Annotated in this window: 84 protein-coding genes, 1 tRNA gene and 2 pseudogenes (1 of these 87 only partly in view); 34 read left to right on the forward strand and 53 right to left on the reverse strand. The window is 41.2% G+C overall.

Annotated elements, in window-relative coordinates; translation table 11 throughout:
* From C7B70_RS05800 to pyk, 4 genes are all read right to left on the reverse strand, one after another.
* On the reverse strand, nucleotides 1-903 hold the 5' portion of the coding sequence (locus C7B70_RS05800) for a hypothetical protein (RefSeq protein ID WP_106368116.1). 579 nt of this gene lie to the left of the window's left edge; only the first 903 of its 1482 coding nucleotides appear in the window; the start codon lies at nucleotides 901-903; its stop codon lies off the left edge, out of view.
* Nucleotides 904-2388: 1485 nt separating this feature from the next.
* A tRNA-Pro gene (locus C7B70_RS05815) sits at nucleotides 2389-2462 on the reverse strand.
* Nucleotides 2463-2615: 153 nt separating this feature from the next.
* The gene (locus C7B70_RS05820; protein ID WP_106368117.1) at nucleotides 2616-2978 is read right to left on the reverse strand and encodes a DUF1818 family protein; all 363 of its coding nucleotides are present in this window, start codon (nucleotides 2976-2978) and stop codon (nucleotides 2616-2618) included.
* A complete protein-coding gene (gene pyk / locus C7B70_RS05825) occupies nucleotides 2978-4747 on the reverse strand; it encodes a pyruvate kinase (protein ID WP_106368118.1) in 1770 nt (589 codons plus the stop codon). The genes C7B70_RS05820 and pyk overlap by 1 nt, the downstream gene beginning before the upstream one ends.
* A 261-nt stretch (nucleotides 4748-5008) precedes the next feature.
* Here pyk and crtR point away from each other — a divergent pair, with 261 nt between their 5' ends.
* A complete protein-coding gene (crtR, locus tag C7B70_RS05830; protein WP_106368119.1) occupies nucleotides 5009-5929 on the forward strand; it encodes a beta-carotene hydroxylase in 921 nt (306 codons plus the stop codon).
* Between the two features lie 4 nt (nucleotides 5930-5933).
* Here crtR and aroH read toward each other — a convergent pair whose 3' ends face one another.
* The 3 genes from aroH to C7B70_RS05845 form a co-directional block, all read right to left on the reverse strand.
* Nucleotides 5934-6332, reverse strand: a complete 399-nt coding sequence (gene aroH, locus C7B70_RS05835) for a chorismate mutase (RefSeq protein ID WP_106368120.1) — start codon at nucleotides 6330-6332, stop codon at nucleotides 5934-5936.
* A 91-nt stretch (nucleotides 6333-6423) separates the two neighbouring features.
* Nucleotides 6424-7269 carry a signal peptide peptidase SppA gene (gene sppA / locus C7B70_RS05840; protein WP_106368121.1) on the reverse strand — a complete coding sequence of 282 codons (846 nt, stop codon included), beginning with the start codon at nucleotides 7267-7269 and terminating at the stop codon, nucleotides 6424-6426.
* A 123-nt stretch (nucleotides 7270-7392) separates the two neighbouring features.
* Entirely contained in the window at nucleotides 7393-9306 is a 1914-nt protein-coding gene (locus C7B70_RS05845) for a serine/threonine-protein kinase (protein ID WP_106368122.1), read from the reverse strand.
* 119 nt (nucleotides 9307-9425) lie between these two features.
* On the opposite strand from C7B70_RS05845, the gene C7B70_RS05850 reads away from it, so the two are divergent.
* Complete coding sequence (locus C7B70_RS05850; RefSeq protein WP_106368123.1) at nucleotides 9426-10472, forward strand: zinc-dependent dehydrogenase; 1047 nt, start codon at nucleotides 9426-9428, stop codon at nucleotides 10470-10472.
* Nucleotides 10473-10599: 127 nt separating this feature from the next.
* On the forward strand, nucleotides 10600-10971 hold the full coding sequence (locus C7B70_RS05855) for a DUF2294 domain-containing protein (protein ID WP_106368124.1): 372 nt from the start codon (nucleotides 10600-10602) through the stop codon (nucleotides 10969-10971).
* A gap of 112 nt (nucleotides 10972-11083) precedes the next feature.
* Here the strand turns inward: C7B70_RS05855 and C7B70_RS05860 are convergent, their stop codons facing one another.
* Nucleotides 11084-11488 (reverse strand): response regulator, encoded by a 405-nt coding sequence (locus tag C7B70_RS05860; protein WP_106368125.1) that lies wholly within the window; start codon nucleotides 11486-11488, stop codon nucleotides 11084-11086.
* A 507-nt stretch (nucleotides 11489-11995) separates the two neighbouring features.
* The gene (locus C7B70_RS05865) at nucleotides 11996-12556 is read right to left on the reverse strand and encodes a hypothetical protein (protein WP_106368126.1); all 561 of its coding nucleotides are present in this window, start codon (nucleotides 12554-12556) and stop codon (nucleotides 11996-11998) included.
* A gap of 41 nt (nucleotides 12557-12597) precedes the next feature.
* Here C7B70_RS05865 and C7B70_RS05870 point away from each other — a divergent pair, with 41 nt between their 5' ends.
* From C7B70_RS05870 to C7B70_RS28690, 4 genes are all read left to right on the forward strand, one after another.
* The gene (locus C7B70_RS05870; protein WP_106368127.1) at nucleotides 12598-12858 is read left to right on the forward strand and encodes a hypothetical protein; all 261 of its coding nucleotides are present in this window, start codon (nucleotides 12598-12600) and stop codon (nucleotides 12856-12858) included.
* Nucleotides 12859-12899: 41 nt separating this feature from the next.
* Nucleotides 12900-13217, forward strand: coding sequence for an FAD-dependent oxidoreductase (locus C7B70_RS05875; protein ID WP_146134011.1), 318 nt, complete (start codon nucleotides 12900-12902; stop codon nucleotides 13215-13217).
* 54 nt (nucleotides 13218-13271) lie between these two features.
* Nucleotides 13272-13955 carry an FAD-dependent oxidoreductase gene (locus C7B70_RS27565; protein WP_106368129.1) on the forward strand — a complete coding sequence of 228 codons (684 nt, stop codon included), beginning with the start codon at nucleotides 13272-13274 and terminating at the stop codon, nucleotides 13953-13955.
* Nucleotides 13956-14016: 61 nt separating this feature from the next.
* Nucleotides 14017-14184, forward strand: a complete 168-nt coding sequence (locus tag C7B70_RS28690; protein WP_369831823.1) for an FAD-dependent oxidoreductase — start codon at nucleotides 14017-14019, stop codon at nucleotides 14182-14184.
* Nucleotides 14185-14218: 34 nt separating this feature from the next.
* Here C7B70_RS28690 and ilvD read toward each other — a convergent pair whose 3' ends face one another.
* The 3 genes from ilvD to C7B70_RS05895 all read right to left on the reverse strand — a co-directional run bounded on the left by ilvD (nucleotide 14219) and on the right by C7B70_RS05895 (nucleotide 18585).
* Nucleotides 14219-15904, reverse strand: a complete 1686-nt coding sequence (gene ilvD / locus C7B70_RS05885) for a dihydroxy-acid dehydratase (protein ID WP_106368130.1) — start codon at nucleotides 15902-15904, stop codon at nucleotides 14219-14221.
* 143 nt (nucleotides 15905-16047) lie between these two features.
* Nucleotides 16048-17226: a PEP-CTERM sorting domain-containing protein gene (locus C7B70_RS05890; protein WP_106368131.1), complete on the reverse strand. Its 1179-nt coding sequence runs from the start codon at nucleotides 17224-17226 to the stop codon at nucleotides 16048-16050.
* Between the two features lie 183 nt (nucleotides 17227-17409).
* Nucleotides 17410-18585 (reverse strand): PEP-CTERM sorting domain-containing protein, encoded by a 1176-nt coding sequence (locus C7B70_RS05895; protein WP_106368132.1) that lies wholly within the window; start codon nucleotides 18583-18585, stop codon nucleotides 17410-17412.
* A 244-nt stretch (nucleotides 18586-18829) separates the two neighbouring features.
* Between C7B70_RS05895 and C7B70_RS05900 the strand changes: the two genes are divergently transcribed.
* From C7B70_RS05900 to rimM, 3 genes are all read left to right on the forward strand, one after another.
* Nucleotides 18830-19453 (forward strand): hypothetical protein, encoded by a 624-nt coding sequence (locus C7B70_RS05900; protein ID WP_106368133.1) that lies wholly within the window; start codon nucleotides 18830-18832, stop codon nucleotides 19451-19453.
* Nucleotides 19454-19574: 121 nt separating this feature from the next.
* On the forward strand, nucleotides 19575-20870 hold the full coding sequence (locus C7B70_RS05905) for a valine--pyruvate transaminase (RefSeq protein ID WP_106368134.1): 1296 nt from the start codon (nucleotides 19575-19577) through the stop codon (nucleotides 20868-20870).
* The gene (rimM, locus tag C7B70_RS05910) at nucleotides 20867-21493 is read left to right on the forward strand and encodes a ribosome maturation factor RimM (RefSeq protein ID WP_106368135.1); all 627 of its coding nucleotides are present in this window, start codon (nucleotides 20867-20869) and stop codon (nucleotides 21491-21493) included. Before C7B70_RS05905 ends, rimM begins: the two co-directional genes overlap by 4 nt.
* An 80-nt stretch (nucleotides 21494-21573) precedes the next feature.
* Here rimM and C7B70_RS05915 read toward each other — a convergent pair whose 3' ends face one another.
* Nucleotides 21574-22218: a hypothetical protein gene (locus tag C7B70_RS05915; RefSeq protein ID WP_146134012.1), complete on the reverse strand. Its 645-nt coding sequence runs from the start codon at nucleotides 22216-22218 to the stop codon at nucleotides 21574-21576.
* A 299-nt stretch (nucleotides 22219-22517) separates the two neighbouring features.
* Between C7B70_RS05915 and C7B70_RS05920 the strand changes: the two genes are divergently transcribed.
* The 3 genes from C7B70_RS05920 to C7B70_RS05930 all read left to right on the forward strand — a co-directional run bounded on the left by C7B70_RS05920 (nucleotide 22518) and on the right by C7B70_RS05930 (nucleotide 24960).
* Nucleotides 22518-23060 carry a L,D-transpeptidase gene (locus C7B70_RS05920; RefSeq protein WP_369831820.1) on the forward strand — a complete coding sequence of 181 codons (543 nt, stop codon included), beginning with the start codon at nucleotides 22518-22520 and terminating at the stop codon, nucleotides 23058-23060.
* A gap of 112 nt (nucleotides 23061-23172) precedes the next feature.
* Entirely contained in the window at nucleotides 23173-24189 is a 1017-nt protein-coding gene (locus tag C7B70_RS05925; protein ID WP_106368137.1) for a permease, read from the forward strand.
* Nucleotides 24190-24204: 15 nt separating this feature from the next.
* Nucleotides 24205-24960, forward strand: a complete 756-nt coding sequence (locus tag C7B70_RS05930) for a TIGR03943 family protein (protein ID WP_106368138.1) — start codon at nucleotides 24205-24207, stop codon at nucleotides 24958-24960.
* Nucleotide 24961: 1 nt separating this feature from the next.
* Here the strand turns inward: C7B70_RS05930 and C7B70_RS05935 are convergent, their stop codons facing one another.
* The gene (locus tag C7B70_RS05935; protein WP_106368139.1) at nucleotides 24962-25558 is read right to left on the reverse strand and encodes a 2OG-Fe(II) oxygenase; all 597 of its coding nucleotides are present in this window, start codon (nucleotides 25556-25558) and stop codon (nucleotides 24962-24964) included.
* A gap of 135 nt (nucleotides 25559-25693) precedes the next feature.
* Nucleotides 25694-26404, reverse strand: a complete 711-nt coding sequence (locus C7B70_RS05940) for a DUF4142 domain-containing protein (RefSeq protein WP_233220830.1) — start codon at nucleotides 26402-26404, stop codon at nucleotides 25694-25696.
* Nucleotides 26405-26684: 280 nt separating this feature from the next.
* Between C7B70_RS05940 and C7B70_RS05945 the strand changes: the two genes are divergently transcribed.
* On the forward strand, nucleotides 26685-28184 hold the full coding sequence (locus tag C7B70_RS05945; protein ID WP_106368140.1) for an Ig-like domain-containing protein: 1500 nt from the start codon (nucleotides 26685-26687) through the stop codon (nucleotides 28182-28184).
* A gap of 3 nt (nucleotides 28185-28187) precedes the next feature.
* Here C7B70_RS05945 and C7B70_RS05950 read toward each other — a convergent pair whose 3' ends face one another.
* On the reverse strand, nucleotides 28188-28577 hold the full coding sequence (locus C7B70_RS05950; protein ID WP_106368141.1) for a hypothetical protein: 390 nt from the start codon (nucleotides 28575-28577) through the stop codon (nucleotides 28188-28190).
* A 335-nt stretch (nucleotides 28578-28912) separates the two neighbouring features.
* Between C7B70_RS05950 and C7B70_RS05955 the strand changes: the two genes are divergently transcribed.
* The gene (locus tag C7B70_RS05955) at nucleotides 28913-30052 is read left to right on the forward strand and encodes a hypothetical protein (RefSeq protein ID WP_106368142.1); all 1140 of its coding nucleotides are present in this window, start codon (nucleotides 28913-28915) and stop codon (nucleotides 30050-30052) included.
* A gap of 6 nt (nucleotides 30053-30058) precedes the next feature.
* On the opposite strand, the gene C7B70_RS05960 is transcribed toward C7B70_RS05955, so the two are convergent.
* The 9 genes from C7B70_RS05960 to C7B70_RS06005 all read right to left on the reverse strand — a co-directional run bounded on the left by C7B70_RS05960 (nucleotide 30059) and on the right by C7B70_RS06005 (nucleotide 42549).
* Nucleotides 30059-31198 carry a glycosyltransferase family 4 protein gene (locus C7B70_RS05960; protein WP_106368143.1) on the reverse strand — a complete coding sequence of 380 codons (1140 nt, stop codon included), beginning with the start codon at nucleotides 31196-31198 and terminating at the stop codon, nucleotides 30059-30061.
* Nucleotides 31195-32181: a glycosyltransferase family 2 protein gene (locus C7B70_RS05965; protein ID WP_106368144.1), complete on the reverse strand. Its 987-nt coding sequence runs from the start codon at nucleotides 32179-32181 to the stop codon at nucleotides 31195-31197. Before C7B70_RS05965 ends, C7B70_RS05960 begins: the two co-directional genes overlap by 4 nt.
* Before the next feature lie 190 nt (nucleotides 32182-32371).
* Nucleotides 32372-33322, reverse strand: coding sequence for a glycosyltransferase family A protein (locus C7B70_RS05970; protein WP_106368145.1), 951 nt, complete (start codon nucleotides 33320-33322; stop codon nucleotides 32372-32374).
* A 299-nt stretch (nucleotides 33323-33621) separates the two neighbouring features.
* Nucleotides 33622-34560: a glycosyltransferase gene (locus C7B70_RS05975; protein ID WP_106368146.1), complete on the reverse strand. Its 939-nt coding sequence runs from the start codon at nucleotides 34558-34560 to the stop codon at nucleotides 33622-33624.
* Nucleotides 34557-35726 (reverse strand): glycosyltransferase family 4 protein, encoded by a 1170-nt coding sequence (locus C7B70_RS05980; RefSeq protein WP_106368147.1) that lies wholly within the window; start codon nucleotides 35724-35726, stop codon nucleotides 34557-34559. The genes C7B70_RS05975 and C7B70_RS05980 overlap by 4 nt, the downstream gene beginning before the upstream one ends.
* A 307-nt stretch (nucleotides 35727-36033) precedes the next feature.
* Nucleotides 36034-37884, reverse strand: a complete 1851-nt coding sequence (gene hepA, locus C7B70_RS05985; RefSeq protein ID WP_106368148.1) for a heterocyst formation ABC transporter subunit HepA — start codon at nucleotides 37882-37884, stop codon at nucleotides 36034-36036.
* 24 nt (nucleotides 37885-37908) lie between these two features.
* Nucleotides 37909-38721, reverse strand: a complete 813-nt coding sequence (gene hepC / locus C7B70_RS05990; protein ID WP_106368149.1) for a heterocyst development glycosyltransferase HepC — start codon at nucleotides 38719-38721, stop codon at nucleotides 37909-37911.
* A 476-nt stretch (nucleotides 38722-39197) separates the two neighbouring features.
* Nucleotides 39198-41420, reverse strand: a complete 2223-nt coding sequence (locus C7B70_RS06000; protein ID WP_106368151.1) for a GumC family protein — start codon at nucleotides 41418-41420, stop codon at nucleotides 39198-39200.
* A gap of 40 nt (nucleotides 41421-41460) precedes the next feature.
* Nucleotides 41461-42549 carry a glycosyltransferase gene (locus tag C7B70_RS06005; RefSeq protein WP_106368152.1) on the reverse strand — a complete coding sequence of 363 codons (1089 nt, stop codon included), beginning with the start codon at nucleotides 42547-42549 and terminating at the stop codon, nucleotides 41461-41463.
* A 472-nt stretch (nucleotides 42550-43021) separates the two neighbouring features.
* Between C7B70_RS06005 and rnhA the strand changes: the two are divergent.
* Together rnhA and C7B70_RS27575 are read left to right on the forward strand one after the other, a co-directional pair.
* Nucleotides 43022-43414, forward strand: a pseudogene (gene rnhA / locus C7B70_RS27570) (ribonuclease HI); the annotation flags it as partial.
* A gap of 210 nt (nucleotides 43415-43624) precedes the next feature.
* Nucleotides 43625-43942 (forward strand): hypothetical protein, encoded by a 318-nt coding sequence (locus C7B70_RS27575; RefSeq protein ID WP_233220835.1) that lies wholly within the window; start codon nucleotides 43625-43627, stop codon nucleotides 43940-43942.
* Here C7B70_RS27575 and cruG read toward each other — a convergent pair.
* Nucleotides 43902-45089, reverse strand: a complete 1188-nt coding sequence (gene cruG, locus C7B70_RS06015) for a 2'-O-glycosyltransferase CruG (RefSeq protein WP_106368154.1) — start codon at nucleotides 45087-45089, stop codon at nucleotides 43902-43904. The two genes, C7B70_RS27575 and cruG, sit on opposite strands and share 41 nt — an antisense overlap.
* A 20-nt stretch (nucleotides 45090-45109) precedes the next feature.
* Entirely contained in the window at nucleotides 45110-46015 is a 906-nt protein-coding gene (gene cruF / locus C7B70_RS06020) for a gamma-carotene 1'-hydroxylase CruF (RefSeq protein WP_106368155.1), read from the reverse strand.
* A 190-nt stretch (nucleotides 46016-46205) separates the two neighbouring features.
* Between cruF and C7B70_RS06025 the strand changes: the two genes are divergently transcribed.
* Nucleotides 46206-46637 (forward strand): hypothetical protein, encoded by a 432-nt coding sequence (locus tag C7B70_RS06025; RefSeq protein ID WP_106368156.1) that lies wholly within the window; start codon nucleotides 46206-46208, stop codon nucleotides 46635-46637.
* Between the two features lie 55 nt (nucleotides 46638-46692).
* Here the strand turns inward: C7B70_RS06025 and rpmA are convergent, their stop codons facing one another.
* The gene (gene rpmA / locus C7B70_RS06030) at nucleotides 46693-46962 is read right to left on the reverse strand and encodes a 50S ribosomal protein L27 (RefSeq protein ID WP_106368157.1); all 270 of its coding nucleotides are present in this window, start codon (nucleotides 46960-46962) and stop codon (nucleotides 46693-46695) included.
* A 98-nt stretch (nucleotides 46963-47060) separates the two neighbouring features.
* Complete coding sequence (gene rplU / locus C7B70_RS06035) at nucleotides 47061-47447, reverse strand: 50S ribosomal protein L21 (RefSeq protein ID WP_106368158.1); 387 nt, start codon at nucleotides 47445-47447, stop codon at nucleotides 47061-47063.
* A 150-nt stretch (nucleotides 47448-47597) separates the two neighbouring features.
* Here rplU and polA point away from each other — a divergent pair, with 150 nt between their 5' ends.
* The 3 genes from polA to C7B70_RS06050 all read left to right on the forward strand — a co-directional run bounded on the left by polA (nucleotide 47598) and on the right by C7B70_RS06050 (nucleotide 51723).
* The gene (gene polA / locus C7B70_RS06040; RefSeq protein WP_106368159.1) at nucleotides 47598-50501 is read left to right on the forward strand and encodes a DNA polymerase I; all 2904 of its coding nucleotides are present in this window, start codon (nucleotides 47598-47600) and stop codon (nucleotides 50499-50501) included.
* Entirely contained in the window at nucleotides 50498-51427 is a 930-nt protein-coding gene (locus C7B70_RS06045) for a DUF4351 domain-containing protein (RefSeq protein ID WP_106368160.1), read from the forward strand. Before polA ends, C7B70_RS06045 begins: the two co-directional genes overlap by 4 nt.
* Nucleotides 51428-51489: 62 nt before the next feature.
* Entirely contained in the window at nucleotides 51490-51723 is a 234-nt protein-coding gene (locus tag C7B70_RS06050) for a DUF4351 domain-containing protein (protein WP_106368161.1), read from the forward strand.
* 10 nt (nucleotides 51724-51733) lie between these two features.
* Here the strand turns inward: C7B70_RS06050 and C7B70_RS06055 are convergent, their stop codons facing one another.
* Nucleotides 51734-52012: a lipopolysaccharide assembly protein LapA domain-containing protein gene (locus tag C7B70_RS06055; protein ID WP_106368162.1), complete on the reverse strand. Its 279-nt coding sequence runs from the start codon at nucleotides 52010-52012 to the stop codon at nucleotides 51734-51736.
* A 51-nt stretch (nucleotides 52013-52063) separates the two neighbouring features.
* A complete protein-coding gene (locus C7B70_RS06060; RefSeq protein WP_106368163.1) occupies nucleotides 52064-53503 on the reverse strand; it encodes a phosphoglucomutase/phosphomannomutase family protein in 1440 nt (479 codons plus the stop codon).
* A gap of 157 nt (nucleotides 53504-53660) precedes the next feature.
* Between C7B70_RS06060 and C7B70_RS06065 the strand changes: the two genes are divergently transcribed.
* Nucleotides 53661-54485: a PD-(D/E)XK nuclease family protein gene (locus C7B70_RS06065; RefSeq protein ID WP_106368164.1), complete on the forward strand. Its 825-nt coding sequence runs from the start codon at nucleotides 53661-53663 to the stop codon at nucleotides 54483-54485.
* A gap of 15 nt (nucleotides 54486-54500) precedes the next feature.
* Here the strand turns inward: C7B70_RS06065 and rsmI are convergent, their stop codons facing one another.
* Entirely contained in the window at nucleotides 54501-55358 is an 858-nt protein-coding gene (rsmI, locus tag C7B70_RS06070; protein WP_106368165.1) for a 16S rRNA (cytidine(1402)-2'-O)-methyltransferase, read from the reverse strand.
* A 9-nt stretch (nucleotides 55359-55367) separates the two neighbouring features.
* Here rsmI and C7B70_RS06075 point away from each other — a divergent pair, with 9 nt between their 5' ends.
* Both C7B70_RS06075 and C7B70_RS06080 read left to right on the forward strand, forming a co-directional pair.
* Nucleotides 55368-56240: a sugar kinase gene (locus C7B70_RS06075; protein ID WP_106368166.1), complete on the forward strand. Its 873-nt coding sequence runs from the start codon at nucleotides 55368-55370 to the stop codon at nucleotides 56238-56240.
* A 3-nt stretch (nucleotides 56241-56243) separates the two neighbouring features.
* Entirely contained in the window at nucleotides 56244-57107 is an 864-nt protein-coding gene (locus C7B70_RS06080; protein WP_106368167.1) for a 3'(2'),5'-bisphosphate nucleotidase CysQ, read from the forward strand.
* A 304-nt stretch (nucleotides 57108-57411) separates the two neighbouring features.
* Here C7B70_RS06080 and C7B70_RS06085 read toward each other — a convergent pair whose 3' ends face one another.
* The 3 genes from C7B70_RS06085 to C7B70_RS06095 form a co-directional block, all read right to left on the reverse strand.
* Entirely contained in the window at nucleotides 57412-58299 is an 888-nt protein-coding gene (locus C7B70_RS06085; RefSeq protein WP_106368168.1) for a hypothetical protein, read from the reverse strand.
* Between the two features lie 61 nt (nucleotides 58300-58360).
* A complete protein-coding gene (locus C7B70_RS06090; protein WP_106368169.1) occupies nucleotides 58361-58879 on the reverse strand; it encodes a hypothetical protein in 519 nt (172 codons plus the stop codon).
* A 63-nt stretch (nucleotides 58880-58942) separates the two neighbouring features.
* Nucleotides 58943-59587 (reverse strand): class I SAM-dependent methyltransferase, encoded by a 645-nt coding sequence (locus C7B70_RS06095; RefSeq protein WP_106368170.1) that lies wholly within the window; start codon nucleotides 59585-59587, stop codon nucleotides 58943-58945.
* Between the two features lie 133 nt (nucleotides 59588-59720).
* Between C7B70_RS06095 and C7B70_RS06100 the strand changes: the two genes are divergently transcribed.
* From C7B70_RS06100 to C7B70_RS06115, 4 genes are all read left to right on the forward strand, one after another.
* Nucleotides 59721-60185 carry a MarR family winged helix-turn-helix transcriptional regulator gene (locus tag C7B70_RS06100; RefSeq protein WP_106368171.1) on the forward strand — a complete coding sequence of 155 codons (465 nt, stop codon included), beginning with the start codon at nucleotides 59721-59723 and terminating at the stop codon, nucleotides 60183-60185.
* Between the two features lie 177 nt (nucleotides 60186-60362).
* Nucleotides 60363-61742 carry an HlyD family secretion protein gene (locus tag C7B70_RS06105; protein WP_106368172.1) on the forward strand — a complete coding sequence of 460 codons (1380 nt, stop codon included), beginning with the start codon at nucleotides 60363-60365 and terminating at the stop codon, nucleotides 61740-61742.
* Nucleotides 61743-61840: 98 nt separating this feature from the next.
* Nucleotides 61841-63118, forward strand: a complete 1278-nt coding sequence (locus C7B70_RS06110) for an MFS transporter (protein WP_106368173.1) — start codon at nucleotides 61841-61843, stop codon at nucleotides 63116-63118.
* 101 nt (nucleotides 63119-63219) lie between these two features.
* Nucleotides 63220-64809: a DHA2 family efflux MFS transporter permease subunit gene (locus tag C7B70_RS06115; protein ID WP_233220831.1), complete on the forward strand. Its 1590-nt coding sequence runs from the start codon at nucleotides 63220-63222 to the stop codon at nucleotides 64807-64809.
* Here the strand turns inward: C7B70_RS06115 and C7B70_RS06120 are convergent.
* The 4 genes from C7B70_RS06120 to C7B70_RS06135 form a co-directional block, all read right to left on the reverse strand.
* The gene (locus tag C7B70_RS06120) at nucleotides 64806-65147 is read right to left on the reverse strand and encodes a 4a-hydroxytetrahydrobiopterin dehydratase (RefSeq protein ID WP_106368201.1); all 342 of its coding nucleotides are present in this window, start codon (nucleotides 65145-65147) and stop codon (nucleotides 64806-64808) included. The genes C7B70_RS06115 and C7B70_RS06120 overlap by 4 nt on opposite strands.
* A gap of 32 nt (nucleotides 65148-65179) precedes the next feature.
* Nucleotides 65180-65566, reverse strand: a complete 387-nt coding sequence (locus C7B70_RS06125) for a type II toxin-antitoxin system VapC family toxin (protein WP_233220832.1) — start codon at nucleotides 65564-65566, stop codon at nucleotides 65180-65182.
* Nucleotides 65567-65594: 28 nt separating this feature from the next.
* A complete protein-coding gene (locus tag C7B70_RS06130) occupies nucleotides 65595-66500 on the reverse strand; it encodes a hypothetical protein (RefSeq protein WP_106368174.1) in 906 nt (301 codons plus the stop codon).
* Nucleotides 66501-66636: 136 nt separating this feature from the next.
* On the reverse strand, nucleotides 66637-67503 hold the full coding sequence (locus tag C7B70_RS06135; RefSeq protein WP_233220833.1) for a DUF72 domain-containing protein: 867 nt from the start codon (nucleotides 67501-67503) through the stop codon (nucleotides 66637-66639).
* Nucleotides 67504-67538: 35 nt separating this feature from the next.
* On the opposite strand from C7B70_RS06135, the gene C7B70_RS06140 reads away from it, so the two are divergent.
* Both C7B70_RS06140 and C7B70_RS06145 read left to right on the forward strand, forming a co-directional pair.
* A complete protein-coding gene (locus tag C7B70_RS06140; RefSeq protein ID WP_106368176.1) occupies nucleotides 67539-68033 on the forward strand; it encodes a thioesterase family protein in 495 nt (164 codons plus the stop codon).
* Between the two features lie 4 nt (nucleotides 68034-68037).
* Nucleotides 68038-68250 (forward strand): hypothetical protein, encoded by a 213-nt coding sequence (locus C7B70_RS06145; protein ID WP_106368177.1) that lies wholly within the window; start codon nucleotides 68038-68040, stop codon nucleotides 68248-68250.
* Here C7B70_RS06145 and C7B70_RS06150 read toward each other — a convergent pair.
* The 7 genes from C7B70_RS06150 to C7B70_RS06180 all read right to left on the reverse strand — a co-directional run bounded on the left by C7B70_RS06150 (nucleotide 68247) and on the right by C7B70_RS06180 (nucleotide 73812).
* Nucleotides 68247-69332: a spore photoproduct lyase family protein gene (locus C7B70_RS06150; RefSeq protein ID WP_106368178.1), complete on the reverse strand. Its 1086-nt coding sequence runs from the start codon at nucleotides 69330-69332 to the stop codon at nucleotides 68247-68249. The genes C7B70_RS06145 and C7B70_RS06150 overlap by 4 nt on opposite strands.
* 80 nt (nucleotides 69333-69412) lie before the next feature.
* Entirely contained in the window at nucleotides 69413-69769 is a 357-nt protein-coding gene (locus C7B70_RS06155; protein ID WP_106368179.1) for a hypothetical protein, read from the reverse strand.
* A 132-nt stretch (nucleotides 69770-69901) separates the two neighbouring features.
* Nucleotides 69902-70477 (reverse strand): DUF924 family protein, encoded by a 576-nt coding sequence (locus C7B70_RS06160; RefSeq protein WP_106368180.1) that lies wholly within the window; start codon nucleotides 70475-70477, stop codon nucleotides 69902-69904.
* A gap of 2 nt (nucleotides 70478-70479) precedes the next feature.
* On the reverse strand, nucleotides 70480-71136 hold the full coding sequence (locus C7B70_RS06165) for a hypothetical protein (protein ID WP_106368181.1): 657 nt from the start codon (nucleotides 71134-71136) through the stop codon (nucleotides 70480-70482).
* A 117-nt stretch (nucleotides 71137-71253) separates the two neighbouring features.
* Nucleotides 71254-71637: a hypothetical protein gene (locus C7B70_RS06170; RefSeq protein ID WP_106368182.1), complete on the reverse strand. Its 384-nt coding sequence runs from the start codon at nucleotides 71635-71637 to the stop codon at nucleotides 71254-71256.
* On the reverse strand, nucleotides 71634-72491 hold the full coding sequence (locus C7B70_RS06175) for a TIGR02587 family membrane protein (protein WP_106368183.1): 858 nt from the start codon (nucleotides 72489-72491) through the stop codon (nucleotides 71634-71636). Before C7B70_RS06175 ends, C7B70_RS06170 begins: the two co-directional genes overlap by 4 nt.
* 187 nt (nucleotides 72492-72678) lie before the next feature.
* Complete coding sequence (locus C7B70_RS06180) at nucleotides 72679-73812, reverse strand: cob(I)yrinic acid a,c-diamide adenosyltransferase (protein ID WP_106368184.1); 1134 nt, start codon at nucleotides 73810-73812, stop codon at nucleotides 72679-72681.
* 165 nt (nucleotides 73813-73977) lie between these two features.
* Between C7B70_RS06180 and C7B70_RS06185 the strand changes: the two genes are divergently transcribed.
* Entirely contained in the window at nucleotides 73978-75351 is a 1374-nt protein-coding gene (locus C7B70_RS06185; protein ID WP_106368185.1) for a hemolysin family protein, read from the forward strand.
* Nucleotides 75352-75361: 10 nt separating this feature from the next.
* On the opposite strand, the gene queC is transcribed toward C7B70_RS06185, so the two are convergent.
* The 6 genes and pseudogenes from queC to C7B70_RS06210 form a co-directional block, all read right to left on the reverse strand.
* Nucleotides 75362-76033, reverse strand: a complete 672-nt coding sequence (gene queC / locus C7B70_RS06190; RefSeq protein ID WP_106368186.1) for a 7-cyano-7-deazaguanine synthase QueC — start codon at nucleotides 76031-76033, stop codon at nucleotides 75362-75364.
* A gap of 73 nt (nucleotides 76034-76106) precedes the next feature.
* The gene (locus C7B70_RS25865; protein ID WP_146134013.1) at nucleotides 76107-76298 is read right to left on the reverse strand and encodes a hypothetical protein; all 192 of its coding nucleotides are present in this window, start codon (nucleotides 76296-76298) and stop codon (nucleotides 76107-76109) included.
* Complete coding sequence (locus C7B70_RS06195) at nucleotides 76274-76489, reverse strand: hypothetical protein (protein WP_106368187.1); 216 nt, start codon at nucleotides 76487-76489, stop codon at nucleotides 76274-76276. Before C7B70_RS06195 ends, C7B70_RS25865 begins: the two co-directional genes overlap by 25 nt.
* 4 nt (nucleotides 76490-76493) lie before the next feature.
* A complete protein-coding gene (locus C7B70_RS06200; protein ID WP_106368188.1) occupies nucleotides 76494-77111 on the reverse strand; it encodes a Uma2 family endonuclease in 618 nt (205 codons plus the stop codon).
* A 302-nt stretch (nucleotides 77112-77413) separates the two neighbouring features.
* Nucleotides 77414-77497: pseudogene (locus C7B70_RS28695) on the reverse strand (hypothetical protein); the annotation flags it as partial.
* A gap of 121 nt (nucleotides 77498-77618) precedes the next feature.
* A complete protein-coding gene (locus C7B70_RS06210; protein ID WP_106368189.1) occupies nucleotides 77619-78446 on the reverse strand; it encodes an MBL fold metallo-hydrolase in 828 nt (275 codons plus the stop codon).
* Nucleotides 78447-78878: 432 nt separating this feature from the next.
* On the opposite strand from C7B70_RS06210, the gene C7B70_RS06215 reads away from it, so the two are divergent.
* Entirely contained in the window at nucleotides 78879-79976 is a 1098-nt protein-coding gene (locus C7B70_RS06215; RefSeq protein WP_106368190.1) for a Gfo/Idh/MocA family protein, read from the forward strand.
* A gap of 54 nt (nucleotides 79977-80030) precedes the next feature.
* Nucleotides 80031-80171, forward strand: a complete 141-nt coding sequence (locus tag C7B70_RS26885) for a hypothetical protein (RefSeq protein ID WP_199192091.1) — start codon at nucleotides 80031-80033, stop codon at nucleotides 80169-80171.
* Between the two features lie 161 nt (nucleotides 80172-80332).
* Here C7B70_RS26885 and ribBA read toward each other — a convergent pair whose 3' ends face one another.
* Nucleotides 80333-82012, reverse strand: coding sequence for a bifunctional 3,4-dihydroxy-2-butanone-4-phosphate synthase/GTP cyclohydrolase II (ribBA, locus tag C7B70_RS06220; RefSeq protein WP_106368191.1), 1680 nt, complete (start codon nucleotides 82010-82012; stop codon nucleotides 80333-80335).
* Between the two features lie 227 nt (nucleotides 82013-82239).
* Between ribBA and argC the strand changes: the two genes are divergently transcribed.
* Nucleotides 82240-83298: an N-acetyl-gamma-glutamyl-phosphate reductase gene (gene argC, locus C7B70_RS06225; protein WP_106368192.1), complete on the forward strand. Its 1059-nt coding sequence runs from the start codon at nucleotides 82240-82242 to the stop codon at nucleotides 83296-83298.
* The last annotated feature ends 134 nt before the right edge of the window (nucleotides 83299-83432 follow it).

An 83432-nucleotide genomic window follows, 5' to 3' on the forward strand; every position in this document is an offset into this window, starting at 1 on the left:
AGTGCTAGTCGTGTAGTAGCCTGTTTCTGTAGCTGCTATTGGTTTAGAACCAAAGGGCCCACCATATACATCGAAAATATAAGGGTTTTCGTCGATATTGACGGATGGAAAGTTGCCATCATAATAATATTTGGCAAGAGTATTGTAGGCAAAAGGATTATTAAAAGGGTTGCCACCAAAAGGATAAGAGTGGACATTGCCCCAATCGACAACGCTACTCAAGTCTCCTAAAGGTGATTTGTTGCCATAATTATAAGTGCGCCCCAAGGAAGGAGCAATCACTGTAATACCTGCGGTGGCTGGATCGCTTTTTAGAGCATTCCATGTATCTTTTGTAAGGCTACGAATGTAGGAAACCCAGTATAGAGGAGATGCGGAGTTATTGTTTAATTTGGCAGTATCGCCTTTATGCCAGTAATACTGGCCGTAATTAAAATCGATTTCGTTTGCTATTTCTACGGCATCAACTACATTTGTCCCAATTTTATTTTTGATTAGGTCATTAATTTGGTAGTACGTTCCATTAACCCAGTAAGAAGAATCTGGTGCGACTCCTGCCGTAGGACTCATAATATAAGTAGTTTTAATTCCTGCGGCGGCTAAATCTTTGAACCTGTCAATCACATAGCTTTGTGTCCCACCATCACGAATATGACCGACCCCTAGCTCTACTAATTTTTGTTTGACAGTATTATATTGGCTGCCATAAGGAGTATCACCATAACCAAAATGTGTATTAACACAGACGCTATCGGTAAAAGAGTCAGCACGTTTTGCTGTTACTGAAACAGCTTGAGCGGAGGGTATTGCTCCGGCAATAATTGGTAGTATATTAGAAGCAGTTAGCGTAGTTGCGACTAAGGCTAATTTGATTAATTTGTTGAGTTTATTCTGGGATTGCATTTGCTTGTACCTGTATGTATGAAATAAATGTATTGGTCTAAATAAAAACAGCAGACTGTACGCTACGGTTGCAGATGTATTGCATCCAGTAGGAAAATTAAATTCTTGAGTTTAAGCCTCTTAACCGATTAAGTAAACAGCTTTGTTAGTATTGCGGACTAAGTAAAAGTTGCTGAAAAAGTTTAAGAGGTTTTTTATTGATTTAACTTAGTGTTAGTAAAATTAAACTAATAATGTGTAACGGCATAAAGGCATTAATAATTCCTGTGAGGGGAACGATTAAATACTATTAAAATGTAAGTAGCTGACCAGATATTAGCTGCATGAAAGCTTTACAAAACCGACCTACTTCATAAAGATAATGCAATTATTGATACTAACAAAGCGAGATTTTACTGATTTATTTCAGATTAAAAATTGAGTTTTAGCTAGATAGCCGCATATATACTAGAAGTGAAATTACGGTGTTTATAAAAAAGTTGCTAGGCAATCAAGGTTAAAAGCTTAAATAATACGTTTCTAGCCAAGTTTGAGTGCCAGATTACCTAATATAAATCCCTAGTTTGATTTTCGAGTCTACAACGCTAAGTTGGTTGCCTTATCTAAATAAATTAGGATCTAATGCAAAAAATAAGACCAAGTTTAGAGAATAAGTCAGTACATATACTGGCGTTGAGGTTCTCAACTAATGGTTGTGAAAAAATCCTTTAAATAACCGATCGCGCGTTTGAGCCGCTAAAATTATCGCAATCGTCTCTATATACACTATTTTTCAAGTATTGAGAAGATAATTCTCTAGTCTCATTTCTACAGGTTTTTCAATTGTCACTACTTTAAGTCGGACGCGAATTATTGCCCAACACTTAGTAAAAAACTATGGCATGACTAGATTTTGTCGCAATATCCGTACTACGGATATTACAGTTTTAGAGCTAGAAATATTGTACTGTTTCTTAAACTTTGCTCTCCACACCCGTTGCTTGCTTAGAAGCAACCCAACCACCGTAATCGGAAATATCCAACCTAGTTCAAGTTAGTATTGTTCGACTAATTTTCGTGGGTAGAGCAGTGATGAACACTTATTTTTATTTCTGTATCTATTGTAACAAAAGACTTGCAACATTATCAGTCATCAGGAAATTTAATAAAGCTAAAAGTTGCTCTACTCGACAATTTTCCTTATCGATACTTATACCGGAAAAATAGCAGGTGTGGGGGCGTTAGCAACGGGATCTCACATTGATACTGTTCCTGTTACTGGTCATTATGACGGGGTGCTAAGAGTCCTTGCAGGGATTGAAATGGTACGCATGATAAGATCCCATTAGAGCATCCCATTGAAGAATATTTAGCAAAAGTTGGCGGCGATTGGTCGAAGATAGCGACGGCTAAACGTAATCCGGGAGAGCATCGAATTTATCCAACTAATCAGATTTATTAATTTTGTTTTTGTAGAGACGCTGCAATGCAACGTCTTACTTAAAATCGGAACGTTGGGATTTGAACCCAAGACCTCCACTACCCCAAAGTGGCGCGCTACCAAGCTGCGCTACGCCCCGTCTCAGAAAAATAATACTAACACAAATAGAGATTAAAAACAAATCTACTAAAAAAATTGCCCAGTGATGTTGACCAATTTGGGATAAACATGATCAAGGCGCGATCTACAAACCAATGCTAGAGACGTTGCATTGCATCGTCTCTACTAAAATCTATACTTGCATTTGCGCCGCTTGCAATAAGCCCATAACTGCGCCTTCGTGCCAGCAACCTTCGGCGCAACGTCCAGTTAAAAGAATAAAGCGCAAACTGTAGCTATGAGCATAACCAGAGACTTCTAGCCAAATTAAATTACTCTCAGCTTCACAAGTAATTTTTTCTTCATCCATGAGTTCGCTACTTAGCTGGCTCATAGTTTCGGCTAATTGCACTGACAAGCGGCAAAAATCGTGCAACTCTGATTCTGTAAGTTCAATTGCCCAATCATCTGTACCTACTAACCCTTTAAACTCGACAGCTTCTTGAGGATCCCAACCAATCCGCCAACCATTTCCAGTTTTAATTACGCGCTCCATTAACTATTTTTTACTGTGCCAGAGTAAATTAAACCTCTCTGCATATCTAAAGTTAAAATTGTGCCATCTCGAATTACTTGAGTTGCTTGTTTTACGCCCACAATTACCGGAACACCAAGACGCAAACCAATAATTGCCGCATGACTTGTCATACTCTCATCTTCAGTGACGATCGCCGCCGCTTTGCGAATCGCCTCAATAAAATCTGCACTGGTGCGCGGTACTACTAATATTTCGCCATGATTGAAGTTACCTACATCCATAGCAGTATGAGCTACTCTAGCGCGACCGTTTACCAAACCTAAACCAAGTCCAACACCTTGACCAAGTACAGAGGTTACTATTTCTACCTTAATTAAATCTGTTGAGCCTGCTACTCCTTGCAGCGCCCCCGCACTCATAACGACCAAATCGCCCTCAAATAGCAATTGTTTTTCTTGAGCTACATTAATCGCCGCTTGAAAAGTTTGCCCCGCCGAAGGTAAATCTAATACTAATAAAGGTTTTACTCCCCAAACTAGCTGTAGTTGTCTGGCTACATCTACGTGAGGCGTTACAGCCAAAATTGGGTTGCGGGGACGAAATTTAGAAACATTACGAGCCGTAGAACCCGTTTTAGTTAAAGTCATGATTGCCGCAGCGTCTAGTTGTTCGGCAATTTGCCCTACCGCTTGACTAATAGCATTGGGAATCGATTGGCGAGTGTCTTTAAGGTTGGCATTAATAGCAGCTAAGGCGGGTTCTTGCTCAATTCTCACGGCAATCCGTGCCATTGTGGCTACAGCTTCTACAGGGTGTTTGCCTACTGCCGTCTCGTTTGAGAGCATGACGGCATCTGTTCCATCTAAAATCGCATTGGCTACATCAGACACTTCGGCGCGAGTTGGACGGGGGCTACTAACCATGCTATCGAGCATCTGAGTTGCAGTGATAATCGGAATACCTAGCCGATTTGCCGTAGCAATCAGCCGCTTTTGCAAGATGGGTACATCTTCAGCAGGTAATTCTACTCCTAAGTCACCTCTTGCCACCATTACCCCATCACTGAGGGCTAAAATTGCCTCCATTTGCTCAATTGCTTCATGCTTTTCAATTTTGACAATTACGGGGACTTGCTTCCCGGCGTTAGAAATTAGTTCTTTGATTTCTAGTACGTCTTGGGGATTGCGAACAAAAGATAAAGCGATCCAATCTACACCTTGATCTAAACCAAAAATCAAATCTTCTCGGTCTTTGTCAGTTAGCGCCTTAATTGATAAATAAACTCCTGGAAAGTTGACCCCTTTGTTGTTCGATAAGGTTCCACCAACGACAACCCGACAGTGCAAGTTTTTGTTCGGGCGATCTATTTCTTCGACCCGCATCTCTACGCGCCCATCGTCAAGCAAAATTGCCGCGCCACAAGGTACTTCATCGGCTAAAAGATTATAAGTTACACAACTAATACTTTGAGTGCCAAGTATATAATTGCTAGTTAAGGTGAATAGGTCGCCTTTATTTAGTTCTATAGAACCCTTTTCAAACTTACCTAAACGAATTTTTGGCCCTTGCAAGTCTTGCAGAATGCCTACAGGCTGATTTAATTCAAAGGCAATTTGCCGAATTAAACGCACACTCCGTTGATGATCGGCATGAGTACCGTGAGAAAAGTTAAGCCTAAGAGTAGTTGCACCTGCCTCTATGATTGCTTTTAGCACTTCTGGGCTACTGGTGGCAGGCCCGATTGTAGCGACAATTTTTGTCCGACGTTGAGAATCTCTTGGTTGCATGGAGCCTAATTTTGTAAAAAGGGACAAGGGCAGATAAAAGGGCTAAGGCAAATTTTATTTAACTTTGGTTTTTCTTTACTGCCGTCAAAGCTTGCTTGCAGCCTTACTGTAATGTGTTTTGTGCCATTTTGCTCCGCAATTATATCGTCATTAGGCTACGTCTATAGAGATAACAAGGGTGACTTGTACGAAACAAAACTTTATCATCTTAATTAGGTCTACTATTTAGTAGGTGAAAATTAATTATTCAAGGAGTCAACGATGCTAATGTCGGAGGCAAAGAAGCCACTGACAACTGTTCCTAGGGAGTTTCTCAGCCCTCCAGGCGATCGCAACCCTACTTTAGCAATGTTTGTAGCGGCAATTAGCGCGATCGCACTATCCAATTTTGGTTACTGGCTTTGGGAATGGCCTCACTGGTGTTGTTTTATAACTAATACGATTTCTCTACATATTTGCGGCACGGTAATTCATGATGCGTGTCATAAATCTGCCCACCGTAACCCGTTGGTTAATTCTATTTTGGGTCATGGTAGCGCCTTGCTACTCGCTTTTGCTTTCCCGGTATTTACGCGGGTACATTTGCAGCATCACGCCAATGTCAACGATCCAGAAAACGATCCCGATCATTTTGTCTCTACCGCCGGGCCTTTATGGCTAATTCCCGTGCGGTTTTTGTACCATGAAATATTTTTCTTTAAACGTCAACTTTGGCAAAAACAAGAATTATGGGAATGGTTTTTTAGTCGCGCCCTAGTGGCATTTATTTTCTACATCTCGATTCAATACCACTTTTTGGGCTATATTCTCAATTTTTGGTTTATTCCTACGGCTATAGTAGGTTTGGCTTTGGGGTTCTTTTTTGATTATTTGCCTCATCGTCCCCATCAAGAACGCGATCGCTGGAAAAATGCCAGAGTTTACCCCGGTAAAGTTCTCAATATTTTAATCATGGGGCAGAACTACCACTTAATTCATCATTTATGGCCCTCTATTCCTTGGTACAACTATCAAAATGCTTATTATGCCACTAAGCCGCTTTTAGATGCTAAAGGTTGCTACCAAACTTCTGGGTTGCTGCAACAAAGAGACTTTTGGAGCTTTATTTACGATATTTTTATTGGTATTCACCCCCACAAAAAAGCCGTAACCCTAGAGCAAAAAGAGGTTGCACCACAATAAGGGATTACCCGATTGGAGAGAATAGTTGAGGAGGAGACATCCAATCAGGACGTAAGTTTTGCGCCTCACGCAGGTAAGTATGGCAAACTTTATTGTGATTAGCGGAAATATTGACCAGAATCAGAAAGCGGATGCAGCGCTGCAAACTACCTTCAACGTGCATCTGCTGAACATCTAACATGGGTACATTGTCCCAGTAGGGACGGTGACGGGCGATCGCGGCGGGAAAAATTGCATCCAAATCGCGGGTAACAGAGAAAGTTACACTCACAATTTCTGTGGGATCTAGTTGATTTCTTGCTTCTGTCTCATCCAATAGTTCTGCTACCGCCTCTGTAATTGCCTCAACGGTGTTTTCTGTAGCCGTTGTTGCTCCACGAATCGCCCGAAGTCGCCACTCCACAAACAAATCCTCCTGTATAGCCTTTAGGGTTTTTGTTGTAATATTAGCTGTTTTTTGGGTAGATGAAGGATTAATATTTTTCTACTTCAATTTAAGGTCGGTACATCCATAGTGGTAAACCACTGGTCGCTAGTTCAAACTCTAGCCAATCATTGCCCAGCGATAAACCAGATATTCCTAAGTTACCGATTAAGGTTGCGTTACCCGCTTGATTATTTAGCAAACGACTTAAAAATGGCTTGCGCTCTTCCAAGGTGTAGCACTTTGTTTTCTCAGGGTCAAGTCCTACTAATTCGGCCGCCCAACGTCTAGCGTCTTCCTCTGTACCTAATCTATCGACAACACCTAACTCTACAGCTTGTTGTCCGGTAAAAATTCGCCCGTCGGCAAAAGTTTTGACTTTTTCAACGCTTAAATTGCGTCCTTCGGCTACAGTTTCCACAAATTGTAGGTAACTTGTGTCAATTAATTCTTGTAATATCTGCTGTTCTGGCTCGGTTAATTGGCGGTCAAAGGCTAAAATATCTTTATAAGGGCCAGACTTAATTACCTTAAACGATACGCCAATTTTTTCTAGCAATCTTTCTATATTATTGCCGCGCAGAATTACGCCGATGCTTCCGGTAATTGTGCCGGGGTTTGCCATAATATAGTCTGCGCCCACGCCGATATAAACGCCACCAGAAGCGGAAATATTGCCGAAACTAGCAACAATTTTGACCTTTTCTCGGAGTTTTTTCAAGGCGCTATAAATTTCTTGGGAATCTCCCACCGTCCCGCCAGGGCTATCAATGCGGAGTAACAAAGCTGGAAAGCGCCTTTCTTCAACAGTTTTGAGGGCTTTTAATACTTGAACGCGGGTGTTAGATGCGATCGCCCCTGTAATTTCAATCCGGGCAATTTGTTTTTGAAAACGAGGCTTAAAGGGCCAAATCATGAGCAGTCAAACCAGAAATTAAAAGGGATTATGGTATCAAGCGTTGTTATTGCTGTCAATTAGTAAACGCTGTCCTTATCTAGTTTGCCTTATTTAGGGCGGCTATTGCTTGGCAAGGGGGTTTTATCGCTGCCAAATTTTAATTGTGTGATCTTTGCTACTGCTAATTAAATTATTGCTACTGGAATCTGTCGTTAAGGCTAAAACCCAGTCTGAATGTCCAGATAATTTGTGCTGCAATTTACCGCTTTTTATATCCCATAATTTAATAGTAGGTTCAATACCAGAACTTGCTAACTGCTGTCCGTCGTTGCTAAAAACTACAGTAACAATGCGATCGCTATGTCCTGGCAACGTCTGCAATAGTTTTCCGGTGTTGGGATTCCAAATATAAATAGTTTTATCCCAACTACCACTAGCAAGTTGCGTACCATCAGGGCTATAAGCAACTGTTCTCACAGCATCAGTATGTTTGTTAATAGTCCGAATTAGTTTACCCGTTGACAAATTCCACAGCTTGATAGTTTTATCTCTGCTACCAGTGGCAAAAGTTTGTTTGTCAGGACTAAGCGCAATAGAGAAAATTCTACTACTATGCGCCGACTCAATGGTCTTAGCTGCACCCGTGCGTAAATTCCAAATATTGATACTACCGTCTTCACTGGCGCTAATTAAGGTTTTGCCATCAGGATCGATCGCCACCGACCAAACAGGGCTAGAATGACCGGAAAATGTGCTAATTAGCTTTCCTTCAGGTAAGTTCCATAGCTTGATTTTTGTGTCTCCACTACCACTAGCTAAAATCCGTCCATCCGCACTCATTGCCAAAGATCGAATAGTGTCTTTGTGTCCTGTTAGAGTACGCTGCAACTGACCTGTAGCAACATTCCACACCTTGATAGTGCGGTCTTGACTACCACTTGCCAAAACCTGCCCATTGGCACTAATCGCCGTCGCCCAAACAGGTTGAGAATGACTTAGTATTTTGGCTAAGGTAAGATTTTTGACTTTGCTAGTGGTTTTAAATAAGTTGTATTGTTTGCTTGGTGCTGGTGCTGGTGCTGGGGGGGATTTGAATAAATAATAGCCACCGATAGTTAAACTCATCGCCAAACCAACGGCTAAAACTGTCAAGAGTTGGAGATTTTTGGGTTTTGTTTTAACTGGTGGTAGGACTTGTATAAGTGAAGGAGGCGCTTTGACTTGTAAAGCTTGAATTACCTCCGTTGCAGACTGGTAACGCTCTTTGAAGTGGTAGCGTACCATGTTGTTGATAATAGTTGCTAGGCGATCGCTAACTTTAGCGTGGTGCTGCCACAACATCTCTCCAGTGTCATGATCTTCTAGTATTTGGGTAGGATCTAATCCCGTTAGGGCTTGAATTGCGATCGCACCTAACGCATAGATATCACTATTAGGGCGCGGTGAACCTCTTTCCTGTTCTGGGGGAGTATAACCTACTGTCCCGATGGCAATTGTAGCAGCGATCCCGAAAGCATAATTGGTAGAGGTTTTGCCTCCAGTCGTAATTACTTGCGTCCAAGCCTGCTTAACGGCTCCGAAGTCGATTAAAATTAACTTATTGTCTTGCTCTCTTCTGATTAAATTGCTAGGTTTGATGTCTCGATGAATTAATCCTTGGCGGTGGATATATTCTAAAATTTCTAATACTTCTTGTAGTAGTTCGGTAACTTGGCTTTCACTCCAACGCACACCCGGATGTAATTCCTCAGTGAGGGGATGTCCGACAATTAATTCTTGAACTAAGTAAAACTCCTTATCTTCTTCAAAATGAGCTAGAAGTTGAGGAACTCTGTCATAACTGCCTAATTTTTTTAAAGCTTCAGCTTCTCGTTCTAGCAACCTGTCAAGGGTTGGGAGATAGTTTGTAAAACTCGGTACAAGTTTAAGTTGTTTGATAACGCAAGCTGGATTATCAGCAACAGAGATATCTTTTGCTAGATAAGTTTGACAAAACCCTCCAGAACTAAGGGTATCGATAATTTGATAGCGTCCTCTGAGTACTTTGCCTAGCATCGCCCTTATTACTAATCTATTTGATTTTACTTGCTAAGTGTTGGTTACGTATCTTTCTTGCGGTGCAACAGTTGCCCTAACTTTTGCTAAAGTCTAAAGTTGCTGGGTAAGAGGAAATTATGAAAGCACAGGTATTTAGAGGCGTTAATCAACTGAGTTATGAAGAATTGCCTGTACCAACTCTCGCCGATGATGAGGTTTTGGTTCAAGTTCACGTGGTGGGATTATGTCAGTCAGATATCAAAAAGATTCTTTATCCCCTGTTTGAACCACCGCGTATTTTTGGGCATGAAATGGCGGGAGTTATTGCTAAAGTAGGTAATAATGTTACAGATTGGCAGGTAGGCGCGCGTGTAGTTGTCATGCACCATATTCCGTGTATGCGTTGTCAATACTGCCTTCATGACAATTTTTCGATGTGCGATGTTTACAAAAATATCTCCACTACGGCGGGTTTTAATGCTAGTGGCGGCGGTTTTGCTGAATATGTCAAAGTTCCCGGTCATATTGTCCGTAATGGTGGTTTAATACCGATACCCGATCGCGTTACCTTTGAACAAGCAAGTTTTGTAGAACCGACTAATTGCTGTCTCAAGGCAGTAAAAAAAGCCCAAATTTCTCCCGGCGATACGGTGCTTGTGACTGGTGCGGGCCCTATTGGCTTGATGTTTATCATGTTAATTAAGTATTTTGGTGGGAGAGCAATTTCTACAGATTTAATTCCTTCTCGCTTAGAAAAAGCCTTAAGTGTAGGCGCTGAAGCTGCTTTTGATGCCCTTGATCCTAATTTAACTGCTAATATATTAGCCTTAACTGATGGTATGGGCGTTGATACTACTTTGCTTGCTGTACCTAGCGACAAAGCTTTTTTTCAAGCTCTTGATTGTACTCGTCGTGGCGGCAAAATTCTGTTTTTTGCGGAGTTTCCTGATCAATTAGAGATTCCGATTAATCCCAATGTTCTCTACCGCCGAGAAATTGATTTAATGGGTAGTTATAGTTCTTCTTATCGCTTGCAAAGTCTGGCTGTGGATATTGTTTTTAATCAACGAATTGATGTTAATGCACTCATAAGCGATCGCTTTTCTTTGCAAGAACTTCCGGCGGCGGTTACTAGAGCAACTTCTCCACAAAGCGATACTTTGAAGATTTTGATCTATCCTTAACTACCCAGTTATTAATTATTGTGAGAATCTATCTTTGGGTAGGTTTTTTTGCTTGAGCGTAAAATGATTGCAGTTTAATTTTATCATCTATCTAACGATAGATATTTTTTGTTGAACTTTAATATTTATGAATCCATCTTCTCCTACACGCGGACAATTAGAAAGAACGCTATCCCAGCGTATTGAATCTTTGTACCGCTCTCAATTAGAACACAAACCAAGTAAAGTAGTATGCCAAATTTTTGATGAAAAAATCGCAATTATTCTTGAAGATTCTATCACTCAACCAGAACAAATCTTAGTTAATAATGGTCAACAGGAGTTAGCAGAAAAAGTACGTTCTGAGCTAGATGAGGCTCTCCAGCCACAACTAAAAGCATTAATTGAAGAAATAGTTGGAGTCAGCGTAATTGACTTACTCAGTAATGCTAAATTAGAGACTGGGCGTAGTGCTACTATTGCTATCTTGGCAGAATCGCCGCAATTTCGCAGCCCATAGTATCAACAATAGAGCTTTGGATCTTAAGTTTTTGGTCTTATAGTTTTATTGAGTAAGCTAGACTATAACACCTAATACCTAACATCTAAATTCTCTAATCTAAAATGTTCAACTAAGATATATATCTACGAATCATAGCTTCTAATTCATCAATTATATAAGGCTTAATAATACAGTCTTCACAACCTGCTTTCGCAAACCGCTCTCGATCTTCATTTCTTGCCATAGCAGTAACTGCAATTATTAAAATTTCTTTTGTCTGGGGATCTTGCTTGAGATAATTAGCAACTTCTATTCCGCTCAAATCCGGCAACATCATGTCTAATAAAATTAATTTTGGCTTGTAAGTTTGCGCCATAATTATAGCACTCTCACCATCAATTGCTGTAATAAAACAGCAATTCATAATTAATAATAATTCGCTGATTAATTGTAAATTGTCTTCGTTATCATCTACTGCTAAAATCAATGATTGGATGTCGCCAGTAACGCTACTAGAAAAATCTTGAAAACTCATAATTATTTGAAGCAAAGTCGTAGAGAAACTAGCCTAAACTAAAAGGCAACATGATTATTTTGTTAATCCTACGACGAGGCATTCCCCAAACGGCTGCGATGGCGCTTGCAATGAACTGGCTCGTAATTACTCTAGCAGGTTGCGGTTTTTGAACTAATAATATTGATAGCAAGCTAACTAAAGTAAGTAACTTTAGTAATTTTACCTTTAATTGGCAATTAATTAAATATTTGGGCTTTTGTGCCTAAATAAAGCTTTAAGTAAGCATTTAATAGCTAAAATGGGTAAAATCTCTCGATATTATTAATTTCAGGTAGTAATTGTTTAAAATAGCGATTATCGCTTGCAGAATTGGCTAAACTCAGATATGCTTACCTTTCTAAGCTTATTTGATAAGAGATTGCGATAGCGCAAGCGCGCCCGGTAACGGGCTTCGCATTTTACGACTTGACAAATTAAAGATTTTATTTTTTTATTTGTATAGGGCTACGGTCTAGGCTAAAGCTATCAATTTTTATTTAAAGCTAAGATTTTTGCGGCTTCTTGCAAAAGCTCGTTATGCTCTGTTTGCAGCACTTGTAATCTCTGAGAAATTTCTGCTAATCTCTGCTGTGAATTTTGAGGAACAATAGTATTTGGCTCTTTATCCGAAACATTTTTATTAGTAAATTTCTGCCGAATACTCAACCAACCAAGTTTAAATCCATTGCTAATTAGCTTAAATGGTGCTTGTAGAAGCGATAAACCAACTATTTCTAGCAAGCGATTAACTGCTTTAAATATACTAAGAGCGATCGCAATTAGCAATACTATGATTACAAAGCTAATAAGTGGGTGGTCAATTGCCCATATTATATTATTTATTATCCGAAATACTACTGGGTGAGCCTGTAGCCAATTATTAAGGGAAGAAGTAATCGCCTTTTGCATTGCGGCGGAGGATTTATCTGTTAATAGTTGAGTTGCAGCTTGAAAATTGGTTGTAGTAGCAGGGAAAAAATCTTTTGTTTGTTTCCATCTGACAACGGTTGCTCCAAGTAAGCAATTGATTTGCAGTGCAAGGTTCATATTTGATAGATTGATATTTTTGGCGAGGGATAACTAAATCTATGGCTAAAAGTAAATTACTTAGTTCGCTAAGACAAGCTTATAATATTGCCCACATTTCGATAAAAAGCGGTATTCCTACCGATGAAATAATTGCTACCTTTGCTTTTAAAACTACTCGCCGCCGTTTTTTGGATGGGGGATTGGCTGTAGCTAGTGCGCTGAGTACCGCTATTTTCAACTATAGACAGGAAGCGATCGCAAAAACTACATCTAAAGTGTTAATTGTCGGTGGAGGAATTGCAGGTTTAAGGGCGGGTTAACGTCTCCAGCAAGCGGGAGTACCCGTAGATATTAGAGTAGCTTGGGTGGACGAATTAGAACGACGTATAATTTGGGTACAGACATTCCGGCGGAAATGGGAGGAGAATTTTTTGATAGCAGTCATAAAAACTTGTTAGGTTTAGCTAAAGAGTTAGGTTTAAAAACTGTAGACTTACAAACTAGCGATAAAGGGTTAGAAACAGAGGTATGGTATTGTGAGAATCGCAAAATAACTCAAAAAGAAATTATTGATTGGTTTGTATCTCTAGCAGAGAAATTAGAAAGAGATTTAGTAGCAATAGGCGATGGGGATATTAATTATCGAGTTGCTAGTTTAGATGCTAAAAAAGTTCGATAGATTATCGATTACAAAGTATTTAGAAACGGTTTCTATTGAACCAATTTTAAAAAAATGTTGGTTATTGCTTATACTACAAAATACGGTAGAGAAGCATCAGAACAATCATGTTTGAATTTGCTATTTTTGATTGGTACGCAAACTGATAAATTTCAGCTTTACGGTGAAAGTGACGAACGCTATCAAATGGCAGGCGGTAACGAGCAAATAATTCAACGATTAGCTAAGTTATTGAATAATTCTATACAAACTCAAATGGTGCTAGAGTCTATTCGTACTTTGTCTGATGGACGTTATCGAGTTAGTTTGCGTAGTGGTTGGAAAACTTTTACTCGCACCTACGAGCGAATTTTGCTTACTTTGCCTTTTATGGCTTTACGCCAAGTATCTATAAGTAAGGTAAATTTGCCACCAATCAAACGTAGGGCGATCGCGCGATTGGGTTATGGTAATAGTGCGAAACTAATTACTAGCTATAGTAAGCGCCTATGGCAAGAGAAATATCAATCAAACGCTGCTATTTTTACTGATTTGGAGTTTCAAAGTACCTGGGAATCTAGTCATTATGTTTCACGTTCTCGAAGATTAATTACTAACTTTACTGGTGGTAAATATAGCGCATTTTTAAGCACAATACCGCCAGAAAGTCAAGCCAAAAAATTAGTAAGTCAATTAAATAGGATATTTCCAGGAATTAGCGATGTCCGCCTTGCAAGTCAAGTAATTCGCGCTTATTGATTGGGATAACCCTATTTTCAGGGTTCTTATTCGGGTTATTTTAGTTGGGCAATGGACGAGTATCGCCGGAGCAAAAAAAGAGCGGGTAGGGAATTTATTTGTTGCTGGCGAACATTGTTCACTAGAGGCGCAAGGTTATATGGAGGGGGGTTGTGCAAGTGGTGAAGAAGCGGCGAGGGAAATCTTGCAAGACTTGGGAGTGAATAGCTCGAAATTCGATCCCCCCTAACCCCCCTTGAAAAAGGGGGGAAAATAAAGACTGTTTAACCTAGGTTTAAGTCTGTTACTGCGCCGATACTGCTAGAAGATACAAGCTGGGCATATTTTGCCAATACGCCCCGATTGTAGCGGGGTTTGGGTGGTAGCCACTGGGCGCGACGAGTTGCTAATTCTGCTTCATCTACGTGCAGGTTTAACGAACGCGCAGGAGCATCAATGGTTATTGTGTCATTTTCACGCACAAGAGCGATCGCGCCGCCAACAAAAGCCTCTGGTGCAACGTGACCGACAACCATACCATAAGTACCGCCAGAAAAGCGCCCGTCGGTAATTAAACCTACAGAATCACCTAAACCAGCGCCAATAATTGCCGAAGTTGGGGCGAGCATTTCGCGCATTCCGGGGCCGCCTTTGGGACCTTCGTAGCGAATTACAATTACATCTCCGGCGACAATATCCCCGGCTAAAATTGCCTTTAAGCAAGCTTCTTCAGAATCAAACACACGGGCGCGACCAGTAATAATAGGTTTTTTTACTCCAGTAATCTTGGCAACTGCCCCCTCGGTGGCTAAATTACCCCGGAGAATGGCTAAATGACCTTGGGCGTACATAGGATTATCCCAAGGACGAATTACATCTTGGTCAGGGCGGGGCGTTTCGGGAATATCTGCTAGTATTTCAGCAATGGTTTGTCCGCTAATTGTTAAAGCATCTCCGTGTAATAGGTTATGCGCTAACAGCATTTTCATAACTTGAGGAATACCGCCCGATTGGTGTAAGTCGGTAGCAACGTATTTACCGCTAGGTTTAAGATCGCAAATTACGGGTACACGGGCGCGGATAGTTTCAAAATCATCTAAAGATAACTCTACTCCCGCCGAATGTGCGATCGCCATCATGTGCAAAACGGCATTTGTCGAACCACCCACCGCCATAATTACAGAAATTGCATTTTCAAAAGCTTTACGGGTAAGAATTTGTCTGGGTAATATTTGCTGACGAATCGCATCAACTAATACAAAAGCTGACTTTTCGGCACTACTCGCTTTTTCCTCATCTTCCGCCGCCATAGTGGACGAATAGGGTAAACTCATTCCCATCGCTTCAATGGCGCTTGACATGGTATTAGCTGTAAACATACCGCCACAGGAACCCGCTCCAGGGCAAGCTTTGCGCTCAATTTCGAGTAATTCCCCTTCGTCAATTTTCCCGGCACTATACTGTCCTACAGCCTCAAAAGAACTAACAATGGTTAAATCGCGCCCGTTGTGATGACCGGGTTTAATTGTGCCACCATAAACAAAAATAGCGGGAATATTCATACGAGCGATCGCAATCATTGCCCCCGGCATATTTTTATCACAACCACCAATGGCTAACACTCCGTCCATACTTTGCCCAGTGCAAGCGGTTTCTATGGAGTCGGCGATTACTTCGCGCGATACGAGGGAATATTTCATACCCTCGGTTCCCATCGAGATCCCGTCGCTAATAGTTATTGTGCCAAACATTTGCGGCATGGCGGCAGCATTTCGCAGCGCAACTTCTGCTCTAACAGCAAGCTTATTTATCCCCATATTGCAGGGTGTGATAGTGCTGTAGCCGTTAGCAAGTCCCACAATTGGTTTAGTAAAATCTTCGTCTGTAAAGCCTACAGCACGCAACATGGCTCGATTAGGCGATCGCGCTGTACCTTGAGTTACAACTTGACTTTTAAGATTATCGGGCATTTTTATATCCTTTTTTCTATAACTTCATTTGGTTAGTTTATTATATTTGTCCTTTGGTGTTGTGGGATGCGATCGCACTTTTTTGTTTATGACAAAAAAGCTAGAGGACTCCCCCAGCTTCTTTAGAAGATTTATTTAGTTATTTACACTTTTACTTTCTGTTTGGATCTTTTCCGTAAGAAACCAGCACCTGCACTAAAAGCTAGTACGCCTAGCATTGTTGTGGGTTCGGGAACGGGTGTTAAAAGGAAAGCACGGGAGGAGGTTTGAGGGTCGCTGCCACCAAAATAACCATTGACAGCGATTTGCCCTTGTTCGTTAATGCTTATAGCCTCAGTAAAGACAAAATTCCCACCATCAGCAATCAAATCGTTGAGATCGAACATCGTGTTTTCATCGAACAGGAAAGCACGAATATCTCCATCGGCGAGTTCCGAGGAGCCAACAACTTGACCTAATTCATTGATAGCATTAGCTGTACTAAAGTCCCCGCCTAAAGTGCCAAGATCGTCGGTTTCTGCGTTAATGTCGCTATTAGCCGCAGTACGAAAAGCATGAGTTTCACCGTCCGTTGTTGTAGAATTACCAACAACTTGACCTAAGTTGTTGACATCAATAGCACCACTGGAGGAACCGCCTAGAGTTTCCAGATCGTCAGTTGCTGAGTTAATGACACTATTAGGTGCTGTACGAAAAGCACGAGTTTGATTGTCAGTAGTTGATGAACTGCCAACGACTTGACCTAACTCATTAATACCATTGCCACGACTGCCTACACCGCCAAGAGAACCTAGATCGATTACAGTATTAGAGTTTTCTACACGCACAGCATTAATAACTTCTCGCTGACTGCAACCAAAATTACAACCAGCCACTAAAGCTCTACCAGCTATTTGACCTAAATCGTTAATTGCATTCATCTCCAATACAGGGAAAAGACTATCTGTGAGCAGACCGTTAATGTCCGTGCGGACACCAGACGAGAGCCTCGATCCACCAATTCCAGTAGCAACAACCTGACCTGAGTTATTAATGTCATTAGAAAGAGTTATGAAGTCAACAGTAATGCTATCGGTTGCTGGGTTAATTGGGCTATTGGGCGCAGTGCGAAAGGTTACAACGTCAAATGCGCTAAATGACTCGCCGACAACTTGACCCAAATCATTGAGTCCTGTGGCAAAAACAGTGTCACCTGCAAAAACAGTGCCAAGGTCGAGGACTGAATATAATGTTGCTGCCGATACAGAGTGCGGAAAAGATGTGGCTATTCCTAGCGCTAGAGCTGTTAGGGCAAGGCTCCGTTGATTGCTGATTAATTTCATAGTTGTACTGATATGGAGGTATCACTATGGCAGATGAAAACCCTGGATAGGTTTCAAAGCGATCGAGTCAAATAATTATTATTAGCTAGATTTACCATGCCTTTGCAGCCAGTAAATCTAGCTAATAATAGCCGTGGCTCAATTATGCTTATTTGGGGGCGATCGCCTAGGAGTATTCAGTCCCTATGCTTTGATCTTTTGTTTAGCTCTTTTACGCAAAAAGCCAGCACCAGCACCAAAAGCTAGTACGCCTAACATCGTTGTTGGTTCGGGAACTGGTGTTAAAAGAAAAGCACGGGAGGTTCCAGTAGCAGTAAAAAAGCCAGTAGCAGCAATTTGTCCGCTCTCGTTAATGCCTCTAGCGCTTGTCAGTACAAAGCCATTGCCATTGATTAGGGTATTGAGGTCAAATAGATCGGTTCCATCGTATACAAAAGCGCGACTTCTCCCGTCGGCTAGTTCCGAATCACCAACTACTAATCCCGACTCGTTGATGCTATAAGCGATACTAAAGTCACCACCAAGGGTTCCGAGATCGTCGCTGGCATCTATTGTACTGTTGGCATCGGTAAGAAAAGCGCGAGTTTCACCATTAGCTGTAGTTGAACTGCCAATAACTTGACCTAAATCGTTGATATCTGTAGCCGAGCTAAAATCACCGCCAAGGGTTCCTAAGTCATCAGTTGCCGAATTAATCACACTACTAGGGGCAGTACGAAAGGCACGAGTTTCACCGCTAGCCGTCTCTGAACTACCCACAACCTGTCCTGAATTATTGATACCGTTACCAGCGCTGAATGTACCGCCAAGAGTGCCTAAGTCAATAAATCCAGCATCATCAGGATTTACAAGTACAGCATGATAAATTGGCGAGGTGGTAGAAGGATCGGTGACTAAGCCTCTGCCAGCAACTTGACTCAATTCATTGATGTCGTTAGCAGTAAGAATGCCTATACCACTTCCAGGCTCTGCGACGTAACCATTTGGTGATGTTCGGTAGGAAAGTGTAAACCTAGTAAAAGCTTCAACTGTGCCAACGACTTGACCTGAATTATTTATAGCATTAGCAGTAGTCTCTCCCTGTACACCACCAACATTGTCTGTTGTTATATCGATGGGACTATTAGGAGCGGTACGGAAAGCCTGCCTGCCACTAAATATATTGGGTGAAACGCCGATAACTTGACCTAAATCATTAATGCCTGTAGCTGCACTGTAATCGTTAGGATTTCCTGTAATTGTCCCCAGGTCAAGGACATTGTAAAAAGTGGCTGCGGCGGCAGGTAGGGAAGTAGTTAGTCCGACGAAGGAAAATGCTGTCAATGCTAGGCTGATTGAACCAATACTATGTAATTTCATGCTCTGTTTTTGCTTGAGTAAGTGGCGATCGCGCAATTAATGTTTCAACAGCAACTTTAAATTGTAAAGAGTGCCGGGTAGAGCCGCCCTGTAGCTAGTAAGTAGTTATGACTAGCAGCAGCTTGACACAGCTTTTGAGGGACTAAATCTACCTAATGAGAGTTTTAATCCTCTGCTAAGTTTATTGGTGCTTTGGAAATTTTTTTGTTGAAGTGCGTTTGTGATTCAGATATAAGAAATATTTATGTCTAATGTAGCGATCGCATGGAAGTTTTGGATATTGTGGGTGCTAGTTTGTTTCGGAAGCGGATTTGGGTGTTTTATTTTAGGTTTACTGATATTTACTAGCCGCAATCAAAACAGTTTAAGTCTATTTGTCGGTTTAAGTATAGTTGGAATACTTTGGGTAACTCCGCAATATCTATTGCTAAAAAACTATACTCCGATTAATGGTATCTGGGTTTTAGTAACTGCTGCTGGCATGATTGCTAGTTTATATGTTGCACAATTTGTATTCGCAGTCTTAGACAGAAATTTAGGTTGGGCGGTAATAGGTGCTGTAGCCGCTATATTTCAGTATTTTGTTTTAAGACAGCATTTTTTACTATCCAGCGCGTGGATACTAGCAAGTGGTGCGGGTGTAGCTGTGAGCGTAGCTACAGGAGAGATTGTATTTAGAGTTGTATCTAAAGCCATCGAATCACCTGTGACTGGAAGCGGTGGAGGACTTAGCGCTCTAGCTGAAGCAACATCAGTCCTTATTTACAGTTCCCTTGTAACCGGAGTTGTAGCTTTAGCTATTTATGGAGCTATTACAGGTGGAGCTTTAATCTGGCTACTACGCACGCCGAAAATAACTATCATTTAAGCGACTAAATGAAGATAACTGTTTAAAATTACTGTTATATAACTTACAACTGTCTGTGGTTAAAATCAGAATTTACTACCAGACAGCCGCAACTTGTCAAAACTAATCCTATTTAATTATTATGAAACCCGCCCTTACTAAAATTGGTACTCAAATGTCAACCCTGACTGGTGTTAGGGCAATTATGAAAGACATTGTAGAAACCCTGCAAGCAAGTAACGGGCAAGAATTTATTAATTTGAGTGCGGGAAATCCGTTAATTTTGCCCCAAGTAGAGCAACTATGGCGCGATTGTACCGCCGAATTATTAGCAAGTTCTGAATATGGCGAAGTTGTTTGTCGTTATGGCTCAAGTCAGGGTTACGCGCCTTTAATTGAGGCGATCGCCAATGACTTCAATCGCCGCTACAATCTCAACTTAAGCAGTCGCAATATTTTAATTACTCCCGGTAGTCAATCGCTGTACTTTTACGCGGCTAATGTCTTTGGTGGCTATACGTCAAGCGGCGCTCTCAAACAAATTGTTTTCCCCTTAAGTCCCGACTATACAGGCTACGGCGGTGTTAGTTTAACGCCTGAAGCTCTCAAAGCCTACAAACCAAGGCTCGATATTGATGAAGCTAATCATCAATTTAAGTACCGTCCCGATTTTAGTCAGTTAGAAATTAATGAAAGTACAGGTTGTGTGATTTTCTCGCGTCCTTGCAATCCTACGGGTAATGTGATGACAGATGACGAGGTGAAAAAAATTGCCCACTTAGCTGCACATTACAGCGTACCTGTTTTCATTGATTCTGCCTACGGGCCACCTTTTCCGGCGTTGAACTTTACCGAATTTACGCCTATATTTGGCGATAATATTGTCCATTGTATGAGCTTGTCTAAAGCTGGATTACCAGGAGAAAGAATTGGAATTGCGATCGCTGATGAGCAGATAATTCAGGTGCTAGAATCTTTCCAGACAAATATGTGCATTCATCCATCGCGCTATGGACAAGCGATCGCTGCCCGTGCTATAGATTCAGGTGCGCTTGCAGCTATTGCCACAACTATTATTCGCCCCTTTTATCAAAATAAGTTTTTAGTTTTAGAAGAAACATTAAACCAAGCAATGCCTAAAAACTTACCTTGGTTACTCCATCGCGGCGAAGGGGCAATTTTTGCCTGGTTGTGGTTTGAAGATTTGCCAATTACTGATTGGGAATTTTATCAGCAACTCAAGCAAGTAGGGGTAATTGTCGTCCCTGGAAGTACGTTTTTTCCTGGGTTACATGAAGAATGGGCGCACAAGCAGCAATGTCTGCGAATTAGCCTCACCGCCAGCGATGCAGACATCAAAACGGGAATGGAGCGTTTAGCTAAAGTTACTGAGCAAGTGTATCAAAAAGTAAGTAATGGTGTTAGTTGTCAGTTATGAGTAAAAAAAATATTGTAGTAAAACCTGATAACTTAAAACTTCCCAATGTAAAAGCCAAAACTTCTTACTTAAAACTCCCCGATGGCTGGCTGCAAATAGGTAAAATTGTTGCCGCGCAAGGCTTACAAGGGGAATTGAGAGTTTATCCCGATTCGGACTTCCCCGAACGATTTGTAGTTCCTGGTACGCGGTGGTTGTTACGCTTTCAAGAGGAGGAACCGCAGAGCATTGAGTTGATGCACGGACGCTATATTGAAGGAAAAGGCTTGTATGCGATCGCCCTATCAGGAATAACTACCCGCAATCAAGCAGAAGATTTACGCGGTAGCTTGTTACTTGTAAAAGAGAGCGATCGCCCAACTTTAGGCGAAGATGAGTATCATGTACTAGATTTAATTGGTTTAGAGGTATTTAACCAACTAACCCAAGCCGTTGTCGGTAAGGTTGTAGATGTGATTGCGGCGGGTAATGATTTACTAGAAGTGCAACCTGTGGCAGAAATAGACAAACCTCAAGCAAAAAATCTCTTGATTCCCTTTGTAAAGGCGATCGCTCCTGTCGTCGATTTAGAAACTGGGCGAATTGAAATTATCCCCCCATCTGGTTTATTAGAGCTTAGTTAGAAGGTTTGGCGCTAACTTATTGCTCAAATTACCATCAACAATTAATAAGGCGGCTAAAAATAGCCGCCTTATTAGTTAAATTACCACAGCGCTCTTACAGGGCGGTTTGCTGGAGTTGATTGAACCGTTGTACTAGTGCTTTCAGTGGTGGTTCTTGTAGGGTCACTGCTAACATCTGGTTCAGTAGTAATTGTCGAAGTAGTCGATTCGGTGCTGGTTGAAGTTCTACCTACTTGACTGCTAGTAGCTTCTGTACCTGTTGTAGTAGTGCTTGCTTGAGCTACAGTAATATTTGAAGCCATTGAGCTAGTATCTAGAGTAGCGGAAATTTGCATTCCTTCACGCAAATTCAGACGTTGTAAATCTGCTCTTGACACCATCATTTGCTTGGTCATTCCGTCAGCCATTTCTATGGTTACGGTTTCCCCTTCAATACTTCTGATCGTCCCACTTACCATACCCGTAGTAGTTTCCGTCGAGCTTGGGGTTGACTGCTGCATCTGCATTTGGTTGGAATCTGGCGTTGATTGATTCTCCATCTGCATTGGAGTCGGTACAGGCTGAGTATTAGTTCTGCTTGGGGTTTGTGGCGTGTTCATATCCATCTGATTTTGCATCCCACCAGTACCACTTGCTGGGTCTGTTTGAGCGCTAACCGGATTCGTTGATAACATTGATGCCAACATTAAAAGCATTGCTCCAGGCAACAATTTGAGTTGTAACATACTTTTTATATCCTCAGTTTGATATGATTTTTTCATCGCACCTAGTAACAACTTTAAGGTTTAGTTAATAGCTGAGCTAACTAGCTGCTCCACCTAAATCTAAGATTTTATGCAAAATATCAAATCTACCTATGTATATATATTATTAAATCTTTTCTATAGAGGTTTTCTTTATATTTAGATATAAAAAATAGCTTGATCTAGACCTAAAATTATGTAAGTGTAATTACATAGATCGAGATAAGTCTAAAATGAATTTAGATAGTTTGAGAAGTTTAAAAAAATGAGGCAATATTTGAGTGAAATTTAATTTATTATCTGCAATCTCAATGCTATTGGGAGCAGCAATATTAGTAGTAAATAACCCCCAGCCTATTACCGCAGAACCCATTGAATCAGTTACAAACAAGCCGAGCAATTCGCACTTTACTTTATCGCCAGCAAGTAATACAGAGACAACAAATTTAGTTTTAAAGTTGAGCGATCGCCGAGTATATTTATATCAAGGAAATAAACTCACAAACAGCTATCCAGTAGCCATCGGTAAAGCTGGCTGGGAAACTCCTGTAGGTAGTTATAAAGTGATGGAAATGCAAAGAGATCCAATTTGGCAACATCCCTGGACAGGTAAATTAGTTCCTCCTGGAGCAAAAAACCCTTTAGGTGCTAGATGGATCGGGTTTTGGACAGATGGCAAAAATTTTATTGGCTTCCACGGTACTCCTCAAGAAAACCTGCTCGGACAAGCAGTGTCTCATGGCTGCGTGAGAATGCGTAATCAAGATATTTTGGCGCTTTACGCCCAAGTAGATGTTGGTACGCCCGTAACAGTCAAACCTTGACCCGGTAAAAGGTATGCTAGTTAGAAATAGCAATACTTGTAAAGATAAATATTTACGGCTATTGGATCTAAAATAGCTGGAATTGCCCAGGCGCTACGGACGTGAGAAACGCATGAATCAAGAACAACTGAATAATGCTTTTACTCTCTTTCTAAGTTTGCTCGTAGAAGCAATGCCTTTTTTACTTTTGGGGGTTTTATTCTCTGGACTGCTGCTATTATTTGTCAACGAAGGTCAGTTAGCCGCAAAAATGCCCAAAAATCCGTTATTAGGAGCAATAGCGGGCAGTTTAATTGGTTTTTTGTTTCCGGTATGCGAATGCGGTAACGTACCCGTAGCTCGACGGTTGCTATTGCAAGGAGTACCCACCCCTGTAGCTGTGGGGTTTTTACTCGCCGCACCGACTATTAACCCGATTGTAATTTGGGCAACGTGGACGGCTTTTCGAGATCAGCCCGAAATTGTTGTGCTGCGTGTGGTATTTTCGTTAGCGATCGCTATTATTATCGGTTGGGTATTTAGCGCTGGAGCCGATCTAAGTGCAATTATGCAACCAGAAATCGCCAATAATTGGCAAAAGCCGCCTGTAGAAACTGAAGAATTTATCTCACCCTTGCTACAATCGGGGACTTATTTATTAGCTGGAGCAGAGCAACCAATCAGAATGGATGCTACGGTAATGCAGGCGCAATTAGCGGCTACTGCTCTAAGTAAACCCTTAGCTTATAAACTGCGGTTGTTATTAGATAATACGGTGCAGGAATTACGAGAATTGGGAGCCGTATTAGTAATTGGTAGTGCGATCGCCGCGATCGTTCAAGTAGCTGTCCCCCGCGAAGCAATCCTCGCCCTTGGTAATAGTCCAATTACGTCAATTCTTGCCATGATGCTACTAGCTTTGGTAGTATCGATTTGCTCTACGGTAGACTCATTTTTTGCGCTTTCCTTTGCTTCAGTATTTACCAGTGGCTCTTTATTGGCATTTTTAGTATTTGGCCCCATGATTGACTTAAAAAGTTTGGGGTTAATGTTATCAATATTTAAGCCGAGGGCGGTGTTTTACTTATTCGCCTTAGCCGCGCAGCTAACATTTTTCTTTACTTTACTCGTCAACTTATATATTGTTTAGTTTTTCCTTTCGCTAATGACTGCAATTAAAAAACTGCGAAACTATTTACTACCTTGGCTAGATGTATTTGCGATCGCTGCTTGGGGTATTCTCATGCTGCGATACTGGCATACAGGCAAACTTAACTTGCTGATTCACCGTAATTATTTTTGGCTAGTCATTTCTGGCGGCATTGGCTTATCAATTATTAGTAGCTTAAAAGCCTTAGATTTATTACGAAAGCGCAGAAATATCCCGAACACCCAGCATCTTACCTTGTTTCCACCAGGCTTTAGTAGCGCCTTACTGCTCTCGACAGCGATTTTAGGCTTAGTTATTACCCCCCGCGTTTTTGCCAGCCAGACCGCACTCCAGCGCGGCGTAACCGATGTTTTACAAGCAACCCGCAGTCAACCCCAATCTTTTCGCTCCTCCGTAAGATCCGACGAGCGGAGTTTGATAGATTGGGTACGGACTCTTAATGTCTATCCCGAACCTGATGCCTATACTGGGCAAAAAGTCAAGGTACAAGGTTTTGTTATTCATCCCTCAGAATTCCCCCCAGAATACTTATTGCTATCGCGGTTTGTAATTACTTGTTGTGCGGCGGATGCTTATCCAGTAGGACTACCAGTAAAACTTACCCAAAATCGTCAAACTTACCCTCAAGATAGTTGGTTGGAAGTAGAAGGAGAAATGATTACCCAAGACTTGCAAAACAAGCGCCAATTAACTATTCAAGCAAGTAATCTTAGACCAATTCAAGAACCACAGAATCCCTACGAATACTAAATTAATGAAATAGCCAGCTAGTAAAAGCATACTTGCAGCCTTCCTTTACTGGTAAAGATTGATGCGGGTGAGTGTAATAAGAAGGAAATACTAAGACGCTACCTTTTTGAGGCTTGAATTTCAAGTTTTGGCGGTCAAAAAATGTCTCCCCGCCAGTAAAATCATCATTAAGATAGCCAACAATACTTACATCTCTAGTTGGTACTCCTTGAGACGCTTCATCGCGGCGACTAGCTAACAGCAAATTATCAATATGGCGTTTATAAAACTGCCCTGGCTGGTAGCGTAAAATTGAACAAGTTTCTATTTGAGAAAACTTTACTCTATAGTTTTGGTAAAGTGTTTCCTGAATTAAATAAATACGATTTAATAATAGTTGGTTAGTTGATTGTAATAAAGAATTAGTTTCACCCAAATACAGTAATTCATTACTACGCACTTGAGTTTCTACCTTTGTAAGCTCAATTCCAGCCGTTTGAAACTGACAGCAATCGGCAACTTGGATAATATGGTTGCATAGAGATATATCAAGTAATTGCTCAAATAATAAAATGTCTGCGCCTAAGTCAGTTACAGACCAAGCATCGGTAGAAATCATAGATTAAATATAATGTATATCCTAAATTTATAACCCCTTCTTAATTAGCTTGAAGAAAAGATTAAGTAAGCTCAGAAAATATTACCTATTACATTTTATCCACCCCAAAGAATAGGATAAAATGTAATAGCTAAGTTAATTAGAACCCGGACGACGATTTGATGAATTAGAGCGATCGCCTGTTATATCTTGGGCGTGCTGCAAATGTTTTTGCACTACGGGGAGAGTTTTAGCCGCAAAACTTTTTACGTCTGGATCTTGACCGCGTGCTACTTGACGCTCAAACAGTTGTGCTTGTTCTGTATGGCTTTTTAATCCGGCTTCTTTCATGTACTCTTGATCAAATTTCGCTCCTGAAAGCTTTGATAGTTTTTGTTTCAGATCCTCATTTTTTTTACCTATGGTAGTTGGCAAAGTTACACCTTTTTGTTTTGCCAAAGCCTTAAGTTCGTTGTTTGCTTTTGTATGTTCTACAACCATGCGGCGCGCATACTCTTTAACAACGTTGCTAGAAGCTTTCTGCGTAGCTATTTTTCCAAATGCTACTTCTGCCATTCCCCCTTGAGCCGCTTCAACCATAAACTGTTTGTCAAACTGACTTAAACTAGATCGAACGCCTGGATTTGTAGGTGTAGTTGGAGTTGGAGTAGGTGAGCTAAGAGGTGAGGGAGTTGTAGTAGGTGTAGTTGGAGTTGGAGTAGGTGAGCTAAAAGGTGAGGGAGTTGTAGTAGGTGTAGTTGGAGTTGTAGTAGGTGAGGGAGATTGCGCTATTGAGGCATACTCCAAAGATGCAATTAATCCTACTGCTACAAATGCAGCCATCACAAAGTTGCGTTTGATCGTCATAGTTTTACCTAAAAAATTCGAGATTCTTGTGTTAAATAACTGTATCGGTCATAAGGAGCGATCGCATTTGCTAACTATTTTAGGTATGGTCTTTACAATGGTAAAAACTATCACCCTTTTACTAGATAGCTAACATCTATGAACCACGTACCTGACTCTATTAGCGATCCCCTGGTAGTTAGCATCCTCTGTCTAGGGGTGAGTTTAGATATAAAAATATAGTTTTTAATTACCTACAGTGATACTTAACAAGCTGTATAGGTTAATTTTGAGGTAATAAATGTCCCTAAATAATAAATCATTTTTTCAACAGCTAGATCGCGTGGCGATTTCCTTAATTGCTCTACTGGCTCTACTAACATTGCTAGTTCTATTTCAAGGCGATGCGATCGCGCCGCGCGTCCGAGATTTTAGCTGGCAAAATAAACAAGTTGGGGCAGAAGATACGGCTTTTTATCTTAACTTCACTCGTCCGATGAATACCAAAAGTGTAGAAGAAAATCTGCAAATAGATCCGGCTTTACCAGGTAAAATTAGCTGGGCTGGGCGCAAGATGGCTTATACATTACTATCCCCACCTGCTTACGGGACTACTTACCAAGTGCAGTTAAATAGTGCAAAAGACAGGTTCTCTCTAGCCGACGATAACACGTCTATTCAATCCTTTAAAGGCGTTTTTAGTAGCCGCGATCGCGCCTTTGCTTATTTGGGTGTAGAAGGAGAAGAATTAGGTAGGTTAATTGTTTACAATCTTACCGGGCAACGTAAAACTATCCTTACTCCCAAAGATTTAGTTGTAGGTGATTTTCAGCCTTACCCCACAGGCAACAAAATTCTTTTTTCTGCTACCGAACGATTTAGCGATCGCTCTCAAGGTTTGCCCCCGTCTCAGTTATACACTGTTACTACAGGGATTGCCCCCGATCCGACCTCAAAAAACAATCCTCCTTTGGGCAGAGTTGAATTAGTTTTAAGTAGCAAAGATTACCAAAACTTAAAGTTTGATTTGTCCGCCGATGGCAAAATTATCTTAGTGCAGCGCGTAAGTAAAAAAAATCCTGGGGATTTTGGGCTGTGGATACTACGTAATGGCACGGGCAATAAACCCCCCAAAGCGCAATTATTGCAAAGCCAACCAGGAGGAGATTTTATAATTACCCCCGATAGTAGCGCTGTAGCCGTTGCTCAAGGGCAAGGAGTAGCACTTTTGGCTTTGCAAGAAGCTACTAAACCTTTAGACTTTTTGCCCAAATTTGGCATGGTGTTAAACTTTGCCGCCGATGGCACTAAAGCGGCAATGGTGCGCTTCAATTCTGATTACACGCGATCGCTCTTTTTAGTAGACAACAAAGGCGGGCAAAAAGAACTGCTGCGTACTACTGGCTCTATTAATAGCTGTTTATTTCATCCTGTACTCCCAAATCTCTACTGTATGTTGACGCAGTTAATTGAAGCAGAAGTTTATCAAGAGCAGCCTTATTTAGCAGCCATTGACCTTAATTCTGGCAAGCAAACGCCCTTAATAGTTATGCCCGAACAAAGAGACGTACAAATTAGTTTATCTCCTGATGGTTTGGCTATACTACTAGACCAAATTGAGACTAACCCAAATGATAGTTCGCCTCAAATCAATATTCCCCGCACTAATGATGGTGAGGCGATTGCTACCAGTCGTCTATGGTTAGCGCCTTTATTTGCTCCCTCTGTATCCACAACCTCCCCCTCGATCCAAGCAGAGCAATTACCTCTACCAGGTTTTCATCCTCGCTGGCTACCTTAGAGGCTATTGACGAGCTTCAATTTCAGTAAAAGTTTGCATTAGCAACCGCTTTGCTTGCAATTGCCAGCCCCATTTTTGCACTCTATAAGCTGCGATCGCACCGCCCATTGAAGCTACTAACCCTAAAGGCTGAGAAAACGAAATTCCTACTAATAAGCCTAATCCGGCAATTCCCCAAAAGGGTAAGGCTACCGTTTGGCGTTGTTGTTCTACAATCCGCCTAATCCAATCCGACTGCATCGAGTCTTTTAAGGCGGCTATTGTCTGTTTCTGTTCGGCGGCGGATACGGATAAACCAATTTTTCGGCGTAGTTTCTCAATTTTCCGGGCAGTAGTGCTGTATTCAGTTAATTCGTCTTCTGCCATCAACAGCAGGCGATTTAGTTGCTCCATTTGACTAATTGCTCTTTACTTGGATAATTCAGCATAACAAAACCCGCGATAGTGCAGGCGCGCCCGGTTATGGGCTTCGCATTTTTCCCTTACTTCTTCCTTTATTTTAATTACTAGCTATATATTCATAATTTTCTAAGTAAAATTACGGTTGACACTCCAATTGATTTATTGTGTAGTTTAATTTAACCGAAAGTTAATTAACAAAGTATTTTAAGAGCAGGTAAATTGAGGAAAGTTAATAATCTCATATTTGCTACAAATTTCCAGAAGTATTAAATTGATCGCGCTCATACTGTCAATAGCAACACTTGTAAAAACTAAACTAAATCACAATGAATGAAGTTAAAAGCTATCAAAACAGAGCCTTAGAAGAACTAATGAATTATGTAAAATCCATAGCAGAAATTGAAACTAATATAAGGTGTGACGATTCCCAAAAGCAAGTCATACATGGGAATAAAGATAAAAACCGGGGATTAGAAGAATTAATGAATTATGTAAAATCTGTAGCGGAAATTGAAACTAATGTAATTTACAGCGATTTACCCAATCAAATTATGCCTATCCAGAACCAAGTAATAGAAGGAGAATTTGCAGCAATCGATCCAGAAACTCCGCAACAAGCTAATCGTTCTTTGGTGTTAGGAGAAAATAAAGAAATCATTTCACCATCAAATACAACTAATTCGATAGCTTTAATTGAAGATTTGTACTTATCAAATGCTAACTTAGTTGAGCGAGTAACCTATTTAAGCAGTGCGATCGCCAAGTTTCATCAAGATTTAGAATCTTACAAAGTCCAATTCCATGCAGCGTCATCAAAACTGAGCGCCCAAAATCAAGAAATAGAAGCCAATCATCAAACTATTCAAACGCAGACTAGCTCAATTGAAAAGCTAACAACAGAACTTGCGATCGCTAAAGAATTGATAACTCAAGTGCAAGCAGATTACAATGAACAATCTCATCAACTAGCAGCAAAAAAAGATAACTGTCGAGACTTGCGGACTCGTTTAAATCGAGAGCAGCAGCACAGTTTGCAACTCAAAGCTGCTTTAGAAAAATGTCTAGAAGTACCCCCCACAAGCTACCAATTAGCGGAGGAAACAGGCGACCAATCTATTAGCTTTACGCCCAAAGCACCGTCAATTAAGCCTTGGACGACCCAAGCAAGAGGCGGAGGTAATCCGATAGATTTAACTTGGGAGCCTCAACTCCCAAGTCAAAATAACTTAGATAGCGATCGCCCACCAATGGTATCTCCAGAACATTTAGAGCTATTTAGCAGCTTAATGGCGGAGGACGAGGTACAGGCTGAAATCGCACCGGAAGCTGACATAAAGCCCGTAGCATCACCCATAAACACACCAGTTAAGACTCACACATCGCCCTCGCTGGTTGTGTATCCCTCTCGTCCTCCCAAAGGGCGAAAATCTCTAGCATCTATTGAATTGCCCAATTTTGTTTCCTGAATAAAGCTAGGTTTTGACTAATTTGCTCAAAAGTTGAGCAATCTGTTTGTTGATAGCTGCAACATCAAATCTTTGAATTGCTTGCAAATTTGCGGCTTGAGCCATCTTGGCACTTTGTTCTGGTTGAGCAATACAATTATTAATCGCGGCGGCTAAATCCATTGCATCACCCGGTGTAACTAGCCAGCCTGTTTTACCCGATTCTATTAATTCTTGAGCGCCCCCAGCTTGGGTAGCAACTACGGGCGTACCACACAACATTGCTTCAACAATAACCCGCCCAAAGGGTTCGGCAACTGTTGAAGTGTGAGTAACTAAATTGCAAGCAGCCATCAGCGAATTAACATCGTCTCGAAAACCTAAAAATTTAACTCGATTTTCTAATTTTAATTCGGTAACTTGGGCGTGTAACTGCTGCACGTAATCTTGTTCGCCAAATAGCGCCTCACCAACTAAAAGTGCGGTGACATTTTCTGGACAACTGGTCAGAGCCTCAAGTAGTATATGCTGCCCTTTCCAAGGCGACAAGCGGCTAAAGTGTCCCACCAAAAACCGATCTTTATCTATACCCAACTGTTGTTTGAGGTCGGTGGCGGGTTGTTGGTACAAAGCTAAGTCGAAGCCATTGTAAACAAATTCCACAATATCTTTTCGCCCCCCGGCGGCGATAAAAGCATCTTGACTTGCTTGAGAATTGGCAATAACCAAAGCTGCACGGTTAGCCAAAGTTACAGCAATTCGGCGGTTCGTCGCACTAAAGTGATCTAAAGACAAAATATCGTGCAGGTGATACACCAAAGGACGACGACTTAGAAAACTTGCGATCGCACCCACTACTAGAGCTTTTTGAGTATTAGCATAAATTAAATCGTAGTCACGACTCAAGGTAGCAACACGATTAATTAACGGTAATAGTTGCTTTACACTACCCAAGCCCTGAGCCAAACTGCTTTCTTTACGTACTTCAATAGCCTTAGTCGCCAACACCTGCACAGGAATATGCTGTTTTTCTAACAACTGTTTAAACGTCCCGTCCGCAAACAACCCCACCAAACAATTATCTCGGTAGGGTTTGGCAATATCTACTAAACAAAGTTCCGCACCCCCTGGCTTACCGCTTTGGTCTAAAAACAAAATTCTGGTCACTTGGCTACACCCAAAAATTGCCGCGCTATAGTCTGGGGAGTATAGCTCAAAGTTAAAGCAGCCAAGGTACGGAGACTAAATTTTTGTTTGGCGATCGCATTAAGTAAATAAGGTCTTGCTTCAGCTACTTGTCCCGCTCGTAATAAACCAATGCCTAAAGTTGTATTTGCATGGGCTAGTTCTTGTTCAAAGTGAGGTTTAAATTCCTGAAGAACTGGATCTTCACTAAAAGTTTTAGAACAAAAAATTCCTGCTTTACCTTTACGAATTTTCGCTTGAACGTTTTTGCTGCCGCTAATCACATTTTCTGATTGTTCGTGTACGCGGTAAAAAGCTAATTTTTCTGGATGATAATAAGCACCCTGACCGCTACGGCAAACAAGATAAGTCATATAATAATCCCAGAAAACTCCAGCTTCGTAAAGTTTATCCCATTGGACTGAATTTTTACGCATAACTGCCGCCGAGGCGCTAAATACTGCTTTATCTATTAAACCAAGTTTATGAAAAGGTTTATAAATTCCTGCTTCTAAATTCTCTCGTTTTTCTCTCTGGGTATGTTCCCCAGTCGTTTTTTGGTTGATTTCCCCATCACTATCAATTACATAGTAATCACAGAAAGCTAACACTACATCTGGGTTCGCTTCTAAATGGGGAATAAGTTGTTCTAAAAAATCTTTTTGCCATCTATCATCATCATTTAAACTGGCAACATACTTACCCTTTGATTCTGCAAAAGCATAAGTAGTATTTAATCCTACACCTAAATTTGTCTCGTTACGTCTCAACCGCAGCCTCGGATCGTTAAAAGAATCGATGAGTGCTTGGGGATTTTCGCTACTAAAATCATCAGAAACAATGATTTCAATATTTTTATAGGTCTGTTGTACGACACTTGAAATCGCCTCTTTCAAGTAGGCTTGGCGATTGTAGGTTGGGATCACAACACTGACTAAAGGTTCTCGCTCGTCAACTACAGCCACTGTTTATAATCCTCTTACTTTAGTTCTGATTATTCACCTAACGATTCTTTAACATCTTATCCAACTTTTCTCCAGAAAATCTTGATGTTTTGATAAAGTCTGTGGAATTATTTAGGCAATGGCAAAAATTCCTAGAAAATATTATAGTAACTTTTGAAGCTCGGCGATCGCATTTTCCGAGCGGTGATAATTATTTATTAACTAATACTTTTTGACGCTGGCGCACAAATCTAGTTAATTTATGATAAATTTCTTTATTTACTTTACTTTTTACCAAAGTCAGCAGTTTTAGACGTAGGTAGTTTTTGGTGTATTGTAATTGAGGGTAGTATTTAATAGCCTGATTGGAAAAATCCCTTGCTCCTCTGTAGTCTTCGTTTTCTAAAGATTTCCAAGCTATATAAAGATTCATGCGCCCATAAGTTTTAGCTCTTATAGCTAATACTTCTTGAGGTACAAAATCAAACATTTTTTCGATTAGTCTATCAAAATCTGGTAAAATCTCTTGGGAATTTTTTGATGAATTTTTTGAGTGTTGTCTGTAGTACACTAAAGTTTCTTCAATTAACCCAAAATCATAGTCTGCAGCTATCCGCGTCCACATTTCCCAATCTTCGCCAAAACGCAAAGTTGGATCGAATAATCCTACTTTGTCAAAGCAGGCTCGACGTACCATAGGGATGCTACCACAGGGAATTAAGCTAATTTCAATTAGTTTTTTTCTGATATTTCCTTGTTTAAAGTCAATCTTAACTTCTGCTCCGGGGTTTCCCTGCTCATCAGTCAACATCATCCACGTAGCTACTAATCCTACGGTAGGATTATCGTCTAAAAATTGTGCTTGTCTTTCTATTTTTGTCCTTTTCCACAAATCGTCAGCATCTAAAAATGTTATATAATCGCCACTGGCTTTACTAATTGCTAAATTTCTAGCAGTGGAAACACCTTGATGGGACTGGGAAATAAACTTAACGCGCTCGTCCGTTAAACCATTAGCCCACTGAACTATATTGTCTGAGCTACCATCATCAACAATTAGCACTTCAAAGTCAATAAAAGTTTGCTGCAACGCTGACTTTAAGGTATCTGGTAAATAAGTCATTGCATTATAGGCAGGAATAATTACAGAAACTTTAGGCATAAGATAGCTCTCTGTTATAAAATACAGCTTTTGAAATTAAATTTGCGCTATAACTAAGTAGTCATACTTAGTTAAAATTTAGTAGTTAGCTAAAAATTACGGAATTTTCAATTTATTACGTAAGTTAACGGTAGTAATATGTAAATAAATCTTGCATTTTTATTTAGTAAGAAACAACATATAAAGTTTGTGCAAGTTAATTATGAAGATTGCATAAAAATACTTAGGAGTGGTTAAGAGCGATCGCTTTTACGCTCAAGCCAGGGCTATTCTTCTTTGAAGAATCAATTATTAATGTTTCACCATTCGATTGTATTTTGATAAAATGGTAATAAATTTGCTGTAATAACCTTAGACAAAAGGTATAGTTTTAACCTACCTGACTGCAACAAAGATGAGTCTTGTTTGAGATAGTTAAACAGTACCTTAGCTGCTTTTAAACCTCTTTGACGTTTTACGCTGTCTTGTAATACTTTAGACATTAAAAACTTGTACAAAAAGCCCAAAGCTTCTTTTTTGAGGTAATGCAAAGATTTCGGTGCTTGGTTGTAAGCTCTTTCAATAACTTGCAAAGAGGCTATTTCCATTTTAGAAATATTGGTAGACATAGAGGAAGGAGATATTCGGTATAAAACTTGAGGACGAGGCACAACCACAAATTCATACAAAGCTGACAATCGCAGCCACATATCCCAATCTTCTGCGGAATTTAGGGATTCATCAAATCCACCTATTTGAGTCAAAGATTGGGCGCGGATTAAAGTATTAGAACCACAAGCTAAGAAATTACCGACTAAAAGCCGTTCATAGATATTCCCACTATAGGAAGTATAAGAAGCTGGTCTTAAGAATTGCCCATATTCATCAATATGGTCAGTCCAGCTATAAGCAACAGCAGCTTGTGGGCTTTGTTGCAAAGCTTCTAATTGTGACTCTAATTTATCATTAGTCCAAAGATCGTCAGCATCTAAGAAAGCAATAAATTCACCGCAAGCACGGGCAAAACCGCGATTACGACTTGCAGACAAACCAGCATTTGCATAAGAAAATACTTTTATTTTCGGATCTTGAATGCTATTAATAACTGCTAAAGTATCATCAGTAGAACCATCGTTGATCGCAATTATTTCAAAACTTTGATAAGTCTGCTGCAAAACCGATTCAATCGTTTCTTTAATTGTTTTTGCACCATTATAAACTGGAATAACTACAGAGATAATTGGCGTACTGTTAATCATAATACACCCTGAATTAATTTTTTAGCTGTTTGCCCAGCGACCGACCAATTTAAGCGACTTTGATATTCGTTAAATGAAGAATGGGCTAATTGTTTGTAATCTTTGTAATTGTTCATCAGTGAGGCAATGTAATTACAGTATTCAGCAATATTTGCATTTAGGGAAAATGTTTTGCCATTTAGATCGTGCTTGATTAAAGTTGGAATCCCTCCTACTTGCGTACCAATACAAGGTAGTCCAAAGGAATTAGCTTCACAAAAAACGTGCGGAGAAAAGTCTGCTCTCGAAGGCAAAACCAAAAAATGAGCTTCAGCAAATAGCTTATTAATTTTATTTAAGCCTTCCCGTGTATACTTGGAGATAAAACCTAACTTTTTCACGTAACTAGGTAAAAGAGCTTCACCTTCAGGTTTACAACCAACTACAGTTAATTCCGTTTCTATTCCCCTAGAGTTCAATTCCTCAGCTATCTTAAAGGCGATATCTCCACCCTTTCTAATCCAGTCCACGCCGATAAATAGTAGCTTGCAGCATTCGTTGTTTTTTGCTTCTACTATATTGTTGATATCCTCGAAGTCGCGATTAGTCTCTAAATTAGCTCCCCAAGGAACTACCGCAACTTTAGCAGGATCGATGCGATAGGTTTCAATGGCTGTTTGAGCCGCCCAATCTGACAAAAAAATCAATAACGCGCATCTTTCTAATGCCAGCTTTTCCATCGCATATAAGCGATCACGAGTTTCCGCCGCTAAGTTACTCAACCAAGGATAAAAATCGATAGATGCACATAGTGGTGCATCTGTCCACAGTACAATCGGCTGCTTGCATTCAAGGTGACCAAGAGGAATGCTATTCTCTGGACACAGCACCACATTGGAGTTAAATTTAGCCAGTTTCGGCAACACTTGAGCGCTGTATTTTTCTAGGATTGATGGTTCTAAAAAGTAGAAATAGTCTTTGTTGAATAGCTTTTGATTCAAGTGCCACTTCAATTTATGCCTAAATGATGGCTTAATTTCTTCTAACGGGCCGAGATAATCTAGGTGTGTAGATTGAGACTCTAAGGTTTTAGCTAAATGATAGCCTGCACCGCAAAGACCAGCTTTCTGTTTAGACCACCTCGCTGAATTTAGAACATCGTAGCTAGTCAAATAGGCTATTCGCATAAATATATACTTTTCCTATCTAGTAATTACTAACTATTGCCAATTTTTACAAACTTACTTTAATCATGTTAGTGTCCGTCTTACTAATTTGGTTTGACAATAACTTAGATATAATTGTTACTTTAGAGAAGAAAAACAAACTAATATACTTACAAATAGTAGAGTTTAACTGTCAATCAGTCTAAAGTAAGAACTACTGAGAAAATAAAAGTTAGGTGAGGCTCTTGAGCGTTAAACATTAATAAAAAATAACCGAGGTAGAAAATGCTTTCTACCTCGGCAGTTAAAATTTAATTGTGTTTAATGTCTAACTTTTTTGACCTAACTCATTTTGCATTTTGTGATAGTCCCATAACTTGCCGCGCTGAAGGAGTAATTCTTGATAAGCTCCCTGTTCGACGATTTTGCCGTGTTCCAAGACTACAACTTTATCAGCTTTGGCAATAGTTGATAAGCGGTGAGCGATCGCAATTACCGTTCGTCCTACAGATAATTTTTCCAATGATTCTTGAATTAATCGCTCTGATACAGAGTCAAGGGCGCTAGTTGCTTCGTCCAGAATGAGAATTTCTGGATTGCGTAGCAAGGCGCGCGCGATCGCAATTCTTTGCCTCTGACCCCCCGATAGCCGCACTCCGCGATCGCCCAGTTGAGTATCAAAGCCTTCAGGCATCTCTAAAATAAATTCAAGAGCGTTGGCAAGTTGTGCGGCGCGTTCTACTTCTTGTTGAGTTACAGCTTCTAGCCCGTAAGCAATATTATTGAATACTGAACTATTAAAAATAAAGGTATCTTGACTAACAACGGCCATCCGATGGCGGATAGTATTAATATCATAGTCGCGTAAATCCACGCCATCGTAAGATACCTGACCTTGGGTAGCGTCGTAGAAGCGAGGAATTAAATCGGCTAAAGTAGTCTTACCTGCACCGGAGGAACCGACTAAAGCCGTAGTCTGTCCTTTTCTAATAGTTAAAGTAATATTATTCAGCACTAAAGCGCCCATCTCGTAGGAAAAGTCTACCGACCTAAATTCAATAGCTTGCTTTAAGCCTGTAAATTCCCGCGTCCCATTGATTAAATATTTTTTATCGTCAGTTTTCAGCAGTCGCATAACGTTAGCAATTGAGCCACCAAAACTACTTATCAAAGCTCTATTACCATTCATCTCATGAATAGAGGGGACAATCCGAAACAATGTAAACAAAAACGTTAATAAAGAAGCTACTTGCAGAGTTCCGTTAGCAACAAACACCGTGATGGCGATAATAATCATGCTTACTAAAACTGTAGTAGCGGCTCCTTCAGCCAGTGGTCTAACTATTGCTAGACCTAAAGTTGCTTTAATCGTACTATGCACCACATCGTTACTAGCTTTGTAATAGCGCACTCGTTCAAACTCTTGAGTACCAGAAGCTTGAACAGTACGAATTCCATTAATAAACTCAATAGCTCTAGAAGTAAACCGCCCGTTTGCTTTAGAAACGACAAAACTAGCTTCTCTAACCCGCTTGTTCAACGCCGATAACCCGACGGCCAACAGGGTAAATAAAGCGATCGCAATCAGTGATAGCTGCCAGGACAGTTGAAACATTATTAGTGAATAAACTGCCAAGGTTAATCCTTTAGTAAATAAGAACGCACTTAATCCAAAAGCTTGTTGCAGTCTAGAAATTTCCCCAGTAATCGTATTAATTAGTTCCCCGGAATGACTGGTAGAAAAATAGCTTAAACTTAGTGATTGCAGTTGTTCAAAAATTCTTTTTCTCAGTCTATCTACCAAATTTAGCTGCGTCATTTCTATGTAAACTTGAGCTAAATAGTTAAAAGCTGCTCGAATCCAAGTAGCAGCGAGTATCAGTGCCGATACGCGATACAACCGCTCCGTCGAGGGTTTATCTATCCCTAAAATTGATAGATCGAACCATTGCCAACCCGTTTGTATTGGCGGTAGGTCAGGATTGACTAAGCTTTGTAAAAAAGCTAACAAAAACCCTAGTCCAAAACCTTCAAAAGCTGCCGCACCTATGGCGAAAACAAGGGCTAAAATTGCTATTTTATGAAAATACTTAAATTCTCTCAAAATTAAATAGTTATCTTTCCAGAAAGTAGTAGCTTTGAGTGAACGGCGGAACGGAGCGGTAAGATTAAAACCCATAGGTGTCTAAATAGTAATAATGAATTAGTTGAGGCTACCAGAGAAAATTTTGGGCATAGCTTGGAGCAAAATACTTAAGTCTTTGTCCAGCGACCAACGGTCGAGATAGTTGCTGTGAATAGCACTAATGCTATCTATGGCTAGATTTGGTTTGATTTCAGGTATTCCTGTGAGACCTGGTAATGCATTAAGCTGTTTTGGTTGCAAGGAAGTAGCTTCGGCTAAAGTCCAAGGACTAGCCCCCACTATACTCATTTCGCCGCGCAAAACATTAAATAATTGGGGCAGATTTTGCCAGTAATTGCGATCGCCTGGGGGTAAAAAATTAAACTTTAGTAATTCAAAAATTCGACCACGTTTCCCTACACGCCATTGTTTCCTAAACACTGGAGTTTGAGGCGATTTTACCCACTGCAAAACAATCAAGCCCAAAATTATTGGACTGAGGACTAAAAGTAAAATCCCTGCCGTTAAAAAGTCGCAAATTCGCTTTAACTGCCAACGAAAAGGGTATAAGCAAGGCAGTTTTTGAGCCTTCCCAGCCCTTAAAAATATCATTTTTTTAGCTTGCTTGCAGCCCTCCGCCCAGATAGTTAGATTTGCCGCACCCAGGGCAGGATCTATTTGGACTAACTTTACTGGCGACTTTTGCAAGCATTGAACCAACCTTTGTTCGCCAGCGACTTCTAGATTTACTTGATGGGGTTGTAGCTTTTGTGCCTTGACTATTAGCTGCTTTTGTTGCCACTTTAAAGTCCAGCCAATAAGTTTAGGTTCTGGTTGTTGGGCATTTACCAGCAGGTAAGTGGGTAGATTAGGAAGATTAGAAATTAACATCGTATGGCGATCGCCTTTTTCATGATTGTTACAAAAACAATAATTCAGGACAAACTAAATCTTACTCCTACTCCAATGAGCCTTGCTTATCCCTACTTCAGATTTGGCTTTTTCAGCTTTCTAAAAATGTCCAAAAAATCAGCTAATACTCTAATTCAATGCTCAATTTTATTTTTTTTAACAATCTTTCCATCTAAGTTTATCTTACTAAATCAAGCTTTTACTAACTAAAATTACTTAGCCTACCGTTTCTTTACAGATTCTTTACTTCTAACATTACTAACTGCGTAGGATTGCCTAAAAAATTTGTACAGATAGCAACATCTTTTACAGCTATTCGGCGATTTTAGAGTGTGTCAAAATATTTACAGCCGACAATGCTTACTACCGCAGACTATAATTTGCTGTTATTGAGTTTGTTTTCTCCGTGCTGACTATTTTTAATATCAGAAAACTATCCAGGCAAGCTACAGTTTTTATTCCCAACCTTGTTGTAGAACTACGCCTTGATCTTTTTGAGAACTTATATAGCTAGTCTGTCCATTAGCATGATTTGCCACAACGCCGATGGTATTTAACTTACTGAGCATTGCTGTAGCTTGAGTAAGTTCAGTGCGGGTTACTTTACCCATACGCGAAACTAACAATACACCGCTACAAAATGATGCTGCCAAGATAGCATCAACCATACCCAAAACTGGCGGAGCATCGACAAGAATTAAATCGTAAGTATCCTCAAATTTTGCCATCAATTCCCCCATTCTTTGGGAGCTTAAGAGATTCGCTGAGTCTGTGGGTACAGGCCCTGCCGTCAAAATATCAATATAAGCCCCAGAGGATTGAATACCTGTATGATTTGGGACGTTAGCATCGCTTTCTAGTAGGGTTGAAAGTCCTTGCTCGTTGGGTAAATTCAGCATTTGATGTAGATTAGGATGACGTAAATCTGCGTCTATCAAAAGTACCCGTTGATGTAAACGAGCCGCACTTAGAGCTAACCCCAAGGCTAAAGTTGACTTTCCTTCGCCAGCTAGGGCGGAGGTGATCATAATCGACCTTAAAGATGATTCTGTTGTATTTAGTAACTGGATATTTTTATAAATTAGATCTAGTGATGCCCAGGATGGAGGCCAGTTACTAACTTGAACTGTCCAAGGCTCTAAAATTTTTGGTTTGCCAAAAGGTAAACTCACAATTGGTTCGCTGGCTTTAGATTGGGGTAATTCTGGGGTCATACCTAATAACGGTATAGAGACTTGTTTCTCTAATTCATCTGAAGTATGTACTGCATCGTCCATAACTTCACGGAGGAAGGCTGCGACACCACCCAGCATCAACCCTGCTACTAAACCTAGCAGCAAGTTCTGTGTAACATTTGGGCCTATTTGCAGCCCTAGCAAGGGTTGTTCTAAAGCTTGCCATTCAAAGCCGCCTCTGGCAATTTCCAGACTCAACTCCTGTTGCGCTCTCAAGAGTTGCTGCAACTTCTCGCGGTTGATTTGCACCAACGGAATTAGACGATTGTACTCGGCTATTTGGGCTGGAAAACGGTTGAATTGGTTGCGTAAGTTTTGCTCGCTCTTTGCCAAGCTAACATCTTGGGCTTGCAAAGCACTAAGCAGCGTTTGGACTTCTGCCAATTGACCTGTCAAATTAATATCTATTCCTGTTCTTTGCCCTTGAGATAAAAAATTAGAATTTGCTGCGTTTAGTTGTGCCGCATCTGCGCCGACAACTCGCCCTTGTTCTGATTGCAACAAAGCTTGCTGGGTTTGGCGCAGTTCGACTAATTTCTGCACCCCAGGGTCGGCATCGGTGTAAGTTCCACGTCTAGCCGCTAACAGTAAATCTGTTCTTTGTAGCTCGTTGAGCAGCGTTTGATAGCGTGGCGATTGGCTTAAACGCGATGAGGCTAAAGCCGTTTGCGGACTGCTACCTACTTGTTGTTGCAACACTTTGTAGCGGGCTTCGGTATCTTGAAACTGAGCGCGGAGAGTCTGACGTTGCTGGACTACAGAATTTAAAGAATTATTGATAGTAGCAGCTTGTAGCTCAGGATCGATTAAATTTTGATTGGTACGAAAGTCTCTTAACAGATTTTCCGATTCCTCAACTTGTTTGCGGACTCCAGGAATTTGCTCGTTAATAAATTGCAATCCTTTTTTCAACCGTTGCTCTTGCTGTTCTCGGTTGTAGGCTTGATAAACTTTGTAAATAGTTTGTAGAACTTTTTGAGTTTTTACCGGATCGTTGGCAATATAATTTGCTTCAACAATTTTGGTGTATTTGGCATCGCTATCTTCTTCAACTAATGGAGCCAAAAGTAGGGATTTTTTAACCTCTTTAATCGTTATAGTTGGATACTCAGGCTTAAGCAAGTCTACGGCTCTTTGAATGAGTAAGGCACTACGCATGACGTTAATTTGAGTTGCGTAGTCTATCTCAATGTTTGTATCGGAAAATTCTGCTTCTGCTTGCGGTTGAACATCTTTCCTCCCCTTGTAGTTAGCTTCGATCAAAATTTGCATCGTACTTTGGTAGGTAGGTTCCGCCGTCAAGCTCACAACGGTAGCTATCGATAAGACTCCAGCTAATACACTCAACAACCAATAGCGGCGGCGACTTAAAACTGCAAACAGTTGTCCATAACCTGGATCGTTTTCTACCGCCATGTTATTGTTTTCAATTACTTTAGCCATAACTTTTACTCCAATATTAATAACTGATCACACTTGATAACTAAGCGTTTTGGCATACTTCGGCAATTACTCGATCTACTTGGTTAAAGAAAGCAAGTTCTGAAAAATTAGAAATCGCCCAATCGCGAATGTCTTGATAATTCCAGTTAATTTCCTGTGCTTTTAACAGTGCGCTTTGGAGCGCATCGGGTGTTTGCTTAGGAAAAAATACTCCCGTTTTTCCTGGTACTTGCGTGTCTAATACACCCCCAGCACCATAGGCAATTACTGGGGTTCCACTAGCATTTGCTTCTATGGGTACTAACCCATAATCTTCTAGGGCGGCTACAATTACCGAGCGGGCTTGAGCCATTAAACTTGATCTTTCGCTGTCTGTTACATGACCTAAAAATTTGATGTTACTTAAAGCTTTAGCCTCTAAGCGTAACTTCTCTGGCCCATTGCCAATAATTAATAAGGGCCATCCCAACCAATTGAAGGCTTCAACAATTACATCAATACGTTTATAACTAATTAATCGGGCGGACGCTAGGTAGTAATCTTTTTTGGTGTCGGAAAATTCAAAATTGTTAGTACCGATGGGATAATTAATCACTACAGCTTGCTTACCATAATTTTGCCGAATCCGCCCAGCTACGGTACTAGAATTAGCAATGTAATAATCTGGCTCTTGAGCATACTTTAAGTCTACTTTTCTCATTGCGCCAAAAATCGGTTCTAATACCGGGGCAAAATAGCGGTAATCTGCGTACTCTCGCAAATAAGTTTTTGTATCCCATAAAAACCTTGTGACGTTATGACAAAAACAAATGTGCTTGGCTTTAGGGTTTTTGCGAACTGCTTTGGCGAAACTGGTGGTACTACTAATAATTAAGTCGTATGCTTGTAAGTCTAGAGCGCGGAAAGCTGGAAAATATAGAGGTGCTAACAGTCTAAAATACTTAGCCGCTCTTGGTATTTTTTGCAGAAAAGTTGTATTAACTAAACGTCCTTCTAAATCGATACTATTTTCTGGATCGTAGATCGATGTAAAAATATCGGCATCGGGATAATGCTTACAAAGTAGCTCAAAAACTCGCTCTGCGCCCCCGGGCTGTGTTAAGTAATCGTGGACTAGAGCAATTTTCATATAATTAAAAAATCTAAGTATTATTGCGGAGTTGGGGAATTTGAGTCTAATCTTAGTTATATTTGTCTGGACAGCACCGCAGTAAGCTTTGTTACTTTCGTTTCGGTGGCACCTAAGTATTCACTGCTCATAATACTTAGAGACGAGCTTCTAATTTAATTCACAAGATATTACCTGTACCTAGAGATAGAAGTGCTTGTAATACTTAATAAATTCTTGGTCACCAAAGCTCGAATTTTCAATAACTTAAGGGACGGCTAAATTGCCCTACCTATTTATTTATAAGCAACATCTACGGCTTAATTTACATATTACTGTAAAGAGTTTGTAATGAAACTGTAAAATCACAGATTTTATTAAGATTTTTTCAAGCCATTCTAAGATATCTAGGTGAAAATACTAATATTAATCTGCCTGCACTGAGGTTTATGTGGTATCCTTGACGATCTGTTGCAGATTTTGGCATTGCAGTATGTCTTCTTCCAGCACAATTCAAAGTGTCTATACCGATGGAGCTTGTACAGGCAATCCTGGCCCTGGGGGTTGGGGTGTAGTGGTTTATTATACAGATAACTCAGTGCGCGAGTTTGGTGGTAATGAAAAACAGACTACCAACAATCGGATGGAAATGCAGGCAGCGATCGCTGCATTAAGCTTTTTAACAGAAAATCAACCAAAAGAACCCATTACCCTTTATACCGACAGTGAATATTTAATTAAAGGTGTAACTCAGTGGGTGAAAAATTGGAAGAAAAAAGGTTGGAAAACTGCTCAAGGGAAGCCTGTACTCAATCAAGACCTGTGGGAAAACCTCGACCAATTAAACAGTAAATTGGTATTGTGGCAACACGTGCGGGGTCATGCGGGAAATGTGGGGAACGAACGCTGCGATGCGATCGCGCGAGCTTTTGCTAATAACAAAACTATATCCTTGCAATCAGGAAAACAAAATCTACCAAAGGAACCACATAAAAAAATAGGTGTACCTTTAACAGAATTAATTGAGGAGAAGGGCGACAATGCCATAACTGACCAAACCATTCAACCATTGCCTTTAGTGGCAAAAATGACAAATATGGATTTACCTGCCTCTTTAAATACTCATGCAGAGGAACTGCCCCGCGAGATCAAAGTAGGACAATTACGCCACTTGATCGATACACTACGAATCGCCGAAGAAATCGCTACTAAAGGCTACCTAATTACAAGCTCGGAACTCGCCGATTTGATGGATGTTCACGCCAGCGCCGTTACCAGTCGCGGAGACGAATGGCGCTGGCGTAATTGGATTGTGTCTAGGGTAAGACGAGAAGGCAATCAAATTTTGTGGGAATTAGAACGGGGAGATGAGGTTACGACGACTGGCTATAACTCCGACCCCGCCACTGAGTAGGAGTACGGTTAGCAGACAAGAAGATTCTTAGTACCGCTAAAGGATCGGCTAATGGAGAAAGCCAAAACAACCAGCCGCCAGAGGCTGTCGAAAAATCGTAAGCCGAAGCAACTGCTAGTAACAATGCCCAACGAATAACTAAAAGAAAGGTATTTAATCCTAATAACAGCAGGGGTAAAAGAGTCGAAGGCGGTATGAAGCAAAAGTACAGGGCAACAAACAAAGGTAATGCTTGCACCGATAGCAATAGCCATAAATCGCCCCAAACTTGAGCCATTGATGACGCATCTTTAAGATCGAGCGATCGCCCCCATTCTTTCCAAGTTTCCAAAGCTCCCTCATACATCCGCACCTTAAGGACTTTAGACCCATCTAAAAAGCCGACTTTGAAGCCTTGGGCGGCGATATTTCTCGCCAAGGTAACATCATCACAAAAGGACGCTTTCGCGCTGGTATAGCCCCCTACGGCTGCCAAAACTGAGCGACGGCATAAAAAACATTGTCCGTTTGCCATTACTCGTTCGGCAATGTCGCTATCAACTCCCGCACTTTCAAATCTATAGAGTAAAGTCATTAAAAGTGCGGGTTGCAACCAACACTCCCCAGGATATTTGAGTACAAATTGCGGCGACAAGGATACTAAATCGTAACCTTCGGCATTGGCAACGTTAACTAATCCGGCAATTAACCCAGCTTTGGGCTGAGTATCTGCATCCATGCCCAAAATCCACTGACTTTGGGCGGAACTCTGCATAAAGCCACTATGTAAAGCCCAAGGACGACCTACCCAACCGGGCGGTAAAGCCTCATCATTTATTAACCGAAAGCGCGGATCTTTTTGGCTTGCAGCTTTGACAAGTTCTGGCGTTCCATCTTTAGAGTAGCTGTCTACAATGGTAATTTCTCGCACTTCGTAACTTTGCTGACTTAACCCTGCCAAACAGGGACTAATCCGTTCGGCTTCATTCAGCGTTGGTACTACTACGCTGACCGTAGCTAATAGTTCTGGTGTCCCTTTGCCAGGTTGAATCGGCGCATGACGACTCGCTCCTTTTACCAGCCGCGACAGCAAAACTGCCGTAGCTGGTAGTTGAATTAGTAATAGTCCAAAAGCAAGCCCACTTTCTACAGTCAACCAGTCACTCACAATGTGTTGTCCAATAATAATTACTTGTAAGCAACTTGTTTGACGGGTATTACAGTCAGGTTATTGTTAATGTCTGCTGTTGTCTCTCCTGGAGTTGCCATATTCCAAAGGGCGATCGCCGGAATTACACCCACAACCACCCCTAACAATACAGGAATCCAATAACCCGCCGCACAACTCATCACTGCCGCGAAGATAAAGTTAGTTAAGTAAACTATTAAAGGTACGGTTAATTGCGGTTTTTGTAGTTTGGCAATTGGTGTAGTTTTCCACAATAAAGCGGCTACGCTCATAAATAAAGCGCTAGTCCCAAACCAGCCAGCATAGTTTTTATAAGGCGTACCAAAAAATGCCCCGGGTTCTTCCCAAAACCAAAAGGGAACGGCCGTTTGACTCATGGCGGGTTCTAAAGCAAAGTCCCAAGAAGTAAAAATTGCCGCACCCAATGCGATCGCACCTAAATGCCGTAACAATGTAGGTTTTTGGTCTACCTTTAACCCTACTCGTGCCAGCAAGTAGGCTGCTAATCCCACATAAAACCAAGACAACGGAATTGTAAACGGTACTAACCCAGCAATTTTATAACCCAAACCGCTTAGATAACTATAGTCACCAAAAGGAAAACCTATACTTGTTCCAAGTAATTCGCTACCTAAAGATATAACAATTGTCGGCAGCATAAATAATAGCCAAGCTTTAACGCCTAACTGCCTATAGGCATAAATCGATACCGCAGCTATTCCTAGTAAAATATCTGATACTCCACCACCTGCCATACTCAATTGAAAAGCTGTTTGTCCCACGCTTCCCAAGTTTGTAATTACCTCGGCGTGAGGTACGACTAACAATAAACCTGCTAGTCCAAAAACTTTTGCCAAAATATGACCGCCTAAGCAGAAGCGCTCTGCTCTAACAAGTTGCTGCATGAAAACTCCCTAACAATATTTGACACTCCAAAAGCATCTTTATCAGTTTACAAATCTTTAAGAGAATATTGTAATTATTTTCTTAATTTAGTGCGATCGCCATCAATTAATTTTATTTTCCTCAAAGGTACGGTCAGCTTAAAACAATTCCTAGATAAATTAAACTATATATTGACAATTGCAAAAAATAATGCTATCAAAAATACCTTGGCTGGCTTTAACTCTACTTTTAGCTACGAACACTACTCTCGGCGGGTTTTTAGCTGCTTGGCACGAGCATTGGTCAGTTTGGGTAGTAGTTGCCCTAGTTATTTTGTTGATAGCAGCAATGTTATCTTGTTCGTGGGCAACCATCCGCGATAGCTTTGCTCATTTACTTGCTTCAGACTTGAGAGCATTTATAGTTGCGGTGCTGATTTCTTTATTGGGTGTACTGATTGTTTTTTGGTTACACACCCTTGCTCATTTTTTAGTGATTGTTTGTGCTTTTTTGTTAGTCAAGATAGATATGCAGGCAGCTAATTTTAGCGATCGCCAAATCTTTAGAACTATATGTTTTACATCTATGTTGGGTTTATTGCTAGGTAGAGCAACGGAGTATTTAATCTCAATCTTATTTTGAAAGTAAAAAACTAGGCTAATAAAAAACTAGCCTAGTTTTTTAATTGTATTGCTGACTAAGCCGCAGCTAAGACTGGAGCATATACACTTACTTTTTTGCGGTCTTTGCCTTTCCTTTCAAAAGTTACAACCCCATCAATTAGCGCAAACAAAGTATCATCGCTACCGATTCCTACATTGTTACCGGGGTGAAATTTTGTACCGCGCTGACGCACAAGAATATTGCCTGCACGTACAACTTGACCGCCGTAACGTTTGACTCCCAACCTTTGGGCGTTTGAATCGCGCCCGTTCCGGGTACTACCTGTTCCTTTCTTATGAGCCATGATTCCTCTTTTTTTACTAAAAAAACTAGGGAGATCCCCCCTTAAAAAGGGGAGAAATATTTAAAGCACACCGACAAGCAAAATTTGAAAACGTCCTCTTATTCTGCTTCCGGTTGATTTGGTGTTTCCACCATTGGGGTATCAGTTTCGGGAGCCGTAAACACTGCACCATTAAAACTAATGGAGTTAATCATTAGTCTAGTCACTTCTTGACGATGCCCCCGCTTTTTGCGAGTTTTCTTTTTGGGCTTCATCTTGTAAACAAGGATTTTGCGCGCCCGGAAGTGCCGCATTATCGTACCTTCTACCGTTGCACCCTCAACAAAAGGCTGTCCGATAGTTATGTCGTTATCGTTATTAACTAATAAAACTGTTTCTAAAGTCAACGTTTCTTCAGGTTCAAGATGCAGTAATTCAATGTCGTAAAAGCGACCTGGCTCAACTCGTAGTTGTTTGCCGCCCGTTTCAATGATTGCGTAAGTCATGGGATGATTTGTAAGTTTGCCGTACAGGTAGCTGGTTTTTTTAGATAAATTCCAGCATTTGCCACGTGTCTACCCGATCCGAGCAGAAATTAGACAGCCGATCTAGCATTATATAAGACTAACTGAATATTTGTAAATCTATAACTTATTATGTATAACACTTCAACTCGCCCGATATTTATTTTAGTTGACGGACATTCTTTAGCTTTTCGGTCGTATTTTGCCTTTGCTAAAGGACGGGATGGCGGGTTAAAAACAACTACAGGCATTCCTACCAGTGTTTGTTTTGGTTTTCTTAAAGCATTATTAGAAGTAATGAGCGTCCAGAAACCTGAAGCAATGGCGATCGCATTTGATTTGGGTTTACCGACTTTTCGCCACGAAGCCGACGATACTTATAAAGCCGATCGTCCTGGTACACCAGAAGATTTTGTCCCCGACTTAAAGAATTTGCACGAATTGTTAGAAGGCTTGAGTATCCCAATTTTAACGGCTCCAGGTTATGAAGCTGACGATATTTTGGGTACATTGGCGATGCAAATGAGCGCGGTGGGGTATGAAGTAAAAATTCTGACAGGCGATCGCGATTTATTTCAACTTGTCGATCCCCAAAAGCACATTGGAGTTTTATATCTCAGCACCACTTTTATACAACGTGGCGGTACTGGCCCTAGCGACTTTGGTAGCGAGCAAGTCCAAGAAAAGCTAGGAGTTTTACCCTCGCAAGTAGTTGACTTTAAAGCATTGTGTGGCGATAAATCCGATAATATTCCTGGTGTGCGAGGAATTGGCGAAAAAACTGCCGTTCAATTATTGACAACTTATAATAATCTCGATCAAATTTACGCTTCTATAGAGCAAATTAAAGGCGCTACGCAAAAGAAGCTAGTAGAAGGTAAAGAAGACGCTTACCACTCGCGTTTTATGGCGCAAATTGTGCTGAATGTACCTGTAGAACTTCAGTTAGAAGACTGCAAACTTACGGGTTTTGACAGTAGTAAATTAGAGCCAATTTTAGAAAAGCTAGAATTTAAGACCTTTTTAGGCAAAGTTAATCAAATCCAACAGCGATTTGGTGGCGTTGTCGAGGAAAAACCCGCCACAGCTTCTCCCGTTGTTGAAGAACCGGAGTTTGCCAGCGATGACTTGTGGTTTTTTAGCGCCGCCGATACCGCCAGTGCCAAGCAGCAACTAATCTCGCCCATTACACCACAAATTATTGATACCCAAGCTAAGTTAAGGCAATTAATCGAGAGATTGCAAACTTTTACAGACACTAATACCCCCGTTGCATGGGATACGGAAACCACAGATTTAGAGCCAAGAGACGCGCAATTGGTCGGAATTGGTTGTTGTTGGGGTAGCGAAACAACAGAGATGGCTTACATCCCTCTTGGACATAAAGCTGGGGCAAATTTAGATACCGCTACTGTACTAAATGAATTGAGAAGCATTTTAGAAAGTAACGATTATCCTAAATCATTGCAAAATGCTAAATTTGACCGCTTAGTTTTGCATTGTCAGGGCATAAATCTAGCTGGAGTCGTGTTTGATACGATGCTGGCAAGTTATGTTTTAGATCCAGATAGCAGCCACAATTTAAGCGATTTAAGCCAAAAGTATTTAGGGATAACTGCGAAAAGCTATACAGAGTTAGTCCCCAAAGGTCAAACAATTGCCGACATTGACATTCCTGCCGTTGCTGACTATTGCGGGATGGATGTTCATTGTACGTTTAAATTAGTACCCAAACTTAGAGCCGAATTAGCCAAAGTACCCAATTTACACAAGTTGCTAATAGACGTAGAGCAACCTTTAGAGCCTGTTTTGGCGCAAATAGAGTATGACGGAATACGGATTGATTCAGAATACCTAAAAGAGCTTTCAGACAAGTTAGAGCAAGATTTAGCAGCTTTAGAAATTCAAGCTTACGCCGCCGCCGGAGAAAAGTTTAATTTAGGTTCGCCCAAACAGTTGAGTGTATTATTGTTTGACAAACTCAACTTAGATCGCAAAAAGTCGCGGAAGATTGCTACAGGTTATTCTACCGATGCAGCAACTTTAGAAAAATTGCAAGGGGATCACGCCGTAGTTGATGCACTTTTAGAATACAGAACTTTATCTAAACTGAAATCTACCTATGTTGATGCCCTTCCCGCGCTAGTACGCACTGATACGGGGCGCTTGCATACTAATTTTAACCAAACCGTCACCTCTACTGGGCGCTTATCTTCTTCTAATCCCAACTTGCAAAATATCCCAATTCGGACAGCTTTTAGTCGGCTAATTCGTAAAGGTTTTATTCCCGAAACTGGCTGGTTGATGGTAGCGGCGGATTATTCACAAATTGAGTTGCGAATTTTGGCGCATTTATGCCAAGAACCGATATTAGTTGAAGCGTACCAAGGTAACGAGGATATTCATACTGTTACAGCACGATTGTTGTTTGAAAAAGATACCGTTACACCCGATGAGCGGAGACTGGCGAAAACTATCAATTTTGGCGTAATTTATGGGATGGGCGCTCAAAGGTTTGCTAGAGAAACTGGGATGAAAGCCACTGAAGGTAAGGTTTTTATTGAGAAATTTAACCAAACTTACCCGATGGTTTTTGCTTATTTGCAAACAATGCAACAACAAGCGATCGCAAATGGTTATGTAGAAACAATTTTTGGTCGTCGTCGTTACTTTAATTTTACAAGCGATCGCCTCCGCAAGTTGCATAACTCCAAAATTGAAGACATTAACCTAGATGAAATTCGCGGTTTGACAGCTAATGATGCAGGGTTATTAAGGGCGGCGGCTAATGCACCCATCCAAGGATCGAGCGCTGATATTATCAAAGTGGCAATGATTCAACTGCACGATATTTTAAAAAATTACCAAGCGCGAATACTGTTGCAAGTTCACGACGAATTAGTATTTGAAGTTCCATCCGATGAGTGGGAAAACTTGCAGATTCAAATTAAATCGACAATGGAAAATGCGGTAAAACTCAGTGTTCCTTTAATGGTTGATGTTCGTGCGGGTAATAATTGGATGGAAACAAAATGATCGACCATGACCGCTTATTTAAAGAACTCATTAGTACATTTTTTGTAGAGTTCTTAGAGTTATTTATCCCAGAAATATTAACTTATTTAGATCGAGATTCTATTACTTTTTTAGATAAGGAAATATTTACAGATATAACTGCGGGTGAAAGGTACGAAGCCGATCTAATTGTTAAAGCTAAGTTTCGCTCTCAAGAATCTTTTTTCTTGATTCATATAGAAAATCAAGCACAACAACAAACGGACTTTAGCAAGCGGATGTTTCGGTATTTCTCACGTTTATATGAAAAATTCGATTTACCTATTTATCCAGTGGTTTTGTTTTCTTATAAGTATCCCAAAACTATAGAGCCAAACTGCCATCAAGTAGCATTTCCTAATAAAGTAGTTTTAAATTTTAACTACGATGTCATCCAACTAAATCAACTGAATTGGCGCGACTTTGTGCAACAAGCTAATCCCGTTGCTAGTGCATTAATGGCAAAAATGAACATAGCAGATGGCGATCGCCCAAAAGTAAAGCTAGAATGTTTACGGTTACTTGCAACATTGCGTCTAAATCCAGCAAAAATGCAATTAATATCTGGGTTTATCGACAGTTATTTGCAGTTAAATGCTCAAGAAAAGCAGCTTTTTCAAGCTGAAGTTGATAAAATTGAACCAACCCAAAAGGAGGCAACAATGAAAATAGTTACTAGCTGGATGAGAGAAGGAATTGAGCAAGGACTTGTACAAGGAAAGCAATCAGAAGCCTTATCTCTAGTTACACGCCAGCTTACTCGAAGAATTGGAACTGTTACGCCCGAATTGCAACAGCGTATTGAGCAACTACAACTTACTCAGTTAGAAGATTTAGCAGAAGAATTGTTAGACTTTTCTGAAGTAGCAGATTTAGAAGCTTGGCTGCAACAAATTTCTGTTGAATAATTGTCAGCTTTTATTTACGAATTGAAGTTGATAAAATTGAACCAAGAAAACAGGAGACTACAATGGAAATAGTTACTAGCTGGATGGAGAAAGGAATTGAGCAAGGAAAGCAATCTGAAGCTTTATCTCTAATTAAGCGTCTACTTCCTCGTAAAATTGGTGCATTTACGCCCGAATTGCAACAGCGCATTGAGCAATTACAACTTACTCAGCTAGAAGATTTAGCAGAAGCATTGTTAAATTTTTCTGAGATAGCAGATTTAGAAGCTTGGCTGCAACAAATTTCTGTTGAATAATTGCCAGCTTTTATTTACGAACATCGTTAAAAGAGAAATCATCCTCATCAAAGTCATCATCGCTATTTCTTTTAGCACCAGCCAAACTCCACAATGGTTGAATCAGCGCCATTAAAACTATACCTACACCGACACTGAAAGCGATCGCTAAAAAAAATGGGATTTGAATAGATGTAAAGGTGAAAAACTTTAAAGATATTGGTGTAACGTTCTTTAACGAAAGAATTGCGATCGCAGTTACCCAAGTAGCCACAATTAAAGCAGCAATTAAATTAGCTATAGTTTTCATTTTTACCAATAATTAGCGATTAGCTGTTATTTTAGCTAATCGCCAATCTAACTAAACTCCTACAGGTTTCAACTGACTAATCAGTTTTTCCATTTGGGAAGCTATGTTGTTTTGTTGCTCTACAGAATGAGTTTCTAAGTAGACGCGCATCAGTGGTTCAGTTCCCGAAGGACGCAACAGCACCCAGCTACCATCTTCTAAATACAGCTTAATGCCGTCTTTACGTCCAACTTCTTTAACCTTAACTCCCGCAATATCTGAGGGTGGGTTTTTAGTAAAAGACTCAATAGTTGCAGCTTTGTGGGCATCATCTAAATGCAAGTCTAAACGCTGATTGTACAATGGGCCACCCGCTTCGGCGATTACTTCCTCTACTAGCTGACTTAAAGGTTTACCTTCGTAAGCAATTACTTCTGCTACTAGCATATCTGCCAAAATTCCGTCTTTTTCAGGAATATGCCCGATTACGCTCAATCCTCCCGATTCTTCACCGCCAATTAATACGGCTGTTTCCCGCATTTTTTCGCCGATGTACTTAAAGCCTACCGCCGTCTCGTAAATATCTAAGCCGTACTTAGCCGCGAGATTGTCGAGTAAATGAGTAGTCGCCACTGTGCGAACAATTGCCCCAGTTTTGCCGCGATTTTTGCTCAAATGACGCGCTAACAAGAGTAAAACAGTGTTGGGCGATAGCATATTGCCTTGTTCGTCAATAACACCAAAGCGATCGCTATCTCCATCGGTTGCTACCCCAATATCTGCGCCATCTCTTTTCACAGCTTCTGCAAGCTCTACTAGCTGCTCTCCTTTGGGTTCGGGCATTCCCCCCCCAAACAACACATCGCGGTAGGTGTGGAAGCTTTCTATCTCACAACCACAGTGTTCTAGAACGGTGTCTAAATAGCCGCGAGAGGTTGAATAGAGTGCATCATACTTTACCTTCAAGTGAGCGCTACGAATCTTCTCTACATCAATTAGGGTATAGATAAATTTGAGATACTCTGGTTTGGGGTCAAAAGTAGAGATTTTGGCGCTAAAATTGCCATTAACGGGCGTATCTGCAGAGCTTTCAATATTCGCTACAATCGTATCGGTAATTTCTGGGGTAGCGGGGCCTGCGTAGTCGGGTATATATTTAATTCCGCAGTAAGGGGCGGGATTATGACTAGCAGTAAACATTAATGCCCCTGCAGAATTGAGAAGACGGGCATTGTAAGCAATTACAGGGGTCGGACAATCACGATCGCAAATCTTAACAGTCCAGCCTAACTCTGCCAATACTTCAGCAGCAGTGTAAGCGAACTTATCGGCTTGAAAGCGCGTATCGTAAGCCACGAGAACGGGGCGGTCTTTGGTGTAGGCGGTTTCGAGGTAAAAAGCGATCGCTCTAGTTACTTTCCGCACATTAGGAAAAGTAAAGTCATCGGCAATTATTCCTCGCCATCCATCTGTACCAAACTTAATTTGATTAGAATTGCTAATACTGCTCATCCTTTGCCACTCAAGGAAGTGTTTATCATTAATAGTACAGGAAGCTTCTCCTTTTTCGGTGTAGCTAAGAAATAGGAAGTGCTGGGCATTTCTCTACAACTATTCCTGTAAACGCGCGATCGCGCATTTTGGGCGATTTATTCACCGCAAGTAAGTAATGTTTATTCTTGGGCGACCTTTTGCCAGCTATCATCTATGGTCATTAGTTGCCCCGGCGGTGGGACAAGAGCGTTGGCATTGTCAAATGAAGCGGGGCTTTATTAAGGCGCGGCAAAAAGATCCTATAGTTAAAGAGCTTTTAGCCCACGCGACACCACCGCAGCGTATTGGAATTTTGGCGCAAAAGGGTGTTTATGAGTTTCATCACCGTAGCGAGTTATTAAGCCAGCCAGACGGGGTAGAAAAAGTTGCCCAGTTGCTTAAGTTGAACAAATCAACGGAGGAAGTGCAGCAGCGTGTAATTCAAATTTTAAAAAATTATCACCATGCTCCGCTACTAGAAGGTAAGCATATTGTCCAGTTAACGCGCGGTGATGAGGGGTTTCCGCGTCCAATTTCAATTAAACAAGTGGAGTATCCTTTTCGGCTCTATGCGGCGATGGACTGCATTTTTAGCGAAAATGGTAGCAGGCTACATATTATAGATTTTAAAACGGGTAAGTCAGCTTTCGATCAAAGGCAAGCTTTAGTATATTTAGTTGCTGCTCGTTATTTGTATCCTCATAATTATGCCGTCGCCTCTTTTTATAATTTAGAACACTGCAAAAAGTCGGTGTTAATAACGGTTAGTTCTAGTCAACTAGATACAATTGAAAATCAGTTAGCCCAAGTTGCTCAAAAGCATCAGCAAGATTTACGCCGCTACGAACAGAAACCTGTTAATTTTAGTAAGATTTTTCCGCCGAATCCTGGCAATCACTGCCGTTACTGCGCGTTTAATTCAATTTGTGAATTTTCTGGCTTTAAGCAAATTGGGGAATAGGCGATCGCACTTTACCTAAGTTTCATCTATCACAATACTTAAAGCAACCTGATAAAGTTCTTGGCGAGAATGGGCTGTAACTTTTGCTAGTTGACGGCTGGCTTGCGACCTAGATACCTTTTGTAGCATGATTGCTTTCAACTCCGATTCAATTTCTATAGCCGAAAGGTAGGGTAAAGCTGTGGGTGTACCTGCTACAAGTAGGGTATATTCGCCTTGGGGTTCTTTGTTTTTTAATTGAGTCGCCGCTTCCTCTAAAGTTCCCCGCCAAAATTCTTCATACAATTTAGTCAATTCCCGCGCTAAAACGATTTTTCGTTCTATTCCTAATACTTTTGTCAAATCTTTGATTGTTTGTTGCAAGCGGTGAGGAGATTCGTAAATAATTATTGTCCGTGCTTCGGAGGCTAAAGAATCTAAGCGACTTATTCTTTCTTGTCCTTTTACGGGCAAAAACCCCTCAAATATAAACCTATCGGAGGGTAAACCACTGGCGCTAACGGCTGTAGTTACCGCACTAACTCCAGGAATGGGGACTACAGGGATATTGGCTTCAATGCAAGCAATTACTAATTCGTAGCCAGGATCGGAGATTCCGGGCATTCCAGCATCTGTTACTAAAGCGATCGCTTTTCCTGTAGTTAAATGCTCTAATATCTCAGGGTGGCGGCTGTGGCGGTTGTGGTCGTGGTAGCTAATTTGCGGCGCTTTTACTTGAAAATGATGCAATAATTTACCTGTATGGCGAGTGTCTTCGGCGGCAATTAAATCGACATTTTGCAAAACTCGCACGGCGCGATAGGTAATATCTTCTAGGTTGCCTATGGGTGTACCAACTATGTAAAGTGTTCCTGGTTGGGGTTCGGTAGGCATGGTTGTAAAATGAAGGGCGATCGCACGTATAGAGGATTATTTGTTGGCTTAGTAACTGTAGACTTTGTTTACTTAGCTACTTCTGCTCCTAAAAGCAACCAAAAAATTGTTGCTTCTGATTATACTGTTTCTGCTGGTGGCCCGGCGACCAATGCTGCCGCAACTTTTAGTTATTTAGGCAATGAAGCAAATTTATTAGGTGTAGTGGGGACTCATCCTACTACCGAACTTATTAAAGCAGATTTGGCAAATTGTCGGGTAAAACTGCACGATCTTGTACCTAATACAACGCAAGTACCCCCGGTATCTTCGGTTATTATCACTCAAGAGACGGGAGAAAGAGCGGTAGTTTCGATTAATGCGGTGAAAACTCAAGTATCTAACCATGCCTATACAGACATTTTGAGTAATATTGATATTGTGCTGATTGATGGGCATCAAAGGGAAGTGGGAAATGCGATCGCGCGGGAAGCTAAAATTAAAAACATTCCTGTAGTAATTGATGGCGGTAGTTGGAAGCAGGGATTTGAGGATATTTTACCTAGTGTTGATTACGCAATTTGCTCGGCTAATTTTCATCCCCCCAACTGTAATAATAGCGAACAAGTATTTGCTTATCTGTCTGCTTTTGGCATTTCTAATATTGCGATTACTCATGGCGAACAACCGATACAATACTTGAGTAACAATAAAATTTACACTATAGACGTTCCTACCGTTAAAATTATTGATAGTTTAGGTGCTGGTGATATTTTTCACGGAGCTTTTTGTCATTTTATATTGTTTAAAAGTTTTGTTGAGGCTTTAACCCAAGCGTCCCTAATTGCGGCGGCTTCTTGCCAAGCTTTCGGTACTCGGCGTTGGATGAATATTAAAGGATAAATAATGAAAGAACTATTAGATATTTTAGAACTTGCGCGTTCTATTGGTTGGGGTGCATCTTACATTTTACGCTCTTATTATCATGGCGAAATTAACGATGGTAACTTAGACATTCAAGATAAAAAAGATGGCCCAGTGACGGCGGCGGATATTGCTGTTAATCACTACATTTTAGATAGATTAAAAACTAATTTGGGCGAAGAAGATTTTGGGTATATTAGCGAAGAAACTTATAAATTGCATTCAAAGCAGTTGACGCAATCTTATGTATGGATTATCGATCCCTTGGATGGGACAAGAGATTTTATTGATAAAACTGGGGAATATGCAATTCATATTGCTTTAGTTAAAAACCATCGTCCAATACTCGCTGTAGTGGCTTATCCTGAAGCTGAAAAGTTGTATTATGCAACTCTTGGTAAGGGAGCTTTTGTAGAAACTATTGATGGAAAAATATCGCCTATAAAGGTTTCTGAACGTAACGTAGTTGAAAGTTTAGCTTTAGTTGTTAGCCGTACTCATAGAGATGAAAGATTAAATTATCTCCTGCAAACTTTGCCTTGTAAAGAGCGGAAATATGTAGGGAGTGTAGGTTGTAAAATTGCTAATATTATCGAGCAAAAAGCAGATATATATATTTCTCTTTCTGGGAAATCTGCGCCTAAAGACTGGGATATGGCAGCACCCGAACTAATATTAACCGAAGCTGGCGGACAATTTACTCATTTTAATGGTACGCCTCTAAAATACAATCAAGGTGATGTAAATCAATGGGGTGGTTTGCTTGCTAGTAATGGCAATTGTCATCAAGAGCTTTGCACTGAATCGGAGAAGATTTTAGCAGAATTTGATAGTAGAGATAATTAGGTTTTAGGTTGTAAAAATGTTTCTAGAGATCCCCCCCAACCCCCCCTTTTTTAAGGGGGGAGAATATTTTTAGAAAGGGAGAGTTAAATGATTGGCTATTGACGAATAAATTTCAAAATAGCCTTTTAAAGAAATAACTTCAAAGGACGAGTTAAAAATCTTTTGATTAATATGTAATAGTCTCACTCTTGTTTAAAAAGGGTGATAAGCAAGATATTCCCCCCCCTTTTTAAGGGGGGTTAGGGGGGATCTCTGAGGAGCGCAAGTTACCAATTAAACCTTTTAAAACGTCCTCTCAAACTAATTAAATTTCAGCTACGGCTCTCTCAATCAAACGACGCGCTAAAGTTTGAGTACCCGTATGTTCGTAATAATTGGTACTAACATCAATAAAGGCGGCTAGGTAATCTAACTTATCGTCAGCAATAGTTGCAAATTTCTGTAAGTTACCTACAACTTTTTGCGGTGTTAAATTGCGAGAAGTAACTAAGTTACTCATCCAACCTTTTACCGAGTCAAAACTTTGATTGATAAAGTTAAGTTTTCCAGCAGAATTACCACCAGGAATCTCGCTATTGATACCTTGGAAAGTAGCACTTTTTTCTAAATCTTGGGGGGTTGTGTGACTTAGATTAGATTGCACTTTAAGGATAAAATCTGGGCCCAAGGGGATTAAACCATCGACGCAAACTAAAGCAACCATCCGCATCAACGACTCGCCACTATAATCAGCTAAAGAGCTAACAAAATCGCCAATGCTATCGCCGGGAATACCGTTAATTTGACAAAAAGCAACTAATTCCGCCACTAATTTAAGCGTCAAATCTATTGTTTGAGCTTTGTCAGCTTTAGGAGTAAGTTTGTTTAAAAAACCTAAAAGCGGGATAGATTCACCAACTTTATTAGCTAAAGCGGCTGCACCTAGCGCTTTATCTGTGCTATCTACAGTTTGATAAAGCCACATTGCTCTTTGATAGCCTTGCGAACGATCATTGTATAAGAAAACTGCCCTTTCACCAATTTGTTGAATCAAACTTTCGTCAGTTTCACCTGTTACAGTCCGAATTGTATTTTCAAAACCGACTAAGTTATTCCATTGTCCTGGTACAACAAAGTCAAGACCTCGTAACATAGAAACAGTGAAGTTGCTTGTTGGTAGCTCATTAACCAACTCAAAAATAGCTTTGCTCACGATCGCTCTCCAATTTTTTACTAAATATTTGGGGTAGAAAAGATTTGTTTTTCCTTGTCGCCTAAAGTTTTTCTATCCCTCGAAGATTAAACTTTTTCAACCACGCTTGGCGATCGCTTTCAGTAAATGTCGCATCGCGGGAGGAGATTTTTACTTGGTAGCGATCGCCTACTAACAGCGCCGTACTATTTTTACCTTGAGTAACGGCGGGATAGCCACCAATTTTTAGACTGCTGTTTTGAAACTTAGCGCTAGGATTTGCAACACCAATAGTCCCTTGAGTATCGGAAATTGACAGCACAGCTACATCTTTACCGCCTTTTTTCAACTTAGCTTCAGCAAAGCCTTTTTTCTCTTGGGTATAAACTCGCTCAAAGCCTGCTTGAGTACCGGGAAAAAATCTATTAAAGCTGCTTCCTTGAGTTGCATCTTTAGCAACGGCTAAACCAGTTTTTTTCTGAGTGCTTTCTTGCTGTGCTTGGTCAAAACGTGTGGGTGCTGCGGTTGCACAAGCGGTTACTAGCAGCATTACCGAAACCAACAAAGCCGCTACAATTCTACGGGCATTACGAACTATCATTATTTGCCTCCTAAAGGCTTATTGGAGCGATTATTACCGTTACTTCGACAACAATTGTTTTAACTAACTTCTGTATGCAATTACAGCATAGAAAGGATCGCCTCCCCCCGCACCTAACCACTGGAGTAAATTAGGCGCGCTACTTTGACGGCTAACTACTTCTGGTGCGCTAAACCCTGGTACAGACTGGAAGTAACTTTTGACTAATTCTACGCGGCTAGTTTCCGATCCTTCTCGCCAAGCTTGAATTGCTTTGTCGTAAAACATCCGATTAGAAAAGCTAAATATCGCTACTCCCCCTGGTTTGAGAATCCGGTAAATTTCTGCAAAGACGGCTTCGGGGTACTGCAAATACTGCACAGAAACGCAGTTAAGTACCGCATCAAACTGATTATCAGTAAAAGGTACCTTGGGATCGGCGTTCAAATTCTGGACTACATAGCTATCTAAGCGGGGATTTTTTGCTAGTTCCTCGCCGTTAAGCCCGTGTCCTTCGACGCGCGCAAATTTCATTTCATTGGGTAAATGCGATACCCAACTGCTCATCATATCTAAAATCTGTGTATCGGGTTTTAAGCGCTTGCGGTACAAGTCGGTAAGTTGGCGAATAAAACCTTCGTCTACATGAGTTACCAGTCGCGGATAGACATAAAACTGGCGATCATCGGTATTGTCTAATTTGGTACGTTGATCCGGTCGCAGGGGCATTATTATGAGGTAACGATTAGCTTTACTCTTTCTAGTTTAGAAAAAATTACGAAATGTAAACTTATTCCGCTAGATTGAGTAAGGCTGACAAAAAAATTAGTTTCAAATAATCAGCACCCTAGTAACTTTGGAAATGCCTTCTACGCCTGTTGAGCAACCTATATGTCAGTGGCAGCAAGTTTTAGCTCCCTTTAACATGGGTTATCGAATTAAACTGCTGTCGCAGCTTTTGAGCCGTGCTTTTTCCGAACGATTAGAGCCTTTTGGTTTAACTCCTTTTCATTGGCTAGTATTGTGCTGTTTGTGGACAGAAGATGGGTTGCCAACTTCAAGTATTGGTGACAAGCTGCAACAAGTAGGTGGCACTTTAACTGGCGTACTAGATCGCATGGAAGAACGCCAGCTAATTCGCCGAGAAAGAGATCCGCGCGATCGCCGCATTTGGCGAATTTGGCTCACAGATGCAGGAAAAGAGCTAGAAGGGGTGTTACCCCCGATTGCTGTAGAGTTGCGCGAACAAGCTATGCAAGGTATTTCCACTGAAGATCGTGAAAAAATGTCCGATCTTATTGATCGCGCGATCGTTAATATGTCTTAGTTCTACCCCTAGATGTACTTATAGACTAGCCATTCGATAGGCACGTGATCGGTAATTTCTCTGTTGTAATAATATTACGTACGCGAGATAATAGCCTACATATAGTTTTTCGATTTAATATTACGTACACTAATTATTTTTGCAAGTTAAACCTTAAAACCTTTGGAGAAAAATGTTATGGAGAACGAGAATACATCCTTAAACGGCAAAAAGACAGCAGTTTTGACAAAAGAACTAGATAGTCCTGTGGAGGAGAGCGTCAAGATTAGGACAATTCAAATTTCGCCACCAGAAACCCCACAAATAGAGCAAAAAGCTCAAGTTCCACCAACTAAGGAAAAGGGAAAACGCAAACCTTTGATTTTGGCGGGTTTGGGTATTGCTGCGATCACCAGCAGTATATTTGGGTATAGGTATTGGCAGCACGCATCTACCCATCAGTCAACAGATAACGCTACGGTAACTGGGCATATTTACCAAGTAAGTACAAAAATCCCCGGTACAGTAGAGCAGGTTTTGGTCAGCGACAACCAGTTAGTTAAAAAAGGACAGCTACTCGTAAAGCTCGATCCTAGAGACTACCAAACAAAACAGTTGCAAGCCCAAGCGGCAATAGAAACGGCTCGTCGTCAAGCAGATACAGCCCAAGTAAGCATTGGTTTAGCATCGCAAAATGCGCAAGCCCAAACGGCTCAAGCGCAAGGAAATGTCAATAGCGCGAAGTCTTCTATTGCTTCAGCGCAAGCAGCAGTAAAGGAAGCCAATGCTGGGATTCCTGCCGCCCAAGCCCAAGTAGCGCAAGCACAGGCAAACTTGCAAAGGGCGCAAGCAGATTACAATCGCTATCAAGCTTTATTTAAGCAAGGTGCGATCGCACGTCAGCAGTTAGATACAGCTAGAGCCACCTATGAAGTAGCCAGAGCGCAAGTAACCTCTGCCCAGCAAGGAGTAGCCCAGGCACAAGCAAAACTAGCCCAAGCCCAAGAAGGCGTAACTAACGCACAAGCGCAGTTAGCAGAATCGAGAGGTAAGTTGCAACAAGCAACGGCTACGGGCGTACAAACTAACGTCAATAGAAGCCAGTACCAAGCTGCCAAAGCTGCGATCGCTCAATCGCAAGCAAGTCTCAAAGATGCTCAATTGCAGCTATCGTATATCAATATTACTGCCCCTAGTAGCGGCAGAATTGGGCGTAAATCTGTAGAAATTGGGCAAAGAGTCCAGCCAGGAACGCCGCTAATGTCGGTGGTGGGCAACGAGTATTGGATAGTTGCTAACTTTAAAGAAACCCAGTTAGAGAAAATGCAGCCCAAGGAGGCAGTAGAAATCAAACTAGATGCTTTCCCCGATCACACATTTTTAGGGCGGGTAGATAGCATCGCACCAGCCTCCGGCGCTCAATTTGCCTTACTCCCCCCAGATAACGCTACAGGTAACTTTACTAAAATTGTCCAGCGCGTTCCAGTCAAGATCATCCTTGATGCTCAAAGTATTAAAGGTTATGAATCGCGGATTACTCCGGGAATGTCTGCGGAAGTGGAAGTAACGACTAATTAGGAAAACAGGAAGTTTTATGCTCTTTGCAGTGCTAAACATTCCAGCAGATAGAGGCGATCGCCAGTCACGATTAGCAATCTATAGATGGAGTGGCAAGCATGACTAAAAAATCAATCAATTTTCCCATTGGCATCCCCGCCTTGAAGTCGCGCAATTATCAACTATTTTTTGCTGGACAAGGTATTTCCTTAATTGGCACTTGGATGACGCAAGTGGCAACTATTTGGCTCGTGTATCAATTAACTAATTCGGCACTGTTATTGGGAGTAGTTGGTTTTATCGGTCAAATTCCTAGCTTGTTTCTATCGCCTTTTGGGGGGGTACTGGTAGATCGCTGGAATACTCGGAAAATATTAGTTACGACTCAAGTATTGGCGATGATTCAGTCCTTGGCATTAGCTGTACTAGCACTGACACACACAATTAGTATTGGGCATATTATCTTTTTGAGTTTACTTCAAGGCGTAATTAATGCTTTGGATGCTCCAGCTAGGCAAACTTTTGTCCCAGAAATGATCGAACGCAAAGCAGATTTGGCAAGTGCGATCGCGCTTAATTCTTCGCTAGTAAATGGAGGGAGATTAGTTGACCCAGCGATCGCGGGGGTAATAATTGCCCGAGTCGGATCGGGCTACTGTTTTTTAATTGATGGACTTAGTTATATTGCCGTAATTGCAGCGCTACTAGCAATGAGGCTCAAGTCTAAACCTAAAACTACTCCTACGGGCAGCGCCATCGAGCGAGTAAAAGCAGGGTTTGTATATGCCTTTGGCTTTCCTCCCATCCGCGCGATTTTGCAACTATTAGCATTATTTAGTTTAGTTGCCATGCCCTATGTAACTTTGCTGCCAATTTTTGCAACCAAAATCTTAAAAGGTGATGCTCATACTTTGGGTTTTATTATGGCAGCATCCGGAATTGGTGCGTTGTTTGGTGGGGCGTATTTAAGCACTAGAAAAAGTGTAGTAGGACTTGGCAATGTCATCGCTTTAGCTCCGGCTGTTTCGGGAGTTGGGATTGTGGCTTTCGGCGTGTCTCGAACGCTCTGGTTTTCCTTACTAATGTGCTTTGTGATTGGCTTAGGTTCAATTTTGTTAATCTCCTCAAGCAATATACTTATTCAAACTCTGGTTGAAGATGACAAACGCGGTCGCGTCATGAGTATATTCACAATGTCATTTTTAGGGATAGTTCCTTTCGGGAATTTATTAGCGGGGATTTCAGCAGAGCGAATTGGGGCAACAAATACTTTGGTAGTAGGGGGGGCGCTTTGCATCGCTGCAACGATAATTTTTAGCCAGCAATTGCCTACCTTACGGCGGATAGTCCGCCCCGTTTATCAAAAAATAGGGCTTTTACCAAGTGCGGATGCTTAGAAAATACTTTGAGAGTATATCGATTGGTATTCACTTAATAATTTCAGGTACTAGCAATACACGTCTGTTTTAATCCTCTTAATTTCAATGGAAGTAAACTTGTGACTGATACAGGTGCAGTTAGACCAACCAAAAATACCATTCAATCGCCTCAAGTTCCCCTCAAAAGCTGGATTGCTGTAGGGGGAGCGATGCTAGGCGCATTTATGGCAGTGCTAGATATTCAAATTACTAATGCTTCGCTTAAAGACATTCAAGCAGCTTTGGGGGCAACCTTAGAAGAAGGTTCTTGGATTTCTACCGCTTACTTGGTGGCGGAAATTGTAGTAATTCCGTTAACTGGATGGTTGGCGCGGGTATTCTCTACCCGTTTGTATTTGCTAGCTAATGCGATCGCTTTTATCTTCTTTTCTGTTTGCTGTGCGTGGGCGTGGAATCTCCCTTCAATGATTGTTTTCCGTGCCTTGCAAGGCTTGGCGGGGGGCGTATTGATCCCCATGGCGTTAACCATACTTTTGACCACCTTACCCCCCGCCAAGCAGCCTATTGGGATGGCAATGTTTGCAATTACGGCGGTATTTGCTCCAGCGATTGGCCCTACTGTGGGAGGATGGTTGACAGAAAACTTTAGTTGGCACTACATTTTTTATCTCAATGTGATTCCGGGAATCATGCTGGTAAGCGCGGTTTGGTATGCTGTCAGTCCTCAACCCCAACAATTGCACCTGATTAAACAAGGTGATTGGCTTGGGATAGCTTCTATGGCGATTGGCTTGGGGTCGTTGCAAGTAGTTTTAGAAGAAGGAACTCGTAAAGATTGGTTTAGTTCGCCGTTAATTTTCCGGTTATCTATAATTGCCGCAATTTTCTTAACAGCGTTCTTTTGGATTGAACTTACTCGCAAGCAACCTTTTATTAATCTGCGTTTGTTAGCAAGGCGTAACTTTGGTTTAGCTAGTATTGTCAATGTCTCTTTGGGGATCGGGTTGTATGGCTCGGTGTATATTTTGCCCTTGTATTTAGCCCAAATACAGGGTTATAACCCGTTACAAATTGGTGAAGTAATTGCCTGGTTAGGATTGCCTCAATTACTAATTGTGCCTTTAGTGCCAAAGTTAATGCAGCGCCTTGATAGTCGATTATTAATTGCGATCGGTGTCAGTCTGTTTGCGGTTAGTTGTTTTATGAATTCAACTATGACGCACGATACAGGTATTGACGAATTAAAATGGTCGCAACTTGTACGAGCGCTCGGACAACCGTTGATTTTTGTACCTTTGACAACGATCGCTACCGCCGGAATTGAAAAAGAGCAGGCGGGTTCTGCTTCGGGTTTATTTAATATGATGCGTAACTTGGGTGGTTCAATTGGAATTGCGGCTTTAGCAACATTATTGACGAGGAGAGAGCAATTTCACTCTAATCGTTTAGGTGACTCGGTTTCGCTGTATGACCCAAATACTCAACAGCGCATCGAGCAGTTGAGTCAGTATTTTATTAGTCGCGGTGCAGATTTGAGTACAGCGCACGATCGCGCGATCGCAACTATCAGCAACCTTGTCCGCCGAGAAGCTTATATAATGGCTTTCAACGATTGTTTTTACTTTATTGGCTTTGCGTTGTTGTTGAGTGGGTTAGCCATTATTTTCTTTAAGAAAGCTAAGGCAACTGGCGGCGCGATCGCTCATTAATTTGCAGCGATTTGGTCAGTTTTTGCCGCCATAATAAAATCGTTGCGATGCAGTCCACAAATGGCGTGTGTCCACCAAGTTACAGTTACTTTTCCCCATTCAGTTAGTAAAGCGGGGTGATGTCCTTCAACTTCGGCGGCTTCACCGACTTTGTTTGTAAAGGCGATCGCGCTAACAAAATCAGGAAACGTATAAGTACGCTCTAAGCGCGGTTGTCCTTCAACTTCAATCATTTGCCAATCGGGAATTTGTGGCTTAAGTTCGGTTATATCTTGCTCAGTGACGCGGGGTGCATCTTTGTTACAAGCTGTACATTTTTGTTGGGTGAGATTTTCCATATTCATTACTTTAATAGTTTTTACAAGTTTAATTAATTTGCTGTCAATATTTGAAACCCTGCTTGGGAGAAATGATCCTCAAAAGTTAAAGCTTGATTTACTCCTCTCTCCCGCATCACTATAAAAGAGATACAATCAACCAAACCCCATTTTTTATCTGGATACTTATATAACTCCAAAGACTGAGTAAATAAATATGGAGTAATTTTGACAACTTCTACTTCATCTGAAGCCATACACTTTTCAATAAATTCAACTGCTTGTTGCTTATAATTTTTTGCTAGTGCGTTGCCTATTTCCAATAAAATTGCTTCTGTCATTAGCCAATGAGTCCCCTCAAATTTATCTGCTAAGTCTAAAGCTTTTTGGTGATATTGGTCTTTTTCGTTAAATAGTGCAAATATAAATCCTGTATCCACGAATATTTCACTCAATATTCTTTTCTCCTCACATATATTTCTCGTAATTAGTAGAGAAATCAGCAGGAGCATCAATTTTTATTTTTCTCATCTGCGACATAAAACTCTCTTTTTCGTCAGACTGTCCTAGCTTAGGTTTTTGCACATCTTGCTTAACTTGAGCTTTTTTTAGACAGGACAAGCATTTATTTAATTTGTCTATTTCCGATCTGAAAACTAAGCCATTAACCATACCAACTATTATGGGATAAAGCGCTACTAATGGTAATTTTAGTGAAATTAGAAATATATTATTAAAAGACTTAAACCCTTGTTCACCATAAAAATATATTACAATAAAAGTAATTAATATGGGAAATGATAATAATACATTGTAGATAACCTTTTCATTAATTTGTGTATTTCTAACTTGTTTTTCTATTTCTATTTCGTAAAGCTTTAATTTTTCTTCTGAAATAATAGTATTACGAAGTAATTTAACTGCTGCTTGCTCCATTATAAACTCGTCCCTTATTTTTTCAAAGGTTGTCTTTGTTTGATTTTTGGCACTTGACTTTGCCAACGAAATTAATCTCACAAGCTCTTTCAAAGTTGAACCGAAAGCAATAATAATTACTACTGCTTGCATTCCAACAAGAAACAATACTATATTAACTTTGTCTGCAATTATGATGAGAGGAGCTATGACTGAAAATACAATAATGAAAAAAATTATAGAGCGTTGATTTAATATTCTGTGAATTGGATTTGAGAAAAAATAGTTTTTTTCAGAAGATTCAGGATGAATAATCTTCAACAAAACATCTATAAATTGCCCGAAATCTTTTTTATATTGTTCTTCTTCATGTTTATCTAAAAATGAACTTACAGATTCTTCTAAATTAGATTTATTATTGTCAATTTCGTTTTCAGGCAAATGTGGATTGCTAATCATTTTTATAACTTGAATCCTAAAATAATCTAAGCTGTTAATGTAAAAAAGTTGTTGAATTTAAGTTTTATATAAACCTAAGAGAAACCTGTAGTTGACAGCACAGATGTATTATACATTGTACTATAAACGCTGGAAATTAAAATAGTCTAAGTTGCGTAGTAGGATTGTCAATTTCATCCCAAGGTAAGGGCGGAATAGGCACATTATGCTGTTGTAATAGTTGGTGGAAGTAACGAGCATTATGAGGCGATCGCACTTCCATTGGACAATGAACAAAAAAGTAAATCTGCGTACCTTGACGCAAAGCGCGATCGCAAAAACTAACCCATTCTTTTAAATAACTCTGATTAAATTGCTGTTGAGGATGACTAATAAAGCGAATTAAAGTAAAGGGTGCAGTCACGCTAAAGTTTACAGGTAAGTTTGGTTTACGGCTTTCGCTGTGTAGCTGCGCGTCGTCTGGCGCATTATAAATAGGGCGAGAATCAAGCAAAACTCTACCGATTCCTAGCTTTTCTAAAATAGCTGTTAGCTTGTTATTATGAGGTTCTTTAAACCAATCAGGATGACGCACTTCTAAAGCAAGTGGTGCTTGATGCGCCCAAGCTTCAAGAAACGTTGTTAAATCAGTCAGTAATTCTGGACTATAACTAGGAGGAAGTTGAGCAAAAATTACTCCTAGGCGATCGCCTAACGTCTGCATTTGCTCTAAAAAGCTTAACGCGCCAGCAATAGAAGGTTGCAACAAACCTTGATGAGTTAATAGTTTGGGCAACTTTAAGCAAAACTTAAAACTTGGCGGAGTTTCTGCTATCCAGCGCTTTAAAGTATCTTGGTTGGGAATGGCGTAGAAAGTCGTGTTACCTTCAACCGTTGAAAAGACTTCGCTATACAATCGTAAAAATTCGCTGCTACGGCTTTTTGACGGATAAAAGTCTCCGACCCAACCTTTGTAAGACCAAACAGCACAACCGATGCGGAAATTCATGTCAAGTAATTCCATAATATTAAGAGAGACAAATTAGGAATATTGAACAAGTGTCACAAAATCAGTCTCCCCAACTACTACCCACTGGGGAAATTCAAAATTTGCCCCGATTAGCGTTTGAGAATTGGTTTGAGTATGCAATTCGAGCGCACCCCCATCATACAGATTATGCTGGAGTTGTTTGGCATGGCTCTTATCTAACTTGGATGGAAGAAGCAAGAGTAGAATGCTTGCGATCAATTGGGATAGAACTTGCTGATTTAGTTGCTTTGGGGTGCGATTTGCCCGTTGTAGAGCTTTCTATTCGTTATCATCGCCCAATTAAATTAGGAATGGCAGCGATCGTAAAAACTCGGATGGTAAATGTTAGTGGTGTAAAGATTAATTGGGATTATCAAATTCAATCCCCCAATTTTCAGGATTTATATGTGTCGGCGCAAGTAACTTTAGTCGCTATAGATCGAGAAAGAGGGAAAATTATGCGCCAATTACCCGAAGCAATGAAAGAAGCTTTAGCCCGATTAGCAGCAATAGGCGAAAAATAACCGTATGTCATCTCTAGAAAAACGCTTAGAAGCCTTCCGTCAACTACCCTTACGCGCTCAATTGTCTTTAATTAATTCCACCGCTAGTAATGAAGTTTTGAGCCAAAATCAGGAGTATTTGCAGAGTTTAAACCGCATCCATCAAGAGTGTTTACTCTCTGCAACTCCCGAACAAAAAACTGCTTACGATCGCTTTATCAAAAACGCGCCTAACTAAGTCCAGTAAAGAATACGGGCTTGAGGAAATCTCTTTTGAATCTCGCCTTCAAAGAAGCGCCGCAGTGCTTTCATAGTATCGGCGTTGTAAACATACTTTGTCCCACCAAATTTGTTACGCTTGACGCTGCGCTTTTCTTCGTCCAAATCTAGTTTGGTGTTGGGATACCAACTTAACAATACTTCTTTTGAGCCTGGAGTAAAACGGTGAGAAATTAATTCAAAAGTTAAATCGCAATCAAAATCAAGCGCCGCCGAAATTTCATCAAATAGTTGACTGTAGTGCAACTCCCAATCTTCACCCGGCATAATTGGGGCTATAACTATTCCTACAGGATAACCACCGCCACCAAGACTTGGCGGTAATGCCAATTTCCGCAATGCTGCAAGTCTTGCTGTCACCTTAGCTGTACCGCCCTCAAACCGCCCAGAAACAGGCGCAGCGTTGACACTTACTCGACAGCGCGTATGACCGTTGTGGGGCAAATCTAGTAAATTATCTACCGCGTCAAACTTAGAAACCCAACGCAGATAACCATCTTCCCGCGTGCCAAAGTAGCGGATGGCTTCAGCCAAACTCCCGGTTAAATGCTCAATTCCCAAGGGGTCAGTATAGCAACTAACTTCAAAGCTTTTAGCTTCCCCTGATTGCTCGTAATTAGCTAAATTTGCTAGTATCTGCGGCAAGTTGGCAAAGACGCGAATTACTGGCGGCCCTTGCAGACTCCCGGCTAAATAACAATACTGACAGTGGGCTGGGCAGCCTTCAGCGATGTGAAACTGCCAATCTGCCGAGGGGGGAATCGGACTAAGCTTGAAGGCGCTAGGAGGAGCCGTAACCACTGCTAAAGTACGTTTAGCAAGGTCGTAGGTTTCGCGGGGTGTTTCGCCCCGTAAGCCCGTTAAACGGTTGCGGGGTAACTCCTCAATAGGTAAATTAAAACTTTGTACCCGCTTGTAAAGCTGCTGTCCCCAGGGTTCATCTAAGGCTGCGGGAGTGAAGATAACGCGATCGGGCATCCACAATTTAGGTTGCGATGTCTCAGTAGTGGGAAGGTTTTGGGCTATAGTGCCTGACTTCATTTAAGTAAAAATGTATAGTGCAAATAAACTAGAGCGTAGAGACTCTATAAAGACGTTGCAATGCAACGTCTTTACAAAGCTTAGTTTTCTAAAACAGATCGGATACGTTGCTCTAATCGTTCTAAATCTAAACCGCCTTCATCACGAGCAATTCGCCTTACCGTTTTATTAACATTATTGAGGTCTAACAATAAGTCGTGGAGAATTTCTTGCTGCTGGCGTGATTGGGTAACCTCACGGGGTTCTTGCACTAAGTCGCGTACGATGGAGTCTTCAGCGCGAGATGCTACCACCGGGTCTGTTTGACCTTCTACTTGTACAAATGTCCTTCTACCTGGCCCTCTATCTTCTTCGATGGGAATGACGGCGGTAACTTGGTCGGAACGTACATACTTACCGAATCCTAAATGTACCAATACCGAGGACTGTATTCTCATTTAGCTATTGTTTTTCTCTTTGACTTATCTCTATTATCGAACATTTAAGAGCGAGCTAGAAGCTTTACACGCAACGGCTTTTGCTACTTTTTTGTAGGGTTTGCCGCTAAGTGTTTATACTGCTAATAATGATTAAAATGATGAGCCGGGTTGCTTGAGAAATTCTACTTCTGCGGGTGTATTTACCCGCCCCAGAATTTTGTTGCGATGGGGAAAGCGCCCAAAGCGTTCGATTACCGCCTTATGACGCAACGCATACTCGATAGTATTTGCACTAGCTGGGTGATTAGATAAAGTTGCAAATAGTTCAACGCACTGCTCTTGATCGGCAAGGTTTTCACTATGCTCAAAGGGCAAATAAATAAACCAGCGTTGTACGGGTAATAAAGCGCGATCGCACCCCCTTTCTACTGCACCCTGAGCAACAAACAGCGCCTTGGCATCTGTCGCAAAGCTTTTTGGCGTTCCGCGAAACATATTGCGCCCAAACTGATCTAATAACAAAACCAGCGTCAAACAGCCAAGAGGTGAATCTTGTAAGTAGTCTAATTCACCCCCGGCGGCTTGTTCGTAGTCTAATAGAAAGCGATCGCCTAACTCTCGGTCAAATTCTGGATTTTTGGTAAACCAAAATGATCGCTCTTTTCCGTAATCTTCCGACTCAGGAGTGCCAAACCAGAAGTCCAAAATCTCCTCTACTCGTGCCATGCTTAACGCAATGCCAAATTAGACTGTAAGGTTAAAGCTAAATCTGTATCAGTTTCGATTACTACTACATCAGCTTTTTTGTTGCGTAGTAATACTCCACCCAATGCACCCGCTCCCGTACCTAACAATATTTCCTCGGTAGCAATAGCGCGATCGCCTGTCAAAGCTCCTAAAGCGGCGGATGCTGCTGCACCTACGGCTGCACCTTTTAATATATTCCGTGTTTTAGAACCGCGACTAACGCTAGTTTGGCTAATTACTTGAGAGGTAGCATCAATGGACTGGCGGCGGTTATTTGTTATTAATGTTCTAGCTACAAATTGCGAACCATTGCTAGCAGGTTGCAGTTCGCCTTCAATGGTGCTTCCGGCGGGAATCAATATAGTACCGCTTCGATTAATAATGTTGCTGGCTACCGTCAAAGTTACTGCCATTGTCTCTTTAGGACTAACAACAATTTTCTCGGCTTTGCTGTAGCGCACGGGAATAGTTGTCCCCGAAGGAATAGTAATTTGGGTATTTGTGGTACTTGTGGTACTTCTTGACGACGATGGGAATAATTGAGCCGAAGCTGACGCATTGCTAAATATTGGCGCGCTTGTACCAGTTATAATTGCTAATGCCATGAGCGCGGCGGTTCCAGGTTTCCAATTAGCCATAAATACCTTCTTTCTTGAATAAACTGTTTTTTGCGTGATATTTAATCAGACATTTCGCTTGATAAAAGGTTCCTATTTATATCATTTCCTTGACATTTACATTGTTAATGATAGCGATCAAGACTGTTCAAATCCTAATACTCGCGCCTTTGTCTCCTGTACGGTACGCGGATCGGTTTGAAACGTAACCCAGCCTTCGCGCTTGGAGTGGCGAGGAAGAAAACCAATTTCTAATTGAGCGCTTTCTTGCTCTTTACCAGAATTTTCGAGTGTTACTTCAATTTGTACAGTTTCGGCAGTAGTATCACCGCTATTTGTGACTGAAACAGGGATGATAAAGTGGTTTGCTTGACTTTGCTGTTTGCCTAGTTCTAATTCAATATTGGCGGGGGTTTTAGCAGACGTTGCACCGTCGTAGACTAAATAACCCAACGTACAGAGTACGAGGACAAGACTTACCGCAAAAACTAGCCATTCTAACCAATTTTTTTGTATATTCATTGTAACAGTAGCCTCCCCGCCGAAGCGCCTAAATTAGCCGAAAGTCCTAATACTACGGTTTCTGATAAGCAAACGATCGCACCTGTATGATCAAAGCGCCCAAATATCCACAAAATCGCCGCCGAAACCACTAGCGCGATCGCATAAGTAACGATCGCGCCACCAAATATCGTTTTTATACCTCTACTCTTACTAAAACCCTGGGAACCGCTAAAATCACTGTAAAACAATATTAGCGAACCGAAAACCATTGATAGTATTGCCATTCCTACCAATTTTAAAGCTGTAGTTTGAGTAGCAATCAGGATAATTTCTTCAGTGGGTGCAACATTTGCCGCAAATAATACCGCTCCGCAAGTAGCGATCGCAAGTTGTCCTATTAAGTCACTATCTTCGCTTAAAAATGGCGTTGATTCCTGGGTTCCAGTATCGTCATTATCGTTACTACCGCCTAACTGAGACGTTCCCACAGAAACACCAATGGCGACAGTCATTGATTCAATAATTATTTTGCCTACAACTTCACTCCCCGGCATTTCGGTGGTAATTTGTCCTAGCAGCCAAAGCACGACGGCGGAAATTACCATCCCTATTCCCATTTCTTCCACCGAATCAACGGCTACTTCCAGGGGTGTAAAATCGCACCTCAGACCTGCATAACGGTTATAGCCTAGCAATAAAGTAAAAGTAGCTAAAACGTATAGTAGCAGGCGCAAAGGGTGCATGGTAAAACCTGCCCACCATACCTCCATTGTGTAAAGTAAGGGCAGGCTAAACATTACCCCCCCAGCAATCCCGCGTAAATATTCTTGAAGACTTCGCCCAATGGAGCGATCTTTTTGAGAGCGATTCATGACAAAACTTAGGTACAATTTATACCTTTATTTCATTATCAACCCTTAGTATCGCGTTCTTCATCCATCTGCTGAATTATTTACTTTTTTTAGTAAATAAGTCGGTAAACATCATCAACAAACCGCCACCAAAAATAGCGATCGCAAGTCCGGCGGTAATCAAGTCTAAAGTATTAGTTTCCATAGTTTAAAAATCCACCCCGCGTTTAAGTTCTACCCCAGTATCAGCATAATGTTTATGACAAAATACTTCTGAATGCACCCCGGCTAAATCAAAGTAAGCTGGGGGATTGTGACAGCGCCCAGTAATGACAATTTGTGTATCGCGGGGCTTACGGAGGAGAGATTGAAAAATTGGCGCTGGATCGAGCAATTCTAAGTCTACGGTAGGATTAAGCTCGTCTAAAATAATTGTCTTATATAAACCAGAAGAAATCGCTGCTCTCGCAATTTCCCAACCTCTTTCCGCTTCTACATAATCAAGCTCTTTTTGCTGTCCCCGCCAAACAATCGCATCTTGTCCGCAACGTTGATGATCGACTAAATCAGGGTAACTTTGTCTTAAAGCTGCGATCGCCGCATCTTCAGTATATCCCGTCCCACCTTTGAGCCATTGCATAATCAAGACGCGGTGCGATTTATCTTGACTGATACCTTTACCAATTGCTTGTAACGCCTTACCCAGAGCGCTTGTAGACTTACCTTTACCTGCGCCTGTATAGATTTCTATCCCGGTAATTCCTTGGGCGGCGGCGGTGGGGTGGTAGTGGGGTTTCATTTCAGAGTGCAAATCGGCAATCTCTAATAATTGCGGCGGTGCAGCCCTCCCTGTAGCAATAACTTCTAATTCCTCTGGTTTTGATTTTAGAACTTTGACAACTTCCTCAACCTCTAACAAACCCAAATCGAGCATGGGGTTGAGTTCATCTAAAACTACTACTGAATATAAACCACTGGCGATCGCACCTTTAGCCACATCCCAACCGCGAATTGCCTCTTGGCGGTCGAAACGGGTGATTTGTTCTTTAGTAAAAAATTCGGCTCTACCTGTGCGGACTTGATCGATTAAATGGGGAAAACCTCTTTGCAGAGCTTCAATTGCGCCATCTTCATCATAGGCACGTTCGGAGCCTTTGAGGAATTGCAAAAGCAAAACGCGGGTAGCAATATTACTATTAATCCCCAAACCAATAGAGCGTAAAACTACCCCTAAAGCCGCTTGAGACTTACCTTTGCCTGCACCATCATAAACGTGAATTTGACCTACAACCCGATGGGTTCGTAGTTGCGCCGTGCGAATACCAATACCGTTTCTTGTCATTGCTCTAGGAGGGATTGAATCAGCTTACAGCCTAACTAAAAATGAGTAGATGGATATAATGTAAATTAAAAATTGAAAAGCGCACATTGCCCTAGCTCTCCTTAAAAAGAGGGGAAAATAGTATGTAGATACTAACTTCTGCTTTTTACCTTATAAAATTTGCTGATGTTTGCCTTTGTTTTTAATATTTTGGCGCTGAATGGTTTTGCTCCACTCACCCAGGCAGATATTTGGCTGAGATTACTGTCAGTGCTGGTATTGATTGCTATCAATGCGTTTTTTGTGGCGGCGGAATTTTCCTTGGTTACCGTGAGGCGATCGCGCATTCATCAATTGGTAGAAGCTGGAGACGTGGAAGCGTATACTGTCCAAACTCTCCAAAAAAGTATTGATCGCTTATTATCAACTACTCAGTTGGGGATTACGCTTTCGAGCCTTGCTTTGGGATGGATTGGCGAAAGCACAATGGGAATTTTGGTAGCTTCAGGGATTGGAAACTTGCCCATAGAGCGAGGGATGCGGAACTTGATTGTTCACTCTATATCCGTTCCCAGCGCTTTTATATTAGTTGCTTATCTGCAAATAGTTTTAGGCGAATTGTGTCCCAAATCAGTGGCATTGCTTTATCCAGAGGAGTTATCGAGATTTTTGGCTCCTCCAGTAAAAGCGATCGCGCGTTTATTCAATCCATTAATTTGGGTAATCAATCATTCTACTCGTTGGCTGTTGCGCTTAGGGGGAATTAACTATAGTGGACAAGGTTGGAGAACCCCTGTATCGTCGCAAGAATTGCAGCTAATTATTGCTACCGAGCGCGAATCTACAGGCTTAAAAGCTAGAGCAAGAGAATTACTAAATAACGTATTTGAGTTTGGCGATGTCACCGCTTCAGAAGTGATGATTCAACGCAATCACATGGTATCTTTGCCAATTAACGGAACCTTTGAGTCGCTGCTAGAAGTAGTCACTGCTACCGGACATTCTCGCTATCCTGTAGTGGGCAAATCTTTAGATGATGTCTGCGGAATTATTGAATTTAAGGAATTGGCAACACCTTTAGTTACCGGAAAGCTGGCGCTAGAAACACCATTAAAATCCTGGGTGCGTCCAGTTAGGTTTGTACCAGAACACACGCCATTAAGCGAACTGTTGCCCATAATGCAACGCAGTCATCTATCGATGGTGATGATCGTAGACGAGTTTGGCGGTATTGTGGGTTTGGCAACTATCAAAGACTTGGTAGCGGAAATTATTGGCGATACTGGGGAGCCAGGAAGCGCTGAGGAACTGATGATCGAACGCTTGGATGAGCAAACTTATTTAGTCCAAGCGCAGATGAATTTAGAAGACCTTAATGAGCTATTAAAGTTAAGTTTGCCTTTGAAAAACGAGTATCAGACATTGGGGGGCTTTTTGCTATATCAGTTACAAAAAATTCCTCCCGTCGGGACAACTTTAACTTACGAGAACCTAGATTTTACAGTGATTTCCGTAGATGGGGCGCGTTTGCATCATATAAAAATGCGCCGTCGAACGTAAATGCTCTTACTTATTTATAAGCAATTGGATCGATTAATCCCAATTCAGCAAAAGCTTCTAGTCTCAACTTGCAAGAATCACACGCGCCGCAAGCTTTCTCGTTTCCTGCATAACACGACCAGGTTTTGTCCCAAGGTACGCCCAACTTGTTGCCAAGTTGGATAATTTCAGTCTTTTTTAAGTCAATTAGCGGTGCAACTATTTTAATTGATTCCCCTTCTCTACCTTGCTTTGTCCCTAATCTAAAAACTTCCTGCATTGCTTGAATATAATCCGGGCGACAATCGGGATACCCAGAGTAATCCAAGGCATTGACACCTATATAGACGCGCTCTGCACCGATGGTTTCGGCGTAAGCTAGGGCAAAGCTCAAAAATATCGTATTACGGGCGGGGACGTAGGTTACAGGGATATTCTCGCCCATTTGGGAAAGCGATCGCTCGACTGGTAAATCTATCTTGTCATCAGTAAGCGCCGATCCACCCCAAGAACGTAAATCAAAGCTAATTACTTTACCAACTACACCCGCAGCTTTGCAAAGCGCGATCGCACTATCTAATTCTCGTACTTGTCTTTGGTTGTAATCAAAAGATAAAGCATAACATTCATACCCGGAGGATTTGGCGCTGTAAAGTACCGTTGCTGAATCCAATCCACCAGACAATAAAACAACTACCTTCACGTTAGCAACACCTTCGGCATATAGATTTTTAGACTTCTATGCTAGATTAGTTTGCCTGGAAGTGCGAAGTGCGTTACTTATTATTGGTTTGAGCAAGAATTATATCTATTACTTTCAAATCTTCTTCAACAGAAGATTCACTAGGAACAACAAAAGCGTTTGGATCTTCTTCAATCCGTCTAATTTGTTCAACGATTACGTCCTGGCTCAAGTTATCCAACTGGCGATCACTAAGTTCTCTCAAGTCTCGTTCGTTGTTTGCCATATTCTTGTAACATCCTCTTTGATTACTACTTTACCCAATACTTGTTTATCAGTACCAAACACTAACAAAATTGCTCCAGTCCCTAACTCGTAACTGTAAGTCAAAGCTTGGAGATTTCTACTTTGCAGAGCGGATCTAACAGATAATAAGCCTTGCTCTTGTTTATCGGGCAAGCGATCAGGGATGTTCATCTAATTAAGTATATATCTGACTTGCGGTAACTATTTGCTCGCAAGTTAGTTCTAGTTGCCCAAAAGTAGGCGAAATAATCGGAGTATTTTCAGTAAATCTCTGTACTTGGTATTCACCGTCAATTAGTTGATATACCGACACTGTAGGCACTTTAGGATAGCCCAAATAGCTACGGGATGCGATCGCTAAGTAGTCAACAATCCAATACTCTGCAATCCCTAAACGCTGATATTCTGCTAATTTATCAATGTAATCGTCTTCCCAATTAGTTGAAACGACTTCTACCGCTAGTTGGATAGGCTTCGTTAGGGCTGCATAACCTGATACATTAGAGTTCCACTCGACTTCGCTAACTACACTAACATCGGGATTTCTGCCTTGTTCTCGTCCGTTACTGGTAGAAGTTCTGATCACTATAGTTTGATCGACAATATAGCTGAGATTATTGCGTCTAATTTCATCGTTGAAAGCAAATAATAATAGTCTTGCTACATTTTTATGCGCTCTGATTGGCTCCACTTTAACAATCTCCCCATCCACTAATTCAAAAATGCCATAACCATCGGGGTATTGCTGAAGAAACTCGGCAAAACTTAGCTTCTTGGCAGTAGTGGTAGTCATAAAAATTACCTTGGGCTTTGACAACGTTATTACTTGCAACCGTATCTCTAAACTAATTTATTTACAGGCAATGCACCCATAGCTCAATTAAATCAGCTAATGGACGGGAAAAAAACTGACACATTCTCACGCCCATAAATGCTGCTGGCAAAATAACACTAAAGATAGCGATCGCCTTTGTTGAAAAAATACATAATGCAGGAACTTCAACTAAACTTTGAAATCCTTTGTAAATAGAAGCATTATGCTAGTAGCTGGATGATTTAAAGGCTTAAGTGTTGATAATTGACCTTATACGCCATTTAGCGGCGCTTTTGTATTTTGGTTGTAGTTAAAAGATAAAGCGTAACATTCACGCCAGAGGGCTTGGCGCTATAAAGTACCGTTGCCGAATCTAAGCCGCCAGATAAAAGAACAACAGCCTCATCTCAAACACATCCTTAAAAATCGGCAAAAGTATTTTAAGCAAGAGCGATAGAGTAGGCGAATACAATTCGCCCTGTTGCTTCATTCCTTGGTACTAGCAAAGGTTTTAAACTCGATAGCATCGTGACTGCAAAACATTTTTACTTCTGAGGTGCGATCGCGCGATAATTGGCGTAACTGCGCTTGATTGAAATGTCTAGCCTCTCGGTCTACCTCCATCATCCACTGGTAAGCGCGCAAACCTGGCGTACAGTGGTATGGAGTCCCCATTTCCTGCCGATAAAAGTAAGCATCACCAGCATTAAGCAGCCAGCCCTCTGGTGTGTCGATGGCAACCCCAGCATGACCCCGCGTGTGACCAACTAGGGGAATGAGTAAAATTTCTGGTGGTAGACCTTCAAGGTCGCGTACAGCCTGGAACCCGAACCAAGGTTCGCCGCCAGCACTGTAATATTTCCAGCGTTCAACTTCATCCCACTGACCCGGACGATAGCGCCGACTGGCAATAAATCCGTGGCGATTTTGGGCTGCTTCCGCCTCAGATTGCATGATGTGTACGGTTGCTTCTGGGAAATCTTCAAGGCCGCCTGCATGGTCAAAATCGAGGTGAGTAAGCACAATATGGCGCACGTCACTTGGACTAAAACCCAACTGCTCAATTTGAGCAATTGCTGTATATTTGCGTTCAAACTGAATGCGATTGAAATGGATAAAAAATGGACTAAGACGCGAGTAAGGGTCTCGAACATCTTGCTGACCGAACCCCGTATCAACTAAAACTAGCCCCTGGTTTGTCTCAATCAGCAGGCAATGACATACAAGCTGGGCAGTCAGTCCGCGACTGAAGCCATCCATCAGCGCCCCACCAATGGGACACATACAACCGCAATTAAGATGATGAATACGCATAAATTTCCTCTTGTGCGTTGGCACTAAAATTTTCACGCATTCAAATTGTGATATACCTCTACTTTTTGGTATTAGTTTAAAGTTCCTATGTGAAGTTTTAAGATTACCCGTACCGAGTAAAAACACCTTTTTACTCATTCCCACTTCCCAGCAACGCCAAAATATCTAATGGACGGGCAAAAAACTGACACATTCTCTTGCCCACAAACGCTGCTGCCAAAATAACACTAAAGACAGCGATCGCCCTTGATAAAAAAATACATAATACAGGAACTTCAACTAAACTTTGAGATTCTTTATAAATATAAGCATTATGCTAGTAGCTGGATGATTTAAGGGCTTAAGTGTTGATAATTGACCGTATACGCCATTTAGCGGCGTTTTTGTACTTTGGTGGCTGAGGAAAGGAAAGGAGTGGAGAACAGCATATTCATGGCACAACAAAACAATCATGATAGGCGCAACCAGCCTCAACCAATTCGCATAGGCGTGATTGGAGTGGGGAATATGGGGCAACATCATACCCGCGTACTGAGTTTACTTAAAGATGTAGAGCTTGTTGGGGTTTCTGATATCAATGTTGAAAGAGGACTCGATACTGCTAGTAAGTACCGAGTCCGTTTTTTTGAAGATTACCGCGATTTGCTACCTCATGTAGATGCAGTATGTATTGCTGTTCCCACTTATTTACATCATTCTGTGGGCATGACTTGCTTGGAAGCTGGTATTCATATTTTGATCGAAAAACCGATCGCTGCTAGTATTGCCGAAGCTGAATCATTGGTAAATGCGGCGGCCCAAAGTGGGAGTATTTTACAAGTAGGTCATATTGAACGCTTTAATCCAGCTTTTCAAGAACTTTGCAAAGTCTTGAAAACTGAGCAATTGCTGGCTATAGAAGCTCATCGCATGAGTCCCTACTCCGATCGCGCTAATGATGTATCGGTAGTATTAGATTTAATGATTCATGATATCGATTTATTACTAGAATTAGCCAATTCCCCCGTAGTTAAGTTGACAGCAAGCGGTAGCCGCGCCTGTGCTACAGAACCAAGTAATTTTTCGGCAAATACTAAGCCTCGCCCTTATTTAGACTATGTGACGGCTACCTTGGGCTTTGCTAATGGGATCGTGGCAACTCTGACGGCGAGTAAAGTTACTCATTGCAAAATCCGCCGCATTGCCGCACATTGCAAAAACTCGCTGACGGAAGCAGATTTTCTCAATAATGAAATTCTCATCCATCGGCAAACAACCGCTAATTGCATAACAGATTACGGTCAAGTGCTTTATCGTCAAGATGGTTTGATTGAAAAAGTGCATACCAGCAATATAGAACCACTCCATGCAGAACTTGAGCATTTTGTCAACTGTGTAAGGGGTGGAAATCAGCCGTCAGTAGGTGGAGAACAAGCATTAAAAGCGTTGAGATTAGCGAGTTTAATCGAACAGATGGCTTTAGATGGTCGTGCTTGGAACCAATCGGGAATTGATATCAATGTTCCTAGTTGTGACATCGTTAATGTGTAGAAGCGATTAGAATTAAGGCGACGGATTAGAACACTACTAAAGGAGACTAGCCTGATGTCTGACTTGAATCGGGGAATTATGAAATTTAAAGGCGCAGATACCCCAAAAGCAGTGACGATTTCTACCGTACTGATTTTAGGAGCGATCGCAGCTTTAATTATTTGGGCATTAAAATCGGCTTACGCAGTTAATTGATGTCGATACTTTTACGTTAAAAAACCTGCCAATTGGTAGGTTTTTTGAGTTGAGTAGGAATATATCGCAAGAGATCCCCCCCAACCCACGTCAACAAAGCGGTCAGGTTCAGCTACACCGCTTTTTGACTCCCCTTAAAAAGGGGGAGAATATGAGAGTAGTTAACAGCCGTAGCAATAGATTTTTTGGGTTTCTAACTGGTTGCAAATGGCGGATGGTAATTCGTCTGTACTCAACACCTGGCGATCTAATTTAACTTGCAAGCTAGTTAAAGGATCGACTCCAGGAGAAACTAAAAACTCTAGCTTTTCTAAAAATGTCCAACTTGCGAGATTATCTAGAATTTGAGAAATTGCTTTTACATAAGGGTGATCGGGGTTTTTATACCAATCTATCGCCGCAACTTGCGCTTGATCCAAGCCTAGATGTACAGTTATTGAAGGTTCGCTGAATAAAGCGATCGCAACGGGTCTTGCTTCTTCCTGCAATAATAGATCGGACGATCGCGCTAGGTTGCGTAATTTCTCTAAGCGATCGTAGCGCTCGGTTACAGATAATGGCTCATCTTTCCAGTGCAAACCGACCGTAACTAAGTAAGTCTGCAACAGCATATGACCTAGTTTTTCAGCCTTTGTAGCCAAATAGGTAGAGTTATAATCGGTCGCTTCAATGAGTAATGGTAATCGGTCAGTCACTTCTAAACCGTAGCCTCTCAACCCGGCAATTTTGCGAGGATTGTTAGTAATTAAGCGAATTCTCTCTACGCCCAAATCGTTTAAAATTTGCGCTCCTACACCATAATTACGCAAATCGGCAGGAAAACCCAATCGTTCGTTAGCTTCCACCGTATCTAAACCCATATCTTGCAAAGAGTAGGCTTTTAGCTTATTAATTAGCCCAATTCCGCGCCCTTCTTGCTTTAAATAAACTACAACGCCAAGTCCTGCATTTTCAATCATTTTCAAAGCTGCTTGCAACTGCATTCGACAATCGCAGCGCAAAGAACCCAGAGCATCCCCTGTCAAGCATTCCGAGTGCATCCGCACCATGACAGTTTTGTCAGCAAAGTCTGCAAGTTCACCTTTAACGACGGCTACGTGTTCGGAATCATCCAGCGTATTGCGATAACCGTAAATATTAAACTCTCCAAATTGCGTTGGTAATTTTGTTACCGTTTCACGACGGACAAAGCGCTCGTATTTGAGACGATAACTAATCAAGTCTGCAATACTAATAATTTTTAATTTATGAACTTTGGCATACGCAACTAATTGCGGTAAACGTGCCATTGAGCCATCAGAGTTTTGAATTTCACAAATTACCCCGGCGGGGTACAACCCTGCTAACTGCGGCAAATCGACCCCAGCCTCGGTATGTCCAGCCCTTTTTAGCACTCCTCCCGATCGCGCTCGGAGAGGGAAAATATGACCTGGGCGGTGTAAATCTTTTGGTTTTGTATGAGGATTAATTGTAACTTGAATCGTCCGGGCGCGATCATCAGCAGATATGCCTGTAGTTACGCCCAAGGCTGGGGAAGCATCAATACTGACGGTAAAAGCTGTTTGATTAGTATCGGTGGTATTAGTCACCATTAAAGGCAAATCTAGCTCGTCTAACCTTTCGCCAGTCATAGCTAAACAAATCAATCCCCGCGCCTCTACTGCCATAAAATTAATTGTATCGGGCGTAGCGAACTGAGCAGCACAAATTAAGTCTCCTTCATTTTCCCGGCTCTCATCATCCACTACTACCAACATTCGCCCGGCTTTGAGATCGGCTAAAGCATCCTCGATTGAATCAAATTGAAATGGTTGTTTTAAAGCAGTTGTAGGCTGTTGCACAGAGTATTACAAATAAAGTAAGTTGTAAAGTTTCTTGAAGCTTAGATTAATTTGATTGTAGCCTGTTTCTAATAGGGCGAGATTCCCGGCTAGTTTAAGGAGATAATGCGATCGCATTCCTACAATTGCACATATTTACTCGAAACCTTGCACATAAAAACACAACCTGATATAGAATTTGGCAAAAGTTGAATTTTTTTAGTGAAAACTCCTAAAGGTTAATAATTATGGGTGATATAAGGCGCGTATCGGTTGGCATTGTGGGCGCGTCAGGTTATGGAGGGGTGCAGCTAGTGAGGCTGTTGATGGATCACCCAGAGTTAGAGCTTACCTATTTAGGCGGTGAAAGTAGTGCGGGTAAGTCTTTTGCCGATTTGTATCCACATTTAGGGCATCTTGTCAAGCGCAAAATTGAGGCAGTAGATCCTGTAGAAATTGCCGAACGTTGTGAAGTAGTATTTTTATCATTGCCAAATGGGCTTGCGTGTCAAATAGCGCCGACATTGATAGAAAAAGGTTGTAAAGTGCTGGATTTGTCAGCAGATTATCGGTTTACAAACTTAGATACTTATACATCTTGGTATGGGAAAGAGAGAAGCGATGGTGCGATCGCAGATAAAGCAGTCTATGGTTTACCAGAATTATACAGAAGTCGCATTGCTGAAAGTCAACTAATTGGTTGTGCGGGGTGCTATCCTACAGCGAGTTTATTGGCACTTTCACCCTTACTCAAACAAGGATTAATCGTGCCAGAAACAGCGATTATCGATGCCAAATCCGGCACTTCTGGGGGTGGTAGACAAGCAAAAACTGGGATGTTGTTAGCCGAGGCTGATAACTCAATAGGAGCTTATGGCGTAGCGCGTCATCGACATACCCCAGAAATCGAGCAAGTTTGCAGTGATTTAGCTGGAAAAGAGGTAACGATTCAATTTACACCGCATTTAATGCCAATGGTGCGGGGAATATTAGCAACAGTGTATGCAACATTAAGAGATCCAGGATTAGTAAGAGAAGACTTGCTGACAATTTACACAGCATTTTATCGTAACTCCCCTTGGGTGACAATCTGCGAAAGCGGCGTATATCCACAAACTAAATGGGCGTGTGGCAGCAACCTATGCTACATAGGCATTGAAGTAGATCCACGTACAGGGAGAGCGATCGTCATGTCCGCCATTGACAATTTAATCAAAGGACAAGCAGGGCAAGCGATTCAGTGCTTAAACATTATGATGGGCTGGGATGAAACCTTAGGACTACCCAAACTAGGATTTTACCCCTAGTTTGAGGATAGAAAGCTTGAACTACAAAGCATTTAGCTTAATTTACTTACAACAGGTGTATTGCCAGGAAATACCGGGTTTACCCAAAGACCCTTTTGCAGGGGGTTTGGGGGAGGTAAGCCGTCCCCCAATGG

It is taken from the genome of Chlorogloea sp. CCALA 695, assembly GCF_003003885.1.
In the GTDB taxonomy this organism is placed as follows: domain Bacteria; phylum Cyanobacteriota; class Cyanobacteriia; order Cyanobacteriales; family Chroococcidiopsidaceae; genus Aliterella.

Coding starts and splice junctions, on each gene's coding strand:
- C7B70_RS05975 (WP_106368146.1), bottom strand. CDS start 34,560: ATGATTAACAGTACGCCAATTATCTCTGTAGTTATTCCAGTTTATAAT.
- C7B70_RS05950 (WP_106368141.1), bottom strand. CDS start 28,577: ATGGAGCAACTAAATCGCCTGCTGTTGATGGCAGAAGACGAATTAACT.
- C7B70_RS26885 (WP_199192091.1), top strand. CDS start 80,031: ATGTCTGACTTGAATCGGGGAATTATGAAATTTAAAGGCGCAGATACC.
- C7B70_RS06045 (WP_106368160.1), top strand. CDS start 50,498: ATGATCGACCATGACCGCTTATTTAAAGAACTCATTAGTACATTTTTT.
- C7B70_RS06145 (WP_106368177.1), top strand. CDS start 68,038: ATGTCATCTCTAGAAAAACGCTTAGAAGCCTTCCGTCAACTACCCTTA.
- C7B70_RS05970 (WP_106368145.1), bottom strand. CDS start 33,322: ATGCCTAAAGTTTCTGTAATTATTCCTGCCTATAATGCAATGACTTAT.
- C7B70_RS06055 (WP_106368162.1), bottom strand. CDS start 52,012: ATGAAAACTATAGCTAATTTAATTGCTGCTTTAATTGTGGCTACTTGG.
- C7B70_RS05915 (WP_146134012.1), bottom strand. CDS start 22,218: ATGTTACAACTCAAATTGTTGCCTGGAGCAATGCTTTTAATGTTGGCA.
- argC (WP_106368192.1), top strand. CDS start 82,240: ATGGGTGATATAAGGCGCGTATCGGTTGGCATTGTGGGCGCGTCAGGT.
- C7B70_RS05890 (WP_106368131.1), bottom strand. CDS start 17,226: ATGAAATTAATCAGCAATCAACGGAGCCTTGCCCTAACAGCTCTAGCG.
- C7B70_RS05870 (WP_106368127.1), top strand. CDS start 12,598: ATGGCTAAAAGTAAATTACTTAGTTCGCTAAGACAAGCTTATAATATT.
- C7B70_RS06120 (WP_106368201.1), bottom strand. CDS start 65,147: ATGGAAAATCTCACCCAACAAAAATGTACAGCTTGTAACAAAGATGCA.
- C7B70_RS06185 (WP_106368185.1), top strand. CDS start 73,978: ATGTTTGCCTTTGTTTTTAATATTTTGGCGCTGAATGGTTTTGCTCCA.
- C7B70_RS06065 (WP_106368164.1), top strand. CDS start 53,661: ATGTTTATTCTTGGGCGACCTTTTGCCAGCTATCATCTATGGTCATTA.
- C7B70_RS05940 (WP_233220830.1), bottom strand. CDS start 26,404: ATGACGATCAAACGCAACTTTGTGATGGCTGCATTTGTAGCAGTAGGA.
- C7B70_RS05865 (WP_106368126.1), bottom strand. CDS start 12,556: ATGAACCTTGCACTGCAAATCAATTGCTTACTTGGAGCAACCGTTGTC.
- C7B70_RS06150 (WP_106368178.1), bottom strand. CDS start 69,332: ATGAAGTCAGGCACTATAGCCCAAAACCTTCCCACTACTGAGACATCG.
- polA (WP_106368159.1), top strand. CDS start 47,598: ATGTATAACACTTCAACTCGCCCGATATTTATTTTAGTTGACGGACAT.
- C7B70_RS05935 (WP_106368139.1), bottom strand. CDS start 25,558: ATGATTTCTACCGATGCTTGGTCTGTAACTGACTTAGGCGCAGACATT.
- C7B70_RS25865 (WP_146134013.1), bottom strand. CDS start 76,298: ATGGCAAACAACGAACGAGACTTGAGAGAACTTAGTGATCGCCAGTTG.
- C7B70_RS05930 (WP_106368138.1), top strand. CDS start 24,205: ATGACTGCAATTAAAAAACTGCGAAACTATTTACTACCTTGGCTAGAT.
- C7B70_RS06175 (WP_106368183.1), bottom strand. CDS start 72,491: ATGAATCGCTCTCAAAAAGATCGCTCCATTGGGCGAAGTCTTCAAGAA.
- C7B70_RS06005 (WP_106368152.1), bottom strand. CDS start 42,549: ATGAAAATTGCTCTAGTCCACGATTACTTAACACAGCCCGGGGGCGCA.
- C7B70_RS06135 (WP_233220833.1), bottom strand. CDS start 67,503: ATGGAATTACTTGACATGAATTTCCGCATCGGTTGTGCTGTTTGGTCT.
- C7B70_RS05955 (WP_106368142.1), top strand. CDS start 28,913: ATGAATGAAGTTAAAAGCTATCAAAACAGAGCCTTAGAAGAACTAATG.
- C7B70_RS05855 (WP_106368124.1), top strand. CDS start 10,600: ATGAATCCATCTTCTCCTACACGCGGACAATTAGAAAGAACGCTATCC.
- rplU (WP_106368158.1), bottom strand. CDS start 47,447: ATGACTTACGCAATCATTGAAACGGGCGGCAAACAACTACGAGTTGAG.
- C7B70_RS06080 (WP_106368167.1), top strand. CDS start 56,244: ATGAAAGAACTATTAGATATTTTAGAACTTGCGCGTTCTATTGGTTGG.
- ilvD (WP_106368130.1), bottom strand. CDS start 15,904: ATGCCCGATAATCTTAAAAGTCAAGTTGTAACTCAAGGTACAGCGCGA.
- C7B70_RS27575 (WP_233220835.1), top strand. CDS start 43,625: ATGGATTTACCTGCCTCTTTAAATACTCATGCAGAGGAACTGCCCCGC.
- C7B70_RS06210 (WP_106368189.1), bottom strand. CDS start 78,446: ATGCGTATTCATCATCTTAATTGCGGTTGTATGTGTCCCATTGGTGGG.
- C7B70_RS06090 (WP_106368169.1), bottom strand. CDS start 58,879: ATGATAGTTCGTAATGCCCGTAGAATTGTAGCGGCTTTGTTGGTTTCG.
- C7B70_RS06095 (WP_106368170.1), bottom strand. CDS start 59,587: ATGCCCCTGCGACCGGATCAACGTACCAAATTAGACAATACCGATGAT.
- C7B70_RS06130 (WP_106368174.1), bottom strand. CDS start 66,500: ATGATTAGCAATCCACATTTGCCTGAAAACGAAATTGACAATAATAAA.
- cruF (WP_106368155.1), bottom strand. CDS start 46,015: ATGCAGCAACTTGTTAGAGCAGAGCGCTTCTGCTTAGGCGGTCATATT.
- C7B70_RS05905 (WP_106368134.1), top strand. CDS start 19,575: ATGAAACCCGCCCTTACTAAAATTGGTACTCAAATGTCAACCCTGACT.
- rsmI (WP_106368165.1), bottom strand. CDS start 55,358: ATGCCTACCGAACCCCAACCAGGAACACTTTACATAGTTGGTACACCC.
- hepA (WP_106368148.1), bottom strand. CDS start 37,884: ATGGGTTTTAATCTTACCGCTCCGTTCCGCCGTTCACTCAAAGCTACT.
- C7B70_RS06025 (WP_106368156.1), top strand. CDS start 46,206: ATGCTATCAAAAATACCTTGGCTGGCTTTAACTCTACTTTTAGCTACG.
- C7B70_RS05980 (WP_106368147.1), bottom strand. CDS start 35,726: ATGCGAATAGCCTATTTGACTAGCTACGATGTTCTAAATTCAGCGAGG.
- C7B70_RS06170 (WP_106368182.1), bottom strand. CDS start 71,637: ATGAATATACAAAAAAATTGGTTAGAATGGCTAGTTTTTGCGGTAAGT.
- C7B70_RS06000 (WP_106368151.1), bottom strand. CDS start 41,420: ATGGCTAAAGTAATTGAAAACAATAACATGGCGGTAGAAAACGATCCA.
- rimM (WP_106368135.1), top strand. CDS start 20,867: ATGAGTAAAAAAAATATTGTAGTAAAACCTGATAACTTAAAACTTCCC.
- C7B70_RS06195 (WP_106368187.1), bottom strand. CDS start 76,489: ATGAACATCCCTGATCGCTTGCCCGATAAACAAGAGCAAGGCTTATTA.
- C7B70_RS06060 (WP_106368163.1), bottom strand. CDS start 53,503: ATGAGCAGTATTAGCAATTCTAATCAAATTAAGTTTGGTACAGATGGA.
- C7B70_RS05850 (WP_106368123.1), top strand. CDS start 9,426: ATGAAAGCACAGGTATTTAGAGGCGTTAATCAACTGAGTTATGAAGAA.
- C7B70_RS06160 (WP_106368180.1), bottom strand. CDS start 70,477: ATGGCACGAGTAGAGGAGATTTTGGACTTCTGGTTTGGCACTCCTGAG.
- rpmA (WP_106368157.1), bottom strand. CDS start 46,962: ATGGCTCATAAGAAAGGAACAGGTAGTACCCGGAACGGGCGCGATTCA.
- C7B70_RS06075 (WP_106368166.1), top strand. CDS start 55,368: ATGAAGGGCGATCGCACGTATAGAGGATTATTTGTTGGCTTAGTAACT.
- C7B70_RS06050 (WP_106368161.1), top strand. CDS start 51,490: ATGGAAATAGTTACTAGCTGGATGGAGAAAGGAATTGAGCAAGGAAAG.
- crtR (WP_106368119.1), top strand. CDS start 5,009: ATGCTAATGTCGGAGGCAAAGAAGCCACTGACAACTGTTCCTAGGGAG.
- hepC (WP_106368149.1), bottom strand. CDS start 38,721: ATGTTAATTTCTAATCTTCCTAATCTACCCACTTACCTGCTGGTAAAT.
- C7B70_RS05925 (WP_106368137.1), top strand. CDS start 23,173: ATGAATCAAGAACAACTGAATAATGCTTTTACTCTCTTTCTAAGTTTG.
- C7B70_RS06180 (WP_106368184.1), bottom strand. CDS start 73,812: ATGACAAGAAACGGTATTGGTATTCGCACGGCGCAACTACGAACCCAT.
- C7B70_RS05845 (WP_106368122.1), bottom strand. CDS start 9,306: ATGCTAGGCAAAGTACTCAGAGGACGCTATCAAATTATCGATACCCTT.
- C7B70_RS05860 (WP_106368125.1), bottom strand. CDS start 11,488: ATGAGTTTTCAAGATTTTTCTAGTAGCGTTACTGGCGACATCCAATCA.
- C7B70_RS06155 (WP_106368179.1), bottom strand. CDS start 69,769: ATGAGAATACAGTCCTCGGTATTGGTACATTTAGGATTCGGTAAGTAT.
- C7B70_RS06200 (WP_106368188.1), bottom strand. CDS start 77,111: ATGACTACCACTACTGCCAAGAAGCTAAGTTTTGCCGAGTTTCTTCAG.
- C7B70_RS05945 (WP_106368140.1), top strand. CDS start 26,685: ATGTCCCTAAATAATAAATCATTTTTTCAACAGCTAGATCGCGTGGCG.
- pyk (WP_106368118.1), bottom strand. CDS start 4,747: ATGCAACCAAGAGATTCTCAACGTCGGACAAAAATTGTCGCTACAATC.
- C7B70_RS05820 (WP_106368117.1), bottom strand. CDS start 2,978: ATGGAGCGCGTAATTAAAACTGGAAATGGTTGGCGGATTGGTTGGGAT.
- C7B70_RS05900 (WP_106368133.1), top strand. CDS start 18,830: ATGTCTAATGTAGCGATCGCATGGAAGTTTTGGATATTGTGGGTGCTA.
- C7B70_RS06165 (WP_106368181.1), bottom strand. CDS start 71,136: ATGGCTAATTGGAAACCTGGAACCGCCGCGCTCATGGCATTAGCAATT.
- C7B70_RS06105 (WP_106368172.1), top strand. CDS start 60,363: ATGGAGAACGAGAATACATCCTTAAACGGCAAAAAGACAGCAGTTTTG.
- C7B70_RS06100 (WP_106368171.1), top strand. CDS start 59,721: ATGCCTTCTACGCCTGTTGAGCAACCTATATGTCAGTGGCAGCAAGTT.
- C7B70_RS27565 (WP_106368129.1), top strand. CDS start 13,272: ATGTTGGTTATTGCTTATACTACAAAATACGGTAGAGAAGCATCAGAA.
- sppA (WP_106368121.1), bottom strand. CDS start 7,269: ATGATTTGGCCCTTTAAGCCTCGTTTTCAAAAACAAATTGCCCGGATT.
- C7B70_RS05895 (WP_106368132.1), bottom strand. CDS start 18,585: ATGAAATTACATAGTATTGGTTCAATCAGCCTAGCATTGACAGCATTT.
- C7B70_RS06110 (WP_106368173.1), top strand. CDS start 61,841: ATGACTAAAAAATCAATCAATTTTCCCATTGGCATCCCCGCCTTGAAG.
- C7B70_RS06215 (WP_106368190.1), top strand. CDS start 78,879: ATGGCACAACAAAACAATCATGATAGGCGCAACCAGCCTCAACCAATT.